This window comes from Seohaeicola sp. 4SK31 (assembly GCF_028802875.1).
Lineage (GTDB): Bacteria > Pseudomonadota > Alphaproteobacteria > Rhodobacterales > Rhodobacteraceae > Seohaeicola.
The window spans coordinates 1-111,654 of sequence record NZ_JARAMP010000013.1 but is presented as its reverse complement, the minus strand read 5'-3'; the positions used below and the strand labels follow the sequence as shown (position 1 = coordinate 111,654).

At 63.5% G+C, this 111,654-nt stretch carries 113 protein-coding genes and 1 other RNA gene (1 of these 114 only partly in view); 48 read left to right on the top strand and 66 right to left on the bottom strand.

Features of this window, described 5'->3' with window-relative positions; genetic code table 11:
* From tldD to PVW27_RS12525, 5 genes are all read left to right on the top strand, one after another.
* A protein-coding gene (tldD, locus tag PVW27_RS12545; protein WP_274558198.1) for a metalloprotease TldD crosses the window boundary here: on the top strand, positions 1-193 show its end. The gene continues 1,229 nt to the left of window position 1, outside the view; only the last 193 of its 1,422 coding nucleotides appear in the window; its start codon lies off the left edge, out of view; its stop codon occupies positions 191-193.
* A 133-nt stretch (positions 194-326) separates the two neighbouring features.
* Positions 327-1,484, top strand: coding sequence for a DNA-processing protein DprA (gene dprA, locus PVW27_RS12540; RefSeq protein ID WP_274558195.1), 1,158 nt, complete (start codon positions 327-329; stop codon positions 1,482-1,484).
* A gap of 241 nt (positions 1,485-1,725) precedes the next feature.
* Positions 1,726-4,338: a type I DNA topoisomerase gene (topA, locus tag PVW27_RS12535; RefSeq protein WP_274558193.1), complete on the top strand. Its 2,613-nt coding sequence runs from the start codon at positions 1,726-1,728 to the stop codon at positions 4,336-4,338.
* A 99-nt stretch (positions 4,339-4,437) separates the two neighbouring features.
* Positions 4,438-5,142, top strand: coding sequence for a CoA transferase subunit A (locus PVW27_RS12530; RefSeq protein WP_274558191.1), 705 nt, complete (start codon positions 4,438-4,440; stop codon positions 5,140-5,142).
* A complete protein-coding gene (locus PVW27_RS12525; RefSeq protein WP_274558189.1) occupies positions 5,142-5,771 on the top strand; it encodes a 3-oxoacid CoA-transferase subunit B in 630 nt (209 codons plus the stop codon). Before PVW27_RS12530 ends, PVW27_RS12525 begins: the two co-directional genes overlap by 1 nt.
* 116 nt (positions 5,772-5,887) lie before the next feature.
* Here PVW27_RS12525 and PVW27_RS12520 read toward each other — a convergent pair whose 3' ends face one another.
* A complete protein-coding gene (locus tag PVW27_RS12520) occupies positions 5,888-6,694 on the bottom strand; it encodes a lytic transglycosylase domain-containing protein (protein ID WP_274558188.1) in 807 nt (268 codons plus the stop codon).
* Between the two features lie 444 nt (positions 6,695-7,138).
* On the opposite strand from PVW27_RS12520, the gene PVW27_RS12515 reads away from it, so the two are divergent.
* From PVW27_RS12515 to PVW27_RS12455, 12 genes are all read left to right on the top strand, one after another.
* A complete protein-coding gene (locus tag PVW27_RS12515) occupies positions 7,139-7,324 on the top strand; it encodes a Flp family type IVb pilin (RefSeq protein WP_274558186.1) in 186 nt (61 codons plus the stop codon).
* A gap of 536 nt (positions 7,325-7,860) precedes the next feature.
* Complete coding sequence (cpaB, locus tag PVW27_RS12505) at positions 7,861-8,730, top strand: Flp pilus assembly protein CpaB (RefSeq protein WP_274558183.1); 870 nt, start codon at positions 7,861-7,863, stop codon at positions 8,728-8,730.
* Between the two features lie 265 nt (positions 8,731-8,995).
* On the top strand, positions 8,996-10,429 hold the full coding sequence (locus PVW27_RS12500; RefSeq protein WP_274558181.1) for a type II and III secretion system protein family protein: 1,434 nt from the start codon (positions 8,996-8,998) through the stop codon (positions 10,427-10,429).
* 4 nt (positions 10,430-10,433) lie between these two features.
* Positions 10,434-11,099, top strand: coding sequence for an OmpA family protein (locus PVW27_RS12495; RefSeq protein WP_274558179.1), 666 nt, complete (start codon positions 10,434-10,436; stop codon positions 11,097-11,099).
* Between the two features lie 382 nt (positions 11,100-11,481).
* On the top strand, positions 11,482-12,741 hold the full coding sequence (locus tag PVW27_RS12490) for an AAA family ATPase (RefSeq protein ID WP_274558177.1): 1,260 nt from the start codon (positions 11,482-11,484) through the stop codon (positions 12,739-12,741).
* Between the two features lie 22 nt (positions 12,742-12,763).
* Positions 12,764-14,215, top strand: a complete 1,452-nt coding sequence (locus tag PVW27_RS12485; RefSeq protein WP_274558175.1) for a CpaF family protein — start codon at positions 12,764-12,766, stop codon at positions 14,213-14,215.
* Positions 14,216-14,220: 5 nt separating this feature from the next.
* Positions 14,221-15,189, top strand: coding sequence for a type II secretion system F family protein (locus tag PVW27_RS12480; protein ID WP_274558173.1), 969 nt, complete (start codon positions 14,221-14,223; stop codon positions 15,187-15,189).
* 12 nt (positions 15,190-15,201) lie between these two features.
* Positions 15,202-16,170, top strand: coding sequence for a type II secretion system F family protein (locus PVW27_RS12475; RefSeq protein ID WP_274558171.1), 969 nt, complete (start codon positions 15,202-15,204; stop codon positions 16,168-16,170).
* A gap of 7 nt (positions 16,171-16,177) precedes the next feature.
* On the top strand, positions 16,178-16,750 hold the full coding sequence (locus PVW27_RS12470) for a tetratricopeptide repeat protein (protein WP_274558169.1): 573 nt from the start codon (positions 16,178-16,180) through the stop codon (positions 16,748-16,750).
* A 30-nt stretch (positions 16,751-16,780) separates the two neighbouring features.
* Positions 16,781-17,638 (top strand): tetratricopeptide repeat protein, encoded by an 858-nt coding sequence (locus PVW27_RS12465; protein ID WP_274558167.1) that lies wholly within the window; start codon positions 16,781-16,783, stop codon positions 17,636-17,638.
* A gap of 14 nt (positions 17,639-17,652) precedes the next feature.
* Positions 17,653-18,192, top strand: coding sequence for a prepilin peptidase (locus tag PVW27_RS12460; protein ID WP_274558166.1), 540 nt, complete (start codon positions 17,653-17,655; stop codon positions 18,190-18,192).
* 140 nt (positions 18,193-18,332) lie between these two features.
* Positions 18,333-19,652, top strand: a complete 1,320-nt coding sequence (locus PVW27_RS12455; RefSeq protein WP_274558165.1) for an ATPase — start codon at positions 18,333-18,335, stop codon at positions 19,650-19,652.
* A 39-nt stretch (positions 19,653-19,691) separates the two neighbouring features.
* Here the strand turns inward: PVW27_RS12455 and PVW27_RS12450 are convergent, their stop codons facing one another.
* The 3 genes from PVW27_RS12450 to ppk2 all read right to left on the bottom strand — a co-directional run bounded on the left by PVW27_RS12450 (position 19,692) and on the right by ppk2 (position 22,331).
* Positions 19,692-20,645, bottom strand: a complete 954-nt coding sequence (locus tag PVW27_RS12450) for a nickel/cobalt transporter (protein WP_432762074.1) — start codon at positions 20,643-20,645, stop codon at positions 19,692-19,694.
* On the bottom strand, positions 20,633-21,265 hold the full coding sequence (locus PVW27_RS12445; protein WP_274558164.1) for a DUF1007 family protein: 633 nt from the start codon (positions 21,263-21,265) through the stop codon (positions 20,633-20,635). Before PVW27_RS12445 ends, PVW27_RS12450 begins: the two co-directional genes overlap by 13 nt.
* Positions 21,266-21,347: 82 nt before the next feature.
* The gene (gene ppk2 / locus PVW27_RS12440) at positions 21,348-22,331 is read right to left on the bottom strand and encodes a polyphosphate kinase 2 (RefSeq protein ID WP_432762073.1); all 984 of its coding nucleotides are present in this window, start codon (positions 22,329-22,331) and stop codon (positions 21,348-21,350) included.
* Between the two features lie 170 nt (positions 22,332-22,501).
* On the opposite strand from ppk2, the gene PVW27_RS12435 reads away from it, so the two are divergent.
* The 4 genes from PVW27_RS12435 (at position 22,502) to PVW27_RS12420 (ending at position 27,645) form a co-directional block, all read left to right on the top strand.
* Complete coding sequence (locus tag PVW27_RS12435; RefSeq protein WP_274558163.1) at positions 22,502-23,821, top strand: alpha/beta hydrolase family protein; 1,320 nt, start codon at positions 22,502-22,504, stop codon at positions 23,819-23,821.
* Positions 23,822-23,876: 55 nt separating this feature from the next.
* A complete protein-coding gene (locus PVW27_RS12430) occupies positions 23,877-24,752 on the top strand; it encodes an alpha/beta fold hydrolase (protein WP_274558162.1) in 876 nt (291 codons plus the stop codon).
* A gap of 181 nt (positions 24,753-24,933) precedes the next feature.
* Complete coding sequence (gene parE, locus PVW27_RS12425) at positions 24,934-26,892, top strand: DNA topoisomerase IV subunit B (RefSeq protein WP_274558161.1); 1,959 nt, start codon at positions 24,934-24,936, stop codon at positions 26,890-26,892.
* Between the two features lie 48 nt (positions 26,893-26,940).
* On the top strand, positions 26,941-27,645 hold the full coding sequence (locus tag PVW27_RS12420; protein ID WP_274558159.1) for a DUF1194 domain-containing protein: 705 nt from the start codon (positions 26,941-26,943) through the stop codon (positions 27,643-27,645).
* Here PVW27_RS12420 and PVW27_RS12415 read toward each other — a convergent pair.
* From PVW27_RS12415 to PVW27_RS12405, 3 genes are read right to left on the bottom strand one after another with little or no spacing between them, the layout of a single operon-like run.
* Positions 27,642-28,049: a c-type cytochrome gene (locus PVW27_RS12415; RefSeq protein ID WP_274558157.1), complete on the bottom strand. Its 408-nt coding sequence runs from the start codon at positions 28,047-28,049 to the stop codon at positions 27,642-27,644. The two genes, PVW27_RS12420 and PVW27_RS12415, sit on opposite strands and share 4 nt — an antisense overlap.
* Positions 28,046-28,450 (bottom strand): c-type cytochrome, encoded by a 405-nt coding sequence (locus tag PVW27_RS12410; RefSeq protein ID WP_274558156.1) that lies wholly within the window; start codon positions 28,448-28,450, stop codon positions 28,046-28,048. The genes PVW27_RS12415 and PVW27_RS12410 overlap by 4 nt, the downstream gene beginning before the upstream one ends.
* A gap of 22 nt (positions 28,451-28,472) precedes the next feature.
* Positions 28,473-28,907, bottom strand: a complete 435-nt coding sequence (locus PVW27_RS12405; protein WP_274558154.1) for a c-type cytochrome — start codon at positions 28,905-28,907, stop codon at positions 28,473-28,475.
* Between the two features lie 126 nt (positions 28,908-29,033).
* Here PVW27_RS12405 and PVW27_RS12400 point away from each other — a divergent pair, with 126 nt between their 5' ends.
* Together PVW27_RS12400 and PVW27_RS12395 are read left to right on the top strand one after the other, a co-directional pair.
* Positions 29,034-29,459 carry a PaaI family thioesterase gene (locus tag PVW27_RS12400; RefSeq protein WP_274558152.1) on the top strand — a complete coding sequence of 142 codons (426 nt, stop codon included), beginning with the start codon at positions 29,034-29,036 and terminating at the stop codon, positions 29,457-29,459.
* Positions 29,460-29,461: 2 nt separating this feature from the next.
* On the top strand, positions 29,462-29,905 hold the full coding sequence (locus PVW27_RS12395; RefSeq protein WP_432762075.1) for a DMT family transporter: 444 nt from the start codon (positions 29,462-29,464) through the stop codon (positions 29,903-29,905).
* A 12-nt stretch (positions 29,906-29,917) separates the two neighbouring features.
* On the opposite strand, the gene PVW27_RS12390 is transcribed toward PVW27_RS12395, so the two are convergent.
* From PVW27_RS12390 to proS, 4 genes are all read right to left on the bottom strand, one after another.
* Positions 29,918-30,571, bottom strand: coding sequence for a DUF3047 domain-containing protein (locus tag PVW27_RS12390; RefSeq protein ID WP_274558150.1), 654 nt, complete (start codon positions 30,569-30,571; stop codon positions 29,918-29,920).
* A 94-nt stretch (positions 30,572-30,665) separates the two neighbouring features.
* Positions 30,666-31,352 (bottom strand): ABC transporter ATP-binding protein, encoded by a 687-nt coding sequence (locus tag PVW27_RS12385; protein WP_274558149.1) that lies wholly within the window; start codon positions 31,350-31,352, stop codon positions 30,666-30,668.
* Positions 31,345-32,637, bottom strand: a complete 1,293-nt coding sequence (locus PVW27_RS12380; RefSeq protein WP_274558147.1) for a lipoprotein-releasing ABC transporter permease subunit — start codon at positions 32,635-32,637, stop codon at positions 31,345-31,347. Before PVW27_RS12380 ends, PVW27_RS12385 begins: the two co-directional genes overlap by 8 nt.
* A gap of 89 nt (positions 32,638-32,726) precedes the next feature.
* Entirely contained in the window at positions 32,727-34,058 is a 1,332-nt protein-coding gene (gene proS, locus PVW27_RS12375; protein WP_274558145.1) for a proline--tRNA ligase, read from the bottom strand.
* A gap of 221 nt (positions 34,059-34,279) precedes the next feature.
* Here proS and PVW27_RS12370 point away from each other — a divergent pair, with 221 nt between their 5' ends.
* From PVW27_RS12370 to PVW27_RS12355, 4 genes are read left to right on the top strand one after another with little or no spacing between them, the layout of a single operon-like run.
* Positions 34,280-35,347 carry an AI-2E family transporter gene (locus PVW27_RS12370; protein WP_274558144.1) on the top strand — a complete coding sequence of 356 codons (1,068 nt, stop codon included), beginning with the start codon at positions 34,280-34,282 and terminating at the stop codon, positions 35,345-35,347.
* Positions 35,347-36,048, top strand: a complete 702-nt coding sequence (locus PVW27_RS12365) for a DnaA ATPase domain-containing protein (RefSeq protein ID WP_274558140.1) — start codon at positions 35,347-35,349, stop codon at positions 36,046-36,048. The genes PVW27_RS12370 and PVW27_RS12365 overlap by 1 nt, the downstream gene beginning before the upstream one ends.
* 49 nt (positions 36,049-36,097) lie before the next feature.
* Complete coding sequence (locus PVW27_RS12360) at positions 36,098-38,272, top strand: RNA degradosome polyphosphate kinase (protein WP_274558138.1); 2,175 nt, start codon at positions 36,098-36,100, stop codon at positions 38,270-38,272.
* 50 nt (positions 38,273-38,322) lie between these two features.
* A complete protein-coding gene (locus PVW27_RS12355) occupies positions 38,323-39,867 on the top strand; it encodes a Ppx/GppA family phosphatase (RefSeq protein WP_274558137.1) in 1,545 nt (514 codons plus the stop codon).
* Between the two features lie 12 nt (positions 39,868-39,879).
* Here PVW27_RS12355 and PVW27_RS12350 read toward each other — a convergent pair whose 3' ends face one another.
* From PVW27_RS12350 to PVW27_RS12320, 7 genes are all read right to left on the bottom strand, one after another.
* The gene (locus PVW27_RS12350; protein WP_274558135.1) at positions 39,880-40,278 is read right to left on the bottom strand and encodes a hypothetical protein; all 399 of its coding nucleotides are present in this window, start codon (positions 40,276-40,278) and stop codon (positions 39,880-39,882) included.
* Positions 40,279-40,314: 36 nt separating this feature from the next.
* On the bottom strand, positions 40,315-41,343 hold the full coding sequence (locus PVW27_RS12345) for an endonuclease/exonuclease/phosphatase family protein (RefSeq protein WP_274558133.1): 1,029 nt from the start codon (positions 41,341-41,343) through the stop codon (positions 40,315-40,317).
* Complete coding sequence (locus tag PVW27_RS12340) at positions 41,343-42,023, bottom strand: molecular chaperone DjiA (protein ID WP_274558131.1); 681 nt, start codon at positions 42,021-42,023, stop codon at positions 41,343-41,345. The genes PVW27_RS12345 and PVW27_RS12340 overlap by 1 nt, the downstream gene beginning before the upstream one ends.
* A gap of 54 nt (positions 42,024-42,077) precedes the next feature.
* Entirely contained in the window at positions 42,078-42,566 is a 489-nt protein-coding gene (locus tag PVW27_RS12335; protein WP_274558129.1) for a GNAT family N-acetyltransferase, read from the bottom strand.
* Positions 42,563-43,177: a VOC family protein gene (locus PVW27_RS12330; protein ID WP_274558127.1), complete on the bottom strand. Its 615-nt coding sequence runs from the start codon at positions 43,175-43,177 to the stop codon at positions 42,563-42,565. Before PVW27_RS12330 ends, PVW27_RS12335 begins: the two co-directional genes overlap by 4 nt.
* Before the next feature lie 80 nt (positions 43,178-43,257).
* Entirely contained in the window at positions 43,258-45,387 is a 2,130-nt protein-coding gene (gene scpA / locus PVW27_RS12325; protein WP_274558126.1) for a methylmalonyl-CoA mutase, read from the bottom strand.
* Positions 45,359-46,297: a hypothetical protein gene (locus tag PVW27_RS12320; RefSeq protein ID WP_274558124.1), complete on the bottom strand. Its 939-nt coding sequence runs from the start codon at positions 46,295-46,297 to the stop codon at positions 45,359-45,361. The genes scpA and PVW27_RS12320 overlap by 29 nt, the downstream gene beginning before the upstream one ends.
* Positions 46,298-46,475: 178 nt before the next feature.
* Between PVW27_RS12320 and PVW27_RS12315 the strand changes: the two genes are divergently transcribed.
* On the top strand, positions 46,476-46,922 hold the full coding sequence (locus PVW27_RS12315) for a DUF4174 domain-containing protein (protein WP_274558123.1): 447 nt from the start codon (positions 46,476-46,478) through the stop codon (positions 46,920-46,922).
* A gap of 81 nt (positions 46,923-47,003) precedes the next feature.
* On the opposite strand, the gene PVW27_RS12310 is transcribed toward PVW27_RS12315, so the two are convergent.
* The 8 genes from PVW27_RS12310 to PVW27_RS12275 form a co-directional block, all read right to left on the bottom strand.
* On the bottom strand, positions 47,004-49,004 hold the full coding sequence (locus PVW27_RS12310) for an acetyl-CoA carboxylase biotin carboxylase subunit (protein WP_274558121.1): 2,001 nt from the start codon (positions 49,002-49,004) through the stop codon (positions 47,004-47,006).
* Positions 49,005-49,150: 146 nt separating this feature from the next.
* Positions 49,151-49,354 (bottom strand): hypothetical protein, encoded by a 204-nt coding sequence (locus PVW27_RS12305; protein ID WP_274558119.1) that lies wholly within the window; start codon positions 49,352-49,354, stop codon positions 49,151-49,153.
* 361 nt (positions 49,355-49,715) lie between these two features.
* Positions 49,716-50,063: a hypothetical protein gene (locus PVW27_RS12300; protein ID WP_274558118.1), complete on the bottom strand. Its 348-nt coding sequence runs from the start codon at positions 50,061-50,063 to the stop codon at positions 49,716-49,718.
* Positions 50,064-50,126: 63 nt separating this feature from the next.
* Positions 50,127-50,408, bottom strand: coding sequence for a hypothetical protein (locus PVW27_RS12295; protein WP_274558116.1), 282 nt, complete (start codon positions 50,406-50,408; stop codon positions 50,127-50,129).
* Positions 50,409-50,555: 147 nt separating this feature from the next.
* The gene (locus PVW27_RS12290) at positions 50,556-50,699 is read right to left on the bottom strand and encodes a hypothetical protein (protein ID WP_274558114.1); all 144 of its coding nucleotides are present in this window, start codon (positions 50,697-50,699) and stop codon (positions 50,556-50,558) included.
* Between the two features lie 214 nt (positions 50,700-50,913).
* On the bottom strand, positions 50,914-51,306 hold the full coding sequence (locus tag PVW27_RS12285; RefSeq protein WP_274558112.1) for a DUF6497 family protein: 393 nt from the start codon (positions 51,304-51,306) through the stop codon (positions 50,914-50,916).
* Positions 51,303-51,701 carry a hypothetical protein gene (locus PVW27_RS12280; RefSeq protein WP_274558111.1) on the bottom strand — a complete coding sequence of 133 codons (399 nt, stop codon included), beginning with the start codon at positions 51,699-51,701 and terminating at the stop codon, positions 51,303-51,305. Before PVW27_RS12280 ends, PVW27_RS12285 begins: the two co-directional genes overlap by 4 nt.
* 96 nt (positions 51,702-51,797) lie before the next feature.
* Entirely contained in the window at positions 51,798-53,330 is a 1,533-nt protein-coding gene (locus PVW27_RS12275; protein WP_274558109.1) for an acyl-CoA carboxylase subunit beta, read from the bottom strand.
* 242 nt (positions 53,331-53,572) lie between these two features.
* Between PVW27_RS12275 and PVW27_RS12270 the strand changes: the two genes are divergently transcribed.
* Together PVW27_RS12270 and PVW27_RS12265 are read left to right on the top strand one after the other, a co-directional pair.
* Positions 53,573-54,787, top strand: a complete 1,215-nt coding sequence (locus PVW27_RS12270; protein ID WP_274558107.1) for a multidrug effflux MFS transporter — start codon at positions 53,573-53,575, stop codon at positions 54,785-54,787.
* Positions 54,788-54,856: 69 nt separating this feature from the next.
* A complete protein-coding gene (locus tag PVW27_RS12265) occupies positions 54,857-56,254 on the top strand; it encodes a helix-turn-helix domain-containing protein (RefSeq protein ID WP_274558105.1) in 1,398 nt (465 codons plus the stop codon).
* 169 nt (positions 56,255-56,423) lie between these two features.
* On the opposite strand, the gene PVW27_RS12260 is transcribed toward PVW27_RS12265, so the two are convergent.
* From PVW27_RS12260 to betI, 7 genes are all read right to left on the bottom strand, one after another.
* Positions 56,424-56,660, bottom strand: a complete 237-nt coding sequence (locus PVW27_RS12260; RefSeq protein ID WP_274558104.1) for a YdcH family protein — start codon at positions 56,658-56,660, stop codon at positions 56,424-56,426.
* Positions 56,661-56,755: 95 nt separating this feature from the next.
* Positions 56,756-57,319 carry a hemerythrin domain-containing protein gene (locus tag PVW27_RS12255; RefSeq protein WP_274558102.1) on the bottom strand — a complete coding sequence of 188 codons (564 nt, stop codon included), beginning with the start codon at positions 57,317-57,319 and terminating at the stop codon, positions 56,756-56,758.
* 154 nt (positions 57,320-57,473) lie between these two features.
* Positions 57,474-58,148 (bottom strand): thermonuclease family protein, encoded by a 675-nt coding sequence (locus tag PVW27_RS12250; RefSeq protein ID WP_274558101.1) that lies wholly within the window; start codon positions 58,146-58,148, stop codon positions 57,474-57,476.
* A gap of 107 nt (positions 58,149-58,255) precedes the next feature.
* On the bottom strand, positions 58,256-59,902 hold the full coding sequence (betA, locus tag PVW27_RS12245) for a choline dehydrogenase (protein WP_274558256.1): 1,647 nt from the start codon (positions 59,900-59,902) through the stop codon (positions 58,256-58,258).
* Between the two features lie 108 nt (positions 59,903-60,010).
* Positions 60,011-61,471 (bottom strand): betaine-aldehyde dehydrogenase, encoded by a 1,461-nt coding sequence (gene betB / locus PVW27_RS12240; protein ID WP_274558096.1) that lies wholly within the window; start codon positions 61,469-61,471, stop codon positions 60,011-60,013.
* Positions 61,472-61,514: 43 nt separating this feature from the next.
* Entirely contained in the window at positions 61,515-63,035 is a 1,521-nt protein-coding gene (gene betC, locus PVW27_RS12235; RefSeq protein WP_274558095.1) for a choline-sulfatase, read from the bottom strand.
* Positions 63,032-63,616: a choline-binding transcriptional repressor BetI gene (gene betI, locus PVW27_RS12230; RefSeq protein ID WP_274558093.1), complete on the bottom strand. Its 585-nt coding sequence runs from the start codon at positions 63,614-63,616 to the stop codon at positions 63,032-63,034. The genes betC and betI overlap by 4 nt, the downstream gene beginning before the upstream one ends.
* A gap of 81 nt (positions 63,617-63,697) precedes the next feature.
* Here betI and choX point away from each other — a divergent pair, with 81 nt between their 5' ends.
* From choX to choV, 3 genes are all read left to right on the top strand, one after another.
* Positions 63,698-64,621 (top strand): choline ABC transporter substrate-binding protein, encoded by a 924-nt coding sequence (gene choX, locus PVW27_RS12225; protein ID WP_274558091.1) that lies wholly within the window; start codon positions 63,698-63,700, stop codon positions 64,619-64,621.
* Positions 64,622-64,708: 87 nt separating this feature from the next.
* Positions 64,709-65,542, top strand: a complete 834-nt coding sequence (choW, locus tag PVW27_RS12220) for a choline ABC transporter permease subunit (protein WP_274558089.1) — start codon at positions 64,709-64,711, stop codon at positions 65,540-65,542.
* Complete coding sequence (gene choV / locus PVW27_RS12215; RefSeq protein WP_274558087.1) at positions 65,539-66,621, top strand: choline ABC transporter ATP-binding protein; 1,083 nt, start codon at positions 65,539-65,541, stop codon at positions 66,619-66,621. Before choW ends, choV begins: the two co-directional genes overlap by 4 nt.
* 54 nt (positions 66,622-66,675) lie before the next feature.
* Here the strand turns inward: choV and PVW27_RS12210 are convergent, their stop codons facing one another.
* The 6 genes from PVW27_RS12210 to hutI all read right to left on the bottom strand — a co-directional run bounded on the left by PVW27_RS12210 (position 66,676) and on the right by hutI (position 73,569).
* A complete protein-coding gene (locus PVW27_RS12210) occupies positions 66,676-67,584 on the bottom strand; it encodes a DMT family transporter (RefSeq protein ID WP_274558086.1) in 909 nt (302 codons plus the stop codon).
* 70 nt (positions 67,585-67,654) lie between these two features.
* The gene (locus PVW27_RS12205) at positions 67,655-68,254 is read right to left on the bottom strand and encodes a LysE/ArgO family amino acid transporter (protein ID WP_274558084.1); all 600 of its coding nucleotides are present in this window, start codon (positions 68,252-68,254) and stop codon (positions 67,655-67,657) included.
* Positions 68,255-68,376: 122 nt separating this feature from the next.
* Positions 68,377-70,074 (bottom strand): urocanate hydratase, encoded by a 1,698-nt coding sequence (gene hutU, locus PVW27_RS12200; protein ID WP_274558082.1) that lies wholly within the window; start codon positions 70,072-70,074, stop codon positions 68,377-68,379.
* Positions 70,071-70,868 (bottom strand): N-formylglutamate deformylase, encoded by a 798-nt coding sequence (hutG, locus tag PVW27_RS12195; RefSeq protein WP_274558080.1) that lies wholly within the window; start codon positions 70,866-70,868, stop codon positions 70,071-70,073. The genes hutU and hutG overlap by 4 nt, the downstream gene beginning before the upstream one ends.
* Positions 70,865-72,388, bottom strand: coding sequence for a histidine ammonia-lyase (gene hutH / locus PVW27_RS12190; protein ID WP_274558078.1), 1,524 nt, complete (start codon positions 72,386-72,388; stop codon positions 70,865-70,867). The genes hutG and hutH overlap by 4 nt, the downstream gene beginning before the upstream one ends.
* On the bottom strand, positions 72,385-73,569 hold the full coding sequence (gene hutI / locus PVW27_RS12185) for an imidazolonepropionase (RefSeq protein ID WP_274558077.1): 1,185 nt from the start codon (positions 73,567-73,569) through the stop codon (positions 72,385-72,387). The genes hutH and hutI overlap by 4 nt, the downstream gene beginning before the upstream one ends.
* Before the next feature lie 68 nt (positions 73,570-73,637).
* On the opposite strand from hutI, the gene PVW27_RS12180 reads away from it, so the two are divergent.
* Together PVW27_RS12180 and PVW27_RS12175 are read left to right on the top strand one after the other, a co-directional pair.
* Entirely contained in the window at positions 73,638-75,008 is a 1,371-nt protein-coding gene (locus tag PVW27_RS12180; RefSeq protein WP_274558075.1) for a formimidoylglutamate deiminase, read from the top strand.
* The gene (locus PVW27_RS12175) at positions 75,005-75,709 is read left to right on the top strand and encodes a UTRA domain-containing protein (RefSeq protein WP_274558074.1); all 705 of its coding nucleotides are present in this window, start codon (positions 75,005-75,007) and stop codon (positions 75,707-75,709) included. Before PVW27_RS12180 ends, PVW27_RS12175 begins: the two co-directional genes overlap by 4 nt.
* A 52-nt stretch (positions 75,710-75,761) precedes the next feature.
* Here PVW27_RS12175 and PVW27_RS12170 read toward each other — a convergent pair whose 3' ends face one another.
* The 9 genes from PVW27_RS12170 to mgtE all read right to left on the bottom strand — a co-directional run bounded on the left by PVW27_RS12170 (position 75,762) and on the right by mgtE (position 85,344).
* Positions 75,762-77,156 carry an FAD-dependent oxidoreductase gene (locus PVW27_RS12170; protein WP_274558072.1) on the bottom strand — a complete coding sequence of 465 codons (1,395 nt, stop codon included), beginning with the start codon at positions 77,154-77,156 and terminating at the stop codon, positions 75,762-75,764.
* Positions 77,153-77,437 (bottom strand): 2Fe-2S iron-sulfur cluster-binding protein, encoded by a 285-nt coding sequence (locus PVW27_RS12165; RefSeq protein WP_274558070.1) that lies wholly within the window; start codon positions 77,435-77,437, stop codon positions 77,153-77,155. The genes PVW27_RS12170 and PVW27_RS12165 overlap by 4 nt, the downstream gene beginning before the upstream one ends.
* Positions 77,427-78,581, bottom strand: a complete 1,155-nt coding sequence (locus PVW27_RS12160; RefSeq protein WP_274558069.1) for an NAD(P)/FAD-dependent oxidoreductase — start codon at positions 78,579-78,581, stop codon at positions 77,427-77,429. The genes PVW27_RS12165 and PVW27_RS12160 overlap by 11 nt, the downstream gene beginning before the upstream one ends.
* Before the next feature lie 281 nt (positions 78,582-78,862).
* On the bottom strand, positions 78,863-79,603 hold the full coding sequence (locus PVW27_RS12155; RefSeq protein ID WP_274558067.1) for a YebC/PmpR family DNA-binding transcriptional regulator: 741 nt from the start codon (positions 79,601-79,603) through the stop codon (positions 78,863-78,865).
* 105 nt (positions 79,604-79,708) lie between these two features.
* Complete coding sequence (locus PVW27_RS12150; RefSeq protein WP_274558065.1) at positions 79,709-81,487, bottom strand: SLC13 family permease; 1,779 nt, start codon at positions 81,485-81,487, stop codon at positions 79,709-79,711.
* A gap of 18 nt (positions 81,488-81,505) precedes the next feature.
* Positions 81,506-82,444: a DMT family transporter gene (locus tag PVW27_RS12145; RefSeq protein WP_274558064.1), complete on the bottom strand. Its 939-nt coding sequence runs from the start codon at positions 82,442-82,444 to the stop codon at positions 81,506-81,508.
* 17 nt (positions 82,445-82,461) lie between these two features.
* Positions 82,462-83,274, bottom strand: a complete 813-nt coding sequence (locus PVW27_RS12140) for a TIGR00282 family metallophosphoesterase (RefSeq protein ID WP_274558063.1) — start codon at positions 83,272-83,274, stop codon at positions 82,462-82,464.
* Between the two features lie 96 nt (positions 83,275-83,370).
* Entirely contained in the window at positions 83,371-83,940 is a 570-nt protein-coding gene (locus PVW27_RS12135) for a 5-formyltetrahydrofolate cyclo-ligase (protein WP_274558061.1), read from the bottom strand.
* Between the two features lie 6 nt (positions 83,941-83,946).
* Positions 83,947-85,344 carry a magnesium transporter gene (mgtE, locus tag PVW27_RS12130; RefSeq protein WP_274558059.1) on the bottom strand — a complete coding sequence of 466 codons (1,398 nt, stop codon included), beginning with the start codon at positions 85,342-85,344 and terminating at the stop codon, positions 83,947-83,949.
* Between the two features lie 138 nt (positions 85,345-85,482).
* On the opposite strand from mgtE, the gene guaD reads away from it, so the two are divergent.
* Positions 85,483-86,772 (top strand): guanine deaminase, encoded by a 1,290-nt coding sequence (gene guaD / locus PVW27_RS12125; protein WP_274558057.1) that lies wholly within the window; start codon positions 85,483-85,485, stop codon positions 86,770-86,772.
* A gap of 11 nt (positions 86,773-86,783) precedes the next feature.
* Here guaD and PVW27_RS12120 read toward each other — a convergent pair whose 3' ends face one another.
* The 4 genes from PVW27_RS12120 to PVW27_RS12105 all read right to left on the bottom strand — a co-directional run bounded on the left by PVW27_RS12120 (position 86,784) and on the right by PVW27_RS12105 (position 90,078).
* Entirely contained in the window at positions 86,784-87,215 is a 432-nt protein-coding gene (locus PVW27_RS12120) for a CAP domain-containing protein (RefSeq protein ID WP_274558055.1), read from the bottom strand.
* Positions 87,216-87,335: 120 nt separating this feature from the next.
* Positions 87,336-88,685, bottom strand: coding sequence for an 8-oxoguanine deaminase (locus PVW27_RS12115; RefSeq protein WP_274558053.1), 1,350 nt, complete (start codon positions 88,683-88,685; stop codon positions 87,336-87,338).
* A 106-nt stretch (positions 88,686-88,791) separates the two neighbouring features.
* On the bottom strand, positions 88,792-89,610 hold the full coding sequence (locus PVW27_RS12110) for an inositol monophosphatase family protein (RefSeq protein WP_274558052.1): 819 nt from the start codon (positions 89,608-89,610) through the stop codon (positions 88,792-88,794).
* A gap of 51 nt (positions 89,611-89,661) precedes the next feature.
* On the bottom strand, positions 89,662-90,078 hold the full coding sequence (locus tag PVW27_RS12105; RefSeq protein ID WP_274558050.1) for a helix-turn-helix domain-containing protein: 417 nt from the start codon (positions 90,076-90,078) through the stop codon (positions 89,662-89,664).
* Between the two features lie 245 nt (positions 90,079-90,323).
* Between PVW27_RS12105 and PVW27_RS12100 the strand changes: the two genes are divergently transcribed.
* On the top strand, positions 90,324-91,283 hold the full coding sequence (locus PVW27_RS12100; RefSeq protein WP_274558049.1) for an NADPH:quinone oxidoreductase family protein: 960 nt from the start codon (positions 90,324-90,326) through the stop codon (positions 91,281-91,283).
* Positions 91,284-91,352: 69 nt separating this feature from the next.
* Here PVW27_RS12100 and PVW27_RS12095 read toward each other — a convergent pair whose 3' ends face one another.
* Positions 91,353-92,204 (bottom strand): LysR family transcriptional regulator, encoded by an 852-nt coding sequence (locus tag PVW27_RS12095; protein WP_274558048.1) that lies wholly within the window; start codon positions 92,202-92,204, stop codon positions 91,353-91,355.
* Between the two features lie 122 nt (positions 92,205-92,326).
* Between PVW27_RS12095 and PVW27_RS12090 the strand changes: the two genes are divergently transcribed.
* Positions 92,327-92,542, top strand: a complete 216-nt coding sequence (locus PVW27_RS12090; protein WP_274558047.1) for a DUF1127 domain-containing protein — start codon at positions 92,327-92,329, stop codon at positions 92,540-92,542.
* A gap of 149 nt (positions 92,543-92,691) precedes the next feature.
* Positions 92,692-93,432 (top strand): Bax inhibitor-1/YccA family protein, encoded by a 741-nt coding sequence (locus tag PVW27_RS12085; RefSeq protein ID WP_274558046.1) that lies wholly within the window; start codon positions 92,692-92,694, stop codon positions 93,430-93,432.
* 81 nt (positions 93,433-93,513) lie between these two features.
* Here PVW27_RS12085 and PVW27_RS12080 read toward each other — a convergent pair whose 3' ends face one another.
* The 8 genes from PVW27_RS12080 to gatC form a co-directional block, all read right to left on the bottom strand.
* Positions 93,514-94,203, bottom strand: a complete 690-nt coding sequence (locus tag PVW27_RS12080) for a VIT1/CCC1 transporter family protein (RefSeq protein ID WP_274558045.1) — start codon at positions 94,201-94,203, stop codon at positions 93,514-93,516.
* Positions 94,204-94,295: 92 nt separating this feature from the next.
* Positions 94,296-94,463, bottom strand: coding sequence for a 50S ribosomal protein L33 (gene rpmG / locus PVW27_RS12075; RefSeq protein WP_008233681.1), 168 nt, complete (start codon positions 94,461-94,463; stop codon positions 94,296-94,298).
* 146 nt (positions 94,464-94,609) lie between these two features.
* A complete protein-coding gene (locus PVW27_RS12070) occupies positions 94,610-95,320 on the bottom strand; it encodes a DUF533 domain-containing protein (RefSeq protein ID WP_274558038.1) in 711 nt (236 codons plus the stop codon).
* A 122-nt stretch (positions 95,321-95,442) separates the two neighbouring features.
* An RNA gene (rnpB, locus tag PVW27_RS12065) (RNase P RNA component class A) lies at positions 95,443-95,840 on the bottom strand.
* A gap of 11 nt (positions 95,841-95,851) precedes the next feature.
* On the bottom strand, positions 95,852-96,484 hold the full coding sequence (locus PVW27_RS12060) for an N-acetylmuramoyl-L-alanine amidase (protein ID WP_274558254.1): 633 nt from the start codon (positions 96,482-96,484) through the stop codon (positions 95,852-95,854).
* A gap of 78 nt (positions 96,485-96,562) precedes the next feature.
* Positions 96,563-97,270: a hypothetical protein gene (locus PVW27_RS12055; protein WP_274558036.1), complete on the bottom strand. Its 708-nt coding sequence runs from the start codon at positions 97,268-97,270 to the stop codon at positions 96,563-96,565.
* A gap of 57 nt (positions 97,271-97,327) precedes the next feature.
* Positions 97,328-98,815, bottom strand: a complete 1,488-nt coding sequence (gene gatA, locus PVW27_RS12050) for an Asp-tRNA(Asn)/Glu-tRNA(Gln) amidotransferase subunit GatA (protein ID WP_274558034.1) — start codon at positions 98,813-98,815, stop codon at positions 97,328-97,330.
* On the bottom strand, positions 98,815-99,102 hold the full coding sequence (gene gatC / locus PVW27_RS12045; RefSeq protein ID WP_274558032.1) for an Asp-tRNA(Asn)/Glu-tRNA(Gln) amidotransferase subunit GatC: 288 nt from the start codon (positions 99,100-99,102) through the stop codon (positions 98,815-98,817). Before gatC ends, gatA begins: the two co-directional genes overlap by 1 nt.
* A 219-nt stretch (positions 99,103-99,321) precedes the next feature.
* Between gatC and PVW27_RS12040 the strand changes: the two genes are divergently transcribed.
* Positions 99,322-100,014 carry a metal-dependent hydrolase gene (locus PVW27_RS12040; RefSeq protein WP_274558030.1) on the top strand — a complete coding sequence of 231 codons (693 nt, stop codon included), beginning with the start codon at positions 99,322-99,324 and terminating at the stop codon, positions 100,012-100,014.
* Positions 100,015-100,076: 62 nt separating this feature from the next.
* On the opposite strand, the gene PVW27_RS12035 is transcribed toward PVW27_RS12040, so the two are convergent.
* Together PVW27_RS12035 and PVW27_RS12030 are read right to left on the bottom strand one after the other, a co-directional pair.
* Positions 100,077-100,532, bottom strand: a complete 456-nt coding sequence (locus tag PVW27_RS12035) for a DsrE family protein (RefSeq protein ID WP_274558028.1) — start codon at positions 100,530-100,532, stop codon at positions 100,077-100,079.
* A gap of 97 nt (positions 100,533-100,629) precedes the next feature.
* Complete coding sequence (locus tag PVW27_RS12030) at positions 100,630-101,079, bottom strand: nucleoside deaminase (RefSeq protein ID WP_274558026.1); 450 nt, start codon at positions 101,077-101,079, stop codon at positions 100,630-100,632.
* Positions 101,080-101,140: 61 nt separating this feature from the next.
* On the opposite strand from PVW27_RS12030, the gene PVW27_RS12025 reads away from it, so the two are divergent.
* From PVW27_RS12025 to PVW27_RS11995, 7 genes are all read left to right on the top strand, one after another.
* Entirely contained in the window at positions 101,141-102,220 is a 1,080-nt protein-coding gene (locus tag PVW27_RS12025) for a pseudouridine synthase (RefSeq protein WP_274558025.1), read from the top strand.
* 211 nt (positions 102,221-102,431) lie between these two features.
* Positions 102,432-103,322 (top strand): 5-bromo-4-chloroindolyl phosphate hydrolysis family protein, encoded by an 891-nt coding sequence (locus PVW27_RS12020; protein ID WP_274558023.1) that lies wholly within the window; start codon positions 102,432-102,434, stop codon positions 103,320-103,322.
* An 84-nt stretch (positions 103,323-103,406) separates the two neighbouring features.
* A complete protein-coding gene (locus PVW27_RS12015; protein WP_274558021.1) occupies positions 103,407-104,606 on the top strand; it encodes a toxic anion resistance protein in 1,200 nt (399 codons plus the stop codon).
* A gap of 6 nt (positions 104,607-104,612) precedes the next feature.
* Positions 104,613-105,575: a DUF2927 domain-containing protein gene (locus PVW27_RS12010; RefSeq protein WP_274558019.1), complete on the top strand. Its 963-nt coding sequence runs from the start codon at positions 104,613-104,615 to the stop codon at positions 105,573-105,575.
* A gap of 30 nt (positions 105,576-105,605) precedes the next feature.
* On the top strand, positions 105,606-106,721 hold the full coding sequence (locus tag PVW27_RS12005) for an SPFH domain-containing protein (protein ID WP_274558017.1): 1,116 nt from the start codon (positions 105,606-105,608) through the stop codon (positions 106,719-106,721).
* 64 nt (positions 106,722-106,785) lie between these two features.
* The gene (locus PVW27_RS12000) at positions 106,786-107,904 is read left to right on the top strand and encodes a TFIIB-type zinc finger domain-containing protein (protein ID WP_274558015.1); all 1,119 of its coding nucleotides are present in this window, start codon (positions 106,786-106,788) and stop codon (positions 107,902-107,904) included.
* Entirely contained in the window at positions 107,904-108,578 is a 675-nt protein-coding gene (locus tag PVW27_RS11995) for a nitroreductase (RefSeq protein ID WP_274558013.1), read from the top strand. Before PVW27_RS12000 ends, PVW27_RS11995 begins: the two co-directional genes overlap by 1 nt.
* A gap of 90 nt (positions 108,579-108,668) precedes the next feature.
* Here the strand turns inward: PVW27_RS11995 and PVW27_RS11990 are convergent, their stop codons facing one another.
* Positions 108,669-109,085 (bottom strand): Hsp20/alpha crystallin family protein, encoded by a 417-nt coding sequence (locus PVW27_RS11990; protein WP_274558011.1) that lies wholly within the window; start codon positions 109,083-109,085, stop codon positions 108,669-108,671.
* 121 nt (positions 109,086-109,206) lie between these two features.
* Between PVW27_RS11990 and dtd the strand changes: the two genes are divergently transcribed.
* Positions 109,207-109,644: a D-aminoacyl-tRNA deacylase gene (dtd, locus tag PVW27_RS11985; RefSeq protein ID WP_274558010.1), complete on the top strand. Its 438-nt coding sequence runs from the start codon at positions 109,207-109,209 to the stop codon at positions 109,642-109,644.
* Positions 109,645-109,659: 15 nt separating this feature from the next.
* Here dtd and PVW27_RS11980 read toward each other — a convergent pair whose 3' ends face one another.
* Both PVW27_RS11980 and PVW27_RS11975 read right to left on the bottom strand, forming a co-directional pair.
* Positions 109,660-110,184 (bottom strand): alkylphosphonate utilization protein, encoded by a 525-nt coding sequence (locus PVW27_RS11980; RefSeq protein WP_274558008.1) that lies wholly within the window; start codon positions 110,182-110,184, stop codon positions 109,660-109,662.
* 85 nt (positions 110,185-110,269) lie between these two features.
* Positions 110,270-111,457 (bottom strand): HlyD family efflux transporter periplasmic adaptor subunit, encoded by a 1,188-nt coding sequence (locus PVW27_RS11975; protein WP_274558006.1) that lies wholly within the window; start codon positions 111,455-111,457, stop codon positions 110,270-110,272.
* Positions 111,458-111,654 lie beyond the last annotated feature (197 nt).

The following is a 111,654-nucleotide window of genomic DNA, read 5'->3' as shown; positions in this document are numbered from 1 at the left end:
CGCACCGGTCAAGGGTGCCACGCTGATCGGAGACGGGGCGACTGCGCTGCAGAAGATCCGCGCCATCGGCAACGATATGCGGCTTGATCCCGGCATGGGAAATTGCGGCAAGGCGGGCCAATGGGTGCCCGTCGGCGTGGGCCAGCCGACGCTGATGATCGGCGGGCTGACCGTGGGCGGTTCGGCCACCTGACCCTGCTTTTTCCTCTTTCCCCGAATACGCATCCAGCACGGCCTGCCCAAGGGTGGGCCGTTTCCTTTTTGCGGTTTACCGGGAGTTAACCACCCATGGGCTACACCTGATTCTGCAAGCAGACGGAGTTGTGATGACCTGGGAACCCCATTCTTCCACTCACCCCCCACTCCCACCCACCACGGAAGAGGACCGGGTGTCATGGCTTCGTCTCTTGCGCTCGTCGCGTGTCGGGCCGGCTACGTTCCATCGGCTGATGGCTGAACACGGCAATGCCGCCGCCGCGCTGGAGGCTTTGCCCGATGTGGCCCGTGCCGCAGGTGTCGAAGACTATTCCCCCTGCTCCGCCGGAGTCGCACTGGCCGAACTGAGGGCCGCGCAGGCTGCCGGGGCAAGGATGATCTGCGTGGGCGAGGCGGACTATCCTTTGCCCTTGCAGGACATCGCGGATGCGCCACCGATCCTGTGGGTCATCGGCGATCCCACCATCCTCTCGCGGCCGATGGTGGCGCTGGTCGGTGCACGCAATGCCTCGTCGCTGGGCACACGCATGGCGCGCGCGCTGGCGCGCGATCTGGGCGAGGCAGGGTTCGTCATCGTGTCGGGACTGGCCCGCGGGATCGACACGGCTGCCCATGCCGCCACGCTGGATACCGGCACGCTGGCCGTGCTGGCAGGGGGCGTCGATGTGCTCTACCCGGCGGAAAACGCGGCCCTGGCCCATGACATCGCAGAGCGCGGCCTGCGGATATCAGAACAACCAATGGGCCTTGTCCCGCAGGCCCGCCATTTCCCGCGTCGCAACCGGATCATCTCGGGGCTGGCACAGGCCGTGCTGGTGATCGAGGCGGCGACAAAATCAGGCAGCCTGATCACCGCTCGCTGCGCGCTGGATCAGGGGCGCGACGTGATGGCGGTGCCGGGGCATCCCTTTGATGCGCGCTCGTCGGGCTGCAACATGCTGATCCGCGACGGGGCCCGGCTGGTGCGCCAAGCCGCTGACGTGATCGAAGGGCTGACACCGCCCGCCCCTGTCCGCATCGCCCGCGACACCGTGGCCCCTGCGGACAGCCTGCCCTCGGCAAAGCCGACCGACAGCCGTTCGCTGCGCGAAACATCGGCCCTGCATGGCCTGATCCTTGACCGTCTTGGCTCCTCGCCACTGGCAGAGGATCAGCTGATCCGCGATCTGGAAAGTCCCGCCCATCAGGTCGCCCCGGCGCTTGTCACGCTGGAACTGGAAGGGCGCATCCAGCGCCAGCCCGGCGGGCTACTGTCGCGCGTCCAATAGCGGCAAAGCTCGGCCAAACCTGCCCCTTGGCGTCACGGTGCCGCATCGCCGAAGCCCCGGCACACCACCCTGAGCCTTGCGTGCAAACCTGCTGCCGGAACTGGCCTGCTTGACCCGCAGACCGTGGGCCCTGCCCGCGCCGCCGCATTGACAAAGCCCCCTTTCACCCCACATGGTCCGCCGCCATGGTCACCCGGCATCCGTCCGGACGCGGCCCGTGAGCGAGTCGAAAGGAAGTCTGATGCCCGTTGTTGTTGTGGAATCCCCGGCCAAGGCCAAGACAATCAACAAGTATCTGGGCTCCGATTACACGGTTCTGGCCTCTTATGGACATGTGCGCGATCTGCCCGCCAAGGATGGGTCCGTCGATACCGACAACGGCTTTGACATGACATGGGAGGTCGGCGTCGACAGCCGCAAGCATGTGAAAGCCATCGCCGACGCGCTGGCCAAGGACAACGCCTTGATCCTTGCGACCGACCCCGACCGCGAGGGTGAGGCGATCAGCTGGCATCTTGAGGAGACCCTGCGCCAGCGCAAGGCCATCAAGAAGGACACGCCGGTCAGCCGCGTGGTCTTCAACGCCATCACCAAAGCCGCCGTGACCGAAGCGATGAAACACCCCCGGCAAGTCGATGCCCCGCTGGTCGAGGCTTATCTGGCCCGCCGCGCGCTGGACTATCTGGTGGGATTCAACCTGTCGCCCGTACTGTGGCGCAAGCTGCCCGGATCGCGCAGCGCGGGCCGCGTGCAATCGGTCTGCCTGCGGCTGATCGTCGAGCGTGAGATGGAGATCGAGGCGTTCCGCGCCCGCGAATACTGGTCGGTTACGGCCCGTCTCGTCACCCCGCGCGGTCAGGAGTTCGAGGCACGTCTGACGCAACTGGCGGGCAAGAAGCTGGACCGCTACGATCTTGAGAACGCGACGCAGGCCGAAATGGCCGTGCAGGCCGTCACCTCGCGCGATCTGACCGTCATATCCGTCGAGGCGAAACCGGCCAGCCGGAATCCTGCGGCCCCGTTCATGACCTCGACCCTGCAACAGGAGGCCAGCCGAAAATACGGCATGGGCGCGCGGCAATGCATGAACGCGGCGCAGCGTCTCTATGAGGCGGGACACATCACCTATATGCGGACCGACGGGATCGACATGGCGCCCGAAGCGGTCATGGCCGCGCGCGACGCGATCAAGGACCGCTACGGTGCCGAATATGTCCCGGCCAGCCCGCGCATGTACAAGAACAAGGCCAAGAACGCGCAGGAGGCGCATGAATGCATCCGCCCGACCGAGATGTCGCGCGATGCCGAAAGCCTGCGGATCTCGGATGCCGATCAGCGCAAGCTTTACGATCTGATCTGGAAGCGCACGATCGCCTGCCAGATGGAGGCCGCCCGGTTCGAGCGCACGACGGTCGATATCGGCAGCCGCGATGGTCAGGTGGAACTGCGCGCCACGGGTCAGGTGGTGCTGTTTGACGGATTTCTGAAGGTTTATGAGGAAGGCCGCGACGATGTCGCCGATGAGGACGAGCGCCGCCTTCCCCAGATCATGCAGGGCGAAAAGGTCGACAAGCGCGAGATCACGCCCGAGCAGCATTTCACGCAACCCCCGCCGCGCTATACCGAGGCGACTCTGGTCAAGCGGATGGAAGAACTGGGCATCGGCCGCCCCTCGACCTATGCCAGCGTGATCACCACGATTCAGGACCGCGACTATGTGCGCAAGGACAAGAACCGCCTGTTCCCCGAGGATAAGGGGCGGATCGTCACCGTCTTCCTGATGAACTTCTTCCGCAAATATGTGGAATACGACTTTACTGCCGATCTGGAAAACCAGCTTGACGAAGTCAGCGCCGGCGACATGGACTACAAGGATGTGCTGGCCCGGTTCTGGCGCGATTTTTCAGCCGCCATTGCCGAGACATCCGAGTTGCGCATCACCGAAGTGCTGGATGTGCTGGACGAGGCACTGGCACCGCAGCTTTATCCGCCGCGCGCCGATGGCTCGGACCCGCGCAGCTGCCCGCTCTGCGGGACGGGGCAACTGCATCTGAAAACCTCCAAGACCGGGGGGTTTGTCGGCTGCGGCAACTATCCCGAATGCCGCTATACACGCCCCTTGAACGGCGATGCCGAGGCGCAGGGCGACCGTATTCTGGGCGTGGATCAGGGCGACGAGATCAGCCTGCGCTCGGGTCGCTTCGGCCCATACGTCCAGCGCGGCGAGGCCACGCCCGAAAACAAGAAACCGCCCCGCGCCAGCCTGCCCAAGGGCTGGTCTCCGGATGACATGGACCTCGACAAGGCATTGATGCTGCTGAACCTGCCGCGCGAGATCGGGCCGCATCCCGAAGACGGCGTGATGGTCGAGGCCGGGATTGGCCGCTACGGACCCTATATCAAGCACGGCGCGGTCTATGCCAATATCAAGGAGGTGGATGACGTCTTCACCATCGGCATGAACCGCGCGGTCGAGGAACTGGCCGCCAAGGCATCACGCACGCCGGGGGCCGGCCGCACCGCCGCCAAACCGCTGGCCGAACTGGGTGAGCACCCGACCGAGGGCGGTCCGGTGCAGGTTCTGGACGGTCGTTATGGCCCCTATATCAAATGGGCCAAGATCAACGCGACCCTGCCCAAGGACACGGATCCCGCTGCGCTGACCATGGATGAGGCCGTGGCGATCATCGCGGAGAAAGCCGCGAAATCCGGCGGCAAGAAGGCTGCTGCCAAAAAGCCGGCGGCCAAGGCTAAACCTGCGGCGAAATCTGCCGCTGCGAAGAAACCGGCCACCAAGAAAGCGCCTGCCAAGACAGCAGCGAAGAAGGCCCCCGCCAAGAAAACAGGCACCTGATCCGGCGCCGGTCCGGGGCCCTCTGCGGCGCGGCAATTGATTGACTCTTGCCATCACCAGCGGCAAACAAGGCCGCAACGAGGACGCGAGGAGAGATCCATGAAGAAAGTCTACAACTCGGCTGCCGAGGCGCTGGATGGGCTGCTGTTCGACGGCATGTTCATCGCGGCGGGCGGCTTTGGCCTGTGCGGCATCCCCGAACTGCTGATCGCTGCGATCCGCGACAATGGCGTCAAGAACCTGACCGTGGCCTCGAACAATGCGGGCGTGGATGGGTTCGGTCTGGGTCTGCTGCTGGAAAGCCGCCAGATCAAGAAGATGCTGTCCTCCTATGTGGGCGAGAACGCGGAATTCATGCGCCAGTATCTGTCGGGCGAGCTGGAGCTGGAGTTCAACCCGCAGGGCACTCTGGCCGAGCGTATGCGCGCCGGTGGTGCGGGTATTCCCGGTTTCTACACCAAGACCGGCGTGGGCACCGTGATTGCCGAGGGCAAGGAACTGAAGGATTTCGACGGCGAGACCTATGTGCTGGAACGCGGAATCTTCGCCGATCTGGCCATCGTCAAGGCGTGGAAGGCCGATGCGACCGGCAATCTGGTGTTCCGCAAGACCGCGCGCAACTTCAACCCGCCCGCCGCCATGTGCGGCAAGGTCTGCGTGGTCGAGGTCGAAGAGATCGTGCCCACCGGCAGCATCGACCCGGATCACATCCACCTGCCCGGCATCTATGTGCATCGCATCATTCAGGGGCAGCACGAGAAACGCATCGAACAGCGCACGGTTCGCAAAAGGGAGACCGCATAATGCCTTGGGACCGCAACCAGATGGCCGCGCGCGCGGCACAGGAACTGCAGGACGGCTGGTATGTGAACCTTGGCATCGGGATTCCGACGCTGGTCAGCAACTACATTCCCGAAGGCGTCGAAGTGACCCTGCAATCAGAAAACGGCATGCTGGGCATGGGTCCCTTCCCCTTTGAGGGCGAAGAGGATGCGGACCTGATCAACGCGGGCAAGCAGACCATCACCGAACTGCCGCAGACGGCCTTCTTCGACAGCGCCATGTCCTTTGGCATGATCCGCGGCGGCAAGATCGCCATGGCGATCCTGGGCGCGATGGAAGTGTCGGAAACCGGCGATCTGGCGAACTGGATGATCCCCGGCAAGCTGGTCAAGGGCATGGGCGGCGCGATGGATCTGGTCGCGGGTGTCAAGCGCGTGGTCGTCGTGATGGATCACACCAACAAGGCAGGCGAAAGCAAGGTGCTGCCGGAATGCACCTTGCCGCTGACCGGCAAGGCCGTAGTCAACCGCATCATCACGAATCTGGGTGTTCTGGACGTGGTGGACGGTGGCCTGAAAATCGTCGAGACCGCCGATGGCGTGTCTGAGGCCGAACTGCGCGCGGCAACCTTGGCCAAAATCGTCAACTGAATCCGCGCCACATCAAGACCATAAAAGGCCCGCCCCATGGCTGCGGGCCTTTTGCGTTTCTTCTTGCTGCAAATATCCAATCGCCACGGATGCGTCAGGCGCAAGGCGGGCAGATGTCATCCCTCGCCCAGATTGAACACGCAGCCATCCGAGATCAACATGGGTGGCGTCTTGCAAAGATTGCGCGCCACGGCGAATGCGGCCAATACCTTGGGGACATAATCGCGCGTTTCGGCATAGGGCGGCACGCCGCCATGCCGCTTCACGGCATTCTCGCCCGCATTATACCCGGCCAGCGCAAGGATCGGGTCGCCTCCGAACTCGGCCAGCAGCCAATCCAGATAGGCCACCCCGCCCTTGATGTTCTGTCCGGCATTCAGGCTGTCCGCCACACCGAACCGATCCGCCGTGGCCGGAATCAGCTGCATCAGCCCGACGGCCCCGGCCGAACTGACCGCATCCACCCTCCCGCTGGATTCCACCGCGATCACCGCCAGCACCAGCGCGGGCGACACCCGCGTGCCGACGGTGTTCAGCAACAATTCGGCCCGATGCGTCCGCGCGATCCCCAACAGGTCTGACAGGCGCGGTGCCGCGATCTGCTGTCCTGCGCCCGCATTCGCGATGTGGATCAGCGCAGGCTCCAACCGACCCGGTCCACTGTCCTCCAGCAAGGGCGAGATCGTCTCCCAGAACCAGTTATAGCGGCCGATGGCCTCTCCTGCATCGGGCACAGGGGCATCGGGGGTGGCAGGGCGCACCACGGCCACTGGCTGCGGCTCGATCTGAACGGTGATGCGCGGTGCTGTGCTGCCCGGAGCAGGCGGCTTGACGCGCTTGAACGTGAAATCCGAGAAGCCGGGCCGCTCCTGCGCCGCCAGTTGCGGCCCCCAGAACAGGCCGGAGAGAAGAATCACCCCCATGCCGAAGGCCCGCCCAAGGGCGTTTCGGCGTCGAATCGCCGATCGATCCGTTCTCTGGGACCGCTTCATTGCCGATATGCCTGCCTGTATCGTGGTGATCACGCTCGATTGTTACCAAGAAGCATCGCAGAAAAACCGATTCAAGACCAGCCTCTCGTGCGAATCGCGCACACGCATGAGGCGAGGCCGCCGCAATCGAGCCTGGCAAGATCCCTGAAATCATATCAAAAGATAGTTTTTTACATAACAATAACAGGCACTTAATCCAATTTTAGGAGGTCAAGGCAGAAAAAGATAAAACGCACGAATCTGGCCAAACTGTTGCCCCAATCCGCTGGCTATATCTGCTCATACCGAAACGGAGACGGGCCAAGAGAGAGACAGCCCAGACAGTCACCGGCGCGGTTGTGCAACTGAGCAACTGATCCTTTGGAGGGACACAAAATGGTTAAATTCTTCAAGAACTTCAGCAAAGACGAATCCGGTGCCGTGACCGTTGACTGGGTTGTGCTGACCGCAGCCGTCGTAGGCCTGGCCATCGCGGCCTACTCCTCGATCGAGTCGGGGGCGAGTGATCTGACCTCACGTACCAACGATTTTATGGGCACTCAGGCACCGGGCAACATGTAATTACAATTCGACTCGCGTCATTGGCCGCCCCCGCCATGCCGGGTGCGGCCTTTTGTTTCACGATATTTATGGACCCGCTCCGGCACGGTCTTCCTGTTGTTTCACTTGCCGGAGGGAGACGAGAAAATGATAGTTTCGACACTCCGCGCCTGGTTCTCGCGATTTGGCCACGCAAACGAAGGCGCAGTTACAGTTGACTGGGTAGTATTGACTGCACTGGTCGTAGGCTTGTGTGGAGCAGGCTACACCGCGATGCGAGACGGGGCGACGGGACTTGCGGACAATACAAGCAGCTTTATGACCACATTCCTTGACTGAGGTGGTTGCTGCATTGTTGGCCTGACATCAGGCCAATGGACGGGCGCACGAGACGTCGCTCCGCCCCTAAAAGACGTGACGCAGCCAACCTGCGCGACACGCCAAATCCCAAGGGCTTCCCTCATTTGGCCATATTCCAGAACTACTCTGACGGGCAGACGCAGATCATTTTCCGGCATCCAGGATGCCCGTGAACAGGATACAGGAAAGGTTACACGATGCGTGCAGTTTTTGGCCTTGTGCTGATCGCCGGTCTCGGACTGGCTGGTTTTGCCGTGATGATGGCAAAAAAACAGTTTGACGCCTACCAGATGCAGCTGGCCCAGGCCCAGAGCATGCAGAGCCAGATCATTCCCACGGTCGAGGTTCTTGTCGCGCAAAAGACCCTGAACTATGGCGATCCGCTGGCGCCCGAGGATCTGCGTGCGGTCAAGTGGCCGTCGGACGCGATCCCTGAAGGCAGCTTCCTGGCGCTGTCCGAAATCTTCCCCGAGAATGCCAGCAACCCGACCCGCTATGTCCTGCGCACCATCGAAAAGGACGAGGCAATCATGGCCAGCAAGATCAGCCTGCCCGGCGAGGATGCGGGGCTGAATTCGCGGATCGAGCGCGGCATGCGTGCCTTTGCGATCAAGGTCGACGTGGCCTCGGGTGTGTCCGGCTTTCTGCGTCCGGGTGACCGGGTCGACATCTACTGGACAGGCTCGGTGGATCAGGACATCGGCGGCGGCAGCCGTGGCGAGATCACAAAGCTGATCGAGGCGAATGTCCGCCTGATCGCCGTGGACCAGAGCGCCAATGGCGAAAGCGCGGAAGCCGCGATCGCCCGCACGGTGACTGTCGCCGCCCGTCCCGATCAGGTGGCCGGTCTGGCGCAGGCACAGTCCACGGGCCGTCTGTCGCTGTCGCTTGTGGGCGCAAACGACGACACCATCGCCGAGGCCATCGAGGTGGATCAGCGCCGCCTGCTTGGACTTGTGAGCGCACCGATCGCAGAGGCCGTCGTAGTCGAGCAGGAGCAGGTTTGCACCACACGGGTCCGTCGCGGCGCGGAAGTGGTCGAACTGCAGATCCCCTGCACGAACTGACAAAGGCCGGGCCGATCCACCGCACATGCGGCTCTTATATAAGGCAACACAGCTAAAGGGGGCGGGTTCCGGACAGGGCCCGCCCCTTTCGCATGGGCCTGCCCCGCTCTAGACCATGTTTTTTCGCGTCTGTTGCTGTTTATCCACATAAGCCAGACGGCTGAACCTATTGATTCTTGCAATAAATATGGAAATCAACCATTCTGCTGCGAAAGGTGGGCACCAAAGACCCGCGATTTGAGGCGTGATCGGAAAGGCAGGTCACATGAAAACGGACAGATTTATCGGGGCCGCCCTGGTGGGGTTGGTCCTGGGGTTCGGCCAGATTGCGGTCGCGCCCAAGGTGCAGGCGGAAACAGTGCGCGTCCTTCAGGAAGGCCGCTCGGCCAGTCTTGCCGTGCCCATGAACCGCGCCGTCGTGGTGGAAAGCGAGGTTCCCTTCGCCGAACTCTCGATCGCAAACCCTGCAATTGCGGATATTTCCTCGCTTTCAGAGCGCACCATCTATGTGCTGGGCAAATCGCCCGGCACCACGACCCTGACGCTTCTGGATGCCAGCGGACAGTTGATCACCAATATCGACGTGCGTGTGGCCGCGGATGTAAGTGAATTCAAGGAACGTCTGGGACAGATCCTGCCTGGCGAAAAGATCGAAGTGCGCACGGCCAATGACGGCATCGTCCTGTCAGGCACGGTGTCCAGCGCGCAAAAACTGCAGCGGGCGCTGGATCTTGCTGAACGCTATGCGCCCGAGCGCGTCTCGAACCTGATGACGGTGGGCGGCGTGCAGCAGGTGATGCTCAAGGTCCGTTTCGCGGAAATGCAGCGCAGCGTCTCGAAATCGCTGAGCGCATCGCTGGCGCTGAACGGGAGCGCCTTCAGCAACGATCTGGGCCTGTCGGGCGGCAGCAACACGCTCAACAACCTGGGTGCTCAAACGAACGCATTGGGTGGCGGCATTCCTCCGGTCAACACCAACAACGGCGCGATGCTGCTGGGCTTTGGCGCCGGTGCGGTCGAGGTGGGAATTCTTCTGGAAGCCCTGGAAACCAAGGGCGTCGTGAGGACGCTGGCGGAACCCAACCTGGTCGCCTTGTCCGGTCAGGAAGCGAAGTTCCTGGCGGGCGGCGAATATCCTGTGCCGATCTCGCAAGAGGGTGGCACCATCACCGTCGAGTTCAAACCCTTCGGGATCGAGTTGAACTTCGTGCCGCGCGTGGTCGACGGCGACCTGATCAACCTCGAGATGATGGCCGCTGTCTCGTCGCTTGACCCGTCAAACGGTATCGAGCTGAACGCCTTCCGCATCGACGCATTCCAGCGCCGCGAAACATCGACCACGGTCGAACTGCGCGATGGCGAAAGTTTTGCCGTCGCCGGTTTGTTGCAGGACGACTTCCGCGACACCGCCGGACAGGTGCCATGGCTGGGTGACATCCCGGTTCTGGGGGCCCTGTTCCGCAGCGCCGATTTCCGCCGTGCGCAGTCCGAACTGGTCATCATTGTGACGGCCCATCTGGTCACCCCCACGCGCGGCGAGGCCCTAGCCCTGCCGACCGACCGGATCCGCCCTCCGACCGAGCGTGACCTGTTCCTGTTCGGCCGTGTGGCGCGCGAGGGGCAGCCCGCCCTGCGTGGTGCTGCAGGAGAGGTTGCCAAACAGGATTTCAACGGCTCTTATGGCTATGTGATGGACTGATCGGATGCAACGGAACATGTACAAGACCCTCGCACTCATCAGCGTGTTGGCAGCAAGTGCCTGTTCCAGCGTTGATCCGATCTACCGCAACTTCAACAGCGAAGCAGGCGGCACCATAGACAGCGGCTCGTTCGGCAACGCGACGATGAACAACACGATGGCGATGACGAACCGTCAGGGCTTCCTGATCGACATGTCGCGCCGCTTCTCGCAGGAAGTCTCTCCAGTCGTGAACTTTGCGTTCAACTCGGCCGTTCTGGACGCCGGGGCGCAAGATACGCTGCGCGAGCAGGCCAACTGGATCCGCCAGTTCCCGGAAGTGCGCTTCCGCGTCTATGGGCATACCGATCTGGTGGGCTCGGATGCCTATAACAAGAACCTTGGGCTGCGCCGCGCGCAGGCGGTGGTCGCGTTCCTGGCGGCGCAGGGCATCAGCCGATCCCGGTTGGAGGCACTTGTGTCCTTTGGCGAACGTCAGCCGTTGATCGTGACCGAGGGCCGCGAGCGCCGCAACCGCCGGACGGTGACCGAAGTTTCCGGAGTGGTGGAGAAGCGCGCGGGCGAACTGGACGGAAAATACGCCCAGATCATTTATCGCGAATATGTCAACAGCGCGATGCCGGCCAGCACGTTGACCGGCTTCTCGACAGGGCCGTCTGCCGCAGAGTAAAGCGCAGAGTTTCGGGCCCGATCGCCGGTCTGTCAGGGATGGCGTCGGGCGAAGGGCCTGCTTTACAGCGGTTTTCTGCACCATTCAGGGCTGCGCCCTTGCGTCAGCGGCATGGCCCTTTCGGGCCATAGGCAGGTGTTGGACGCCCCTGCCCCGCCGCCTTTCAGGCCGCTTTGATCGTCCGATGAAACCGTACAATTACGATCTTTTGGCCCTAATGTTGCCCATATTTTCCGCGACCTTCACCTCAATGGGATAGCTTTGTCCGGCACATGCCGGGCACGGGTGGTCGGACGCCGGAACAGGAATGGACCCATCAGAGGTTCAGAGTGTGCCTGCCTTGCCAGACGACGGCCCCCGAGGTCAAAGGACATGAGGCAAGATGAGTAGCAGTGTGCATCACTCTCCGGAACCTGCGCCGATCGTGGCTTGCACGATCAGTCGCGACGTTCAGAATTTCGATCTGCTGATCGAGGACATGGAAGCGGTTCTGGGTGAGACCTGGGGTGATCTGGGCTTTGGCGAGGCGCTGGCCTTCTTTGCGCAACCGGACGCCGACGCGCTAGAATTCGTGGCCATCGCAATGGATCAGGAGGATGAGGACAACCTTGTCCTTCTGGGCGAAATCATTCATCAGGCCCGCAGCCGCAACATTCGCGTCATCCTGATCGCCGAGGATGTCAGCCCTGCGTCCCTGCACCAGTTGCTGCGGCAGGGTGCCGATGAATTTGTCCCCTACCCCTTGCCGGAAAACGAGCTTGAGGCCGCGATCCAGCGCATCAGGCAGCCCGAACCCGCACCCGTCATGTCCGCCCCGGCGACGGAGGCGGGGCCGACAACGCGCAAATCGGCGCATGATCGCGAAGGTGTGGTCATGGCTGTGCAAGGTCTGGCCGGCGGCGTGGGTGCCACGACATTCGCCGTGAATCTGGCTTGGGAACTGTGCAACGTCGCCAAGAAGGGCAAGCCCGACCCGCGCGTCTGCATCCTTGATCTGGACCTGCAATACGGTTCCATCTCGACCTTTCTGGACCTGCCCCGCCGCGAAGCCGTGTTCGAACTTCTGTCGGATACCGAATCCATGGATGGCGACAGCTTTACCGCGGCGCTGATCCCGTTCGAGGAGAAGCTGAATGTCCTCACATCACCTGCGGACATGTTGCCGCTGGATCTTGTGACGTCCGAGGACATCAACCGGATCATCGCCATGGCACGCCAGCATTTCGATTACGTGGTGATCGACATGCCGCGCACGCTGGTGCAATGGACCGAAGCGGTTCTGAACGGCGCACATATCTATTTCGCGCTGCTGGAACTGGACATGCGGTCTGCCCAGAACGCGCTGCGCCTGAAACGGGCCTTGCAGGCCGAGGATCTGCCATTCCAGAAACTGCGTTTCGCGCTGAATCGCTCGCCCGGCTTCACGGATCTGAGCGGCAAGAGTCGGGTCAAGCGGATGGCGGAAAGCCTTGGAATCTCGATCGACCTGCTGCTGCCCGATGGTGGCAAGGCCGTCACGCAGGGGGCCGATCACGGGCTGCCGCTGGCGCTGAGCGCGGCCAAGAACCCGTTGCGCAAGGAAATCGCGAAACTGGCGCTTTCGCTGCATCAGCTTGGTCAGAGCGACGTGGAAGCGGCCTGAACCGCATATTGGGGGACCCTGAATGTTTTCGCGTTACAAGAAGCCCGGCGGCACGGAACAACCGTCCAAGACAGCAAATCCGGCGGTCAAACCGTTGGTGCAACCCGCCACGCGTCCGGTCGAGGCCGTCAACCCATCGATGCGCCGGGCCCAGGCCATTGCTCCGGCGCAGACCGTCGCGATGGACCGGGACCGCAAACGCCGCGAGCGTCTGGGCGAGATCAAGCTGGAGCTGCACCGGTCGTTGCTGGACAACCTGAACCTCAGCGCGCTGGACACCGCCACTGAAAGTGACCTGCGCGCCGAGATCACCTCGATCGCTTCAGAAGTGCTTGAGGAAAAGGGTATCGTGCTGAACCGCGAGGATCGCACGCAACTGACGCAGGAACTGTATGACGAGGTCAAGGGTCTTGGCCCGCTTGAGACATTGCTCAAGGATGACAGCGTCAACGATATTCTGGTGAACGGCCCGCAGCGGATCTTTGTGGAACGCGGCGGCAAACTGGAACTGACCGACATCACTTTCAAGGATGAGAAGCACCTGTTGCGGATCATCGACAAGATCGTGTCGGCCGTGGGCCGGCGCGTGGACGAATCCAACCCCTATGTCGACGCCCGCCTCGCGGATGGTTCGCGTTTCAACGCGATGGTGCCACCCGTCGCGGTTGACGGAAGCCTTGTCTCGATCCGTAAGTTCAAGAAGGAAAAGCTGGGGATCGACGATCTGGTGCGTTTCGGTGCCTTTTCCGAAGAGATGGCCGCCTATCTTCAGGCGGCCGTGGCCACGCGCCTGAACATCATCGTCTCGGGAGGAACGGGTTCGGGTAAGACCACCACATTGAACGCACTGTCGTCCTTCATCGACAACTCGGAACGCATCCTGACCATCGAGGACACGGCGGAACTTCAGCTTCAGCAGATCCATGTCGGCCGGATGGAAAGCCGCCCCCCCAACGTCGAGGGCAAGGGCGCCGTGACCCAGCGCGATTGCTTGCGCAACGCCCTGCGGATGCGGCCTGACCGGATCATCGTCGGCGAAACACGCGGCGAAGAAGTGATCGACATGTTGCAGGCCATGAACACCGGCCATGACGGGTCGATGACCACGATCCACGCCAACTCGGCCCGCGACGGGGTCAGCCGTCTTGAGAACATGATCGCCATGGCGGGCATCGAAATGCCCATCAAGGCCGTGCGCAGCCAGATCGCAAGCGCCGTCAACCTGATCGTGCAGGCCAACCGTTTGCAGGATGGCAGCCGCCGCATGACGTCGATCACCGAAATCACGGGGATGGAGGGCGAGGTGATCTCGATGCAGGAGGTCTTCAAGTTCCAGCGCGTCGGCCTGACCCCCGACAACAAGATCATCGGCCATTTCACCGCGACCGGCGTGCGCAGCCACTTCTCGGAACGCTTCCGCCTGTGGGGCTATGACCTGCCAGCGTCAATCTTCGAACCCATCGCAGCGGAGTAAAGCCCATGGCCATCAGCATCGAACCACTTATCTACGGGCTGATCTTCTTCGGCGTTCTCGTGCTGGTCGAAGGGCTGTATCTGACCGTTTTCGGCAAGTCGATCAGCCTCAACAACCGCGTGAACCGGCGTCTGGAGATGCTGGAAAAAGGGACGCGCCGGGAAGAGGTGATGGAAACGCTGCGCAAGGAAATGCGCCAGCACATGAACTCTCGCTCGATCCCGCTCTATTCGATGCTGGCTGACCGGGCGCAGAAAGCGGCCATCGCCTTTACCCCCGCACAGTTGATCATGATCATGGTCGGCGTCAGCGTCATGGCCTTTCTCGGCCTGACAATCGGCACCGAGGCTGAACCACCGATCCGCGCGGTTCTGTCTGTCGGCATGGGCGTGGGCGGGGTCTATTTCTGGGTCAACTCCAAGGCCAACAAGCGGATCGCGATGATCGAGGAACAATTGCCCGACGCGGTCGAACTCATGGTGCGGTCGCTGCGCGTGGGTCATCCCTTCTCATCGGCGATCCAGATCGTCGCCAAGGAAGTCGCCGACCCGTTGGCGACCGAGTTCGGCATCATTGCGGATGAATCCGCCTATGGGCGCGATATCGGCGAGGCGCTCAAGGACATGGCCGAACGTCTGGACATGCAGGATTTGCGCTTTCTGGCCGTTGCCGTGACCATCCAGCAGCAGTCTGGCGGCAACCTTGCCGAGATCCTGGCGGGCCTGTCCCGCGTGATCCGCGCCCGTTTCCGCCTGTTCCGCCGCGTCAAGGCCATCACGGCCGAAGCGCAATGGTCAGGCAAGTTCCTGTCGGGGTTTCCGGTATTCGCGCTGATCGCGATCAATGTGATGGACCCGAACTATTACGACGACGTGCTGGACCATCCGTGGTTCATCCCCGCCTGTATTGCCGTGGGTCTGTTTCTGGCAGCGAACCTGATCGTCATGCGCATGCTGGTCAACATCAAGGTCTGAGGAGACACCACGATGGAGTTCATCAACGACCTGATGGAACAGCATTTCGGCCCGATGGGGCCGTTCATCCTGCTGGGCGGGCTTGGCCTTCTGCTGATCCTGGCCACGATCCCGATGATGCTGAACCAGCGCAAGGACCCGCTGGAAAAGCTGCGCGAGACCGCCGCCTCGGGCCGCAATGCCGGCACCCCCGGCAAGACGCTGCGTACCGCCAAAGGCAATGACAAGCTGCAAAAATATTCGACCTTCCTGGAGCCACAGAACGAGGAAGAATACTCTGCCGTTCGCAAAAAATTGATGCAAGCAGGCTATCGAAGCAAGGAAGCTGTGCGTGCGTTCCATTTTGCGCAATTTGCTCTCGGAATCCTGTTCCTGATCGGCGGTGTGATCTACTATCTTCTCAAGATGGCGGGCCTGCCAGACACCACCACGCAGGACACGATGCTGTATATCCTCGGGCCGGGCGTCGTGGGCTATATGCTGCCGAAATACTGGGTCACCAAACGCCAGCAACAGCGTCAGGAAGAGATCACCTCGGGCTTTCCGGACGCTCTTGATATGATGCTGGTCTGCGTCGAGGCGGGACAGTCACTGGACCAGTCGATCATCCGCGTCGCCCGCGAGCTGCGCGCCTCCTATCCTTCACTGTCGGACGAGTTCGAGATCGTCAGCTATGAGATCAAGGCCGGCAAGGACAAGCCCACGGTTCTGGCCGACATGGGCGAACGCTGCGGAGTGGCCGATATTTCCAGTTTCGTGACGGTGCTGGTGCAATCCGCGACATTCGGCACCTCGATCGCGGATGCGTTGCGGGTCTATGCCGAGGAGATGCGTGACAAACGCGTGATGCGTGCCGAAGAAAAGGCAAACAAGTTGCCTACCAAGATGACACTTGTCACTATGATGCTGACCGTGCCGCCGCTGCTGATCATTCTGGTCGGACCTTCGGTGGTGGGGATCCAGAATCTGGGGAACATGTAAGCACATCATGGGACGACGCCGTCGCGGGCTCCAACCCGCTTTTGCTCTGGGGATCATCCTGACCCTGGCCGCCTGTTCCGCAGGCGGCCTTGGCGCATCTCGTGACGGTCCCTATGCCCCCGGCATCCAACCCGGCGGCGATGCCGTGGACGGTCTGCTGGTCGGCCATCGCCTGATGGAAGCAGGCGAATTCGAACTGGCGCTGAAGGCCTATACGCGCGCCGCCTATGAGGACGGCCTGACAGTCGATGTCCTGTCCGCCCTTGGCAGCGCCAATCTGGGACTGGGCCGTCTGGGGCAGGCCGAAACACTGCTGCGACGCGCCATCGCCACGGATGAGGCGATCCCCGAGACATGGAACAATCTGGGCGTTGTGCTGATGGAACGCGGCGAGACGGCCGAGGCCGAGCAGATCTTTCGACGGGCCTACGCGCTGGACAATGGCGAAAGTGACTCAATCCGCGACAATCTGCGCTTGGCCCTCGCAAAAATCGAAAATCCCGACTATGATATCGTTGAGCAAGACTTCAAAATGATGCGACGTGGAAGTAGCGATTATCTTCTGCGGCGCATACCATAAGACGGCAGAGCAGCAAAAAGGACGCAAAACATGCGCCACCCCATTATCGTGACCCTGTGTCTGACAGGGGCTTTTGGACTGGCCGGGTGCCAGAATGCAGGCGGAAACGAAGTCGATCGGGCCATGCAGGCCGTCAATGTCGTGGATGAGAGCAATCTTGGCGACATCATGTTGACCGTGGCCGACCCTAACGAGGCGGTGGTCTATTTCACACGCACAGCCGCTGAACAACCGGACCGGATCGACGTTCAGCGCGGTCTGGCCGTGTCTTTGGTGCGTGCCCAGCGCCCGGTCGAGGCGGCGTCGGCTTGGCGCACGGTCGTCAAGCACCCCGAGGCCACGCATGAGGACAAGGTGGAACTGGCCGATGCGTTGATCCGTGCCGGGGACTGGGAGGGCGCGCGCGAGGCGCTGAACACGGTGCCGCCCACCTATGAGACATTCAAACGCTACCGGCTTGAGGCGATGGTGGCTGACGCCAACAAGGACTGGAAGCGTGCAGACAGCTTTTACGAAATCGCGATGGGTCTGACCACACGGCCTGCCGGCGTGATGAACAACTGGGGATATTCCAAGCTGACTCGCGGCGCCTATGCCGATGCAGAGCGTTTGTTTGCCGATGCGATCCGTCAGGACAACAAGCTGTTCACCGCCAAGAACAACCTTGTTCTGGCACGCGCCGCGCAACGCAATTACAGCCTGCCCGTGGTGCCGATGACCCAGCTTGAACGGGCGCAACTGCTGCACACCGCCGGTCTGAGCGCTGTCAAGCAGGGCGACATTGAAACCGCCAAGGGATTGCTGCGCGACGCGGTCGAGACGCATCCGCAGCATTTCGACGAAGCGGTGCGCAGTCTTGCGGCGCTTGAAAACAACGTGCGTGGCTGATCCGGTCGCGCACGATGCTGCAATCCACCGCCGGTGACCTGTCCCAGATGACCCCGCTTTTCGCGCTGCCGGCGACGGCGGCTTTCTGGTTCTTTCTGGCAAGCCTGCCCGTCTGCTTCTGGGTGGTGCTGAGCGACCTTCGCGCAATGCGTATTCCCAACCTGTCGGTTCTGGCGCTTGTCGCGGTCTTTCTGCTGGTGGGTATCCTTGTCCTGCCCGTGTCGGTGCTGCTGGGACAACTGCTCAACCTGATCGTGGTTCTGCTTTTGGGGATCGTTCTGAATGCGGCGGGAGCCTTTGGCGCCGGGGATGCCAAATTCGCTGCCGCTGCCGCCCCTTTCGTGATGCTGGCCGATGTTGGTTTCGTTCTGATGCTGCTGGCATTGACGCTGCTGGCAGGTTTCCTGACTCATCGTCTCGTCGCGCGCACAAGGCTGAGGGATCTTGCCCCCGGCTGGGAAAGCTGGCAGCGCAAGAAGGATTTCCCGATGGGTCTGTCGCTGGGCAGCGCCCTGTCGATCTATCTGGGGCTTGCAGCAGTTTACGGCAGCTGAGCATCGCAGGTGCAGGACATCTGGTCCGTCCGGCGCAATTGATGACGATTCCCCTGCAATTCCATCATTTTGCCATTTTATAGCGGCAGGTCTGGGCCAAGCAGATCGGCACCGGACAGGTATAACGGACAGGCACGCCCATGAACATGATCACCTCTTCTGCACAGACCCGCGTTGTCGCCCCTCCCCCTCCGTCGAGCATCTCGGATATGCGCCTTCCGGTGGTGATGATGCGCGACATCCTTCTCAAGACGATGTTTCGCAAGAACGTGACCAATGTCACCGATGTGGCCGAGGCGATCTGCCTGCCGCGTCAGGTGACACAGGAACTGATCGACATGTCCCGCGAACAGCGCCTGCTGGAGGCGACAGGCACGCTGAACGCCAATGCCGGCAATGAGATGGGCTATCAACTGACCGACGCGGGCAAGGCCCGCGCGCTGGACGCGCTGTCGCAGTCCGAGTATTTCGGCGCGATGCCGGTGCCGCTGTCGGTCTATCGTGAACAGGTCAAGCGTCAATCCATCCGCGACATCCAGATCACCCGCGCGCAACTGACCACGGCGATGGGTCATCTGATCCTGCCCGAGGACCTTTTGTCCAACCTTGGCCCTGCGGTCAGTTCGGGACGTTCGATCCTGATGTATGGCCCGCCGGGCAACGGCAAATCCTCGATCTCGAACGGAATCCGCGATGCGATGGGGGACAAGATCTATGTGCCCCGCGCCATCGAATATGCCGGTCAGGTCATCACCGTCTATGACCCGATCGTCCATTCTTCGGCCGAGGTCGAGGTGGACGACCCCAACTCCCTGCGCCGTCGGCGGACCTTTGACACCCGATACGTGCGCTGCGAACGCCCGAGCGTGATCACCGGGGGCGAACTCAGCCTGTCCATGCTGGATCTTGTCTATAACCCGACCGCGCGCACCTATCAGGCACCGCTCCAGCTCAAGGCGACCGGCGGGATCTTCATCGTCGACGACCTTGGCCGTCAGGCCGAACCGCCGCAGGCGCTGGTCAACCGCTGGATCGTGCCGCTGGAGGAAAGCAAGGACATCCTTGCCCTTCAATCGGGCGAGAAATTCGAAGTGCCCTTCGACACGCTGGTCGTGTTCTCGACCAACTTCCACCCGAACGAGATTTTCGACCAGGCGGCGCTGCGGCGCATCTTCTACAAGATCAAGATCGACGGCCCCAATCAGGAGAATTTCCTGAAGATCTTCGCTCTGGTTGCGCGCAAGAAGGGGATGCCACTGGACGAGGCGACTTTGGTCCACCTGCTGAAGGTGAAATATCCGACCATCAACAATGTCTATGCCAACTATCAGCCGGTGTTCCTGATCGACCAGATGATATCGATCTGCCGGTTCGAAGGGATTCCGAACCAGATGAGCCCGGAACTGATCGACCGGGCCTGGGCCAACATGTTCGTCAGGGACGAGAAGATCGTCAAGTAATCGGTCAGCACGCGCCCGCATAGGTGAATGCGGCGCGCCTCAGATGGCGCTGGAGAAAAGCTGCGCGGCAACCAGAACCACCAGCGCGCCGGCCGTGATCTCGATCAGAGACAAGGCGCGCGCGGTGGCCGGGCCTGCTGCGATCTGCGCCAGCGCGCTTTCACGTGCGGTCACCGACAGCACCGCGACAAGCACGGTGACGCTGGCCGTTCCCAGCCCCATGACGAAGGCCCCCGCGATCCCGGCCGCGTCGATCCCCATGCGCCATGTCAGGATCAACAGGAACAGTGCCCCCGTGCAGGGCCGGACCGCGACCGCCCCGATCAACACCAGCGCATCGCGCAACGAACGGACTTCAGCCGCCTCTTCGAGGCTGGGGCCATGCTTGTGGCCACAACTGGCGCAGGTGTCCGTATCATGGGTGTGGTCGTGGTCATGGGCGTGATCATGGTGATGCGCGTGCCCATGCCCTGCGGCCTTGTCACGCTGTCGCCAGAGTTTCCGGGCCCCGCGCAGCAGCAGCCAGAGGCCAACCAACCCGATCAGCACATAGCTGAGCGGTGCCAACCAGAGTTCGGTCGCATCCACCATCCGTTCGCGCGACCAGTCCAGCAGAAACACGCCACCATAGACCAGAGCCACGGCCGTGGCCGCCTGTGCAAGACTTGAGACCACCGCCAGGCCCGCCAATCGTACCATCGGCACACGGCGGCCCAGCCCGTAACCACCAATAAGAACCTTGCCATGCCCCGGCCCTGCCGCATGGAAAAACCCGTATGCGAAGCAAAAGCCCAGAAGCCCGGCCAAGGCCGCCGCATCCCCGGCTTTCAGGCGGCGCAACAGACCCGCCATGGCGTTCTGCGCGTCCTGTTGGCCACTGGCCGCCCAGCGCTCCAGTAGTGTCATGCCGCCAAAGCCCCAAAGCCAGACCGCGATCAGCGCGAGCAGAGCCAGCGCCATCAGCGCCACCGGCGCGCGCATCAGCCGTTGCATGCCACCTCGACCGTGTCGGCAAAGGCCTCGCCCACCTCGGGATATTCGTCGTCCGGCATGGCGGGGTTCTTGTAAAGCGCCTCCTCGACCATCGTATAGGCGCGGTCCAGATCGGCTGGCTGGATCGACAGGGTGCATCCTTCGGGCACCGTCACCCCGCCGTTCAGATCATAGGCGGTATAGAAGGTCGGATCATAGGCCTTGACGATCACCTCGCCCTCCTGCGGGGCGAAGGCGCGGAAATGGCGCGTCACGATGCGCCCCGCAACGACATCCGTGCCGCGCCCTTCGGGCCGGCCCAAGGCGATCGGCGCGTCATTGGCGGTCAGATAAAGATCCCCCAGATACCCTTCGATCCATTGCAGGTCGAAGCCATCCAGTTTGGCCAGTTCGTCCGCGCTCAATACCCCATCGCCATCAGGGTCCAGACCCATGTCTTCCAGCAGCAGAAGCGAATAGAAATCATCATAGCTCCAGCTGACCTCGACGCCGACAAGACGCCCTGTGTCATCGGCTACAAGTTTGAGACCGGTTTCCACAAAGACATGCGGATGGGCAAACGCCACAGGCGCGCCCAGCAGTATCGCAACAGCGGCAGAGATCAGACGGGAACGGATCATGTCACCGTCTTACGCCACCCCATGCGGCCACGCAACGCACGCGCCGTGGGCCTTGGCTGAATTCCGCGTGACCCGCTTGGCATCACGCAATCCGCTGATCGGGATGCAGCGCCGTTCCCAGAATGTGATCGGCCTTGTGGATCACATGCCCTGCCCCGCCCACGATCAGGGGATCGGGCGCATGGACAAGGGACTGGTCCTTGTCGGGATAGTCCAGCGCATTCAGGAAATGCAGCATGCAGTTCAGCCGCGCGCGTTTCTTGTCGTTGGACTTCACCACCGTCCAGGGCGCATCGGCCGTGTCCGTGTAGAAGAACATCGCCTCTTTCGCCTCGGTATAGTCGTCCCATTTATCAAGGCTTGCCTTGTCGATCGGGGACAGCTTCCAGCGTTTCAGCGGGTCGGTGTCACGGCTTGCGAAACGGGCGCGCTGCTCGTCCTGCGTGACCGAGAACCAGTATTTGAAAAGGCGGATGCCGGACCGGACCAGCATGCGTTCCAGTTCCGGTGTCTGACGCATGAACTCAAGGTATTCGGTGGGCTGGCAGAAACCCATGACCCGCTCGACCCCGGCGCGGTTATACCAGCTGCGATCATAGAAGACGATCTCGCCTGCTGTCGGCAGATGCTGGATGTAGCGCTGAAAATACCATTGCCCGCGCTCGACATCGCTGGGCTTGTTCAGCGCCACCACACGCGCCGCGCGCGGGTTGAGATGTTCGGTGAAACGCTTGATCGTGCCACCTTTTCCCGCTGCATCGCGCCCTTCGAAAAGCAGCACGAACTTCTGCCCTGTCTCTTGTGTCCAGAGTTGCACCTTCAGAAGCTCGGCCTGCAACCGCGCCTTCTGAGCCTCATAGCTGCGCCGCGACATCTGTGTGGCATAGGGATATTCCCCGCTTTCAAAGGCATGACGCACCTGATCGGCCGAGGGGGCGGGTATCGGCAGCTTTCTGCGCCGCGGTCGTGGCAGCGGTGCGGGCGACGTGGCAATGGGCATAGTTTCGGCAGGCAAGGTCTCGGCCGACACGGGGGCCGCGGATAGAGGTTTGGCAGCAGGCGGCATGACACGCTCCTTTTGTTGGACTGTTACAATTCTATCCCAGAACGGGGCAGCGGGCCTTGATCCGCATCAACCCCGGACGGCCCGCGCGCCCTGACGCAACGAAACGAAAGCTGTTGTTGCGCCACGTGCCTGCACAGGCTCCAATACCCTCACCCAAGGAGGAGAGACCCATGACCCCGCTCAAAACCGCAGCGCTCGCGCTAGGGCTGCTTGCCAGCCCTCTTGTTTCAGGTCCAGTATCCGCGCAAATGACAACCCATAATCCCATCGACCAGACCCGCCCCGACGCCCCCGCCCTCGCCCCTTTCGGCGATCAGGTGATCGGCGTGCGCACGCTGAGTTTCACCCATCTCGATCAGATCGACATTCTGGGCGTGACCGATGCCGCCAGCCCCACCTATGACCGCCCGCTGACGGTCGAGGTCTGGTATCCCGCCGCCGCCGCGACGACACCCAGCACGACCTATGACACGGTGATCCGCGACGGGCGCACCGCAGCAACTCTGTCAGGCCGCGCCGCGCGCGATGCCGCTCCGGCAACCGGTGCAACCTATCCCCTGATCCTGATCAGCCACGGATATCCCGGCAACCGTTTCCTGATGTCCCATCTGGGGGAAAACCTTGCCTCCAAGGGCTATGTCGTGGCCTCGATCGACCATACAGACAGCACATATTCCGATCAGGCGGCGTTCGGATCGACCCTGCTGCACCGCCCGCGCGACCAGCGTTTCGTGCTGGACCAGATGGCGGACCTGTCCGCCACCGCCCCGGAACTGGCTGCGATCATCGACGCCTCCAGCACCGGGGTCATCGGCTATTCCATGGGGGGCTACGGCGCGCTGATCTTTGGCGGCGCAGGCGTCACGCAGGCGGCGGTCGAGTTGCCATGGGGCACGCCCAAGGGCCTGCTGGCCGCGAACCTGGCCGGGTCGGACAGCCACGAGGCGATTGTGGATGATCGCGTCAAGGCCGTGATCGCCATCGGTCCATGGGGCCGCCAGCACGGGTTCTGGGACGAGGCGGGGCTGGCCAATCTGCGCAAGCCCACGATGATCATGGCAGGGTCCGTGGATGATGTGTCGATCTATCCGGCCATGCGCCAGATCTTTGAACAGGCGACCGGCACCACCCGGCACCTGCTGACGTTCGAGAATGCAAATCACAACGCTGCGGCCCCGATGCCCGCGCCTGTGGAAAGCTGGCAAGCGGTCGAGACCTTGGATTTCATCCCCTTCGATCACTATGCAGATCCGGTCTGGGATACGCTGCGGATGAACAACATCGCCCAGCATTTCGCGACGGCCTTCATGGACCTGCACCTGAAAGGTGATAGCGAGAAGGCCGCCTACCTTGATCTGGTCCCCAATGCCGCCGATGGCGTGGTGGCGTTGAACGAGGATGGGACGGAAAAGCCCGAGCACAGCTATTGGCGCGGCTTTGCCCCGCGCACGGCAGCGGGCCTGCGATTCGAGACCTTGCAGCCTGAATGATCACGCCACGGGCCGTGCTTTCGGGGTGCGGCCCGTCACAAACCGGGGATGCCCCATGCAAAGCCACCATTTCAGCCTGCACGGCCAGCCCTACCACTATCTGGAATGGGGGCCGGCGGGCGCCCCCATCCTGTTGATGCTGCACGGCTTTCCCGAATATTCCGGCGCATGGGCGGAACTGGCCGAACGGCTATGCGACCGTTATCGCTGCATCGCGCCGGATCAGCGCGGCTATGGCCAAAGCTGGGCCCCCGCTGATGTGGCGCAATATGCCACCGGAAAGCTGGTGGGCGACATGGTCGCGCTGATCGACCATCTGGGCGGTGGGCCCGTCACCGTTCTGGGCCATGACTGGGGCGCGTCCGTCGCCTATGTGCTGGCAGCGCGGCAGCCCGAACGGGTGGATCGCCTCATCATCCTGAATGGCGTGCATCCCGTCCCCTTCCAGCGCGAGATGGCAAAAGGCGGCGCGCAATCTGAGGCCTCGCAATACATCCTCTGGCTGCGCCGCGCGGGTTCCGAGGAAAAGCTGGCCGAAAACGGCTTTGCCAAGCTGATGGATCTGTTTTCCGCAAAGATGGACCTGTCATGGATGACGCCTGACAAACTGGCGGCCTACAAGACTGAATGGGGGCGACCAGGGCGGATGCGCGGGATGGTGAACTGGTATCGCGCGTCACCCCTGCAAGTCGCCGCGCCCGGCCAGCCCATCATCGACCTGCCCGCCCTGCCGCGCGCGGCGCTGACGGTGCATCAGCCGCATCTTCTGATCTGGGGCACGCATGATACCGCATTGTTGACCGATTGCCTTGACGGGCTTGACGAACTGGCCCCCGACCTGACGATTCACCGGATCGACGGGGCCGATCATTGGATATGCCATCAAGAACCCGACGCGGTCGCGGCGCTCATCCTTGACTGGATGGCGTGAGGCAACCGCTGGCTTTTGGATATTTGAGGCAAGAAGAAACAGGCGCCACCTGTCCCTTCAACGTTCCACACCTAGGCATGACACCCGGCGCGGCTTTCACCGCCTGTCGGGCCAAGACCGCTTTCCCCTGCCGCCGCCTTCTGACATAGTGTCCGCCAACCCACAAAAACAAAGCAGCAGCATGGCCAACGATCTTCTGACCGGAACCGCCCCCGACGATTACAACGCCTCCTCGATCGAAGTCCTTGAAGGGCTGGAACCCGTCCGCAAACGCCCCGGCATGTATATCGGCGGCACGGACGAGCGTGCGTTGCATCATCTGGTGGCAGAGGTTCTGGACAACTCGATGGACGAGGCGGTGGCGGGCCATGCCAACCGCATCGAGGTGGAACTGCACGAGGATTTCGCCGTCACCATCCGCGACAACGGGCGCGGGATTCCCATCGACCCGCACCCGAAGTTTCCCGACAAGAGCGCGCTGGAGGTGATCCTGTGCACCTTGCACGCTGGCGGCAAGTTTTCCGGCAAGGCCTATCAGACATCGGGCGGGTTGCACGGTGTGGGGGCCTCCGTCGTGAACGCGCTGTCCGACAGCATGGTGGTGCAGGTCGCGCGGAACAAGGAGCTTTATGAACAGCGGTTCTCGCGCGGGATTCCGCTGGGACCGATCCAGAAGGTGGGAGCCGCCCCCAACCGGCGCGGCACCATGGTGACCTTCCACGCGGACGAGCAGATCTTCGGGCATCACCGCTTCAAACCGGCGCGGTTGTTCAAATCCATTCGCTCAAAGGCCTATCTGTTTTCGGGTGTCGAGATCCGCTGGAAATCCGCCATTGATGACGGGGAAACCCCGCAGGAGGCTGTGTTCCATTTTCCCGGTGGTCTGTCCGACTACCTGAACGAAACCTTGGGCAAGGCCGCGACCTATGCCGACCGTCCCTTTGCGGGCACTGTCGAATTCGGCGAGAAGTTCAACGTCCCCGGCAAGGTGGAATGGGCGATCAACTGGACGCCCTCGCGCGATGGGTTCATCCAGTCCTATTGCAACACCGTGCCCACGCCCGAGGGCGGCACCCATGAAGCGGGTTTCTGGGCGGCGATCCTCAAGGGCATCCGCGCCTACGGCGATCTGGTAAACAACCGCAAGGCCAAGGAAATCACCCGCGAGGATCTGGTGACCGGCGGCTGCGCGTTGGTCAGCTGTTTCATCAGCGAGCCGGAATTCGTCGGTCAGACCAAGGACCGCCTTGCCACGATGGAAGCCGCGCGTCTGGTGGAAAACTCGGTGCGCGACCATTTCGACAACTGGCTGGCGGCAGATACGAAATCCGCAGGCGCGATCCTTGATTTTCTGGTGCTGCGCGCGGAAGAACGCCTGCGCCGCCGTCAGGAAAAGGAAACCCAGCGCAAGACCGCGACCAAGAAACTGCGTCTGCCCGGCAAGCTGGTGGATTGCACATCGGCCACGCGCGAGGGGACCGAACTGTTCATCGTCGAGGGCGACTCGGCGGGCGGATCGGCCAAGATGGCGCGTGACCGCAAAACCCAGGCCCTGCTGCCGCTGCGGGGCAAGATCCTGAACGTGCTGGGTGCGGCCTCGGGCAAGCTGGGATCGAACCAGGAGATCAGCGATCTGACGCAGGCGCTTGGCGTCAGCCTTGGCTCCAAGTTCAACATCGACGACCTGCGTTATGACAAGGTCATCATCATGACCGATGCCGATGTGGACGGCGCGCATATCGCGGCGCTGCTGATGACGTTCTTTTTCACGCAGATGCGACCGATGATCGACAAGGGGCATCTCTATCTTGCCTGCCCGCCGCTGTTCCGCCTGACCCAAGGGGCCAAGCGCGTCTATTGCATCGACGAGGCGGAAAAGGCGGTCTGGCTGGAAAAGGGTCTGGGTGGCAAGGGCAAGATCGACGTCAGCCGCTTCAAGGGTCTGGGAGAGATGGACGCCAAGGACCTGAAGGAAACGACGATGGACCCGGCCAGCCGCAAGCTGATCCGCGTGACGATCGACGAGGACGAACCGGGCGAAACCGGCGATCTGGTTGAACGGCTGATGGGCAAGAAACCCGAACTGCGGTTCCAGTATATCTCGGAAAATGCGCGGTTCGTGGAGGAACTGGACGTCTAACGTCCAGCCCCCCCTTCCCAAAGCGCGCAGTTGCCCTAACCTCAGGCTATGCGCCGTTTGATCCTTTCTCTTGCCCTGATCCTTGCCGCCCTGCCCCTGCGGGCGCAGGACACGGATCTGGAACTGGTGCTGATGGCCGATGCGTCGGGCTCCATCGACCCGGAGGAACTGCTGTTGCAGCGGCGTGGCTATGCGCAGGCCATCACAGACCCTGATGTGATCGCAGCCATCCAGAACACCGCTTATGGCAGTATCGCTGTGACCTATGTCGAATGGGCGGCCAATCAGGCGGTCATTGTGGACTGGACGCGCATCGACGGTCCCGAGGCGGCGGCCATCTTTGCGGCGCAACTGGATAACCCGGTGCGCCGTGCACTGGGGCGCAATGCCATCGGATCAGCGTTGCTGCGCGGCAAGCAGCTGATCGAGGAAAATGACATAGAAGGCTGGCGCCGCGTGATCGACTTTTCCGGCGACAGCGTGAACAACTGGTCGGGCCCCTCGATCGCCGAGGCCCGCGCGCTGGTTTTGGCCGCGGGGATCACCATCAATGGTCTGCCCCTGATGCTGACCGATGACATGGGTCGCGGCGCGACGCTGGAAGCGAATTACCGTGACCAGATCATCGGCGGCCCCAATGCCTTTACCCTGCCTGCGGCCAGTCGCGAGGATTTTGCGGAAGCGGTCCGCCGCAAGCTGATCCTCGAGATTTCGAACCGGACGCCAGACATGGTTCTGGCCCTTGATGACTAGCGCTGGATACTTTCCAGATAGACCAGCAGGGCCGCAAGCGGACGCGGAACAGGGGATAAGGTGCCATCCTCCAGCACCACGGGCACGGTCTCGCCTTCCAGCAACAGACCGAACTCAGGCATCGCCTCGTCCGGGGTCTGACGGGTATAGCCGTCGATGACCGACAGCACCCGTGTGCGCGGGAAGACATCCTTTTCACGAAAGGTAATGCGCGTCAGATCGGGCGGGGCCGGTTGCAGTTTGGCCGCCAAGAGCCCGTCACCGCGACCGGAATCGCCATGGCACAAGGCGCAGTTCTGGTCAAAGACGATCTGCCCCTCGACGGGTTCTGGCATGTCAATCGTGGCGCAGGCCACGATAGCCCCCAGTCCCACGATACCGAAACTGAGGATCAGCGGCTTCATTTCTGGATCTCCTGCAAGTAGAGGACAAGATCGGCGACCGACCGCCCCATCAGCACAGGTTGGCCTGCCGCGGTCTTGAGCGCAACCTCATTCCCCTGAAACAAGGGACCGTAGACGGGCATTGCGCTGCCATGGCTGACCAGCGGGTCAGAGCCGTCGATACGTCGGACCACGCGCAGAAGCGGAAACTCTCCCTGCGATGATGCGCTAAGGCGGGTCAGGTCGCTGGGTTGCACCAGCAGAACCGGAGCCATTGGCCCCGCGCCATCAGCGGCGGTGCCGTGGCAACTGGCGCAATACCATTGAAACAGGGCCGCGCCCTGATCGACGTCCTGTGCATGACCGGTCAGAGGGATCAGACCCAACAAATGGCCAAAGGCAGATCTTGCAAGTTGTCTCATCGCACTGTCCTTTCCACGCTGGTCACTCGCGTTGCAGGCTTTCAAGATAGGTCACGACCTCTGCCAGACGGACGGGCATGACCTCGTCCCCGCTGCCATCGGATTTGGGCACGGCCACATCCGGGCCATCCAGAAGCGGGCTGAATTCCGGCATCAGATCGGCGTCATGCTTGCCGGAATAGCCATAGACGGTATCAGCCACCGCGCGTAGCGGGAACACACCGCCATTGCGACTGGCGATCAGCGTCAGATCGGGGGGCGGCACTTTCAGGTCCGGTGCAACCGGACCATCACCCAAAGCGCGAGTTCCATGGCAGATCGCGCAATAATCCTGAAAGGCAGAGGCACCGGGGGATGGAATGGGCTCTGGTGCGCAGGCCACCAACAGTCCACCCAGACCAAGGACCAGAGCGCATCGTGCCGCATGTCGCGCCGAACGCTTTACAGTGATTGTCATTCTCGCCTCCTCTGCTTTTGGTTGAGTGTGAGCCAATAGGACAGCCCCTGCCTTGATCTGGATCAGAGGTTGCAAATCCCGCCCGGACCGGCATTCTGCGCCCAAGACAGGGCAAGGGATCATCACATGTTCAGCGCGAGCGAAGCACAGGCGTTTCTGGCCAGTTCCTTTGCCCCATGGGTGCAGGCGTTGGATCTGCGTGTCGATGAGGTGTCGCCCGAGGGCCGCGCCGTGCTGTCCATGCCGATCACCGAAGCGGTGGCCCGGATGGGCGGCATCGTTTGCGGTCAGGCGCTGGCCACGCTGGCAGATACCGCGATGGTCCTGTCCACGGCCGCACATTTCGGGGCGCCGCGCGACGTGGCGACCACCAATCTGGACACCCAGTTCCTGAGCGCCGGACGGGGCGAGCGAATCCGTTGCACGGCGCGGATCACACGCGCGGGCCGGTCGCTGATCTTTGCGCAGGCGGATCTGGTCGCCCTGCCTGATGGTCGCCCTGTTGCCAGCGCCTCTGCCACCTTCTTTGTGCCCGAGAAAGCGCCCCGATGATGATGCCCCCGACCACAGCCTATGCCCTGACGATGCTGGCCGCCGGGATAGGGATTCCGGTCCTTGCCGCCCTCAATGCGGGGCTGGGCACCCGGCTTGGCTCGCCGGTCGCGGCCGCAGCCATTCTGTTCACGGTGGCGCTGACCACAACGCTGGTGGTTCTGATGCTGAAGGGCGCACCATCCTTGGCCACGATCGTGACCGCGCCGAAACACCTGTTTCTGGCGGGGCTGCTGGTGGCCTTCTACATCCTGTCGATCACCTTCATCGCGCCCAAGTTCGGGGTCGGGAATGCCGTTTTCTTCGTGCTGCTGGGTCAGTTGATCAGCGCCGCGCTGATCGACCATTTCGGCCTGTTCGGTGCGCGGATCAGCCCGTTGTCGCTGCCGCGCGCAGGCGGGATCGCCTTGATGGCGGCGGGCGTGTTCCTTACGCAGAAAGCGTGACACGCCAACCGCTTAGCGGATCACCATATCGCTGATGCGCGCCCGGATCGCGGTTTGCGTATCGTCGCTGTCCGCGGACACCGCGATACCCACCAAAGCCTCGGGCGTGCCACCGAAGATGCGGGCATAGTCCGCCGACAGATCGACCGTCTCGGCATGGCTGCCGGTGCCCGCCCCCCGCAGGATCAATGTTTTCCCCCGCGCCTCAAGATAGGGGCTGTCCAGCACATCACCCCGCGCGTGATCGCCGCCCCAGACATAGACCAGCATCCGCGCATTGCGATTGCCCAACAGGCTGCGCAGACGCGGATTTGGTCCGGCGCGACGGGCGGATGCCTCGTCCATGAACACGAAATAGAGCGAGATATTGCGGTCATCCCCGCCCTTGTTCCGCAAATCGGTGGGCGGCACTGATTGCTCGACCGTCCAGTTCCATGTGGCTTGCCGCCCCAGCCATCTGCTTTCCGGCAAGGCGGTATAGAGCACTGACACCGCCTGATCCGAGACGATATCCAGACGATCACCCCGCGCCCCATAGCGATTGGCGTCAAGGCGGGGGAAACTCTGCTCGCGCCATTCCGGAGTGAAGCGCAGCGGTTCGGCCTGTGCCGGTGCCGCCGCAGTGAAGAGCAGCGCGGCGATGATGGCGTGTCGGGACAATGGCATGAGGACCTCTCTGCAGCACTGGCCGCAGATTAGACCATCAGTCGTTCACCTGCTTGACACGTCTGCGTGAAAGGCGGCCTGCTGGCGAAGGTCCCTACAGACCCTCGGTCAGATGCCCCTTGTCCAGCCGCAGGACACGGTCCATCCGGGCGGCCAGATCAAGGTTATGCGTGGCGATCAGCGCCGACAGCCCGGTGCCACGCACCAGATCCATCAGCGCCCCGAACACCTGATCCGAGGTGGCCGGATCAAGGTTTCCGGTCGGCTCGTCCGCCAGCAGAAGGCGCGGCTCATTGGCCAGCGCCCGGCAAAATGCCACGCGTTGTTGCTCCCCCCCCGACAGGGCGGCGGGGCGATGCTCGGCGCGGGGCGCAATGCCGACGCGGGTCAGCAGGTCCATCGCCCGCGCCTGCGCCGCCGCCTTGGCCACGCCATTGGCCAATTGCGGCAGCACGATATTCTCCTGCGCCGAAAACTCGGGCAACAGATGGTGGAACTGGTAGATGAAACCCACATCCGCCCGCCTGACCGCCGTGCGCCGCCGGTCGGACAACCCGGCCATGTCCGCCCCGCCGATCCGTACCGATCCGGCGTCGGCCGTATCCAGCAGCCCCGCGATATGCAGCAGCGTGGATTTGCCCGCACCGGAAGGCGCCACCAGCGCCACCACCTCGCCACGCGCCACGGTCAGATCGACGCCTTGCAGAACCTGCACGGCATTGGGCTTGCCACGGTTATAGGTCTTCTCGACCCCTGCCAGTTCCAGCACCACATCACTCATAGCGCAGCGCCTCCACCGGGTTCATCCGCGCCGCGCGCCGCGCCGGAAAAATCGTGACGATGAAGGACAGGCCCAGCGACAACACCACCGCCGACAGCACATCACCCAGTTGCAGCTTGGCCGGCAAGGCATAGATGCCCCGCACGGCTGGGTCCCAGACGCCGCCGCCCGCCACGTAGTTCACGAAGGAGAAGATCGGGTCGATATAGATGGCGAAGAGGCAGCCCAGGATCACACCAGCCGCCGTGCCGATGATGCCGGTAAAGGCCCCACAGATGAAAAACACCCGCAGCACGGAGCCTTCGGTCAGGCCCATGGTCCGCAGGATACCGATGTCGCGCCCCTTGTTCTTGACCAGCATGATCAAGCCCGAGACGATGTTCATCGCCGCGATCAGCACCAGAATGGACAGGATCACGAACATCACATTGTCCTCGATCTCCAGCGCCCGCAGGAACCCGCCGCTGGAATCGCGCCATGTCCAAAGCTGCGCGCGTGGTCCCGCCGCCTCCAACAAGGCCAGTTCCATACGCTCGATCTGTTCGGGAGTCTCGACCATCACTTCGATCTCGTCAGCCAGACCCTCGCGGTTGAAATAGCTCTGCGCTTCGGCAAACGGCAGATAGACACGCGTGCGGTCGATGTCCCAGCGTCCGGCCGTGAAGATATAGACCACCTCATAGGCCTTGACCCGCGGACTGGTGCCAAAGGCGGTGCGCGCGCCATCCGGCGAGATGATGCGGATCCTGTCACCCAGACCCAGCCCCAACTCTCGCGCCACGCCCGAGCCGATGGCGATCCCCTCGTCAAACCGCGCCAGATCGCCCTGCGCCTGCGCCTGATCGCCGCCGACGCGCGGGATGCCGCGCAGGTCATCGGCACTGATCCCGAACACCTCGATCCCGGCATTGCGGCCACTGGCATTCGCCATGACCTGCCCCTTGATCAGCGGGGCCGCGCGGATCACGCCGGGCACAGACGTCAAACTGGCCGCCATCGCCTCATAATCGGTCAGGCTGCGATTGATCGCCCCGGTGACCGGATCGACCTGCCCCGCATTGTAGACGGTCACATGAGCGTTGGCCCCAAGGATCGTATCGACGAATTCCGCCCGAAAGCCCGAGCGCACCGCCAGCGTCGCGATCAGCGCAAACACCGCCAGCGTGATCCCGATCAGGCTGATCCATGTCATCACAGACACACCGCCCTCGGCGCGGCGCGCCCGCAGGTAGCGCCAGGCGATCATCCATTCGAAGGCCGCGAAGGGCCGTGTCGTGCCTGCCATCTGCGTTCCCTTCCCTGCCGGACAAAGGGGCAGCACAGCGCCGCCCCCTGCTTCTTCTTGCTTTAAATATCCAAGAGCGACGGGTGCCCTCAGCGATAGATCTCGACCAGCCGAGCCACGGCGGCCTCGGGCGCCAGCTCCACGCTTTCGCCCGTGCGCCGCGAGGTGAGTTCGACCACACCCGCTGCCAGACCACGCGGGCCGACGGTGATGCGCCACGGCAGGCCGATCAGGTCCATAGTCGCGAATTTCGCACCGGCACGTTCTTCGCGGTCATCATAAAGCGGCTCAAGCCCTGCGGCCTCCATCGCCTTGTAAAGCCCTTCGCAGGCGGCATCGGCGGCGGCATCCCCTTGCTTGAGGTTCACGATCCCGCAATGGAAGGGCGTCACACCTTCGGGCCAGATGATGCCCTTGTCGTCGTGGCTGGCCTCGATGATCGCGCCGACCAGACGGCTGACGCCGATCCCGTGGCTGCCCATATGGACGGGCACCTTGGTGCCATCGGCGGTCTGCACAGTGGCGCCCATGGCCTCGGAATACTTGGTGCCGAAATAGAAGATCTGGCCCACCTCGATGCCACGCGCGGTGCGGCGGCGTTCTTCGGGGATCTGGTTGAAGATCGCCTCGTCATGCGTCTCGTCCGTGCGGGCATAACGGCTGGTGAATTCCTCCAGCACGGCGCGGCACTGATCGACACTGTCGTAATCAATGGCGCGGTCGCCGAATTTCAGATCGGTGATTTCGCTGTCATAGAACACCTCGCTCTCGCCGGTCTCGGCCAGCACAAGGAATTCATGTGTATCGTCGCCGCCAATAGGACCAGAGTCCGCGCGCATCGGAATGGCCTGCAGACCCATGCGCTCATAGGTGCGCAGATAGCTGACCAGATGGCGGTTATAGGCATGCAGCGCCGCCTCCTTGTCCACGTCGAAATTGTAGCCGTCCTTCATCAGGAACTCACGGCCCCGCATCACACCGAAACGCGGGCGCATCTCGTCGCGGAACTTCCACTGGATGTGATAGAGCGTCAGCGGCAGGTCCTTGTAGCTGCCCACATGGGCGCGGAAGATGTCGGTGATCATCTCTTCGTTGGTGGGACCATAGAGCATGTCGCGGTCCTGCCGGTCGGTGATGCGCAGCATCTCCTGCCCGTAATCGTCATAACGCCCGCTTTCGCGCCACAGATCCGCTGGCTGCAGCGTCGGCATCAGCATCGGGATATGCCCCGCGCGGACCTGTTCTTCATGCACGATCTGCTCAATCCGGCGCAGCACCTTGAAGCCCAGCGGAAGCCAGGAATAGATCCCCGCCGCGCTTTGCTTGATCATCCCCGCCCGCAGCATCAGCCGATGGCTCACGATCTGCGCCTCGGCAGGATTTTCTTTCAGAACTGGCAGGAAATAACGCGTCAACCGCATGATGGACCCCTTGGGATTGGCATTTGCGTCGGTTTAGGGCAGCGGGCCGGATCAGGCAAGCAGGATGCGCCCCCCGATGCAGGCACAATACTGCCGAAACGCAAGGCGCAAGGTCGGCGGCGGGCCCGCAAAACGCGTCCCGCCCCATGCCTGCCTCTGTGTCGGGTCTTGAATTGCCCGGCACTTGAAGCGACATAGGTCCAAACCGTCAAGGAGCGCGCATGGCCCTGCCAGTCAAAGACCAGTTCCGCTATTGGGGGATCGCCATGGCGGCGTTCCTTGTGATCCTGTGGTTTCTGGGTGATGTGATCCTGCCCTTCGTTCTGGGCGGCGCGATTGCCTATTTTCTGGATCCGGTGGCGGACCGGATCGAAAGGATGGGTGCCTCGCGCGCGCTGGCCACGACGATCATCACGCTCAGCGCGCTGCTGATCTTTGTGCTGATGGCGCTGCTGGTGATCCCCTTGCTGGTGCAGCAGGCTATTTCTCTGTTCGAGACGGCACCGCAACTGTTCGAGAACCTTCAGGGCTTTCTGACCTCGCGCTTTCCCTCGCTGGTCGAAGAGGATTCTGTTCTGCGCCAGTCGCTGATCTCGATAGGCGAGACGATCCGCGAACGCGGGGGGGAATTGCTGAACACCGTGCTGACCTCGGTCAACTCGCTGGTGGGGATCGTGCTGCTCTTCGTGATCGTGCCGGTCGTGGCCTTCTACCTGCTCTATGATTGGGACAACATGGTCGCCAAGGTGGACGACCTGCTGCCACGGGACCACGCGCCAACGATCCGCCATCTGGCGGCCGAGATTGACAAGACGCTGGCCAGTTTCATCCGCGGCATGGGCACGGTCAGTCTGATCCTTGGCACCTATTACGCGGTGGCCCTGATGCTGGTCGGCTTGCAGTTCGGGCTGGTCGTCGGTGCATTGGCGGGGCTGGTGACCTTCATTCCCTATGTCGGCGCACTGGTCGGTGGCGCACTGGCCATCGGGTTGGCCCTGTTCCAGTTCTGGGGCGACTGGGTCTCGATCGGGTTGGTCGCGGGCATCTTCGTGCTGGGCCAGATCGTCGAGGGCAACGTGCTGACGCCCAAACTGGTCGGCAGTTCGGTCGGCCTGCATCCGGTCTGGCTGATCTTCGCGCTGTCGGTGTTCGGCTCGCTCTTCGGCTTTGTCGGGATGCTGGTCGCCGTGCCGGTGGCCGCCGTGATCGGCGTCGTCGCCCGCTTCGGCATAGGAGGCTACAAGAAAAGCTTGCTCTATCGCGGTGTCGACACGCGCAAGGACATCTGATGCACCGGCAATTGAGTTTCGATCTGCCGGTGCGGGCCGCACTTGGGCGCGAGGATTTCTTCGTGGCCCCCGCCAATGCCATGGCCGTCGCCCTGATCGAAGGGTGGCGTGACTGGCCGGGTCGCAAGCTGGTGCTGGAAGGTCCCAAGGGCGCAGGCAAGACCCATCTGGCCCATGTCTGGGCGCAGGCTGCTGGCGCACGAATCGTCGAGGCGCGCGCCCTTGCCGGGGCCGACATTCCAGACCTCGCCTCTGGCCCCGTCGCAGTCGAGGATGTGCCGTTGATCGCGGGCGACACCGCCGCCGAGAATGCGCTGTTTCACCTGCACAACCTGACACTGGCCGAGGGACACTCCCTGCTGCTGACCGCCGACCGGCCCGCCGCGCATTGGGGGCTGACCCTGCCCGATCTGGCCAGCCGGATGCAGGGCACGCAGGCCACACGTCTGGAAGCCCCCGACGACCGTCTGCTGACGGCGCTTCTGGCCAAGCTGTTTGCGGACCGTCAACTGATTCCGACGCCCGATACGATCCCCTATCTTGTGACGCGCATGGACCGGTCCTTCGACAGCGCCCGCCAGCTTGTCGCCGCGCTGGACGCCGCCGCACTGGCGCAGGGCCGCCCGATCAACCGCAAACTGGCGGCCGACGTCATGGAGCGATTCATCCAGCCGGGCCTTCTGGACAATTCGCCGGACTAAGCGCAGCATCCGTTACCGAACCGTCACAAACAGGCAGCATAAGCCGCTCATGACACATGCAGATTTCCTCAAGGCGCCGTTTGATGCGCCGGTCCAGATACCTGATCTTGACCTGACCGGTCCGGGACGGTTCTACAATCGTGAACTCAGCTGGCTGGGCTTCAACTGGCGTGTGCTGGAAGAGGCCGAGAACCCGCGCGTGCCGCTGCTTGAACGGGTGCGGTTCCTGTCGATTTCGGCCACGAACCTTGATGAATTCTACACCGTCCGCGTGGCAGGCCTGCGCGAGCTGGCCCATGCAGGCAATACCACCCCTGCCGCAGATGGCCTGTCGCCCGCCGAACAACTGGTGCTGATCAACGAGGATGCGCGCAACTTGATGATGCGCCAACAGCAGGTTTTCGATGCGCTGCGCCGCGAGATGGAAGGGGAACGGATCACCCTGCTGGACCGCCACACCCTGTCGGATGATGACAAGGAAGCGCTTGGCACGATCTTCCTCAACAAGGTCTTTCCGGTCTTGTCACCTCTGGCCATCGACCCGGCGCATCCCTTTCCCTTCATCCCCAACACCGGCTTCAGCCTTGCGCTGCAACTGGAACGCCGCCGCGACAAGCGCGCACTGCGGGCGCTTTTGCCGATCCCGGCACAGATCGCGCGTTTCGTGCCGCTGCCCACAGCAGAGGCGGGTCACCGTTTTCTGCCGCTTGAGGAGCTGCTGCTGCTGCATGTGGACAGCCTCTTTCCCGGCTATACGGTCAAGGGCCATTGCGCATTCCGTGTGCTGCGCGACAGCGATCTTGAGGTCGAGGAAGAGGCCGAAGATCTGGTGCGCGAGTTCGAGACGGCCCTGAAACGCCGCCGCCGGGGCGAGGTTGTGCGGATGAAGATTACCGCAGGTGCCCCCGAAACCCTGCGCCGGATCATCATGGAAGAGTTGCACGTCGATACCGATGAGGTGGTCGAGGTGGATGGGATGATCGGCATCGCGGACGTCAAGGAACTGGTGCTGGATGCAAGGCCCGACCTGCTCTGGCCGCTGTTCACGCCGCGCGTGCCCGAACGGGTGCAGGATCATGACGGGGACATGTTCGCCGCCATGCGGCAGAAGGACATGCTGCTGCACCACCCCTATGAAACCTTCGACATGGTCGTGCGGTTTCTGCAACAGGCGGCCCGTGATCCCGATGTTGTGGCGATCAAGCAAACGCTCTACCGGACCTCGCGCAACTCGCCCATCGTAGAGGCCCTGTGCGAAGCGGCCGAGGATGGCAAATCCGTCACCGCCTTGGTCGAGTTGAAGGCGCGCTTTGACGAGGCCGCAAACATCCGTCAGTCCCGCCGTCTGGAACGCGCGGGGGCGCATGTGGTCTATGGCTTCATCGACCTGAAAACACACGCGAAAATCAGCACCGTGGTGCGCCGCGAAGGCGACACGCTGGTCACCTATACTCATTACGGCACCGGCAACTATCACCCGATCACCGCGCGCATCTATACGGATCTGTCGCTGTTCACCTGTGATCCAAAGTTGGGTCGCGATGCCACCAAGGTGTTCAACTACCTGTCGGGCTATGCCCAGCCCGAACATCTGGACAATCTGGCCATCTCACCCATCAGCCTGAAACCGCGCCTGCTTGAGATGATCGCGGCCGAGATCGAGCATGCCAAGCAAGGGCGCCCGGCGGAAATCTGGGCCAAGATGAACGCGCTGATCGACCCCGAGGTGATCGACGCGCTTTACGCGGCCAGTCAGGGCGGCGTGAAGATCAGCCTTGTGATCCGCGGCATCTGTGGCTTGCGTCCCGGCATCAAGGGTCTGTCCGAGAATATCCGCGTGAAATCCATCATCGGGCGCTTTCTGGAACATTCGCGCATCGTCTGTTTCGGCAATGGCCACGGCCTGCCCTCGAAAAAGGCGCGCGTCTATATCAGTTCGGCCGACTGGATGGGGCGCAACCTGAACCGCCGTGTGGAAACGCTGGTCGAGATCGAGAATCCCACCGTGAAGGCCCAGATCGTCAGTCAGATCATGGCGGCCAACATGGCCGATGTCGCGCAAAGCTGGGTCATGCTGCCCGATGGGCATTTTCAGCGCGCCCCCGTGCCCGAAGGGGAATTCGCCTTCAACTGCCACCGCTTCTTCATGGAAAACCCCTCGCTGTCGGGACGTGGATCGGCGGGTGCAGGTGACGTTCCGAAACTCACCCACACGGATGATTGACCTTCCCGCCCGTTCCAGCGCATTTAGGGAACGGACCAAGGAAAGACGGCATGGACGGCACGACAGAACCCGCCCCGCATGATTGGGGCCCTTTTGGACGGCCTTTGTTCAATGACGCCTCCTCCCGCGCGCTGGCGCGGGTGGGTGTCGTGGATGTTGGATCGAACTCGGTCCGTCTGGTCGTGTTCGATGGTGCGGCGCGTTCGCCAGCGTATTTCTACAACGAGAAAATCATGTGCGCCCTTGGTGAAGGGCTGGCCGAAACCGGTCGCCTGAACCCGCGTGGCCGTATCCGCGCGCTAGACGCCTTGCGCCGGTTCCAGAAACTGGCCGAGGGCATGGATATCGCGCCCCTGACGGCTGTCGCCACAGCCGCCATGCGCGAGGCCGAGGATGGGCCGGAATTTCAGGCCCTGATCGAAGCGGAAACCGGCCTGAAGCTTTGGGTCGTCGATGGCGAGGAAGAGGCCCGCCTGTCCGCGCAAGGCGTGCTTCTGGGCTGGCCCGGCTCCTACGGGCTGGTCTGCGACATCGGCGGCGCGTCGATGGAACTGGCCGAGATCGCAGGTGGCCACGTGGGCCGCCGTGTCACCTCGCCGCTGGGCCCGCTCAAGCTGCGGTCTGTGCCGGGAGGCAAGAAGGGCCGCAAGGCCCATATCAAGGCGGTGCTGGAGAATCTGGCCGAAACGCTGGGACCGCAAAAGAACCGCCTGTTTCTTGTAGGCGGCTCGTGGCGCGCGATTGCCCGGATCGACATGGAACGACGCGGATATCCCCTGCATGTGCTGCATGAATACAGGATGAGCGCGAAATCCATCAGTGCCACCATTGATTACATCAACGCCAATGATCCTGTCGAATTGCGCAACCGCTGCGGCGTTTCCGCCGCACGGATGGACCTTGTGCCGCTGGCCTGCGAGGTGCTCAAGGCCGTGGTCAAGACCTTCCAGCCGCGCGACATCGCCGTCTCCAGCTATGGCATCCGCGAGGGGATGCTCTACGAGCAGATGCCGCAATCCCTGCGCGACCGCGACCCGCTGATTGAATCGTGCTATTTCGCCGAGGCCAAGGATGCCCGCCTGCCCGGTTTCGGCAAGCAGCTTTACGAATTCATCCTGCCGCTGTTCAAATCCGCGCCGCTGGAACGCAAACGCCTGATCCAGGCCGCCTGCCTGCTGCATGACGTGAGCTGGCGCGCGCATCCCGATTACCGCGCCGAGGTCTGTTTCGACAATGCCACGCGCGCCAATCTGGGTGGATTGAAGCACTCCGAACGCGTGTTTCTGGGGCTCGCGCTGCTGCACCGCTACTCCAACAAGCGCGAAGGCACGCGGTTCGAACCGATGTTCAAGCTGGTGGACGAGGCCGCCATGCATCAGGCCGAAGTCGTGGGCAAGGCGATGCGGTTCGGCGCGATGCTCTGGCTGCAAAAGAACGCGCCTATGGGCCAGTTGCGGTGGTTCCCGAAAAAGAAACTGCTGGAACTGCACCTGACCGAAGCGGCAAGCCCGCTTTTCGGCGAAGTGGCAGAAGCGCGGTTCCTGTCGCTGGCCGCATCCCTGTGCGCGCAGACGGATGTGCGGATCAAGGGCTGAGACCGGGCGGCGTCAGATGTCGATCTCACCGTCCTGCGGGGGTGACAAGGGTCCGGCCTCGGGTTTGCGGCGGATGATGATATCCCCATTGGGCAGCAGTTCGGGCGCCTGATAGGCAGACAGATCCCCGACACGGTCCAGCAACGCGGCCATGGCCGGCCCCATCTCTTGCAAAAACTCCTGCATCGCGGGCCCCATCGTCGCCAGCATGTCGCCCAGATCACGCAGCGCGGGTTCCATCTCGCGGCGCATGCCGTCCAGAAACATCCGCGCGCCCCGTTCCATCAGGCTCAGCCCCTCATCTGCGCTGTCCTGCGTGGGGGGCTCGGACGGGGCATCATCCTGCGCCTGTAGCGGTGCCACAGCCAGCATGAGGGCCATAAGGCCGGCAAGAGCAAAGGTCTGTTTCATCCCATCAATATAGGGCAGAACCATCCTGCTGATAAGTCACAGATCAATATCCAGCGTCACCGGATAGTGATCCGACGCGTCGATCAGCGCGTCGCGCAGTTCCGGCACATGCCAGCAGGACGGATCATTGAACGGATGCCATATCCGCCAGCGCGGACGTTTGTCCATCAGATCGGGCGAGATCATGATATAGTCCAGCAGCGCCTCGAGATACCGATCCTCGTGCTGGATAAAAAAGCGCGCGCTTGTGGGGCTGGCCATGCCGGGCCGTCGTTGGACCGCCTCGCGCGCATGGGGGTCGAACAGCCCGCGGTCGCCCGCAGGCCCCATCACGACCTCGACCGACGAGCGGCCGAACAGACCTTCATATTCATCTAACCCCGGACCGTCGTTCAGATCACCCAGCAGGATCAGGCTCTCGCCCTGATCCAGATGCCACGCCACGCGCCGCCTCAGCCAGACCGCCTGCGCCATCTGCTTGCGCCGATTTGCGATCGCCAGACGCATCACCGCATCATGCCCCCGCGCGCCATGCGGTGCCTTCGATTTCAGATGCGCCCCGATCATCCGCAACACATCGCCCTGCGCCGTGACCAGCTCCAGCTCCAGCGGCGGCTTGGAAAAGCTGATCAGATCTTCCGTCCCGTCCAGATCAAGGTCGATCCGCAACACCCCGTCAAAGCGCGGATCACTGTCCGACCCTTTCTTTCCGGTGGCTTCCCCCAAAGGGTCATGCCGCGGCGTCACCACGAAAGGGTCGAACATCAGCGCAATTTCCTGCTGCGTGTCGTTGGGAAAGCCGATGATCGACTGTTTCGTGCGCAGATCAAAAATCGCGGCAAAGCGCTCCAGCGCTGTCACCGTGGACCGTCGCCCATTGTGGTCTGGCGCTTCGATCACCATCACCAAATCCGCATTCAACGCGGTAAAGACAATCCCCAGCGCCTCAAGCTGCCGCGCCCGGCTGATCCCCTGCCGTCCTGAAGGCTCATCGTCGGCAAAGGGTTGGCCCGCATCATCGAACAGGGAATTGAACCACTCGACGTTATATGTCGCGATCCGCATCAGCCACGCGCCGCCTCGATCTCGGACCAGGCACGGTTGATATCAACCATGCGCCGCTCGGCCAGCTGCACGGCTTCTTCCGGCAGGCCGCGCGCCACCATCGCATCGGGATGAGTCTCACGCACCAGCCGCTTCCATGCGGCACGGATCTGGTCCATCGGCATATCGGGGCTGACGCCCAGGATGTCATAGGGATCACCCATGGCATCGGGGACAAAACGACCGCGCAGGCTGCGGAAACGCGCTTCCGGCAGGCCGAACGCGTCGGCCACCTCGGCCAGAAAATCATTCTCGGACGGGTGATAGCGCCCATCGGCCACAGCGATGTGAAACAACCCCTCCATCACATCGCAAAGCGTTTCGCTGTCCTCGCCGAACATGGCGCGGATCTTGGCGGCATAGGCGCGGTAGCCCGCCACATCCTGCCGCGCCAGATTGAAAACGCGCGCCGCGTCCTTTTCATCTTCGGGCGGGATATGAAACACCTCGCGAAAGGCCGCCACCTCGTCGCGGGTCACCTGTCCATCGGCCTTGGCCATCTTGGCCCCCAGCGCGATCACCGCGATCGTAAAGGCGACAGAACGCTCGGGCGGGGTGCTCAGCCGGTCAAAGACCGCGCTCAGCCCCTCGCCCGAGGTCAGCGCGCCCAGCGCGTCCATGATGCGGGTCCAGATCGACATGGGCACTACCCTATCCTGTCACCTTTGCGCTGTCAGCGGAGATCGGGATTTGGATCAGAGGATTTTCTGCATCAGCACAAGATCCATCCAGCGCCCGAACTTGTGCCCCACTTCGGGCAGTCTGGCCACTTCGGCAAAGCCAACCGAGCGGTGGAAGGCGATCCCCGCCGGGTTCTCGGCGCTGACTCCGGCCCAAAGCGAATGCACACCAGCCGCCCTGGCGTGATCCTCAAGCGCCGCCATCAGGGCGCGCCCGACCCCGCGCCCGCGCGCAGCAGGGGCCAGAATGATCGAATGTTCCATGGTCCTGGCATATCCCGGGCCATTGCGGAACTGAAAGTAGGTCGCAAACCCAAGAAGCTCCCCAGCCTCTTCGGCCAAAAGGAACAGCTTGCCCTCGGCCGCGCGGACAGCGAAATCGGCGGCCAATCCGTCCGGCGTCTTCTCAAGCGTGGTGAAGGTGGCCGCTGTCTCGCGTATCACCGGGTTCCAGATCGCCGCCACCGCAGGGGCGTCGCGCGCCTCGGCGGGCCGCAGGATCATGCCAGCACCCGCAGACCGTGCGGTGTATCGATCTCCGCGCGCAATCCCATGTCCGACCCCGCCTCGACCACCACACGGGGATCGCTCAGCATCCCGGTCAGCGCCGCGCGCAGTCCCGCTGCATCGGGATGCGTCACGATCAACCGCCGCAACCGACAGCCAGAGCGGGCCAGCCGCGCCGCCGGATGTGCACCGTGCCACTGGATCAGCGCAGGGAACGCGCCGTCGAACGGCATCCGCCCATCCGCTGCCACCGCCATACGCCAGCGAAGGTCACCTCGCGCCAGTTCAACAGGCGCACCCGCGCTGGCCGGGGCCTGCGCCAATGTTCGCTCCAGATTGTCGCAGCGACAGATCCAAGTCCCCAGACGCGGCGCGCCCCTGAACCGGTCCAGATCGAACCACCGGGGCACGGCGGGCGGCGCAGCGGCGGGATCGACCGCGATCACCTCAAGATAAAGCCCATCCTCCAGCCCCAACAGCAGGTTATGCGTGCCGAAATGCGCGTGCTGCCCGCCCGGCTGCAAGGCCACGCCCAGCGCCGCCTCCACATGGACCCGCCCCGCCTCAAGCGTGTCGGCGGCGACGGCAAGGTGGTCAATCTCCAGCATCTGCGCGTCTTCTTCTTGCAAAAATATCCTCGGGGGGTGTCCCGCAGGGACAAGGGGGGCAGACAGCCCCCCTCTCGCTCTCAACCGCGCGCCTCACGGATCAGGCGCAGAATATCCTGTGCGGCGTCAGGAATGTTCGTGCCGGGGCCAAAAATCGCCTTCACGCCCGCTTTCTTCAGGAAATCATAGTCCTGCTGCGGGATCACACCGCCGCAGATCACGATGATATCCCCCGCATCCTTGGCCTTGAGCGCCGCGATCAACTGCGGCGCCAACGTCTTGTGACCTGCGGCCTGACTGCTGATACCCACCACATGGACGTCGTTGTCGACAGCATCCTGCGCGGCTTCCTCGGGCGTCTGGAAAAGCGGCCCGACATCCACGTCAAAGCCGATATCGGCAAAAGCCGTGGCGATGACCTTGGCGCCCCGGTCATGACCATCCTGCCCCATCTTGACGACCAGCATCCGGGGGCGACGCCCCTCTTCTTCCGCGAAAGCCTCGACCGAGGCCTGAATGGCGGCAAAACCGGCATCGCCCTCATAAGCCGCGCCATAGACACCTGCCAATGTCTTTACCTCGGCGCGGTGACGGCCAAAAACCTTTTCCATGCTCATGCTGATCTCTCCCACCGTTGCGCGTGCGCGGGCGGCCTCGACCGCCGCCTCCAGAAGATTGCCACCCTCAGCCGCGCGGCGCTCCACTTCGGCCAGCGCCGCCTGACAGGCCGCCTCGTCGCGGCTGGCGCGGATCCGTTCCAGACGCGCAACCTGGCTGACCCGCACGGCGGCATTGTCGATATCCATGATGTCGATCGGGTCTTCCTTGTCCTTGCGGTACTTGTTGACCCCCACGATCACCTCGGTGCCGCGGTCGATCCGGGCCTGCCGCGTGGCCGCCGTCTCCTCAATCCGGAGCTTGGGCATCCCCGTGGCGACCGCCTTGGTCATGCCGCCCATCGCCTCGACCTCTTCTATCAGGGCCCAAGCCTTTTCCGCCAGTTCATGGGTCAGGCTTTCGACATAGTAACTGCCCGCCAGCGGGTCGATCACATTGGTGATCCCGGTTTCTTCCTGCAGGATCAATTGCGTGTTGCGCGCGATGCGGGCCGCGAATTCGGTGGGCAGGGCTATCGCCTCATCCAGAGCGTTGGTGTGCAAGGACTGCGTGCCGCCCAGAACAGCCGACATCGCCTCATAGGCGGTGCGGATCACGTTGTTATAGGGGTCCTGCTCCTGCAAGCTTACGCCGCTTGTCTGACAATGTGTGCGCAACATCGAGGATTGCGGGTTCTTGGGGTTGAATTCGGCCATGATGCGGTGCCACAGCAGCCGCGCCGCACGCAGCTTGGCGGCTTCCATGAAGAAGTTCATGCCGATGGCAAAGAAAAAGGACAGCCGTCCAGCGAACTTGTCCACATCCATCCCCGCCGCGATCGCCGCGCGCACATATTCGCGCCCGTCGGCCAGCGTATAGGCCAGCTCCTGCACAAGGTTCGCGCCGGCCTCCTGCATGTGATAGCCGGAAATCGAGATCGAGTTGAACTTCGGCATCTCGTCCGACGTATACTGAATGATGTCCGAAATGATCCGCATCGAAGGTTCGGGCGGGTAGATATAGGTGTTGCGGACCATGAACTCCTTGAGGATGTCGTTCTGGATCGTCCCCGACAGCACAGAGCGGTGATGGCCCTGTTCCTCGCCGGTGACGATGAAATTGGCCAGGATGGGGATGACCGCGCCGTTCATGGTCATCGACACCGACACCTTGTCCAGCGGGATGCCGTCGAACAGGATCTTCATGTCCTCGACACTGTCGATGGCCACACCGGCCTTGCCCACATCGCCCACAACGCGGGGATGATCGCTGTCATAGCCGCGATGCGTGGCCAGATCAAAGGCCACCGACACGCCCTGTTGCCCCGCCGCCAGCGCCTTGCGGTAAAAGGCATTGCTTTCCTCGGCGGTGGAAAAGCCCGCATATTGGCGGATCGTCCAGGGACGGCCCGCATACATCGTGGCCTTCACCCCGCGCGTGTAGGGCGCGAAACCCGGAAGGCTGCCCAGATGCGGCAGGTCCTTTGCATCCTCATCGGTATAGAGCGGCTGGACAGCAATCCCTTCCAGCGTGTTCCAGGTCAGATCCTCAAGGGGCCTGTCGCGCAGTTCCTTCTGCGCCAGGTCACGCCACGCGTCCTTCTTGCTGGTCATTGTCTTGTCCTCTTGTCAGTGGGTCGTGCTGCGGGCTTGTGCCCGTCTGATCGCACGTTTTCTCGGTCATGAGTGTCGCCAGCCCATCGGCACCGGCGGCCAGCCAGAACAGGTCGTCCTGATAAAGTTCGCGCAGTCTTGATTTCTGGGTGGCGTTGAAAGGGTCGTACCGCCCCTCGCCCGGCCCCAGAGCCGCAGGATCCTGTCCGCGCAAGACCAGGCACTGACGCAACGCCGCCATGTCCGGCCCGCGATTGAGCCACAGCCTGTGCTGATGCAACGGTGCCGCGACCGCGCCCGCCGTCATGATGTGCAAGCGCTGCTCGGGCAGGCCGCCATAGGTTTCGTGCGGCAAGACCAGCAACTCCACCCCCGGCAGGGCACAGGACAGATCCGTGATGATGTCGCGCCACCCCCGTTTTTGGACAGAGATCGCCTCCAGCATCCCCGGTTCGGGCAGCGCATGGCCGCGCGCGATTCCATAGGCCAGCGCCGAAGGCCAGTATCTGTCGAAGGCCCGGATCGAAAGGACGACGCGCGTGATACGGCCGCCGAAAGCCTCTGCGTGGCGCGCCATACGTTCGCCCGCACCGCGATACAGCATCGTATCGCGCAGATTGCGGCGCGGCGCGCCGATCATGTTTTCGTCCGTGACGATCAGTCGGCCCATCCCCCTGATCTTCATCCGCTCGATCTGCAACGCAATCCGGCCCTTGGCCATCCGGGCTTGCCGTTCCAGTCGCGGCGATCCGTTCGTCGGGATGATCCCCGCGAACAGCCCCGACCGCGTTCGTCGCGGTCCCCAGAAGCAAAGCCCCTGCCCTTCGAGTGCGGCGGCATTCGCCCGCAAATAGGCCTGAAAACTGGTCGAAGCCGCGCGATGCGCCCCGATATGCAGAATGACGTCCATCGGCATCTGTGCCCTGTGAAAGGGGGCCGCCTGACACGACCCGGGAGACTTTGATCACCCCGATCATCGGCCCAGACCCCTCACCAGAGGTTTAACGTCGAAAAACTTTCGCTCCAGCTGTGAAAAGTCATTCGCATTCGACCGGGCACCCCCTATATCTGATGGGACAGGAGGCCGAATGAAAAAGATACTTGCCTTTGTAATTGCTGGATTATTGGCGTTCCCGGCAGGTGCCGCAGACACGGCTGAAGGACCGCCGGAACTTCCCTTGATCGAGGGAAGTGATGTGGATTTGAGTGAATTTATCTGGACAAAACGTCCCATCGTCGTCTTTGCCGACACGCCCAACGATCCCCGCTTCATCGAGCAGATGAGTTTTCTGAACGCGGACATTCCCGCCCTGTTGCTGCGCGATATCGTTGTGCTGACCGACACCGATCCCGAGGCGCGCTCGGATCTGCGGCGCAAATTGCGCCCGCGCGGCTTCATGCTGGTGCTGATGGACAAGGATGGCGGCGTCAAACTGCGCAAGCCCGCGCCTTGGGACACGCGCGAGATCACGCGCAGCATCGACAAATGGCCGACACGGCAACAGGAAATCCGCGAGAACCTGGGAAAGGAATAGGCTACGCCCGCCATGCCACGCATATCCCCCGCAAGGGGGGATACCGTTTGGCAAGAAGCAAGCGTGACCTGCGTCATCGGATCACTCGAATTCCATGATGACCGCATCCACCGACAGGCTGTCGCCGGGCGCGGCGTTGATCTTGGCCACCACGCCCTTGCGTTCGGCCCGCAGGATGTTCTCCATCTTCATGGCCTCGACCGTGCAGAGCGCCTGACCATCCTGCACCTCATCGCCCACCTCGACATTGATCTTCACGATCAGGCCGGGCATCGGGCAGAGCAGCAGTTTCGACGTATCAGGCGGGGTCTTTTCGATCATCAGGCTGGCCAGTTCGGCCTGACGCGGGGTGCGCACATGCACACGCAGGTCCGCGCCGCGCGACCGGATGCGGAACCCGCCCGAAATCTTGCCGACCTTCAACACCAAAGGCTCGCCACTGACATCAAGCGTGGCCAGTTGATCGCCCGGCGTCCATTTGCTGGTCACCCGCAACTCGGACCCATCGTCGAAACAGACGGTCGATCCCGCCGGATCGGCCTTGATCGTCACCGGATAGCTATGCCCCTGCAGGCTGACCACCCAATCACTCCCCACCTTGCGCTCGTGGTTGTCCATCCGCCCCGACACGCGCGACCGCCGGATTTCCGCAACCCGGTGCATTGCCGCACAGGAAGCCGCAATCCGCCGCAGCACCTCATCGGGCAGCGCCACGCCGTTGAATCCTTCGGGGAATTCCTCGGCGATGAAGGCCGTGGTGATGGTGCCTGCCACGAATTTCGGATGGTCCATCACAGCACTCAGGAACGGCAGGTTGTGCCCGATCCCTTCTACCTCGAACCCGTCCAGCGCGTTGCGCATCGCCTCGATCGCATCCGACCGGGTCGGCCCCCAGGTGCACAGCTTGGCGATCATCGGATCGTAATACATGCTGATCTCGCCGCCCTCGTAGACGCCGGTATCGTTGCGCACCACATGACCCGGCTCTGTCACTTCAGCGGGCGGGCGATAGCGGGTCAGCCGCCCGATCGAGGGCAGGAAGTTCCGATAGGGGTCCTCGGCATAAAGGCGGCTTTCCATCGCCCAGCCATGAAGCTTGATATCCGACTGCTTGAGCGCAAGCGCCTCGCCATAGGCCACACGGATCATCTGCTCGACAAGGTCGATGCCGGTGATCAACTCGGTCACCGGATGCTCCACCTGCAAGCGGGTATTCATCTCGAGGAAATAGAAATTCCGCTGGCCGTCGACGATGAATTCCACCGTGCCTGCCGATGTATAGCCCACGGCAGCGGCCAGGGCGCAGGCCTGCTCGCCCATCGCCTTGCGCGTGGCCTCGTCCAGGAAGGGGCTCGGCGCCTCCTCGATGACCTTCTGGTTACGCCGCTGGATCGAACATTCCCGCTCGCCCAGATAGATCGTGTTGCCATGGCTGTCGGCCAGCACCTGGATCTCGATATGGCGCGGTTGCGTCACGAATTTCTCGATGAAGATGCGGTCGTCGCCAAAGGAACTGGCCGCCTCGTTCTTGGATGACTGGAACCCCTCACGCGCCTCGGCGTCGTTCCATGCGATCCGCATCCCCTTGCCACCGCCCCCAGCGGACGCCTTGATCATCACAGGATAGCCGATCTCGCCCGAGATCTTCACGGCCTCGTCGGCATCGGCGATCAGGCCCATATAGCCGGGCACGGTGGACACCCCCGCTTCGGCCGCGATCTTCTTCGAGGTGATCTTGTCGCCCATCTTCTCGATGGCCCCCACGGGCGGCCCGATGAAGGCCACGCCCTCGGCGGCCAGCGCCTCGGCGAACTTGCTGTTCTCGGACAGAAAACCATAGCCGGGATGCACCGCTTCGGCACCGGTCTTGCGGATCGCCTCCATCACCTTTTCGATGACGATATAGGACTGGTTCGCAGGCGCGGGGCCAATATGCACCGCCTCGTCGGCCATCTGCACATGCAGCGCCTGCCGGTCCGCATCCGAATAGATCGCAACCGTCTTGATGCCCATGCGGCGGGCGGTCTTGATGACGCGGCAGGCAATCTCGCCCCGGTTCGCGATCAGGATCTTCTTGAACATCTCAGGTCCCTTCTGGTTCTTGGTCACGCGGGCTGCGCCCCATCGGTGACAGGTCTTCGGACAGCAAAAAACCACCGGACCGACGGGCGGTCCGATGGTTCATTTCGATCAGGGTAGCGCAGGGCTGGGTCAGCCCCGCGACGATGTCAGCAGCGCGACGGGTAGCGCTGGCAATAGACCACGTTGGCCGCGCCACCGACGACGGCACCGGTGACCGGGTTGCCGTCAAGAACGACAGCCGCGCCTGCACCCGCGCCGGCCCCGATGAGGCCCTGCTCAAGCGGCGTGTCGCCACAAGCGGCAAGTGTGAGGGCGCAAACGGCACCTGCGATCCATTTGGTAATCTGCATAGCTGACAGCCTTTCCTGTTGTGCGTTCCGAGCGGTAATTTAGAGCTTAACGCGCTAATATGTAGTTTGGTTCCCGCGCGGGGTCCAACACATCCGGCAGCATGGGCAAGGCTTCGCCTATCGCGGGAAATACCTGAGAAAACAGACGAAAAAATGGGCGGAGAGCTTAGGGGAAGAGCGCTCCGCCCATCAGGGGAAGGGTAACGGTTCAGACTGCCAGTCCCGGTCCGAAGAGGATGGACCGCCACTACAGATGCGAGACTGCCGCAACGCGGAGCCATCGCCAAGTCCGTTTCGGAGGCGCAAAAAAGCTGGGCCATTTCTCGCCCAAGTCGCCTGCCATCCTGCAAAAAACCGCCGATCATTCCTCGAACACCTCGGGGAAGGACGCGCGAGCCGCAGCCTCGTCGATCATCAGCAGCGAGTCATAGCTTTCGGGATCGAACGGGTCTGTTGCCGGGATGACCTCGCGCCCGAACAGCCAGCTCAGGCGCCCTGCATCAAGGTTGCCACGCTCGAACGGCTCGGTCCCGAAATGATCCCAAAGCGCTGCCATGAAGACGGCATCGGCATGTTTGTCCACAGCCTTGCGATCACGATAACGCTCGCGGCGGGTCAGCGGCGTGACACCTTTCGGATTGGCGCGCCGGATCGTGAACTGGAAATCGGTGCCGGTCAGTCGCCCCGGAAAGCCGCGATGCTTCAGCATGCCACAGCCTCCTTCCCCGCGCGGGATGCGCGCGGATGTTCAAGGCCAACGGCTCTGGCGACGTCAGCCGCGCGGCGCCGTTCCGGTCTGACCACCGCCTGTCGTGCCGCTTCCCGCCCCGGTCGGATCGGGCAGGCGCTGGTAGTCCTGCGGCGGACAATCGTCGCTGGGCGCAGCGCCGGGCGTGGATTGCCCGCCGACACATCCGCCACCATCATCAATGGCGCCGTATTTACCATAGACCGGTTCGACATAAATGGGTTGCGGCTCGGGTGCGGGACGGCTGCATCCAGAGACCACGACGACAAGGCCGACAGCGGCCAACAAGGCATGATGTCTATACATTTCTCCACCTCCGGAGACATGTATACACTACTTTTGGCAGATTTTTGAGCGAAAATGAATGGCGTCGCGTCTTGCCCCAGACCACGGCGCGCGGTGGGCGGGACCGATCCCGGCGCCATGCGCCGAAGGACAGGTCCCGCGCCGGTTTTACTTGTACTTGCCGGTGTAGCTCGGCTCCATCGAAATGGGCTCGGGATCGACCACGACGAATTCTTCTTCTTTCGGCTGCGAGCAGGCTGCCACGAGGGCAACCATGCAGAGGACCAACATGCTCGTGATGTTCTTCGACATCTGTTTCTCCTGTTACTTGTTCCTGACAGGCCGCAACCCAGAGGCGCGACCTGCCATTTACACGAGGTACCGGCCACGTGAGTGTGACCACCTGCCATGATACTGGAACAGTTGGGTGAAACATATCCGGAGACAGCAAAGTGGGCGCGCTGTGTCAGAAAAGACTCAATCCCGATCACGTATGAAGTTCTACCCGCAAGATATTGTGGGGACATCAGAATTCCTCCCAGATACAGCGGCCGTCGCGGATGGCGAAACTCTCGAAATACTGCACCGTTCCGGGGTCGGACTGACCGAATTCCATCGGCTTGTCCATCAGTGAAACGACGATCAGCACCACCTCCTCTGCGGCGGCGTCCAGCATGGGAATGGCCTGTCCCTCGCACAGGGCGGCGAAGTCATCCTGCACCGCGTCGAATTCGGCCCCCTGCGCCAGCGCGGGCATCACATAGCGAAACCGGGCCCAGCGCGCCCCGTCGGGCTGGACCTCGACGAACCCTTCCAGAAGCGAGACTTCAAGCCCCGACGGCAGCGCCACATCCGCCCGCAGCGGCAAGGCCAAAAGGGCGCAGATTGCCGCCAACCACCCCCCCACACCGCGCATCATGCCGCCCGCCCCGCATAGGTCAGCCAGCGTCTGTGGCGCGCGGGGTCGGCCAAAAGGTCGGCCAGTCGTTGCTCGACCTGCTTGCGCAATCCCGCGCTGAGCGGCCCCTGCGACAGCGCGCCACCGGCCGTGACATGCAGGGCGTTCTCTCCCTGCTCGATCCGCACCACAGGCCAGAACCCCCGCAGATCGCGCAGACAGCGCCACACATCCTGCCGCACCTGACGGGCCAGTCGCGCCCGGCCGACAGAGTGTCCGGCTACAGGCAGGGCGATGCTGGCCGACAGGTCAAAACGCGCGGGCAGACGCCGCGCCAGAACCACAACGGCCCCGTCGCGCATCAGATGCCAGCCGTCCCGACGGCCTGTCTCTGCCTGCCCCGCAACCCTGGACATCTGGTGCAGCCTTCCTTTCATCGTTCTGAAAATACTCAAGAATTCCGGACCCGCCCCACACGCCTCCTCGCGCGGGGGCGGGCCTCTGATCCCGCCTTACAGCGGGATGTTGTCATGCTTCTTCCAGGGGTTCGTCAACTTCTTGCCCCGCAGTGCAGCAAAGGCCCGCGCCACACGGCGGCGCGTGCTATGCGGCTGGATCACCTCGTCGATGAAACCGCGCTCGGCGGCGACGAAGGGGTTCGCGAAACGATCCTCGTAATCCTTGACCCGACCCGCGATCTTTTCCGGATCGTTCAACTCGCTGCGATAAAGGATTTCGGTTGCGCCCTTGGCCCCCATCACCGCGATTTCCGATGTGGGCCAGGCATAGTTGATGTCACCCTGCAAATGCTTGGACGCCATCACCACATAGGCCCCGCCATAGGCTTTGCGGGTAATCACCGTCACCTTCGGCACGGTCGCCTCGCCATAGGCGAACAGAAGCTTGGCCCCGTGCTTGATGACGCCGTTATATTCCTGCGTCGTTCCGGGCAGGAAGCCGGGGACGTCGACAAAGGTCAGGATCGGGATCTCGAACGCATCGCAAAAGCGCACGAAACGCGCGGCCTTGCGGCTGCTGTCAATGTCCAGACAGCCCGCCAGAACCATCGGCTGGTTCGCAACCACACCCACGCTTTGCCCTTCAAGGCGGATGAAACCGGTGATGATGTTCTTGGCAAAATCTTCCTGGATCTCGTAGAAATCACCCTCATCCGCGACTTTCAGGATCAGTTCCTTCATGTCATAGGGCATGTTGGGGTTGTCGGGCACCAGTGTATCAAGGCTCATCTCGACCCGCGCCGGATCGTCGAAGAAGGGGCGCACAGGCGGCTTTTCGCGGTTGTTCAGCGGCAGGAAATCGACCAGCCGGCGCACTTCGTTCAAGGCTTCGACATCGTTCTCGAAAGCGCCATCCGCCACGCTTGATTTCTTGGTGTGGGTCGAGGCACCGCCCAGTTCCTCGGCGCTGACCACCTCGTTCGTGACGGTCTTGACCACGTCGGGCCCGGTCACGAACATGTAGGAGCTATCTTTCACCATGAAGATGAAATCGGTCATCGCAGGGGAATAGACCGCACCGCCCGCACATGGCCCCATGATCAGACTGATCTGCGGCACCACGCCCGAAGCAAGGATGTTGCGCTTGAACACCTCGCCATAGGCGGCCAGCGAGCTGACACCTTCCTGAATCCGCGCACCACCCGAATCGTTGATCCCGATAACTGGCGCGCCGTTCTGCACCGCCATGTCCATGATCTTGCAGATCTTGGCCGCATGGGTCTCAGACACCGACCCGCCCAGCACGGTGAAATCCTGACTGAAGACATAGACCATGCGCCCGTTGATCGTGCCCCAGCCGGTCACGACACCGTCGCCGCGCGGTTTGCTCTGCTCCATGCCGAAATCGGTGCAGCGATGGGTCACGAACATGTCGTATTCCTCAAAGCTGCCCTCATCCAGAAGCAGTTCGATCCGCTCGCGAGCCGTCAACTTGCCCTTGGAATGCTGCGCGTCGATCCGTGCCTGCCCGCCACCCAGACGGGCCCCTGCGCGCCGCTCTTCCAGTTCCTGAAGGATGTCTTTCATCGGCTTTTCCCTGCTTGCTGATCGCCGCGCCACGCGCGCCGCCGGTTCTGTCGTCTTATGGCAGAAAAGGCCTTGCAGCCCCCCACCTTGGACTGCAGGTATAGGGGTGCGCGCCTTATCCTCAAAGCGGATTTCGGCAAATTTGCAAATTATTGGCAAGCTATCTTTCGCAAATCGCAAATCCGCAAATTTCTGCAGTTGCGGAATGGACTTCCCCCGAATCGAGGCTTAGCCATTTGCCCATGCAAGACCCCATTCCGGTCCGCTATCTGGACCGCTCCACAGCACCTCATGTCACCACGCTGATCCTGCTTGCAGGCATCTCGGCCATGGCGATGAATATCTTCCTGCCATCGCTTCCCGGCATGGCCCTGCATTTCGACGTCGATTACAGCGTGATGCAGCTTTCCGTCGCCACCTATCTGGCCATGAGCGCGGTTTTGCAAATCCTGATCGGCCCGATTTCGGACAAGGTGGGGCGCCGCCCTGTGATCCTGTGGGGAGTCGTTCTGTTCTGTGTGGCGACAGCCGGATGCCTGCTTGCACCCAATGCGACCGTTTTCCTGATCTTCCGCTCGTTTCAGGCGGTGATCGCTGTGGCCATGGTTCTCAGCAGGGCCGTGGTGCGCGACATGTATGCCCAAGACCGCGCCGCCTCGATGATCGGCTATGTCACGATGGGCATGGCCGTGGTGCCCATGGTCGCCCCCGCGATTGGCGGCATTCTCGAGGATGCCTTCGGCTGGCAGGCGAATATCGCCATGCTTCTGGCCTGCGGCCTGCTGGTGCTCTTCATTGCATGGCGCGATCTGGGGGAAACGGGAACACCCAGCGAGAACTCTCTCATGCAGCAGTTCAGGGAATATCCCGAACTGCTGACCTCGCAGCGGTTTTGGGGATATTGCCTCGCCTCGGCCTTTGGCTCGGGCGCCTTCTTTGCCTATCTGGGTGGCGCGCCTTTTGTCGGCACAGAGGTTTTCGGCCTCACGCCCAGCCAGTTGGGCCTTTATTTCGCAGCCCCCTCCATCGGCTATTTCCTTGGCAACTGGGCAACGGGCATGCTGGCCGCGCGCCACGGGGTCAACCGGATGGTGCTCTGGGGCACGATCTCCTCGACCATCGGGATGGGCCTGTCACTGATCGTCAGCTATGCGGGCTACTCCGGGCCGCTGGTCTTTTTCGGCTTCATGAGCCTTGTGGGTGTCGGCAATGGCATGACCATCGCCAATGCCACGGCAGGGATGCTTTCGGTGCGCCCGCATCTGGCGGGAACGGCCTCCGGCCTTGGCGGCGCGATCATGATCGGCGGCGGCGCGGGTCTGTCGGCGCTGGCCGGGGCCTTGCTGAAGCCGGGACGCGGGGAATTCCCGCTTGTCTGGATCATGTTCGTGACCTCGCTTCTGGCCGTGGTCGCCATCCTCTATGTCATCCGGCGCGAGCGGCAACTGGGCCTGTGACCCCGCTTGCAGAGGCGTCTTTGCAAAGCTACGCTGTGACCTGACGCAGTATTTGCAAAGATATCCCCGATGGCCCTGCAAAAACTCTATGCCGGTGCGAAACTGCGCGAAACACGACAGCGCCTTGGCCTGACGCAGAAGGACTTTGCCGCCAAACTGGGTGTCTCACTGCCCTATCTGAACCAGATGGAGAACAATAACCGACCCGTATCCACCACGGTGGTGCTGGCTCTGGCGCATGAATTCGGCTTTGACGTCACCGAACTCAGCACGGGCGACAGCGAAAGGCTGGTTTCCGACATGCGCGAGGCGATGGCCGATCCGGTCTTTGCCGAGCATAATACGCCTCTGGCCGATCTGCGCCTGACCGCTTCGAACGCGCCCGCGCTGGCCCGCGCCTTTCTGGATCTGCACCGCGCCTATCGCCAGACGCATGAACGCCTTGCCTCGCTGGACGAGGCCCTGGGACGAGAGGATGCCCGCACACAGCCCTCTCCTTGGGATGAGGTGCGGGATTTCTTTCATTATTGCGACAATTACATCGACGCCGTGGATCGCGCTGCCGAGCATTTCGCAACCCAGGCCGGTCCGGACGGGATCCGGGTCCATGCACTCAGAACACTTGAACTGTCGGGCGTATCCGTCGCGTTTCAGGACATTTCCCGAATACGGCACTATGATCCGGTCAATCAGAACCTGACGCTGTCCTCACGGGCCAGCCCGGAAACGCAAGGCTTCCAGCTTTTACTGCAACTTGCCCTTTTGAAGCAGGAAGCCTTGCTGGACGCCACGCTGGATCTGGCCCGGTTTCAATCCGATCAGGCCCGCGCCATCGCCAAGATCGGCCTTGCGAATTTCTTCGCAGGTGCGGCCCTGATGCCCTACACCGCCTTTCAGGCCGCCGCGCGCGACACGCGCCACGATCTGGAACTGCTGGCCCATCGTTTCGGCGCATCCATCGAACAGGTGGCCCATCGTCTCTCCACGCTGCAGCGTCCCGGCGCCAAGGGCATTCCCTTTTTCTTCGTCCGCGTGGATCAGGCGGGCACGATCACCAAGCGCCACTCCGCCACGCGCCTGCAATTCGCGCGGTTCGGCGGCGCCTGCCCCCTGTGGAACGTGCACCGCGCGTTTGAAACGCCCGGCCGCTTCCTGCGCCAACTGGCAGAAACTCCCGATGGCGTGCGCTATATCAGCCTGGCACGTGACGTGTCGAAACCGGGAGGCAGTTTCGGCGCGCCCACGCGCCGCTTTGCCATCGCCCTGGGATGCGAGGTGCGCCATGCCGCCGATCTGGTCTATGCAGATGATCTGGATCTGGCCAATCCGCGCGCCTTTGAACCCATCGGCATCTCCTGCCGCATCTGCGAACGCAAGGAATGCCATCAGCGTTCTGTCCCACCACTGGAGCGACGCTTGACCATCAATACCGATGAACGCGGCGTGCTGCCCTATAGCGTTGATTAGAGCGTGTCGCGCTTGATCGGAGTCAACTCTTCACCCCGCATCATGAGGCGGCTTTTTCGAAGAACTATGCGTTCATGATGCGGGGTGAACGCAATAGAACGCGACAAGCTCCAGGAATGCAAAAAGGCGCGAAGTTCCCCTCGCGCCCTTTGTCCCTGAGTCGGCGGGGTCAGCCCTTCAGATAGGCATAGACCTCGTCCTTCAGCGCCGCGCGCTGCTTGCGCATCTCGACCTCGGTCAGTTCCTCGACCGGTTCAACCAATGTTTCGGCCCGGTGCACGGCACGGTTGATCTTGTGATACTCTTCCGCAAGCTTGGCGAAATGACTGTCCGAGCCTTTCAACTCGGTGATCCGTGCCGCGTATTGCGGAAATTCCTCGTGCAATTCGTGGGGTGTGTTCGACATCGCGCCTGTCTCCTTCTGGTTGCGTTGCAGCAACCCTAGGCCATGGCGCCCCGCACCACATTGAGGCAGATCAATCCGCTGCCCCAATCCCGGCTTCAGGACATCTCCGCCCCGTATTCCAGCACGATCGGAACGATGATCTCTTCCTCATCCATCAGGTGACGATCCAGGAAGGTCTTGAACCCTTCCTGCACATCCAGCAAACGGCCCGCCTCATCCCGCGCCTTCTGCCCCTGTTGCAACGCGCGCAACACCTGATTGGTATGGTCGGCCAGCGTGTTCAGATGGTGATCCAGCGCATGATGATCCGCGTCAAGGATCTCGAAAGCCTGTTCCAGCCGCTTGTCCATTGCCATGAACTGCGGAAAATAGTGCTGATCTTCGATCTGGTGATGTCCGTGCAACTGGTCCAGAAAGAACCCTGTATAACGCGACAATTCCGGCCCATAGCGCCCCGAATGGCCATCCAGATGCGCCTGCGTATCCCCGATCACCTTGTCCAGAACCTGCCGGAACATCAGGTGCCGTTCCAGCCAGAAGGCCGTCAGGTCGTTGAAATTCATATGCCCGCGCCACTCCGTTCGCGGATAGCGATCCGCCAGCACGCGCAGATGGTCGGGTAACCCTTTGCGGGTTTCGATGGAGAATGGCTCGCTCATGAGAATGACTATAGCGCCCACCATCGGTGCCGACAGCCCCCTGCGCATGCACAACCGCTGTGCATCAATTCAGGCATCCTGCATCTTCTTCTTGCCTGAAATATCCTCGGGGGGAGTCCGCAGGACGGGGGGCAGACAGCCCCCCTTGCCCCGCTCAGCGACGCGCCGCGCGCCAGCCGGCAGCCTCGGCCTCGGCGGCGGAACAGAACCACCGTTCGCCCTGTCCGGTATTGATCCGGGTCCGGTCATAGTGTTCCTGCCCCGGACGATGGAAAATCCGCTCGCCCTTGGCGTTGACATTGCCCTTGATGTTGCAGTCGCCCGCAGCGTTCTTCGGGGCCGGTTGGGCCGCCTGTCCCTGCTGACGGAAGGTGGCGGGATTCTCGACCTGCATCGTCCAGAGTCCGCGATCCGCCGCCGCCGCCTGCTTTTCGATCAGGTCATAATCCATGGAATAGCGCCGATAGGCAAAGGCAAGACCCTCGGCCACCAGAGCGGCCCCCATGTCCTGACCGTTCACGGCGCAGCGCGCCACGATCCGGCCATAGCGGTCGCGGTCCACAGCCTCGCATCTGGCGGTCTTCCCCTGATAGCGGGCGCGCACCTCGCGGCTGACCCAAGCCCCACAGGTCCAGCTGCGGCCTTGATCCGTTTCGCAGGTCTGGTCGGCCTCGGGGGCGTCGATACCGTGCAGACGCACACGCGTGCCGCCCACGTCAAGGGTATCGCCGTCGATCACACGGATCACCCCACGAGGGGACTCGGCCAGAACGAAAGAAGCCGTCAGCAGACCGACCGCCAAAAGAAATAAAAATAAAATTTTGCTCATGCCGCCGATATCAACCGGAAAACCGAGCCGTTCAACTCAAAGTTTTAAGAATCATTAACAAAAGATTGACAAACTGTGAACTAGGCGACAGTTGAGCCGCCCGCGGCTCAACGTTGCGCCACCTCCCATGCAGGATGGACCCAAGGTTCCCTGTTATCGGCAGGCAAGGGATCACGCCCCAAAAGGTGATCGCTGACCTTCTCGCCCACCATGATCGAGGGAGCATTGAGATTTCCATTCGTGATCCGCGGAAAGATGCTGCTGTCGGCCACGCGCAGCCCGTCCACGCCGATCACCCGCGCCTGCGGGTCCACGACGGCCAGCGGATCATCCGCGCGCCCCATGCGGCAGGTGCCGCAGGGATGATAGGCGCTTTCGGCATGCGCGCGGATGAAATCATCCAGTTCAGCATCGCTCTGGACGGCGGCACCCGGCTGAATCTCGTGCTTGACGAAGGGTTTGAACGCCTCTTGCGCGAAAATCTCGCGGGTCAGGCGGATGCACTGCCTGAACTCCCACCAATCCTGCGGATCGGACATGTAATTGAAGCGGATCAGCGGATCTGCCATCGGATCAGAGGATCGCAACGAGACAGCCCCGCGCGAGGGGCTGCGCATCGGGCCGACATGGGCCTGGAACCCGTGTCCCTCGGCCGCGATCTTGCCGTCATAGCGCACAGCGATGGGCAGGAAATGAAACTGGATGTCGGGATAGTCGATCCCCGCCCGCGAACGGATGAAGCCCGCGCTTTCAAACTGGTTGCTGGCCCCCAGTCCCTTGCCTGTGAACAACCACTGTGCCCCGATCAGCGCCTTGCCCCAGAGGTTCCAGTATTTGAACAGGCTGATCGGCTGGCTGGCAGCCATCTGGATATACAACTCCAGATGGTCCTGCAGGTTCGCCCCGACACCGGGCCTGTCGGCCAGAACAGGGATACCCTGCTCCGCCAGATGCGCAGCGGGGCCGATCCCGGACAGCATCAACAGCTTGGGCGAGTTGATTGACGACGCCGCCAGCACAACCTCGCGCCGGGCACGGATCACTTCGGTGCCACCGCCACGCGCAACCTCGACCCCGACGGCGCGGCCGTTCTCGATCACGACGCGGCGCGCAAAGGCCCGGATCAGACTGCAATTGGGCCGTTTCAGCGCAGGCCGCAGATAGGCATTGGCCGCAGACCAGCGCTGCCCGCGATACACTGTCTGCTCCATCGGGCCAAAGCCTTCCTGACGCTCGCCGTTGTAATCATCGGTGACGCCGTAGCCCGCCTGCCGCCCGGCTTCGACAAAGGCGTGAAACAGCGGGTTCTTGCGCGGCCCGCGCGTCACATGCAGCGGGCCATCCGTGCCGCGCCAGCCATCCTGCCCGCCATGAGACTGCTCCATCCGCCGGAAATAGGGCAGCACATCCGCATAGCCCCAGCCATCCGCGCCCTGATCGCGCCAATGGTCGAAATCGCGCGCATGGCCGCGCACATAGACCATGCCGTTGATGCTGCTGGACCCGCCGATCACCTTGCCGCGCGGCACGGCCAGACGGCGATTGTTCAGATGCGGTTCAGGTTCCGACTGAAACCCCCAGTCATAGCGCTTCATGTTCATCGGATAGGACAGCGCCGCAGGCATCTGGATGAAAGGACCGGCATCCGTGCCGCCATGTTCGATCACCAGCACGGACTGGCCCGCCTCGGCCAGCCGATAGGCCATAGCGCAGCCCGCGCTGCCCGCCCCCACGATCACGAAATCCGCTTCCATCGTCACTGTCACTTGTCCTGTCTGTCTCAATGATCAGCCCGCCCCGTTCCGCCATGCCGGCGCGGGGTGGGCGGGTGGGCGCGCCAGCATGGCGGCCCCGGCAGCTGGTCAGAACGGCGCCTCGACCCGGCCCATCCGCACAAAAACCGATTTCAGTTGGCTGTAATGTTCGATCGCCGCTTTCGCGTTCTCACGCCCCACACCGGACATCTTGGTGCCGCCGAAGGGCACCTCGACCGGGGCATCGTTATAGCTGTTGATATAGCAGGTGCCGGCCTCCATCCGGCCTACGACCCGATGCGCGCGGGACAGGTCGCGGGTGAACACGCCCGCCGACAGACCGAATTCCGTGTCATTGGCCCGCGCGATGACCTCATCCTCATCATCGAAATCCAGCACGCACATGACCGGGCCAAAGATTTCCTCGCGTGCGATGGTCATGTCGTCGGTCACATCGGCAAAGACCGCAGGCGTGATCCAGAACCCGTCGCGGTCCAGCCGCTTGCCGCCGCAGACAAGCCGCGCACCGTCCTCGACGCCCTTCGCGATATAGCGCTGCACGATGCCCAACTGTCCTTCGGACACCATCGGCCCGAAATTGGTGCCCTCATCCAGCGGATCGCCGATCACGGCTGCGGACAACCGTTCAGCCAGACGCGCAAGGAACGCCTCACGGATGCCTTTCTGGACATACACCCGCGTGCCGTTGGAACAGACCTGACCCGAGGAATAGAAATTCCCCAGAATCGCGCCGCCCACCGCATCCTCGAGATCGGCGTCATCAAAGATGATCAGGGGCGATTTGCCACCCAGTTCCATCGTCACATGCTTCATCCCATCGGCGGCGGCGGCATAGACCTTGCGCCCCGTCGGCACCGACCCGGTCAGCGACACCTTGGCGACCCTTGGATCGCTGACCAACGCCGCACCGACAGCGCCACGCCCCTGAATGACGTTGTAAAGACCGGCCGGCAGCCCCGCTTCGTGCAGGATCTCCGCGATCTTCAGCGCGCAAAGCGGCGTCACCTCGGAAGGCTTGAAGATCATCGCATTGCCGCAGGCCAATGCCGGGGCCCCCTTCCAGCAAGCAATCTGGGTGGGATAGTTCCAAGCCCCGATCCCCACGCAGACTCCCAACGCCTCGCGCACCGTATAGGCCCAGTTTTCGCCAAGCGGGATATGCTCGCCCGTCAGGCTGGCCGCCAACCCCCCGAAATATTCCAACGCATCCGCCCCGCTGGTCGCATCGACATAGAGCGTCTCGGACAGCGGTTTGCCGGTATCATGGGTTTCCAGAATGCTGAGTTCGCGATTGCGTTCCCGGATCATGTCGGCAGCACGGCGCAGGATGCGGCCGCGCTGCACGCCGGGCAATGCGGCCCATGCCTTCTGTGCCGCCCGCGCGCTTGTCAGCGCCTCCTCGACAACGGCAGGTGTCGCCTCATGCACCCGCGCGATCACCTGTCCGGTTGCGGGATAGACCACGTCAATGGGCGCGCCCGCCGTATCCTCGACGTAACGGCCGTTCACGAAATGGCTGGCGGTGGGCTGTGTGGCGAAACTTGTCATTTTGCGTATTTCCGGAACAGTGAAAGGGAGGGGTCGGCGCGGATCATTCCCCGCGCGGAAAGCGTTTGCTGTCTTCAAGGACGTTCAGGTCCATGTGGTTGCGCATGTAGCGTTCGGACGCCTTTTGCAGCGGCTGGAAATCCCAAGGGTAGTAGCCGCCCTGACGCAGCGCCTCATAGACGACCCAGCGGCGGGCTTGGGATTCCCGCACCTCGGCGTCAAAGCGGGCAAGGTCCCAGCGCGCCTCACTCTTGGCGCGCAGGCTGGCCAGCGTGCCCGCATGCGCGGGATCACCGGCAAGATTGGTCAATTCGTGCGGGTCGGCGTCCAGATCGAACAGCATCTCGGGGTCCAGCGCACAGCGCGTGTATTTCCAGCGCCCATACCGCAGGCCGACGAGCGGCGCCTCGGACGCCTCGGCGGCATATTCCATCGCCACCGGGCTGGTGCGGTCGAACCCCTGCGCCAGGGGCACAAGGCTTTCGCCCGTGGTCCAGGGCATCACCTCATCCATGCTGACGCCCGCAAGATCGCAAAGCGTGGGACAGACGTCGATCGTGCTGACCGGCGTGTCGATCCGCCCCGCAGGCAAGGCAGGCGCCGCGATCATCAGCGGCACGCGGGCAGAGCCTTCGTAAAAGCACATCTTGTACCACAGCCCCCGCTCGCCCAGCATATCGCCGTGGTCACTGACAAAGACCACCACCGCCTGCTGGCGCGTTGCCTCAAGCGTGGAGAATATCTCGCCGATCTTGTCATCAAGATATGAGATATTGGCAAAATAAGCGCGCCGCGCCCGCGCCACCATCTCATCCGTCAGATCGAAGGACCGCCAGTCATTGGCGTCGAAAATGCGCTTGGAATGGGCATCCTGCTGATCATAGGGGATCTGCCCGATATCAGGCATCAGATGGGCGCAATCCGCGTAAAGGTCCCAGTATTTACGTCGCGCCACATAAGGGTCATGCGGATGGGTGAAGCTGACCGTCAGGCACCACGGGCGGCTGTCCGCCCCGCGTGACAGGTCATAGATCTTCTGCACCGCCTGATGGGCGACATCATCGTCATATTCCATCTGGTTCGTGATCTCGGCCACGCCCGCGCCCGTGACGGACCCCATGTTGTGATACCACCAGTCGATCCGCTCTCCGGGTTTGCGGTAATCCGGCGTCCAGCCGAAATCGGCGGGGTAGATATCCGTCGTCAGACGCTCCTCGAACCCGTGCAACTGATCGGGCCCGACGAAGTGCATCTTGCCCGACAGACATGTGTAGTATCCCGCCCGGCGCAGGTGATGGGCATAGGTCGGGATGCTGGAGGCGAATTCGGCGGCATTGTCATAGACCCGCGTGGCACTGGGCAACTGGCCGGACATGAAACTGGCCCGCCCCGGCGCGCACAGGGGCGAGGCGGTGTAAGCCTTGGCAAACCGCGCCGACCGCGCCGCCAGCGCCTTGAGGTTGGGGGCATGCAGCCAATCGGCAGGACCATCCGGGAACAGCGTGCCATTCAACTGATCCACCATCACGATCAGGATATTGGGCCGTGCCCGATCATCCCTCATGCCGTTCCCCTTTCGATTTCCAGATCAAGACACCCCAGCACTGTCGCCACGGCGACCGCGCTGTCGGGCTGGCCCTGCCCCAACGACTGCCGCAGATAGACCCCGTCGATCAAAGCGGCGACCCGGTCGGCCACATCGGGCGCGCGCGGTCCGACCAATGGGCGCAGATCACGGGTCAGGTTCGACCGCAGCCTGCGCTGATAGACCGCCAGCAGCCGCCGCGCATCTTCGGACACCTGCGCCAGCACATAGAAGTTCAGCCATGCCGCGACCACCTCGCGGCGGAAGTTGCTGCCCGCGAAACTGGCGCGCACGATGGCCTCCAACCGCTCCTGCGGACCCGTCGCCATCACCAGTGCGCCGCGCACGCCTGCGGCGTAAACAGTCAGCGTATGGCGCATCGCGGCAAGGAAAATCTGCTCCTTCCCGCCGAAGTAATGATGCGCCAAAGCCGAGGACATCCCCGCCCGCCGCGCGATCTGCGCCACCGTCACATCCAGCGACCCGGTGCTGCCGATCTCGGCAATTGTTGCTTCCACCAGGGCGGCCCGGCGTATAGGCTCCATCCCGAGCTTGGGCATCGTTTTCTCCAATAAACTTGCCCCGAGACGCTAAATGCTTTTTTATTGACTCGTCAATCAAGAACAACACGGGAGAGACCGATGACCCTGAAACCCGCCCTCACAGCCCTTGCCCTGCTGGCAGCCACCCCCGCCTTCGCACAATGCGACAAGGTCACATTCTCGGATGTGGGCTGGACCGACATCACGGCGACGACCGCTGCAACATCCGTGGTTCTCGAGGCGCTGGGTTATGAGACCGAGACCAAGATCCTCTCAGTGCCGGTCACCTATATCTCGCTGTCCAAGGGGGATATCGACGTGTTTCTGGGAAACTGGATGCCCACGATGGAGGCCGATATCGCCCCCTATCGTGACGCAGGCACCGTGAACACCGTCCGCACCAACCTGACCGGTGCGAAATATACACTGGCCGTGAACCGCGCCGCCGCCGATCTTGGCATCGCCAGCTTTGCCGATATCGCAACACATGCCGAAGCCCTTGAAGGCAAGATCTACGGGATCGAGGCCGGCAATGACGGCAACCGCCTGATCATGGACATGATCGCCGCCGATGCCTTTGGTCTGGGCAGCTTCACCGTCGCCGAAAGCTCGGAACAGGGGATGCTGGCGCAGGTCACGCGTGCCGACCGGCGCGGCGAGCCGATCGTCTTTCTGGGATGGGAACCGCATCCCATGAACGCCAATTTCGACATGACCTATCTGGAAGGCGGCGATGACTGGTTCGGCCCGAACCTTGGCGGCGCGGAAGTGCGGACCAACACCCGCGCAGACTATGCCGCCGAGTGCCCCAACCTTGGCACCTTCTTCGGCAATCTCGAATTCACCCTCGCGATGGAGAACGAGATCATGGGCGCCATCCTGAACGAAGGCACAGACCCCGCCGAGGCCGCCAAGACATGGCTGACAGCAAACCCCGATATGCTGGACAGCTGGCTGGCCGGTGTCACCACCCGCGACGGGGCCGAGGCCCTGCCCGCCGCCCGCGCCGCACTGGGGCTGTAAGATCGCTTCGACCGCGAAGGCTCCTTCCCCCGTCGCGGGAAGGGGCCGTCGCGGGGGGCTGACAGACCGGAAAGGGCGCGCCATCCGATGAACTGGTTGACCGACACCAAGATCCCCGTGGGCGACTATGCCGACCGGGCCTTCGCATGGCTGGAAATCAATGCGGCTTTCTTCTTCGACGGCATGTCCGACGGGCTTGAGGCGCTGATCGCCGGTATTCTCTGGGTCTTGCAGACGCCGCACCCCCTTGTGGTGATCGGGGCGTTCGTCGCGCTGACCGTGCTGGTGCAGCGCAGTTGGAAGCCTGCCGTTCTGGTGGGTCTTGGGTTCTTGTTCATCGTCAATCAGGGCTACTGGACCCAGACCACCCAGTCGCTGACGCTGGTGCTGGCGGCCTGCGTCGTCTGCATGGGTCTGGGCGTGCCCATCGGGATCGCCGCCGCGCATCGCCCTGCCCTCTATCGCGCGATGCGGCCCGTGCTGGACCTGATGCAGACGCTGCCCACATTCGTCTATCTTATTCCCGCAATTGTCTTTTTCGGCATTGGCATGGTGCCAGGCCTGATCGCCACCGTGATCTTCGTGCTGCCCGCGCCGATCCGCCTGACCCATCTGGGCATTACCGCGACACCAACAGCCCTGCTTGAGGCGGCGCAGGCCTTCGGCGCGACCCCGCGCCAGACGCTTCTGAAGGTCGAACTGCCCTATGCCCTGCCGCAGATCATGGCCGGGCTGAACCAGACCATCATGCTCTCGCTGTCGATGGTGGTGATCGCCGCGCTGGTCGGCGCTGACGGCCTCGGCGTGCCAGTGCTGCAAGCGCTGAACCGCGTGAACCCGGCCTTGGGTTTCGAATCCGGGCTGGTGATCGTCGTGCTGGCCATTCTTCTGGACAGGATGCTGAGGATCGAGCGCAAATGACCCGCACCAGCGCCCCCAAGGACACCGCAGGCATCGCCGTGCGCTTCGACAATGTCTCGATCGTCTTCGGCGATCAGCCGGAACGTGCGCTTCCCCTGATGGACAAAGGCCTCAGCCGCTCTGAAATCCAGCAAAGCACCGCACAGGTGCTGGGCGTGCATGATTGCAGCCTCGACGTGACCGAAGGCGAGATCCTTGTTCTGATGGGTCTGTCGGGATCAGGCAAATCCACCCTTCTGCGGGCGGTCAACGGCCTCAATCCGGTATGCCGCGGGGCGGCGCATGTCTGCGACGGGAATGTTCTGGTCGATGTCACCCATGCCGACGCGGCCACGCTTCGGCGCATCCGCCTGCACCGCGTGGCAATGGTGTTTCAGCAGTTCGGTCTGCTGCCATGGCGCACCGTGCGCGAGAATGTGGGCCTCGGACTGGAACTGGGCGGCATGGGCAAGGCCGAACGCCGCGCGCGAGTCGATGCGCAGCTTGAACTGGTCAACCTGACCCAATGGGCCGACCGCCGCGTCGGAGAATTGTCGGGTGGCATGCAGCAGCGCGTGGGGCTGGCCCGCGCCTTTGCGACCGAAGCCCCGATCCTGCTGATGGACGAACCGTTTTCGGCCCTCGACCCGCTGATCCGCGCCAAACTGCAGGATGAATTGCTGGAACTGCAATCCGCGCTCAAACGCACGATCATTTTCGTCAGCCACGATCTGGACGAGGCCTTCAAGATCGGCAACCGCATCGCCATCATGGAGGGCGGGCGGATCGTGCAATGCGGCACGCCGCAACAGATCTTCACCAACCCCGCCACCGATTATGTGGCCGAATTCGTGGCCCATATGAACCCGCTGGGCGTGCTGACCGCCGAGGATGTGATGCACCCCCTGCAAGGGACCGAGACCGGCCCGGCCATCCGGCAAAAGGCGCCGCTGCGCGATGTCATGCTGGCATTGCAGGCCGCAGGTGACGCGACGCTGATCGTGCAGGATGCCCAAGGCCGCCCCCTCGGACGGATCACCAGCGCGGCGGTGCTGGACGGTCTGCTGGACCCGCGCGGCACGGCGGCGCAGTCGGCCTGATCCGCAAGGGCGGTAAATTGAGTATTTGGGGAACGATGAAGGGCAAAGCGCCCCTCAGACCTTGGTCGCGGGCGCGGGCGGCGTGACAAGGCGGCGCTTCAGCATCGCCTCGCGCCATGTGATGAAGGTGACGGAGCCGAGGATCACCAGACCGCCGATCACCACCCAGATATCCACGCCCTCGTCAAAGAACAGCGCGCCCAGCGACACGGCCCAGACAAGTTGCAGGAAACTCACGGGCTGCGTCACGGTCACAGGGGCCGCAGCAAAGGCCAGCGTCATCGTGTAGTGCCCCGCTGTGGCCAGCAGCGCGACCATGGTCAGCACGACAAGCGCCTCGGCCGTGGGCGGCACCCAGACCGCGATGGCCATGGGCGCCAGACCCACGGTCACCCAGATTGACAGCATCCCCACCACGATGGCGGCATTTGTCTCGTCCGTCAGCAGTTTTGCCAGCAGGTAGGAGGCACCAAAGACTACCGCCGCCCCCAGCATCGCCAGATGGCCGGGGCCGATCTCGCGAAAGCCGGGCCGCAGGATGATCAACGCCCCGATCAGCGCCACCACGACCGCAACCACGCGCCGCGCAGCCAGTTTCTCGCCCAGAAAGACCGCCGCCCCCAATGTGACATAGATCGGCGCCAGATAGTTCATCGCCGTCACATCCGCGATCGGAATCCGCGCCATGGCATAGAACCAAAGCGCCACGCCAATGGAATGCGACAGGCCGCGGATGGTGAACAGGCTCCAGTGCCGGCGCGTCAACCGGGTTGCCAGAATGGGACGGATCAGGGGGATCAGAAACACAAGCCCGATGGCATAGCGCAGAAAGGCCGCCTCGGGTGCAGGGATGCCAGGTCCAAGATACTTGACCAGAGCGGTGACCCCCACGAACAGAAGGCCCGTCACCACCATCCAGAAAACACCCAGAACCGGGCGGGCCTGTCTTTGCTCACTGCTCATGCGGGCATCAAGTCACGAAGCCCGGCGGGCTGCAAGGGGCCGACAGGACATTGCGCGCGTTTTTCGAACCCTACGCGCCGCGGATCAGCGCCGCCGCGATGGCCCACATCAACAGACCCACGCAAAGATCCAGCACGCGCCACGCTTGCGGGCGCGCGAACAGCGGGGCCAGCCGCCGTGCGCCGTAACCCAGCGTGAAGAAAAACACGAAACTCGCTGTCATGGCTCCGATGGCAAAGCTCACCCGATCCTCATATTGCGCGGCCACGCTGCCCAGCAGAACCACCGTGTCCAGATAGACATGCGGGTTCAGCCATGTCAGCGCCAGACAGGTCACCAGCACGGGCCCCAACGCCTCGACCGCGCCCCCCTCGACCATCAGAACCGCCCCGCCACGCCAAGCCGACAGCAGCGCGCGCGCGCCATAGACGATCAGGAACAGCGCCCCGCCCCAGCGCATCACCGGCTCGATCCAGGGTGCCGCTTGCGCCAGACTGCCAAAGCCCGCCACGCCTGCGGCAATCAACGCCGCATCGCTCAATGCACAGGTCAGACAGACTGCAAAGACATGGCTGCGACGCAAGCCCTGCCTGAGGACAAAGGCATTCTGCGCCCCGATCGCAAGGATCAGCGACAGCCCCAGCCCAAAGCCCGCACTCATCGTCTGCATCGCCGGCCTCCCGCACTTGTCCGGAACGCCGGATATCCCCCGCCCGTGACGGGGTCAATCAGGGCCCGCTGCTTCTTCTTGCTTCAAATATACGCAGCGCGACGCCGGCCCAAGACGCAGGGTCAGCGGTTCAGAATGCCCGGCAGGTTCAGCCCATGGTCACGCGCGCAATCCAGCGCGATGTCATAGCCCGCATCCGCATGGCGCATCACCCCCGTCGCCGGATCGTTCCAGAGGACCCGTTCCAGCCGCCGATCCGCCTCAACGCTGCCATCGCAGCAGATCACCATGCCGGAATGCTGCGAAAAGCCCATGCCCACGCCGCCGCCATGATGCAGGCTGACCCACGTGGCCCCTGAGGCCGTGTTCAGCAGCGCATTGAGCAGAGGCCAGTCGGACACAGCGTCCGAGCCATCCTTCATCGCTTCCGTCTCGCGGTTCGGACTGGCGACCGAGCCGCTGTCCAGATGGTCGCGCCCGATCACGATGGGCGCGCTCAATTCGCCATTGCGCACCATCTCATTGAACGCCAGCCCCAGCTTGTGCCGCAGCCCCAGCCCGACCCAGCAGATCCGCGCGGGCAAGCCCTGAAAGCTGATCCGTTCCCGCGCCATATCCAGCCAGTTGTGCAGATGCGGATCGTCGATCAGCTCTTTCACCTTGGCGTCGGTCTTGTAGATGTCCTCGGGATCGCCCGACAGCGCGCACCAGCGGAACGGCCCCACCCCGCGACAGAACAGGGGCCGGATATAGGCGGGCACGAAACCCGGAAAGGCGAAGGCGTTCTCCAACCCCTCCTCCAGCGCCATCTGGCGGATATTGTTGCCGTAATCCAGCACCGGCACGCCCGCGTTCCAGAAATCCACCATCGCGGCCACATGCACCTTCATGCTGGCGCGGGCGGCGGCCTCCACCGCCTTGGGCGCGCTGTCCTGCTTGGCGCGCCATTCGGCCACGCTCCAGCCCTGCGGCAGATAGCCATGCACCGGATCATGGGCCGAGGTCTGATCGGTCACGATGTCGGGACGCATTCCCCCGGCCTGCATTCGCGCGAAAAGCTGCGGGAACACATCCGCCGCATTGCCGATCAAGGCCACGGATTTCGCCTCGCCCGCCTTGGTCCAGCGGTCGATCATCGCCAGGGCTTCGTCCAGATCGCGCGTCTTTTCATCGACATAGCGGGTCCGCAGCCGGAAATCGGCGCGAGTCTCGTCGCATTCCACCGCCAGACAGCAGGCCCCCGCCATCACGGCTGCCAAGGGCTGCGCGCCGCCCATGCCGCCCAAGCCGCCTGTCAGGATCCAGCGCCCTTTGAGTGATCCGCCATAATGCTGCCGCCCCGCCTCGACGAAGGTCTCATAGGTGCCCTGCACGATTCCTTGCGTGCCGATATAGATCCACGATCCGGCGGTCATCTGGCCATACATCGCCAGACCCTTCTTATCGAGTTCGTTGAAATGATCCCAAGTTGCCCAATGCGGCACGAGGTTGGAATTCGCGATCAGCACGCGTGGCGCATCCGCATGGGTGCGAAACACGCCCACGGGTTTGCCCGATTGCACCAGCAGCGTCTCATCCGCGTTCAGATCGGTCAACGCGGCGACAATCGCATCAAAATCCTCCCATGTCCGCGCCGCGCGCCCGATCCCGCCATACACCACCAACTCATGCGGGTTTTCCGCCACATCGGGATGCAGGTTGTTCATCAGCATCCTCAGCGGCGCCTCGGTCAGCCAGCTTTTGGCGGTCAGCGTGGTTCCGGTCGGCGGGAAAACGTCGCGCGAATTGTGGCGGCTGCCGATGATACGGGGCGTGGTCATGTCAGAACCTTTCTGTCTACAAGGGATTGAAGCGCATCAAGGACCAGCGCCAATGTTGCGCGTAAGCGCGCGGCGCGGCCCTCGTCCCAGCGCCACGGCGGGGCCTCTTCCATGTAGGTGGACTGGGCCAGTTCCATCTGGATCGCATGGATGCCCGCGCCGGGTTGACCGTGGTGCCGCGTGGTCCAGCCACCGCGAAAACGGCCGTTCACGACCGTGGAATAGCCCTGTGCCGCACGGCAGATCTTTTCCATAGTTTCTTCCACAAGCGGCGCGCAACTTGTGGATAGATTCGTGCCGATGTTGAAATCGGGTAATGTTCCCTCGAACAGATGCGGAATCCGCGACCGGATCGAATGACAATCGTAAAGGATCGCAACGCCGTGCATCGCCCTGATCCGCGCCAGTTCTGTGGATAACGCGGCGTGATAGGGCGTGTGATGCGCCGCAATCCGCGCCGCGACCTCGGCGCTATCAGGCGCATGCCCCGGCAGGTGGATGGGTGCTCCGTCGAAATCAGTCACCGGACACAGCCCCGTCGTCGCCTGACCGGGGTAAAGGCTGGCATCATCCGCCCCCCGGTTCACGTCGATCACATAGCGGTGCACGGTCTGGCGGACGATCGTAACGTCCGCGCGCAAGCCATTGTAAAGCCTGTCGATATGCCAATCCGTATCCGCCAGTTCGCGCCCCCGGTCGTTCAAGCCCGCCCAGACCTCGGGCGGCACGTCAAGCCCGGTGTGGGGCAGACCCAATACGATGGCGCCCTGCCCGCGTGTGACCTCGACGCTCATCCTGCGATCTCCAGCGCGACACCCGCCGCCGCCTGCGCCTCGCCACCCGCGATCAAGGATTGCCCGACAGCCAGATCAGGTGCCATGTAGCGATCCGCCCCCAGCGTCGCCACCTGCCCGCGCACCCGCGCCAGCACCGCCCGCAAGGGCGCGGATGTCTGCAAGGGCGCGCGGAATTCGATCCCCTGACACCCCGCCAGCAACTCGACCCCCAGAATGGCCGACAGGTTGCGGTTCATCCGCGCCAGACGCACCGCGCCATGGGCGGCCATGCTCACATGATCCTCCTGATTGGCGCTGGTGGGCGTGCTGTCGGTGGAACAGGGATTGGCCAGATGCTTGTTCTCGCTCATCAAGGCGGCTGTCGTCACCTCGGCGATCATGAAGCCTGAATTCAACCCCGGATCGGGCGTCAGAAATGGCGGCAGATCGAAACTCAGCGTCGGATCAACCATCAGCGCCACCCGTCGCTGCGAAATCGCGCCAATCTCGGCAATGGCCAGCGCGATCTGGTCAGCGGCAAAGGCCACGGGTTCCGCGTGGAAATTCCCGCCCGACACGATCCGCCCTTCCTCCAGAAGGACCAGTGGGTTGTCGGTCACGGCATTCGCCTCGATCTCCAAGGTGCGCCCGGCCATGCGGAGCAGGTCCATGCACGCCCCCGCCACCTGCGGCTGACAGCGGATGCAATAGGGGTCCTGCACGCGGGTATCGCCCTCGCGGTGACTGTCGCGGATGGCAGAGCCTTCCATCAAGCCGCGCATGACCGCGGCAACGGCGATCTGGCCCGCATGACCGCGCAGATCATGGATACCCGCCAGAAGCGGCGCATCCGACCCCATGATCGCATCGGTGGACAGGCAGGACGTCACGACCGACCCTTCCAGATTGCGCCACGCATCGAACAGCCCCCCCAAGGCGGCAGCGGTCGAAAACTGTGTCCCGTTGATCAGCGCCAACCCCTCTTTCGGGCCAAGCACCACAGGGGTCAGCCCCGCCGCCGCCAGCGCCTCGGCACCGGGCATCCGCCGCCCCTGATACACGGCCTCACCCGCCCCGATCATGACAGCCGCCATATGCGCCAAGGGTGCCAGATCACCCGAAGCCCCGACCGAGCCTTGCTGCGGGATCACCGGCAAGACATTGCAAGCCAACATTCCCTCGATCAGCGCGATCACCTCCCAGCGCACGCCGGATGCCCCGCGCGCCAGACTCGCCGCCTTGAGCATCAGCATCAGCCGCACCAAAGGTGCCTCCAGCGGATCACCCAGACCGCAGCAATGCGACAGGATCAGGTTGCGCTGCAGAATCGCCGTATCCTCGGGCGCGATCTTGCGGCTGGCCAGCTTGCCGAAGCCGGTATTGACGCCATACACCGCCGCCTGCCCCCGCGCCGCCTCGGCCACCATCGCGGCGGCTTGCTCCACGCCGGCACGCGCGGCCGGATCAATCGGCGGCACCGGCGCGCCTGCGTGAACGGCCGCCAATTGCGCCAATGTCATATGCCCCGGATGGATCATGCCTGCCCCCTGAAATAACGCCGAAACAAGGGGTTGCCCCCGATGCGATAGGCCAGTTCCGCAGGATCTGCCACATCCCAGACCGCCAGATCAGCCACGGCCCCGGCCCGGATCACCCCCTGATCCCGCAAGCCCAGCGCGCGCGCCGCGTTGACCGTCACACCCGCCAAAGCCTCTGCCGGGGTCAGGCGAAACAGCGTGCAGCCCATGTTCATCGCCAGCAGCAGCGAGGTCATGGGCGACGATCCCGGATTGCAATCCGTGGCCAGCGCCATCGGAACACCTGCCGCACGAAACGCAGCCACAGGCGGCACCCGCACCTCGCGCAGCGTATAGAACGCGCCGGGCAACAGCACCGCGACCGTCCCCGCCGCCGCCATCGCCGCCACATCGGCCTCGCCCGCATATTCCAGATGATCCGCCGACAGCGCGCCATACCGCGCCGCCAGACTGGCCCCACCCAGGGATGACAGTTGCTCGGCATGCAGTTTCACCGGCAGGCCCAAGTCTCGCGCCAGATCGAACACGCGGCCTATCTGGGCAGGCGTGAAGGCGATCCCTTCGCAGAACCCATCCACCGCATCGACCAGCCCTTCGACATGGGCGGCGCGCAGTCCGGGCAACACCACCTGCTCCAGATAATCATCGCTGCGCCCCGCATATTCCGGCGGCACCGCATGCGCCGCCAGCCAGCTTGTCACCACCTGCACCGGGCGCACCCCTGCAATGGCCCGCGCCACCCGCAACATCCTGAGTTCGGTTTCAATATCAAGGCCATAGCCCGACTTCACCTCGATCACCGCCACACCTTCGGCGATCATCGCATCGACGCGGATCAGGGCCTGTGCCAGAAGCTCCGCCTCCGATGCTTGCCGCGTGGCCCGCACGGTGGACAGGATACCGCCCCCGGCACGTGCGATATCGGCATAGCTTGCCCCCTCCAGCCGCTGCGCGAATTCCGCGGCGCGGCTCCCGCCATGGACCACATGCGTATGGCAATCGATCAGCGCAGGCGTAACCAACCGCCCCGCCAACCGCTCGACATGATCCGCATCCGGCGCATCCGCCGCCGCTCCGGCCCAGAGGATGCGCGCGCCGTCCATCAACACCGCACCATCCAGCAACGCCGCGCCATCGGTCATCGGCATCAGGGCCAGCTCTGTCAGAAGTGTCCGCGTCATAAGGGTTGATTCCAATTTCATCTGCGCTTATCCATAATATGTCTATACATAATAAACCCGAGTCAAGCATGCAGACCGAGATTTTCGCCACAACCGCCCTGCTGCCCTCGGGCTGGGCGCGCAACGTCGCCCTCACCATCGACAGGTCTGGCCGGATCGCCCGCATCACGCCCGACGCCCGCGCGGGTGCCGCGCATCGCACCGGCCCCCTGATCCCGGCTCCGGCGAATCTGCATTCCCACGCCTTCCAGCGCGCCATGGCCGGTCTGACCGAGGCGCGCGGCCCCGATCCCCGCGATACGTTCTGGACATGGCGGCAGCAGATGTTCCGCTTTCTCGACCGCCTGACCCCCGATGACGTGCAGGCCATCACCGCCTTCGTGCAGATGGAGATGCAGGAGGCGGGCTTCGCTGCGGTCGGCGAATTCCACTACCTGCATCACGCACCGGGCGGCACGCCCTATGCCGATCCCGCCGAAATGTCGGCCCGCATCTGTGCCGCCGCTGCCCAGACGGGCATCGGCCTCACGCTTCTGCCCGTGCTCTATCAAGTCGGTGGACGCGACGGGCGGGCCCTCGCCTCCGGCCAGATCCGCTTCGGCCAAACCCCCGACAGCTATGCAAGACTGGTGCAGGACTGCGACCACCTCATCCGTGCCCTGCCGGACGACACACGGTTGGGCACCGCCCCCCATTCCCTGCGCGCAGTCACCGATGCAGGTTTGCAAACCGCCATCACCCTTGCAGGCGACCGCCCCATTCACATGCATCTGGCTGAGCAGGTCGCCGAGGTCGATGAACTCCTCACCCATACCGGCGCGCGCCCCGTCACCTATCTGCTGGAGCAGACAGACATCACGGATCAATGGTGCCTGATCCATTGCACCCAGATGACACCTGCGGAAACCCGCGCCCTCGCCCGCACCGGGGCCGTTGCGGGCCTGTGCCCCATCACCGAGGCCAGCCTTGGCGACGGCATCTTCGACGCGCCCCGATTTCTGGACGCCACAGGACGTTTCGGCATCGGCTCGGACAGCAATATCCGCATCAGCCTGGCCGAAGAAATGCGCAGCCTCGACTACTCCCAGCGGTTGCGCGACCGGTCCCGCGCGGCACTCGCCACCGCCGACCGCTCCACCGGGCGCCGTGTGCTGGAGGATGCGGCCACTGGCGGCGCACAGGCCCTTGCGCGCGGCACAGGGCGTATCGCGGTAGGGGAATGGGCCGATCTCGCTGGCCTCGCCCCCGGCCATATCGACCTGATCGGCAAATCGGGCGACCGGATACTTGATACCCTGATGGTGACAGGCGACAAGGGCATGATCCGCGACCTGTGGTGCGCCGGTCGGCACATGGTGCAGTCGGGCCGCCACATCCACCGCACCGCCATCACCCGCGCCTACCGCGCCACGCTCAGCCGCCTCAAGGATGTAATGTGACCGACACGCCACCTCCCCGCACATGGCAAGCGATCCGGGCCGAGGTGCTGGCCCGCATCCGACACCGGCGCTGGCCGCCCGGCACCATGATCCCGAACGAGGCGGATCTGGCGCTTGAATTCGGCTGCGCCCGCGCCACGGTCAACCGCGCCCTGCGCGATCTGGCGGAATCGGGCGTTCTGGACCGTCGCCGCAAGGCCGGCACCCGCGTGGCCGAGGCTCCGGTGCGCCGCGCCGTGCTCTCGATCCCCCTGATCCGGGACGAGGTCGCGGCCTTGGGTCAACCCTATGGCTATGCCCTGCTTTCGCGCGCACTTGAATCACCGCCTGCCCCGGTGCACGCCTCCCTTGCCCTGCCCCCGGATACCGACGCGCTGCATATCCGCGCGCTGCATCTGGCAGGCGGCACCCCCTTCGCGCTGGAGGATCGCTGGATCAACCCCGCCGCCGCCCCCGGCGCGCTCGAAGCGGATATGACCACCCTGTCCGCCAATGAATGGCTGGTGCGCCATGCCCCTTTCACCGAAGGTCGCCTCAGTTTTTCGGCCATTGCCGCCGATGCCGCCACAGCCGCCCAACTGGGCTGCGCGCCCGGAACCGCGCTCTTCAGGCTGGACCGCAGCACGCTGGACGGCACTCGCCCGGTCACGGTGGCCCAGATCAGCTACCGCCCCGGCTATCGCCTCGACATGGTGATCTGAGGCGCGCCGCCGCTGCTTCTTCTTGCTTCAAATATCCAATCCTGCCGCCCGATCAGGGTGTCTCGCCCGCATCCAATGACGCCAACTCTCCTAACGTCACCGGCTTGTAAGGCGGCCGGACACGATAGGCCCCCACCGCCTCGGGCGTCATCCCATGGGCCTGCGCCAGCAAGGCCGTCACGCTCAGCCCGCAAAAGCGCCCCTGACAGGGCCCCATGCCGACCCGGCCGAACGCCTTGGTCTGGTTCGGCCCCATGCAACCCAGCTTCGCCCAGCCGCGCACCTGACCTGCCGTCACCTCCTCGCAGCGGCAGATGATCGTGGTGTCGGCAGGGGACAGAACCTGTGGCGCAGGCGGATAGGCCACCTCCAGAAACGGACGTAACGCCCGCTCCGCCGCCAGCCGCGCCGCAGGTCCCCGCGCCCGCGCCTCCCGCGCGGCACCGTCGATCCGGCCCAGCTGATGTGCCACCTGCAAGCCCGCCAACCGCCCCGCCTGTTCCGCCGCCGCCGCACCTGCAATCCCCGCCCCGTCACCCGCCACGAACACACCCGGCACCGTGCTTTCGCCCCATGCATCCAGACGCGGCGTGAATGCGTGCTGTCCGGCCCGCCAGTCATGCTCCATCCGCAGCGCGCGACTGATCTGGGTATTGGGCACCACCCCTTGATGCAGCAGCACCGTATCACAGGCGATGCGCTGCACCTGTCCGCCGACAGTGAACCGCAGCGCCGCCGCATGCGCATCGCCCTCGACCACCAGATCACCTGCGCCAGTGATCCGGCGCACGCCTGCGCGGCGCAACTGCGCCAGCAGAGCTACACCCTTGGCCAGCGTCCGCCACCCCCGCAGCCCGCGCGCCAGATGCGGCAGCGCCCGCCACATGTCGCCTGCTCCCTGTGTCTCGACCAAGGCCAGCGGCGGCTGACCCGCCCGCACCATCTGCACCGCCAGCAGATAAAGCAGCGGCCCCGACCCTGCGAGGACCGCGCGCTGCGCCACAACACCCGAGGCTTTGAGCAGGATCTGCCCCGCACCCGCGGTCATCACGCCGGGCAGGGTCCAGCCGGGGATCGGCACTGGCCGTTCCAGCGCGCCCGTGGCCAGAACCAGACGCGCCGCCCGAACCTGCGCCGCGCGCCCATCTTGGGAATAGGTGACGGTGATACCCTCCGCATCCGGCGCGATGTTCCAGACCACGGCCCTGCACAGAGGGCTGACACCCAAGGCCGACATGGCCTCGACCAGACTGGCTCCGTGCAGATAATCTTTGCCCAGCACGTCCCCGCGCCCGGCCCCGGCCCCAGTCACGGCGCGGTAGATCTGCCCGCCCGGGGCAGCCTGCTCATCCAGCATGGCCACCGACAGCCCGGCGCCTGCCGCCTCAACCGCCGCCGCCATCCCCGCAGGCCCCGCGCCAATCACGATCAGATCAACCGCCCTCATGCCCCGCCCTTTCCCAAGGGCCGGGTCAAGACCATCCCGTCCGAGACCTGCATCATGCAGGCTTGCCGCGTCACGCCCTCCACCCCGATCAGACAATCGAAACAGGCCCCCATCATGCAGAACGGCCCGCGTGACGCGCCGGAGACGGGGGTCATGCGGAAGGTGGTGATTCCGGCCCCCAGCAAGGCGGCAGCCAGATTGGCCCCCGCGGGCAAGTGCAACACCTGCCCGTCCAAGGTCACGCGCACGCGTGGTGCATCAGGGGAAAGGTCACGAAACAAAACGGGCCTCCCCGAACATCCCAAGATCCGGCGCATCATCCGCCCCCTCCAACCAGCGCGGCAACAACAGGGCATGGGCGGCGGCCAGCGTGATGCCGGAATGGCAGGTCACAAGGCTGACCCCCGGCAGGGTCGGGCTGTGCTGATAGATGGGCAAGCCATCCGGCGACATGATCCTGAGCGCCCCCCAACTGCGCACCATCTGCGCCTGCGCCAGTCGCGGCATAACCGCCACGGCCTCGGCGGCGATCTTCGCCACGGTGGGGATCGTCACGCGGTCATCCAACCCCACCTCCTCGGCACTTGCCCCGATCTGAACACCGCCCTCATCGACCTGCCTGATCGTGGCCGAGGGGCGGTGCATCAGCGGCGGCAGCTTTTCCGTCACCAGCACCTGCCCCCGCTGGGGCCGGACAGGGGCCAGAAAACCCAGCCGGGGACCGAGGTCCATCGCACCCAGACCCGCACACATCACCACACGCCCCGCCGTGACCACCAATCCAGACGCACATCTGACCCGCAGCCCCTCCGCCACGCCGTCCACATCCGCGACAGACTGACCCGTCAGAACCTGCCCGCCCCGCCGCCGCACATCCATGGCCAGCGACCGCAGCAGGCGCAGCGGGTTCACATGCCCATCCTGATGATGCAGGATCGCGCCGGCCACGCGCGGGCCAACCTCTGGCTCCTCCCGCCGCAGGGCGTTGTTCCCCAAGACCTCGAACGGATACTCCCCGCCCAAAGCCTCGCGCAGCGCCGCATATTGCGCCACCCGCGCCTCCAGCGCCGCCTCGTCCAGATAAAAGTCGTATCCGCCATCCTGCCGCAGCGACAGATCGGCCCCCGTCCCGTCCGACAGTTCCGCCGCAAACCCCTGCCACAGCGCCGCTGACCCTTGGGTCCAGCGCGCATAGGCAGGTTGCTTCAATCCCTTGGACTGCACCCAGATCAGCCCGAAATTCCCCCGGCTGGCGCGAAAACTGCCATCGTCCCCATCCAGCACGATCACAGTCCGGCCAATCCGCAGCAGCCCCCAAGCCACAGACAGCCCGACAATCCCACCCCCGATGATCGCGTAATCCGCCTGCACCTGCGCCCGCCCTTCCTCCCGCGTTGCAGCAGTCTTGGCAGGCCAGTCCCGCATTGTCACGCCCCAGCACTCTTCTGTAGCCCGACCATCATAATGCCAGCTTTGCGGGATGGAGAGGTCACTCCAACAGAGCGGCTTTGCGATAGTAGGTGTAGGGTGTGTGCTTGCACGCACCACGCCCCGCATCAACAAACGGTGCGTGCGGGCACGCACCCTACACCTTCGCATCACGCCACAGGCCAGATCGTTTACGACCTGACCCAATTTCACCGACCCCACCAACAGAAAAAAGGCGCCCCAAAGGGACGCCCTTTCAGATCACGCCGCAGATCGGATTACAGCTGACCCATGACCTCGTCGCTGGCCTCGAAATTGGTGGTGACGCGCTGCACATCGTCGTCATCTTCCAGCGCATCGACCAGCTTCATCAGCTTGGTCATGCTTTCAAGGTCCATCTCGGTCGAGGTTGTGGGCTTCCAGACCAGTTTCGTGCTGTCGCTTTCTCCCAGCACATCCTCCAGCGCGGTGGCCACCTCGTTCAGGTCCACATCCGCGCACCAGATCACATGGCCATCCTCGCTGCTCTCCACATCCTCGGCCCCGGCCTCGATCGCGGCCATCAGCACGGTGTCGGCATCGCCCACCTTGGCAGGATAGGTGATCTCGCCCTTGCGGTCGAACATGAAGGCCACAGACCCCGTTTCGCCCAAGTTCCCGCCATTCTTGGTGAAGGTCGAGCGCACGTTGGACGCGGTCCGGTTGCGGTTGTCGGTCATCGCCTCGACGATGATCGCCACGCCATTGGGTCCGTAGCCCTCATAACGGATTTCCTCATAGGCCTCGCCCTCGCCGCCGATGGCCTTCTTGATGGCGCGTTCGATCACATCCTTGGGGCAGGATTGCGATTTTGCTTCCTTCACCGCCAGCCGCAGGCGGGGGTTCTTTTCCGGGTCCGGGTCGCCCATCTTGGCCGCCACGGTGATTTCCTTGGACAGCTTCGAGAAAAGCTTTGCGCGCACCGAATCCTGACGGTTCTTGCGATGCTGGATGTTTGCCCATTTTGAGTGGCCGGCCATGCGTGCCTCCGTCTGTGTCTGTATAAGCCTGTCTGGCGATCTGCGCCTCTATATGTCACCAGCCCGGCCCCTCGCAAGGCCGCTTGCAGCATCAACGACCGGCTTTCACAACGGCCAGATGAACGGGATCGTGATCGACGCGATGATCGCCATCATGATGTTCATCGGTATGCCCACCCGCATGAAATCGGTGAACCGATACCCGCCAGGCCCATAGACCAGCGTATTGGTCTGATACCCGATCGGTGTGGCGAAACTGGCCGAGGCCGCGACCATCACCGCCACCACCAGGGGGCGCGGGTCTATCCCCATCGTCTGCCCCAGACCGATGGCGATGGGCGTCACCACAACGGCCACGGCATTGTTCGACACCATCTCGGTCAGGACCGTGGTCAGCAGGTAAACGGCAAAGACCACGAAAACCGGCGGCATCAGCGCCAGATAGGGCGCCACCAGATCGACCAGCATCTGCACCGCGCCGGTGGCCTGCATCCCCGCACCAATGACCAGCATCCCGAAGATCAGCGCAAGCAGCCGACCATCCACATAAGAGAACGCCTCATCCGCATCGATGCAGCGCGTCAGCAGCACGATCCCCAGCGCAAAGAACGACAGCAACAGGATCGGCGCCACGTTCAGGCCCGCCAGCAGCACGATCCCGATCAGCGCCGCCACGGCGATAGGCGCATGTCCGCGCCGGAAGGCCCGCGCCGTGGGATGCGAGACATCGACCATGTCCATCTCGGTTGCCAGCCGCTGGATATCGGCGGGCGCCCCCTCCAGCAGCAACGTATCGCCCACGCGCACCACCAGTTCGTCCAATTGCCGTCCGATGTTCTGGTTGCGCCGATGCACCGCCAGCGGATAGACCCCGAACCGTCGCCGCAACCGCAGCGACCCCAGCGAGCGCCCCACCATCTTGCAGCCCGGCGTGATCAGCACCTCGACCGTCGATGTCTCGACCGCCGAGACCTGATCCACCCGCTTGAGGCTCTTGTTCCGTTGCAGGCTCAGCAGTTCCGCCATCTGCGTGCGCAGCACCACGCGGTCCCCCACCTCCAGCATCACCCCTTGCAGGTCGCGCCGCAGCGACTGATCGCCCCGGATCACGTCGATCAGGCGCACCCCCTCGCGTTTGAACAGCTGCACCCCCGTCACCTCGCGCCCGATCAGGTTGCTGTCGGGCGGGATCACGGCTTCGGTGAAAAACTTCATCCGGCTCTTGTCGGACAACAGCGTCGCCATGCTGTCACGCTCCGGCAACAGGCGGGGGGCCACGAAATGCAGAAAGGCCAGCCCGAAGGTCACCTGGATCAACCCCAGAGGCGTGATCTCGAAGATCGAGAAGGGTTCCATCCCCTGCGTCTGGGCCACCCCGTCCACCAGCAGGTTGGTCGATGTGCCGATCAGCGTGAGCGTACCACCAAGGATTGCCGCATAACTCAGCGGAATCAAAAGCTTGCTGGCCGAAATGCCCATGGTGCGCGCCAGTTGCACAAAGACCGGAATCATCACCACCACGATGGGCGTATTGTTCATCACCGCCGAGGCCAGCGCCACGATGGTCAACAGAATGATGATCGCCGATGCGGGCCGCGTGCGGGCCAATCTGTCTGCCAGCCCCGTAAAGGCATCCAGTGCCCCGGTCCGCACCAAGGCACCCACCACGATGAACATCAATGCGATGGTCCACGGGGCCGGGTTGGCCAGCACCGAGACCGCCTGATCATAGGGCAGAAGCCCCAGAAGAAGCATGAGGACCGCCCCACCGATGGCGACGACCTCTGCCGGATAGGTTTCCTTGATGAAAAACACGAACATGCCCAGCACCACGGCAAGGCACAGCACGGCCTGCGTCATCTGGGAGAACTCGAACAGCGCCATGTCAATCCTGTTGAAAAATCAGCGAAGGTCACCTTGGCCCAAGCCCGGAACAGGGGCAAGCACCGCTTTGGGACGCGGCTGCACCAAGGCCATGCCAACCATCATCAGGCCCATGGCTGCCCAGATCATGGGCGCATAACGCTCGCCCAGCAGCAGCATCGCCCAGATCACACCGAAGCCGGTTACCAGATAGCTGACCTGCACGGCAAAGACAGATCCCGCCCGTCCGATCAGCCAGACAAAAGCCGTATAGACCAGCACATGCACCGTTGACGACGCGATCAGCGCCCATTCCGCCCGGCCAAAGGGCGCGAAGGGGCTGATCCAGTGACCAGAGGCCAGCATCAACGGCAGCGCCATCAACGCCCCCACGACCGATGCCCCCAGCAAGACCTGCACAGCGTCCAGACCAGCCGTGCCCCAGCGCGCCACGTAATTACCCTCGAAAGCATAGCACACTGAAGCGATGATCGCGACGGGCACCCAAGCCACCATCGCCACATCGGGCAGGCTGGCCTCGGGCAGCACCAGCAGCGCAACACCGATCAGGCCCAGCGCCAGCCCCGCCAGACGGCGCAGGCTGAACCGTTCCAGTCCCAGACCCAGCGCGATGGGAAAGGCGATCATCGGGATCAGCGACAACAGGATCGACAGCACGCCGGACGGCAGATGCACCGCCGCCTGATAGGATGCCGTATTGGGAAGCACCGTTCCGATTAGCGCGATCATCCCGTAAACCCGCAGCGCAGCGCGCCCCAATGGCAGACGCCGCCCCGTGGCCGCAGCGATCACCGCCATCAGCGTCGCCCCGATCACCAACTGCCAGAAGATCAATCCGAAATGCCCATGTCCGGTGCTGACCGCGATCTTTGTCAGCGGCTGGGTGATCCCCCACCCTGCACCCAGCAGCAGCAACAGCGCAAAAAGCGCCGCCGCCTCACCACGCGGGCCTGTCATGTGCCGCAGGGCAAGGCTCAGGGCCCCGCCGTCTCAAGCCGCCCGCCCTGCCGGACAGACACCACGCGCGTGGCACGGCCGGTCAAGTCATCGGTCTCGACATAGACGCCCGACAGGGTCGCCTCGCCCATCGCGGGGGTGAACCGTCCCTTGGCCATTCCGGTCACGAAACGGCGCATCGGTTCGTCCTTCTCCATCCCGATGACGGAATTGTAATCCCCGCACATCCCCGCATCCGACTGATAGGCGGTCGCCCCGCCCAGAATCATCGCATCGGCCGTCGGCACATGGGTATGGGTGCCCACGACAAGACTGGCGCGGCCCGCGCAGAAATGGCCCATGCCCATTTTCTCGCTTGTCGCCTCGCAATGGATATCCACGATACTGGCCTGCACCGACCCGCCCAGAGGATGGGCCGCCAGAACCTGATCCACAGCGGAGAACGGGTCATCATAGGCGCGCTTCATGAAGACATTGCCCAGAACCTGGCACACCAGAACCTTGCGCCCCCGCGCGTCCGAAAACACCCGGTGCCCGCGCCCAGGCGCGACCTTGGCAAAGTTCAGGGGCCGCAGGATGCGCGGCTCACTCTCGATGAATTGCAGCATGTCCTTCTGGTCAAAGGCATGATCCCCCAGCGTCAGGCAATCGGCCCCCGCCGCCAGCAGCACACGCGCGTGATCCGCCGTCAGGCCCGCCCCGCTGGATGCGTTCTCGCCATTGACCACCACGAAATCCAGCTTCCACTCCGCCCGCAGACGGGGAAGGTTCTCGGATACGGCCTGCCGTCCGGCCCGGCCCATGACATCGCCAAGGAACAGAATTTTCATGACCGATGGCCTAGGGCGATTGCGGCGCTACGGCAAGAGCGAAGCTTGTCCCAAGCGCCAATAAATCGCGCTCCCGCTTCATCGTTCCCCAAATACTCAAGTCCCGCCGCCGCAGGCGATGACCTCGCGTTCGGTCACGATCAGGTCCAGCGTCTGATCCGTCGCCTCCAGCGGCAGATCCTCGGCCTCCTGCGCGGCAAAGGCAAATCCCACCGCCAGCACCGGACCACGGGTCCGCAAGCCCGCCAGCGTGCGGTCGTAGAACCCGCCGCCATAGCCCAGCCGCCCGCCCCGCCGGTCAAAAGCCACCAGCGGCACGATCAGAACAGCAGGCTCCAGCCAGTCCAGCCGCGCGGGCACCTGCGCGCCGAACGTGCCCGCGGCCATCTCGCCATCGGGCGTCCAGCGGGCAAAGCGCAACGGCAGCCCCTTGCCCTGAATGACCGGAACGCAGACCGGCCCGGTCGCGGCATGGGCACGCATGGCGGCCAGCGGGCTGATCTCGGTCCGCATCGGCATATAGCCCGACAGCACCTTTCCGGCATGCGGCGCCAGCACATCCACCAGCAGCCCCGCGTGATCCGGGCCCACAGCGTCAAACGCCACCCTCCGGCGCGCAAACGCAGCGCTGCGCGCTTCGGCCTTGATCGCGGTCAGGTCCATCATTGCCCCTTACATCAACACGGCTGACGCCAGCCCGAGGAAGGCGAAAAAGCCAACCACATCGGTCACGGTGGTAACGAACGGCCCCGAGGCCAGCGCCGGGTCGATCTTCAGCCGCTCCAGCGCCATCGGGATCACGATCCCTCCCAGCGCAGCCGCCACCTGCGTCAGCAGCATCGCCACCCCGATCACAACGGCCAGCATCGGCACCCCGAACCAGACCCCGGCCACCAGCGCCATCAACAGGCCAAAGACCGCCCCGTTCAGCGCCCCCACCGACACCTCGCGCCAGATCACCCGCGCCGCGTTCTGCGCGGTCAGGTCGCGCGTCGCAATCGCCCGCACGGCAACGGTCATGGTCTGCGTGCCTGCATTGCCGCCCATCGACGCAACGATGGGCATCAGCACCGCCAGCGCCACCATCTGGTTGATCGTCTCGGCAAAGGCGTCGATCACCAATGAGGCCAGAATGGCTGTCAACAGGTTCACGAACAGCCAGACGGCCCGGCCCTTTGCCGCCTCAAGGATGGTGTCCGACAGGCTTGAATCCTCGCTCACACCCGCCATCCTGAGGATGTCTTCCTCATGTTCCTCGTCCAGAACCGCCATCGCGTCGTCGATGGTGATGATCCCGACAAGCCGGCCGTCATCGTCCACCACCGGCGCAGAGATCAGGTGATACTGGTTGAAGGCATAGGCCACATCCCCGTCATACTGGGTGACCGGGATCAGGTGAAAAACCTCCTCGGTGATGTCCCGCAAGGCCACGTCGCGGCGTGATCGCATGATCTTGCCCAGCGTGACATTGCCCACCGGATGCAGGCGCGGATCGACCAGCACCATGTGATAGAACTGATCCGGCAGGTCCTCGGAGTTACGCAGGTAATCAATGGCTTCGCCCACGGTCCAGTGCTCGGGGGCCATCACCACCTCGCGCTGCATCAGACGACCTGCGGAATATTCCGGATAGGTCATCGCCTGCTGCACGGCCACGCGGTCGGCATCTTCCAGCGCGTCCAGAATGGCGCCCTGCTGCGGCGCGTCCAGATCTTCCAGCAGATCGACCACGTCGTCGCTGTCCAGCTCGCGCACCGCATCCGCCAGAACCTGCGGATTCAGGATCGAGATCACATCCTCGCGGATGCTCTCATCCAGTTCCGACAGGATATCCCCGTCGAATTCCAGCCCGTAAAGCTGGATCAGCGCGCGCCGGTCACTGCTGTTGATCTGTTCCAGAAGGTCGGCGATGTCAGCCGCATGCAGCGGCTCCATCAGCGCGGTCAACAAGGCGGCATCGCCCGCCTCGACCGCGTCAAGGATCGCGGTGACGGTGCGCCGATCCAGACCATAGCGCCCCTCGGACTGACTGTCTGCAGGCCGGTCGATCAGATCTTCATCATCCGCCATGTCACCCTCCTGTCCGCGTTCGGGTGTTCTTAACGGAAAGGGGGCGGCAGAAACAATGCCCGCCGGACCGGACGACCCTGCCGGCAGCGATTTACCTCTGGGATCGCGCGCCATAGACTGCGCCAGAAAGGACACTCCATGACATTACCGACGCTTCTTCTGGGCCAGACCCTCCATTTTGCCGCCGATCCCTTTGCTGCGGGGCCGGACGCGGCCCGCCATGACAGCGCGGGCGGCGTGCTGATCGAGGGGGGGCACATCAAGGCGGTCGGTCACGGGGCCGATCTGCGCGCGGCGCATCCGGAGGCGCGGGTTGTGGATCATGGCGATGCGCTGCTGATGGCCGGTTTCGTGGATGCCCATGTGCACTACCCGCAGACCGGCATCATCGCCAGCTGGGGAAAGCGGCTGATCGACTGGCTGAACAGCTACACCTTCCCCGAGGAGATGCGCTTTGGCGATCCCGCCTATGCCGCCGATGTGGCAGGTCGCTATCTGGATCTGACGCTGGCCCATGGCACGACAACCGTGTGCAGCTACGCGACGATCCATCCCGAAAGCGTGGACGCGTTCTTCGCCGCCGCTCAGGCGCGCGGGCAACGGGTGGTGGCGGGCAAGACCTGCATGGACCGCAATGCCCCTGAGGGTCTGCGCGATACGGCGCAATCGGCCTATGACGACAGCCGGGCGTTGCTGCGCAAGTGGCACGGGGTGGACCGGCTGTCCTATGCCATCACCCCGCGCTTTTCACCCACCTCCACGCCCGAACAACTGGATGCACTGGGCGCACTCTGGGCGGAACACCCTGATTGCCTGATGCAAACCCATCTAAGCGAGCAGACGGACGAGATCGCATGGGTCCGCAGCCTCTATCCGCAGGCGCGTGACTATCTGGACACCTACGAGGCGTTCGGCCTGCTGGGGGCAAACGGCCTCTATGGTCACGCCATCCATCTGGAACCGCGTGAAAAGGACCGCCTGCGCGAGGTGGGCGCGGCTCTGGTGCATTGCCCGACCTCGAACACCTTCATCGGATCGGGCCTGTTCGACATGGCAGGACTTGTCGCGGCAGGCCACCGCGTGGGGCTGGCCACGGATACAGGCGGGGGCAGCAGTTTCTCGATGCTGCGCACCATGGCCGCCGCCTATGAGGTGGGACAGCTTCGCGGTACCCCCCTACACGCCAGCCAACTGTTGTGGCTGGCCACGATCGGATCTGCCCGCGCGCTGCGGCTGGACGACAGGATCGGCAACCTCGCGCCGGGGATGGAGGCGGACATCATCGCCCTCGATCTGTCCTCGACCCCAGCAATCGCGCAGCGCAGCGCGCGGGCACAGGATATCTGGGAGGCCGTTTTCCCCACCATCATGATGGGCGATGATCGCGCCATCCGGACGACATGGGTGTCAGGGCAAAGACTGGTCTGAACCGCAGCCCCTCAGCAGGGGCTGCCCATCACCAGAACCCAGGCCCGGTCCACAGCGGCGAAACCGTAATGCGTGACCTTGCGCGACAGCGCGTTGCGGCGATGACCGGGCGAATTGTACCAGCCCTTCATCACCTGCGCCGGATCGCGAAATCCCATGGCGATGTTTTCGTTCACCGCGCGGTAGCAGAAGCCCGCCCGCTTGACCCGCTGCGCGACGTTGGACCCGTCCGAACCGCGATGCGACATGAACCCGCCGCGCGCCATGTCGCGGGCATGCGCCTCAGCCGCTGCCATCAGCAGGGCGTGGGGTTGGACAGGATGAATCCCATGGGCCGCGCGCTGCGCATTCAATGCCTGATCGACATAGCGATCGGCGCTGGCAAAGGCAGGCGTCACAGGTGTGAGCGTCAGTGCAAGAATCACCAAAAATGTGCGGATCATGATCCCTCGTTGGCAGCCGTGGATGTGAACGCTTTTTGTGCAAGCGCACTTTGGTAAAATTATGACCCGATGAACAGTGGTCTTGCCACAATTGAGCGGGAATCCACCCATCCCGGCGGATCACCCCGCCAAGCGGCGTGCAAGGCGGCGCTGATCCTCCAGCACGCGGGGAAGGTCGATGGTCGCGATCTGCCCGTCGCGGACGACGCGGCGCCCCTCGACCAGCAGGTCGCGCACGCGGGTCGGGCCTGCCAGAACCAGCGCCGCCGGGTCCCAACTCCCGGCGCTTTCCACGCCCGACACATCCCAGATGGCGATGTCAGCCCGCTTGCCCACCGCCAGCCGCCCGCAATCGGGACGGCCCAGCACATCAGCCCCGCCGCGCGTCGCGATCTCCAGCGCCTCACGCGCGCTCATCCTGTCAGCGCCCAGCGCCACGCGTTGCAACAGCATGGCCTGCCGCGCCTCCAGCATCAGGTTGCCACTGTCGTTGCTGGCCGATCCGTCGACCCCCAGCCCCACCGGCACACCCGCATCCCGCATCGCACGCACCGGGGCGATGCCCGATCCCAAACGACAATTCGAACAGGGGCAATGCGCCACTCCTGTGCGGGTGCGGGCAAACAGATCAATCTCGGCCCTGTCCAGCTTGACGCAATGCGCATGCCAGACATCCGGCCCCGTCCAACCCAGATCCTCGGCATATTGCCCCGGACGGCAACCGAACTGCGCCAGGGAATAGGCCACATCCTCGTCATTCTCGGCCAGATGGGTATGCAGCATCACCCCCTTGTCCCGCGCCAGCAGGGCCGCATCGCGCATCAGTTCACGACTGACCGAGAACGGCGAACAGGGTGCCACGCCGACCCGGCACATCGCCCCCTCGCGCGGATCGTGAAAGGCGTCGATCACGCGGATGCAGTCGTTCAGGATGGCCGCCTCCTCCTCGACCAGATCGTCGGGTGGCAGGCCGCCTGCGCTTTCCCCGATACTCATCGCCCCGCGCGTCGGATGAAACCGCAGTCCCAATTCGGCAGCGGCATGGATCGTATCCTCCAGCCGCGCCCCGTTGGGATAAAGATACAAATGATCCGACGACAGCGAACAGCCCGACAACGCCAGTTCGGCCAGCCCCGTCAGGGCGCTGACGCGCATCTCTTCGGGGCCAAAACGCGACCAGATCGGATAGAGCGTCTTGAGCCAGCCGAACAGCAAGGCATCCTGCCCGCCCGGAACCGCCCGCGTCAGGCTTTGATAAAGGTGATGATGCGTATTCACGAGGCCGGGTGTCACCACACAGCCCGCAGCCTGCAACACATCTGCCCCCGGATGCTGCGCGGCCAGACCCGTGCCGATGGCCACGATCACGCCCCCCCGGATCAGAATATCGGCCCCGCGCAACGCGGCGCGGGTATCGTCCATCGTCAGTACATGGTCGGCATTGTGGATCAGCATATCAGGCTTGGTCATGCAAGGCGCCCCCAAAGGATCAGCGCCCCCTCATGCCCAGGGCGCACACCGGAAAGGGGCCAAGAGGCGCGCGCCCAAGCAGACTAACGCCCCTGCCGCGTCGGGATCAAGCCGGAACCTGCGACAATAGTGCCAGCGCCGCCGCATGCTGCTCTGCCCCCGCCGCGGCAAGAATGCGCCCGCCATGATGCGCAGGCCCACCCTGCCAGTCAGTGACGATCCCGCCCGCCGCCTCGATCACCGCGATGGGGGCCTGCACATCGTAATTGCTCAACCCCGCCTCGATCACCAGATCGATATGCCCTGCGGCAAGCAAGGCATAGGCATAGCAATCCATGCCATAGCGCACCAGTTTCACGCGCTCTGCCACCGCGCGGAACCCTGCACCTTCGTCAGCCGAGCCCACCTCGGGAAAGGTTGTGAACAGGATGCTCTCGGACAAGGACCGGGACCCACGCACCCGCAGGTCACGCGCCCCCAGAGGACCGGTCATGCCGGTCTGGCCAAAGCCACCCCAGAACCGCTCACCGATATAAGGCTGGTCGATGATGCCAAGCACGGGACCATCCGCATCCGCCAATCCGATCAGGACACCCCAAGTAGGCGTGCCGGACATAAAGGCGCGGGTCCCATCCACCGGATCCAGAACCCAGGTCAGGCCCGAGGTGCCGGGTGTCTCACCGAATTCCTCGCCGATGATCGCATCATCAGGCCGGAGACGTGCGAGAACCCCGCGCATCGCCTCTTCTGCGGCGCGGTCGGCCTGCGTCACAGGGTCAAACCCGCCCGCATCCTTGTTATCAGCCGCCAGACCGGCCGACCGGAACCACGGCAAGACGGCCACCCGCGCTGCATCGGCCATCGCATGGGCCGTGCCCATCAACGCGGCCGACAGCGGATCGGAAGAAGAAGTAGGATGAGCCATGTTACCCCCGGCAGAAATTTCCGCCGTGGGTATCCCAGCCCGCCCTCTGCCTCAAGCCACGTCGGACAGGACCCGCGCCAGATCGAACAGACGACGGCGCTGGTTCTCGGGGATCGCGTAATAGGTGCGCACCAGATCCATGGCCTCACGATCACCCATAAGGTCGGATGCGCCCGTCCGAAGGGGGGCCCCGACCGCGCTTGCCGGGCGGGATGATTCATCCGTAACCACGGTCATCGTGGCCACGGCTGCGGGAAGCCCCTCGAAGAAGAAGCTGACAGGCACTCCAAGGCTGTCGGCAATATCCCACAGACGCGACGCGCTGACGCGGTTGGCCCCGGTTTCATATTTCTGGATCTGCTGGAACTTGATGCCGACCTGTTCGGCAAGCTGCTGCTGGGTCATCCCAAGCAGCCAGCGGCGATGACGGATGCGTTTTCCGACATGCACATCAACGTGATGCGTCATACTTGGTCCTCTCACTCACACAAAAGGTCTGCCTGTGTCCCGCCTTGACCTGACACGTCATCAGGGCGCAAACCTGCAAACCGCACTCTTCACAAGTCCTTGATACACGAAAAAAACAGTCTGCAATACCAAATTCACGGCCAAGGCCCCTTGTCCTTTGCAGCAACACCCCGGATCGGCCTTGTCGCCCTTTGCGACAGGTCGATTCGCTGCCATAACCGGGCCAACCCAAGACCGGAGTCACGATGCGCGCCTATCACAAACCCGCCCCAGATGCCCCAGCCGCCCTGATGCAGATCGCGCCCCCGGAACCGGGACCGGGGCAGATCCGCCTGAAGATCGCGGCCTGTGGATTGAACTTCGCGGACCTGCTGATGCTGAAAGGCCAGTATCAGGACACGCCACCCGCCCCCTTCACCCTTGGAATGGAGGTGGCAGGCGTGGTCGATGCGCTGGGGCACGGGGTTTCAAGCCCGGCGATCGGCACCCGTGTCGCCGTCTTCGGCGGACAGGGCGGATTGGCAGAGCATGGCTGTTTCGACGCGCACCGCGCCGTCCCTCTGCCGGACGCCATGAGCATGACCGATGCCGCCGCCTTCCTGATCGCCTATGGCACCTCTCATCTGGCGCTGGACCATCGGGCGCGCCTGCAACCCGGCGAGACCCTTCTGGTGCTGGGGGCCGCAGGCGGCGTGGGCCTGACAGCGGTCGAGGTGGGCAAACTGATGGGGGCCACTGTCATTGCCTGCGCCCGTGGGGCCGACAAGCTGGAGGCCGCGCGCCATGCCGGGGCCGATCACCTGATCGACGCGGCCACGGATGATATCCGCACCATCGTGAAATCACTGGGTGGCGCCGATGTGGTCTACGACCCGGTGGGCGGTGACCAGTGGCAGGCCGCCTTCCGCGCCTGCAAACCCGAAGCACGCCTCTTGCCCATCGGCTTTGCCAGCGGTGACGTGCCGCAAATCCCCGCCAACCATCTGCTGGTCAAGAACCTCAGCGTGCTGGGGGTCTACTGGGGCGGCTACATGACCTTCAATCCGCGCGCCGTGACCGACAGCCTCGCCGTGCTGATGGAATGGTATGCCCAAGGCCGGCTTAAACCCCATGTCAGCCACATCCTGCCGCTGGATCGGGTGGAAGATGGGCTGGAACTGCTGCGCAGCCGCGCCTCGACCGGCAAGGTCGTCATCACCATATGAGGCTGTCGAAGGTCCGCGCCCTTCATCGTTCCCCAAATACTCACACCCGGCACCAGCCGGGAGCATCGGTCAAAGAGACTGATACGCCTGCCGCAACAATGCGCCCAATTGGCTCAGAACCTCGCCCCGCGCGCGGTCCAGACCATACATGTTGATCTTCTGCATGGTCAGCTCTGGCAACGCACCGCCATGGTCGATCTGCTCCAGATGGCGCGGCTCCATGCCTTCCAGCATGGTGTTGATGCCAAGATCGGCGCTGACAGTCGCTTCGATGGTGCGGTCGGATTCCGTCTCGACCGCCAATTCCCATTCGATCCCCGCCGCCTCCAGCGCGGCGATGGCCCCGGCGCGAAAGATGCAGTGACGCCCGAAAACCAGCCGCAGGGGGCGCTGCCGCCACGCCGTGCCGCCCGGTGCGCCCACCCATTTCAGAGGCAATTCGGTCAAGGTCTCGCCACCCGCATCAACCGAGATCTCGGTGGTCAGGATGATGTCACATTCCCCGCGCTTGTGCTTGGCCTTCAGATCGCGCGTGGGCGTGGTGATCAATTGCACTTTCATGCGCGGAAACATGGTGTTGAACCGTTGCAGCACATGCGGAACGGCGGGCAGGACGATGTCATGGGGCACACCCAGAACGATTTCGCCCTCATAGGTCTGGTCGGTCAGACGGGCCATCACCTCATCGTTCATGTCCACCATGCGCCGGGCATAGCCCAACATCTGCTGCCCTGCGGCTGTCAGGGTCACGCTGCGGTTCGATCGGTCCAGCAGGCTCAGCCCCAACACATCCTCCAACCGCTTGAGCTGCATGGAGACGGCGGATTGGGTCAGGTGCAGATGCCCCGCCGCGCGCGTCACGCCGCCAAGGTCCGCCACCGCCACGAACGAGCGCAGCGTGGTGATATCGAGGTTCCGCATTCATCATTCTCCGTGATGACAACTGTCATGAACATTCATTTTTCTTATGCCCGCCGCCGCATTATAAATCAGCGGCAATGATCCTGGCGGCCGCGCGGATCACAAACACGAAAGAATCTCCCATGTCCACCCGGTCCATCTCGCGCGTCGCCCGTCCGGCGCTGTCACTCACCTCACTGCTGCAACACCTGTCCGCCATGCGCGCGGCCCGTCGTCAGCGCCGCGATCTGGCGAGGCTGGATGCGGCAGCCTTGCAGGACATCGGCGTCACCCCGGAACAGGCCGCAGCCGAGGCGCGGCGCCCCGCTTGGGATGTCACACCAAGCTGGCGCAACTGATCCATCTGACCCGCGCTTCAGCCGCAGGGAAAACCGGCGTCGAAAAAATATGTTTCCATGTCGGAAAACCTTGAAATGCGGGGCAAGCTTCCCGATATTCACTGCAATACGTCCATAAGGGCGTGCGTGTCATTTTTTCGGAGGCTTCAATGGCTGAGTACAACACTTTCCGGACGGCAGCGGCAGGCGTTCGCACCGCCCAGATTGACGAGGGTCTTCGTGCCCATATGAACAAGGTCTACGGGACCATGTCCGTAGGCATGCTGATCACCTTCGCCGTGGCCTGGGCCGTGGGCACCAGCCCCGCGCTGCTGTCGGTGTTCCGTGATCCGGTCACCCTCAGCCCGAATATCCTGGGCTGGATCATCATGTTTGCTCCGCTGGCCATGGTTTTCGGCTTCTCTGCCATGATCAACCGTTTCTCGGCCGCAGCGGCCCAGACCTTCTTCTATGCCTTCGCGGCGGTGATGGGTCTGTCGCTGGCGTGGATTTTCGTGGCCTTCACCGGCTTCTCGATCGCGCAGGTCTTTCTCGTGACCTCGATCGCCTTCGCGGGCCTGTCGCTCTATGGCTACACCACCAAGAAGGACATCTCGGGCTGGGGTGCGTTCCTGATCATGGGCGTGATCGGTCTGATCGTCGCCTCGATCATCAACATCTTCCTGGGCTCGCCCGCCATCATGTTTGCGATTTCCGTGCTGGGTGTTCTGATCTTCGCCGGTCTGACGGCCTATGACACCCAGAACATCAAGAACACCTATGTGGCCCACGCGGCCCATGGCGACAGCGAATGGCTGGCCAAGGCGGGAATCATGGGTGCGCTCAGCCTGTATCTGAACTTCATCAACATGTTCATGATGCTGCTGCAACTCTTCGGCAACCGCGAATAAGCCAACTTACCTCCGACATAAGGACAGGGCCGGTCGCAAGACCGGCCCTTTTCCTTTGTGCTGCGACCGACATCAGCGGTCCTAGACATGCACCCCGAACAACCGCCCCACGGCGGATGTAACCACCATGGCCAGACTCCCCCAGAACACCACCCGCAGGATCGAAGGCCGCATCGGCGCACCGCCCAGCCGCGCCCCCGTGCCACCCAGCACAATCAGCGCCAGCAGCGCGACGACGGCCACCACCTGCACCGTCCATCCACCCGGCGCCAGCACCGCCCCCAGCAACGGCATGCCCGCCCCGATCGCAAAACTGAAGGACGAGGCAAAGGCCGCCTGAAACGCATTGGCATCCCCTGCCATCCCGTGCATCCCCAACTCCTCGCGCGCATGCGCGTCCAGCGCATCGTGATCGGTCATCTGCTGCGCCACCTTCAGCGCCAGCCCGGCCTGCACGCCGCGCGCCTCCAGCCCCTCGGCCAGCTCGGACAGCTCGTAATCGGGATCATCCTCCAGCGCGGCACGTTCCCGCGCGAGATCCGCTGTCTCGATATCCTGCTGCGTCGAGACCGAGACATATTCCCCCGCAGCCATGGACAGCGCCCCCGCCGTCAGCCCCGCCAGACCGGCCAGCAGGATGCCGCTGCGGTCCATGCCCGCGGCCGCCACCCCCACCAGGAGGCTGGCGGTCGAGACGATCCCGTCATTGGCCCCCAGCACCGAGGCGCGCAGCCAGTTGCTTCGATTGATGAAATGGCCTTCTTTGGGCATCGGTCTTGGTCCTGAAACTCATTCGCAACGGGGTAGAAATGAAAAAGGCCACGCGCGCGGCGTGGCCCTGTTTATCACGGAGGAAAGATCGCTTACTTGATCTTGCCTTCCTTGTACTCGACATGCTTGCGCACGACGGGGTCGTATTTCTTGATCACCATCTTCTCGGTCATGGTGCGGGCGTTCTTCTTGGTCACGTAAAAATGGCCCGTGCCCGCGGTCGAGTTCAGACGGATCTTGATGGTCGTCGGCTTCGCCATTGCTATTCTCCTACGCCGGACGACGCTGCCGCCCGTGAAATTCCTTGAACCCCGGCTTTTACCCGCGCCGTCCGCAGAGTCAACAGACAAAGCCGACAGGGCGCGCGGTTTTTAGCGCGGCGCGCAGCTGTCACCGGATCGTGGCCCTAAAGCCCCGGGCGGCCCATCGTCTGATGCAACGAATCGCGCTCGGCATCGCTCAGTCCAAGCGATTGGGCCAGATGGCGAAGATAGGTCCGCTCGGCCTCGGTATCGACCTGAACCGCCATCAGGGCCGCCGAATAGACCTGATTGCGCATCTGCGCCCCGGTATCGCGCGCAAGCGCCGCCACATCGACTGGGGCCGCCAGTTCCGCCTCGACAAAGGCGATCTCCTCGTCCGAGGCGTCGCCCAGATGATCAAGGATCGCCGCGCGTTCATCCGCGCTGATTTCGCCATCGGCCTTGGCCGACTGGATCATGGCACGGATCATCAGCTTGGCATTCTCTTCCGAGATCTGGCCCAGCGCCGTGCCCTGAGTCATCGCGGACATCATGCCGCCCAGTCCCGCCGCCCCTGCGCTGGCCATGCCGGTCATCGCCCCCATCAGGCTTCCCATGTTCTTTTCAGTGGTTTCGGTCAGCCCGGCTGCGCTTTTGCCGAAACGGTCGAACATGCCGCGCAACTGATCCTGCTGCACCGGCAGACCCATCTTCTGCGCCATGGCACCGATATCGTCGGCCATGCCGCCGGGTTGACCCGCGTTGCGCAGCGCCTCCTTGACACCCGCCGTGCCGCCCATCTCCTTGACCTTCTGCATCCCCTTGGCGGCGGCAAAGCCGACCGCCAGCGTGGCCAATGTCTTTACGAAACTCATGGTAAAATCCCTCCGATGCTGAACTACCCGCAGCATATCGCAGAGTTTGCGACAGTCGCGCAAAAACTTGCGCCCGCCCGCCCGGATCACGGTGCGGATTTGAGTATTTCAGGCAAGATGAAGCGCGCGGAGGGCCTGTAAGCCGGATTCTGTCCAAGGGGTTGCCCCCTCTGGATGATCATTCATCTTGAGACCGCGTTACCGCGACCCCTCTAGCTGCCAACCCGGACCTCTGGGTCAAAGCCTGCCCTGCGGTGATATCGGCGAACCGATCAACCCGCGCGAGGTCCCTATTCGGCATTGCTCCTGGTGGGGCTTGCCGTGCCGGTCCTGTTGCCAGTCCCGCGGTGGGCTCTTACCCCACCGTTTCACCCTGACCATGCCGAGGCATGGCGGTCTGTTCTCTGTGGCGCTTTCCCTTGGGTTACCCCAGCCGGGCGTTACCCGGCACCATTGCCTTGTGGAGTCCGGACTTTCCTCGGATCGATAGACCCCGACCCGCGATCATCCAGCCCTCCGCGCAAGGCCCACTTAAGCAGTGCCGGACGCGCGGTCAACGGGGAAGCGATGGGCAAGATCCGCCGCAATCGCGCGGTCCGTGGCATCCAGCGGCCCTGATGCCTGCGGCCGGAACCGCAGGCGCAGCGCCGTCAGCACGGCGAAGGCGGGATCGGGGCACTCCGCGGGGGCATGAAAACCCGCCCGCGCCGCATCCGCCAGAAAGTCACCCGGAGGTGGGGCGGCGTCAGGATCAGGCCATATGGACAGCCCCCGCCGCGCCAGCCTGCGCCAGTCGAACCTCGGCCCCGGATCGGATTTGCGCAACGGCGCCATGTCGGAATGGCCGATAATGCGCTCTGGCCGGATCGACCAGCGTGCCGTGATCCCCGTCAAAAGTTCCTCAAGCGCATCCATCTGCGCGGCGGCAAAGGGGTGATCGCCGCGATTGGCCAGTTCAATCCCGATCGAGCGGGAATTGACATCGGTCACATCCCCCCAACGCCCCGCGCCCGCATGCCAGGCGCGCTGTTCTTCGTCCACCAGTCGCCAGATAGCGCCTGTCTCGCAGATCAGGTAATGCGCCGACACCTCGGCCGCAGGGTCGCAGAGGCGATCAAGCGCCGCCCCGGCGCTCTCCATCGCGGTGTAGTGAATGACCACCATATCAGGCCGCGCGCCGCCGCGGCGCGGCCCATGATTGGGGGACGGACGGGACAGGATCGTCACGACCCCGCCCAAGCCTCAGTTCTGCACGGCAGAGCGGAAGGGACGCGGGTCCCAGTCACAGGCGAAACCATCCCCGTCCGGATCAAGCCCACGACGGTCGCGCTGCGGCCCGCCACGCGCCAGAAAGTCGATCTGGGCCTGATCCGCCGAGGGGTACTCGGCACAGTTGCGTTCGTAGTTCTGGAAATTGAGAGAGCTGCGCCGATACAGGGAGACGCCTTTGGGATTGGTCGTGCGGATCGCATATTCCACGATGTTCGGCCCGCCATCGCCGCTGCGGCGCGGCAGTTCCGTAGGCTGGACGACGACATATTGCGCCCGGTTGCGGGCAATCGCTGCGGCATCGCTTTCGATGCTGCGCAGTTCCGAGACTTCTTCGAAATCGTTTTCCTGACTGATCCCGGCCGCATTGACCGCAACGGGCGCGGGGTTGGAGGGGCTGGCCTCCAGAGGCGCGCGGCCCGAGTTCAGCGCCGCCGCCGTATCGGCGGCCAGTTGCGCATCGGGATCAAGCGGGGCAGTGCTGCCCAGCGGCGCGCTGGACACCGTGGCGGGCGCCGGCAACGATTGCCCCTGCAACTGCTGGGATTGCCGCGCCTGATAGTCGGAATAAGACTCGAATCCCACCCCCGCGCCGCTATCCGGCACCTGTGGCGCACATGCCGCCACCACGCCAAGCGCAATCATTGAAAGGACCGTCGTCGCACGTGTCTGCTTTGTCATCTCTGCCTCATACCCATCCTACCCGGACCGGCTGTCCCATGGGTGCAAGCCGGTCGATTACCACCATTTGCCAGGCTTGGCCACAAAACCCGCCGCCTGCTCAAGCGCATAGGCGGTGTTCAGCAGATCGCCCTCTTCCCACGGCCGCCCGATCAGTTGCAGACCCAGCGGCAGCCCCTGCGCGTCCGTTCCGGCAGGCACGGCGATGCCCGGCAGCCCCGCAAGGTTCACCGTAACGGTGAACACATCGTTCAGATACATCTGCACCGGATCGGCATCCTGCATTTCGCCCAGACCGAAGGCGGCCGATGGTGTGGCGGGCGTCAGGATCGCGTCGATCCCGGCGGCGAACACCTCGTCGAAATCACGCTTGATCAAGGCCCGCACGCGGCGCGCACGGTTGTAATAGGCATCATAGAACCCGGCCGAGAGCACATAGGTTCCCACCATCACGCGACGCTGCACCTCATGGCCGAACCCTTCGGCGCGGGTCTTTTCATACATTTCCGTGATGCCATCGCCCTGCGCGATCTTGGCGCGGTGGCCATAGCGCACCCCGTCATACCGCGCGAGGTTCGACGACGCCTCGGCAGGGGCGATCACGTAATAGGCGGGCAGCGCGTATTTCGTGTGCGGCAGGCTGATCTCGCGGATCTCGGCCCCTGCAGCCTTGAGCATGGCGGTGCCATCCGCCCACAGCTTTTCGATCTCGGCGGGCATCCCGTCCATCCGATATTCCTTGGGAATACCGATGACCTTGCCACGAATGTCGCCGGTCAGCATCGCCTCGAAATCCGGCACGGCCAGATCGGCGCTGGTGCTGTCCTTGGGGTCATGCCCGCACATCGCGCCCAGCATGATCGCCGCATCGCGCACCGTCTTGGTCATCGGCCCCGCCTGATCGAGCGAGGAGGCAAACGCCACGATCCCCCAGCGCGAGCAACGCCCGTAGGTCGGCTTGATGCCCACGATGCCGGTAAAGGCCGCAGGCTGACGGATCGACCCGCCCGTATCCGTGCCGGTCGCGGCCAGACACAGATCCGCCGCCACAGCCGCCGCCGACCCGCCCGACGATCCGCCCGGCGTCAGCGCCGTGTCGTCATTGCCACGCCGCCAGGGATTGACGACATTGCCATAGCAGGATGTCTCGTTCGACGAACCCATGGCGAATTCGTCCATGTTCAGCTTGCCCAGCATGACCGCGCCGGCATCGAACAACTGACTGGTCACGGTGGATTCGTATTCCGGCAGAAACCCTTCCAGAATCCGGCTGGCCGCCTGACTTGGCACGCCCTTGGTGCAGAACAGATCCTTCACCCCGATGGGCAGCCCGCACATCGCAGGCGCATCGCCCTCCGCCAGCCGCGCATCCGCCGCGCGGGCCTGATCACGGGCAATCTCGGGCGTATGATGGACAAAAGCGTTCAGCGCCCCTGCCCCCTCGATCGCCGTCAGGCACGCCTCGGTCAATTCAAGGCTCGTCACCTCACGGGCGCGCAGCTTGTCGCGCGCCTCGGCCAGCGTCAGTTTGGTCAGTTCGCTCATTATTCCACCACCTTCGGCACCGCGAAAAAGCCCTCGCGCGCATCGGGCGCGTTCTTCAGGATCTGCGCCTGCTGATCCCCATCCGTCACCACATCCGCGCGCCATTTCAGGCGCATGGGCGTGACCGATGTCATCGGCTCGATCCCCTCCACATCCACCTCGTTCAATTGCTCGATGAACCCGAGGATCGTATTGAACTCGGCGGCCAGCGCCGGCAGCGCCTCTGGCTCGACCTTGATACGGGCCAGCTTGGCCACGCGGGCGGCGGTTTCGGGTGCGATCGACATGACGGGTCTCCGGTCTGCGGTCAGGTTGCAGATGCGTTTAGCGCCCACCGCCCCTGCCCGCAAGCATCTGCGGCAGCAAATCCGGTCACATCAAGGACAGCGCCCGCCCTTTCATCGTTCTTCAAATACGCAAGCGACGCACGCCGCCCGCACCCCGGCTCTGGTCAAACCGGACCGCCATGCTAGGCTCTGCCCCGCAAACACCCAAGGAGGAACGACATGAAGATCATCTGGCTGGGCCACGGCTCTTTCCGGTTCGAGATCGCAGGCAAGGTCCTGCTGCTGGACCCCTGGCTGACAGGCAACCCGATGCTGGACGCGGATCAGCACGCCGCCGCCACCCAGGGCGCGACCCACATCCTGCTGACCCATGGCCATTTTGACCATGTCGCCGATGTTCTGGATCTTGCGCGCAAGCATGGCGTCCCCGTGGTCGGTCAATACGACCTGATGAGCCACTGGGCCGAGCATGAGAAGATCGAGACCGTGGGTTTCAACAAGGGTGGCACCGTCGATTTGGACGGGGTCAAGGTCACGATGGTCAACGCCCTGCATTCCTCGACCTTCGCCAGCCCTGACGGGCCACGCATCGCAGGCACCGAATGCGGCTTCATCATCGAGGCTGAGGGCCATTCGATCTATGTTTCGGGCGATACGGACGTGATGTCCGACATGAAGATCTTCCACGATCTGCACAAACCCGACATCGGCATCCTCTCCGCAGGCGGCCATTTCACAATGGACATGCGCCGTGCCGCCTATGCCGCAAAGACCTTCTTCGATTTCAAGACCGTGATCCCCTGCCACTACCGCACCTTCCCGCTTCTGGAGCAATCGGCGCAGGTGCTGATCGACGCCCTGCCCGACGTGGATGTGATCGAACCTCAGGTGATGCAGGCGATCGAAATCTGATCAGCCCATGAAAAAACCCGGCGGAGCGAGCCGCCGGGTCCTGTCACGCCATTCTGCAACCCTCAGGGGCGCAGATAGGCATATCCATCCTTCTGCAACTCCATCAGCCGCACCGCACCCGATGGCACGACACTCGCCTCGCTGATCAGCGGCACGTCCTTCTGCGATTTCTGCTTCATCGCCTCGACCGTGTTCAGGCAGGCGGAAAAGCTGATATTGTCCATCTCCAGCGCCATCGTGGCGATACGGTCCTTCACCGGCGATGTATCAGCGCGCAGCATGTGAAGACCGGGACCGTAGGTGACGATCTCGATCACCACCTCCTCGCCCAGATCGCCATAATGTTTGGCGATATTGGCCGCATTGTTCAGCGCCATGTTCATGGTGCTGACGTTTTCTTCATCCACATGGATCGCCACCTTGTGCTGCGCCTCGGCCAGCGCCAGTTGCGCACCAAGCACAAGGGCCGCCAGCGTTGCCATGAGGCGGGTCACGGCACGGATCGGGGTCATCATCATCTGTCATCCTCCCTGAGACATTTGCAGGGGCAGACTTGCAAAGCCACCTCCGTAAGGCAAGACATATTCCGCGAACGGAATTAATCAGCCATATCCATCAGCGCCGGTCGGCAAAGAACGCCCGCAACAGCAACGCCGCCTCATCCCCGCCGATCCCGTCATAGACCTCTGGGACATGATGGCATTGCGGATGGGTGAATATCCGCGGCCCTTGCGCCACGCCTCCGCTTTTCGGGTCCGCCGCCCCATAGTAAAGCCGGGCGACACGCGCCGCCGAGATCGCCTGCGCACACATCGGGCAAGGCTCCAGCGTGACATAGAGATCGCATCCCGTCAGCCGCTCTGACCCCAGCACACGACAGCCCTCGCGGATCACCAGCATCTCGGCATGTGCGGTGGGATCGTTCAACGCGCGCGTGCGGTTGCCCGCCTGCGCCAGAACCCGGCCCTGCGGGTCCACCAGCACCGCGCCCACAGGCACCTCGCCACGCTGCGCGGCGGCACGCGCCTCCTCCAGCGCAAGCGACATATGGCTTTTGAACTCCATGCTCTTCCCTGCCGCGCGATCTGCGCTTTCGCAAGTCCTGATTCTGGGCTAACCCCGTGGCATGAGCCAGAAGCCAACCCCTCCCGCCGGCGAACGCATCGCCAAGGTCATCGCCCGCGCCGGTATCGCCAGCCGCCGCGAGGCTGAAAAGCTGATCGAAACCGGTCGCGTCACAGTCAACGGAGAGGTCATCACCCGCGCCGCCCTGAACGTGACCCCCGCCGACAAGATCGTGGTCAACGGCAAACCACTGGACGCGCCCGAACCCGCGCGTCTGTGGCTCTATCACAAGCCCACTGGTCTGGTGACGACGACGCGCGACGAGCAAGGCCGCGCCACGATCTATGACGACCTGCCCGAAGACATGCCGCGCGTGATGTCGGTCGGCCGGCTTGACCTGAATTCCGAAGGTCTGCTGCTGCTGACAAACGACGGCGCTGTGAAACGGCAGTTGGAACTGCCCTCAACCGGCTGGCTGCGCAAATACCGTGTGCGCGTGAATGGCCGCGTGACCGAGCCGCAACTGGAACCGCTGCGCAAAGGCATCACCGCCGATGGCGAGGACTTTCAGCCGATGATCGTGACGCTGGACCGCCAGATCGGGGCCAATGCCTGGCTGACCGTGGGTCTGCGCGAGGGCAAGAACCGCGAGATCCGCCGCGCGATGGAAGCCGTGGGACTTGTGGTGAACCGCCTGATCCGTGTGTCCTATGGCCCGTTCCAACTGGGCCAGTTGAAACCGGGTGCCGTAGAAGAAATCAGACGGCGCGTGTTGCGCGACCAACTGGGCCTTGACACGAAAGATGATGTCGAAACACCAGATGGCACAACAAAACCCCGAAAACCTGTCGTGCGACGCAACAAACCACGTGATACACCCAGCGAGGCCGATGTCTTTGGTGAACGCCCCACACGCCCCGGCACCAGACCCGCACGCCCCGGCAAGCCCGGTCCAGGCAGACCCGGACACCCAAAACCCGACACGACCGGCAAACCGGAACGGTCCCGCAAACCGGACCGCAACGGCAAAGCCGAACCACCCCGCAGCCCGCGTGGTGAAAAGCCCGCGTCCGAAGGTCCGGCCCGTCCAGCCAGGGTGATCCGCCCCACCAAGCCGCGTCCCAAACCGACACGCGGCTGAAACCGGGGCCATGCCGCGCCGTGCCCCTGCGGCAAGCGCAATCGGACGGGAGAATCGACACTTCCCCCTAGTATCCAAAGGGATCATCCCCTAACTTTCGAAGTGAATGTCGGGATGGAAGGGGCAACATGTCCGAGACGGGATTGCAGAAACTCTCTTTCACCTTGCTGATCGTCCTCATCCTCTACGTTTCGATCGCAGGGGGCGTGTGATGGCCCAGCGGTTCGGTGGACCTCACAGTCCGGACGGAAAGGGTCAGCCCCTGCCCCCCGCGCGCAAGGGCGCGTTTCAGGGGGCAAGACGGACACGGGCGGGCGGACGCGTCAACCTTCTGTTTCTGGCGCCGCTGCCGCTGGCTTGGGCGGCCTTCACCACAGGCCCCACCGGGCTCGTGCTGAATCTCGGCGCACTCGGCACCCTGCTTCTGGCCGCATGGCTGACCCGCGAGGGGCTGATCGCCCAGGAAGCCTACGAGGCGCGCAAGGTGGCCCGCCGCCCCGCCTTTCCGCGCAAGATCGCGGGCAGTCTGCTGACAGGGATCGGCCTTGGCATCGCAGGCTTTGCCGCTGCGGGCGAATTCATGGCCCCCGCCGCCTATGCCGTCGTCGGCACCGTGCTGCATTTCCTGGCCTTCGGGCCTGACCCCCTGCGCGACAAGGGCGCGGAAGGCATCGACACATTCCAGACCGACCGCGTCGCCCGCGCCGTGGACGAGGCCGAGAAACATCTGGCTGCCATGACCGACGCCATGCTGCGCGCAGGGGACCGTCAGTTGATGGCCCGGCTCGAACGCTTCCAGACCGTCGCCCGCGACCTGTTCCGCACGGTCGAGAACGATCCGCGTGACCTGACAGCCGCACGCAAGTATCTCAGCGTCTATCTGCTGGGCGCACGCGACGCGACCGTCAAGTTCACCGAGATCTGGTCCCGCAACCGCGACCCGCAAGCCCGCGCCGATTACGAGGCGCTGCTGACCGATCTTGAGCAGAATTTCGCCGCCCGCACGCAAAAATTGTTGCTTGATGACCGCAGCGACCTGACCGTCGAAATCGAAGTATTGCGCGAACGGCTGGACCGTGAGGGTGTGCATCCACAAGAATAGACCCGGCCGCGTATCTGGTCGGGCACCGTATTTGTATCAGTCGCCCCCTCGCCGGAAGGGGACACTCCATGAAAGGGAACCGCCATGTCTGACACCACCCGCCGCAAGGCCCAGGAGACCCTCGCCATGGTCGAGGAAGTGACAGCCACCGTCCTGCCCGAACCGGGGCCTGCCACGGCCATCGTGGCGCTGGAACAGGCCGATCCCGGTCTGAGCGCCGAGATCACGCGGCGCATGGCCGAACTGGACATGAGCAATACGCAATCCATCGTCTCTTTCGGATCGCGCGCGCAGGCGGAATTGCAGACCATCAGTCAGGCCATGCTGACGGATGTGCGCAACAAGGATGTGGGACCGGCAGGTGACAGCCTGCGGAACATCGTCTCGACCATCCGGGGCTTCTCGGTGTCCGAACTGGACGTGCGCCGCGAGCGGAGCTGGTGGGAAAAACTGTTGGGCCGCGCCGCGCCCTTCGCCCAGTTCACCGCGCGCTTCGAAAAGGTGCAGGCCCAGATCGACAAGGTGACCGAGGATCTTTTGGGTCACGAGCACAAGCTGCTGAAAGACATCAAGTCGCTGGACATCCTCTACGACAAGACGCTGAATTTCTACGACGAACTGGCGCTCTACATCGCCGCCGGTGAAGCCAAGATCAAGGAACTGGACACCACCACCATCCCCGCCAAGGAGGCCGAGGTTCAGGCCGCGCCCGAGAATGATCAGGTAATGACAGCGCAAGAGCTGCGCGACATCCGCGCCGCGCGCGACGATCTGGAACGCCGCGTGCATGACCTGAAACTGACCCGTCAGGTGACGATGCAATCCCTGCCCTCCATTCGTCTGGTTCAGGAAAACGACAAGAGCCTTGTCACCAAGATCAACTCGACCCTCGTGAACACTGTGCCGCTGTGGGAAACCCAACTGGCGCAGGCCGTCACCATCCAGCGCAGCGCCGAAGCCGCCCGCGCCGTGCGCGACGCCAATGACCTGACCAACGAATTGCTGACCGCCAATGCCAAGAACCTGCGCGACAGCAACAAGGTCATCCGCGAGGAAATGGAACGCGGCGTCTTTGACATCGAAGCCGTGAAACAGGCCAATGCCGACCTGATCGCGACCATCAACGAAAGCCTTCAGATCGCGGACGAGGGCAAGGCCCGCCGCGCCGCCGCCGAGGTTGAGCTGAAGAAGATGGAAGCGGAGCTGCGTGACACCCTGGCCTCGGCCAAGGCGCGCAAGACCGGCTTGGGCGATACGGCGGGCACCGCCGTTCCACGGGGCTAAGACGGAATGCGCCAGAACGCAGGCAGGAAATGGGGCTTGCTGGCTGGCGCATTGCTGCTGGCGGCCTGTGACGCGACCGTCCCCTCGGGGGGCGGCGCTCTGACAGGCGTGCCCCGCCCACCGCAGCCGCCAGCACAGGCCCCCAGCACGGAACCTTCCGAGGCCAGCCGCGCTCTGGCGGTCTACTACCAGCGGCTTGAAACGGACCTGCGGTCGCAGGGCCTGTTGCGCACAGACGCGGGTGGGCGCGACACACCCTTCGGCGCGCGCGATCTGGCCCGCAACTTCGAACTCATCGCCTTCTTCGACGAATACGAGCGGGGCGCGGGCCTGCGCGCCTCATCCGGCCGGCCGGTGCCCTTGCGCCGCTGGAGCGATCCTGTCCGCGTCAGCGTGGAATTCGGCCCTTCCGTCCCCTCGGACAGACGCCAGACCGATACACGCAGCGTGCGCGACTACGCCGCACGCCTTGCGCGGGCCAGCAGGCATCCGATCACGATGGATGACGCCCGTCCGAACATGCACATTCTGTTCTATGGTCAGGACGACACAGACCTTCTGGCGCAACGCGCCCGCCAATTGGTGCCCGGCATCAGCAACGGGGCGCTGTCGGTCTTTCGCAATCTGCCCCGACAGATCCATTGCTTCGTAATGGCCTTTTCTGTCGGCGGCCTCGACTCGCATGCCTACCGTCAGGCCATTGTCGTGATCCGGGACGAGCATCCCGACCTCTTGCGCGACTCCTGTATCCACGAGGAAATGGCTCAGGGGCTTGGGCTTGCCAATGACACACCACGCGCGCGCCCGTCGATCTTCAACGACGATGACGAATTCGCGCTGCTGACCCGCCATGACGAGCTTTTGCTGCAAATGCTCTATGACCCGCGCCTGTCTCCCGGCATGACGCTGGACAGGGCCCGACCGATCATTGCCAAAATGGCAGAAGAATTGTTGGGCGGATCGATATGATCCGGACCCAGTGAACCGAAGGAGTGCCCCATGCCCATTTTCGATTTTCTCCGCGGACAGTTCATTGACGTCATCCACTGGACGGATGACAGCCGGGATACGATGGTCTGGCGCTTCGAGCGCGAAGGCCACGAGATCAAATACGGCGCCAAACTGACAGTGCGCGAAGGACAAGCCGCCGTCTTCATCCACGAAGGTCAGCTGGCCGATACCTTCACCCCCGGCCTCTACATGCTGGAAACCAACAACATGCCGATCCTGACCAGTCTGAACCACTGGGATCACGGCTTCAAATCTCCGTTCAAGTCGGAAATCTATTTCGTCAACACCACCCGCTTCAACGATCTGAAATGGGGCACCAAGAACCCGATCATCGCGCGGGACCCGGAATTCGGCCCCGTGCGTCTGCGCGCCTTCGGCACCTATTCCGTGCGCGTCACCGACCCGGCCCGCTTCATGTCCGAAATCGTCGGCACCGATGGCGAATTCACCGCGGACGAGATCACCTTCCAGATCCGCAACGTGATCGTGCAGGAAGTCAGCCGCGTGCTCGCCTCCTCGGGCATCCCGGTGCTCGATATGGCCGCCAATACCGCAGAACTCGGCAAGCTGGTAGCCAGCCAGATTTCGGCCACCGTCGCCTCTTACGGTCTGACCATCCCCGAACTCTATATCGAGAATATCTCCCTGCCCCCCGCGGTCGAGGCGGCGCTGGACAAGCGCACCTCGATGGGCATCGCCGGCGATCTGGGCCGTTTCACCCAGTATTCCGCAGCCGAGGCGATGACAGCCGCCGCAGCCAATCCGTCAGGCGGAGGCGGCATGGGCGCGGGGCTTGGCATGGGGATGGGCATGGCGATGGCCAACCAGATGACCCAGCAGGGCCCATGGGGGGCCGCCCCCGCGACCGCCGCGCCACCGCCGCCACCGATCGAGCATGTCTGGCATATCGCGGAAAACGGCGCGACCAAGGGTCCCTTCTCCAAAGCCTCGATGGGCCGCATGGCCACCGACGGCACCCTGACCCGCGACAGCCTTGTCTGGACCCCCGGTCAGGACGGGTGGATGCGGGCCGAGGATGTGGCAGAACTCGCGCAGCTTTTCACCATCATGCCGCCGCCCCCACCGCCACCACCCGCCGCGTGATGCCCCACCCGCCCTGCCGCCGCACCCCCGCCCTCGGGCGGGGCGATGAAAGACCCGTTGCCGCATGACCCAGACCGCCGACACAGGACCCGTTCAGGAGCACCGCTTCCCCTGCGAGGCCTGTGGCGCAGACTACCGCTTTGCGCCGGGCGAAGGCGCGCTGGTCTGCGACCATTGTGGACATCGCCAGCAGATCGCGGCACCCGGTCCATGGTCCGGCGCGCTGAAGGAGCTGGATTTCAACGCGGCCCTGTCGCAAAGCCTGCCCGCCTCCGAGATCGAGGAGACACGCATCTCGAGCTGCACCAATTGCGGCGCGCAGGTCGAATTCGATCCCGCCGTGCATGCGTTGGAATGCCCCTTCTGCGCCACGCCTCTGGTCGCCGATACCGGCACGCACCGCCATATCAAGCCCCGCGCGGTCTTGCCCTTCGCTCTGGATGAACGCGCCGCGCGGGCGGCGATGACCGATTGGCTGGGCAAGCTGTGGTTCGCACCGAACGGGCTTCAGGACTATGCCCGCAAGGGTCGCGCCATGTCCGGCATCTATGTGCCTTACTGGACCTTCGACGCCGATACCCAAAGCCGCTACTCCGGCCAGCGCGGCACCGTCTACTATGAAACCATCACCGTGATGCGTGACGGCAAGGCCGTGCGCCAGCAGGTGCCCCGTATCCGCTGGACGCCGGTTTCGGGCCGCGTGAAGCGCTGGTTCGACGACGTTCTGGTGCTGGCCGCAAGCTCGCTCCCGCGCCGCTATACCGAAGGGCTGGAACCTTGGGACCTCTCCGCCCTGCAACCCTACCGCCCCGAATTTCTGGCCGGTTTCCGCGCCGAAGGCTATACGGTCGATCTGGAAACCGGCTTCGGTCTGGCGCGCGAAAAGATGGACCGCGTGATCGAACGCGATGTGCGCTTCGATATCGGCGGCGACCAGCAGCGCATCAGCAATATCGACACAGCGATCAGCGACGTGACCTTCAAGCATATCCTGCTGCCGGTCTGGCTGGCAGCCTACAAATACCGTGGCCAGACCTATCGTTTCGTGGTCAATGGCGCGACCGGGCGGGTGCAGGGTGAACGGCCCTGGTCGGCCTGGAAGATCACCTTTGCCGTGATCCTTGGCGCTTTGGTCGCCGGGGCTATCGGCTACGGGATCGCCCTCAACGAAGGACTGATGTGATGACCGATGCCGCCGCAACCCTCGATGCGCTTCTGAAGGCCCGCCACAGCTGCCGCGCCTTCCGCCCCGATCCGCTGCCCGATGACGTGATCGCGGATATCGTCACCAGCGCCGGCCGGGTGCCCTCATGGTGCAACGCGCAGCCTTGGCAGGTGATCGTCACCCGCGCGGCGGAAACCGACCGCTTTCGCGATGCCCTCTACGCTGCGGCGACCAGCCAGCCCCCGAAACCCGATCTGGAATGGCCGCGCCAATACACAGGCGTCTACCGCGACCGCCGCCGCACCTGCGGCTTCCAGCTCTATGACAGCCTCGGCATCCCCAAGGAGGACCGCGCCGGAACGCAGGCCCAGATGCTGGAAAACTACCGCCTCTTCGGCGCGCCCCATGTGGCGATCGTGACGACCGAGGCGGATCTTGGCCCCTATGGCGCAATGGACAGCGGCGGTTTCGTCGCCCTCTTCACCCTCGCCGCACAGGCGCGCGGCGTGGCCTCGATCCCCCAGGCCGCCGTGGCGGCCCAGGCCCCCTTCCTGCGCGACTGGTTCGGCATCCCCGAACACCGTCAGATCCTCTGCGCCATCTCCTTCGGGCTCGAGGATACTGACCACCCCGCCAACGCCTTCCGCACCGAACGCGCACCGCTGTCCGAAGTTCTCGACATGCGCGGCTGACCCTCGCCCGCCGCCTTCTTCTTGCTGCAAATATCCGCGGGGGGAGTCCCGCAGGGGCGGGGGGCCGCCAGCCCCCCATCTTTTTCAGCCTCAGCTTTTCTTGATCTGCACCTTGGTGCTTTTCGCCTCCTGTGGGGCTTTCTTGGGAATGCTGATGGTCAGCACACCATCCTTCAGATCGGCTTCGACCTTGTCAGCATGGGCATCGGCAGGCACGCGGAACGTGCGGCTGAACGCCCCATACTGCCGCTCGCTGAAGAACCAGGTGTCGCCCTTGTCCTCGCGGCTGGATGATTTCTCGCCCTTGACGGTGATCATCCCCTCCTGCACCGATATGTCGATGTCCTTTTCCTCAACACCCGGCAACTCCACCGTGATCCGATAAGCCTCGCCGTCGGTCGAGGCGTCAGAGGCCGGGGCCAGCCAGTCGGCCATGCGTGTCCCGATGCTGCGAAACGGTTCGGTCAGCGACGGCCAAAGCCCGGCGGGATTGGTTTTCTCGACCATGGAAACATCCTCCTCAAGTTGATCTGCAATGCCGTCAATCTACCAAAGCCTGCACAGCTTCGCCTTGATCCGCGTCAAATCCCGGCTTACTCAGACAGGCTGAATCGAAAGGAACCACCCCATGCGCGCCCTCATCCAGCGGGTCACCCGCGCGGCCGTCAGCACAGGCGGGCACCAGATCGGCCAATGCGGACCGGGCCTGATGATCCTGATCTGCGCCATGCAGGGCGATACCGAAGATCAGTCCGGCCAGATGGCCGCCAAGATCGCCAAGCTGCGGATATTCAAGGATGACGAAGGGCGGATGAACCGCTCGATTCTCGACACGGGCGGGTCCGCGCTGGTCGTCAGCCAGTTCACGCTGGCCGCCGACACGTCACGCGGCAACCGGCCCGGCTTCTCGGCCGCAGCCGCGCCCGAGGATGGGCGGCGCCTCTACACCCATTTCGCAGCCAGCCTGACCGCGCTGGGAATCCCGACCGAGACCGGAGAATTCGGCGCTGACATGGCCGTGGAACTGGTCAATGACGGTCCGGTGACCATCTGGCTGGATCTGTGACCGGCGCGCGCCCGCTCAGGACTTCTTGACGAAGGCGGTCAGGATAACGATCCGCTGCCCGTCCACCCGGCCTTCGATCTGTCCGGCATTGTCAGCCACAAGCGAGATGCCCCGCACCGCCGTGCCCCGCTTGGCCGTGAAACCCGCGCCTTTGACTGGCAGGTCCTTGATCAGATAGACGGTGTCGCCCTGCGCCAGTATGGTCCCGTTGCTGTCGCGGTGAATGATGTCCGAGGGTTGTTCACCCCCGCCCATCCCGGCCTCGGCCCAGACCTGCACATCCGGCTCCAGATAGACGATATCCAGCAAATCGCGCGCCCAGACGGCGTCGATCCGGTGCAGCAGACGCCAGGCCAGCACCTGCACGGCGGCATCACCGCTCCAAACCGCATCGCCCAGACAGCGCCAGTGCGGGCCATCGACCGGCCCCTCGGTCACGCCTGCATGGCACGGCGCGCACAGGGCGACCTCGACCTCGGACGGGGCCACCACATGGGTGGTGATGGACGGTGTGCCACACAGGGCGCAGGGAGTGCTCATGGATCGGGCCTTTCATCGCTCAGCCCGCTTATGCGCCCCGCCACCCCCAAGGCCAAGGGCCAATCGCCCCGTGGCGCATCACGCCCTACGGCTCGCGGAATGCCTCGCGCGATTTGTAGAGCGGCTTAAGCAGATATTGCAGCACGGTCTTGGACCCCGTGTGCAACTCGACCGACGCCTGCATGCCGGGCCTGACCTGGACCGAAGCCTGCCGCCCCGACAGGTTGTCCTTGTCCAGCCGCAGCGTGACCCGGTAATGGGCTGCCGCCTCGGGGTCGCGGGCGCGGTCGTCTTTGAACGTATCCGCCGAAATCACATCCACCGTGCCCTTGAGCGTGCCGTAGATCGTGTAATCATAGGCGGTCAGCTTGATCGTCGCAGGCTGTCCCGGACGGATATTGGCGATGTTCTCGGGGCGCACGCGGGCTTCGACAAACAGCTCCTCGTCCAGAGGAATGATCTGGAGGATCTCCTCGCCCGGCCTGACCACACCGCCGATAGTCGTCACGGACACGGCCTTGACGATACCGCGCATCGGACTGACCAGTTCCGTGCGCGTCAACTGATCCTGACTGGCCTTGAGGTTCTGGCGCAATGTCGCCAGTTCGCGCAGCGTCGTGGCATAGGCATCCGCCCGTTCCAGCGCGGCCCCGGTGACGATCTCGTCATGGCGGACACGGGCATCGGCATGGTCCTTGCGGGCGCGCGTCACCTCGATCAGGGCGACGATCCGACGCTCCAGCATCTTCTCCATCATCTGCATTTCCTGCCGCGCCTGCTCCAGAACACGTCTGGCCCCGTCGATGCGGCTTTGCAGATCGGCCTGCCGCGCCTGTAACAGCAACCGCTCGGACTCCAGCATCGCCGGATCACGCAGCGCCAGATCGGCGGGCACGTCGAAATCGGTCTTTCCCGCCAGTTCCGCCTCAAGCCGCAGGCGGCGAACCTCCAACGCGGCGATCTGATCTACCAGATCATCAACCGAAGCGCGGAACTGCGTGCCCTGCAACCGCGCCAGCACATCGCCGCGCTGCACCACATCGCCCTCGCGCACCGCCAGTTCGGCAAGAATACCGCCCTCGAGGTTCTGGATGATCTGTGGCCGCGAGGCGGAAATCATCTCGCCCTCGGCGCGCACGATCTCATCCACCCAGGCAAGACTGGACCAGATCAGAAACAGCAGCAGCGTTCCGGCACAAAGCCAGATCGTCAGACTGGGACCGCGCAACCGCGCGTTCAACTGGGCCGCCAGCGTCATCGACGGTAGCGCCATGCTCACAGCCCCCCGCCAGCCGGGGTCGCCAGATGCGCCAGCACCTGATCACGCGGACCATCCACGGCCAGACGACATGGTGTGATTGCGGCGGTCGCTCTCCAGTGGCGAACGAGGTCCGGTATGTTGGCCTCATGTATATAAGGCGTGAGGAGAACGACCTATGGAACATTATGCTGGTTTGGATGTGTCACTGA

Bases quoted from the DNA above. Each gene is read 5' to 3' on its own strand.
- dprA (WP_274558195.1), top strand. From the start codon at position 327: ATGACCTGGGAACCCCATTCTTCCACTCACCCCCCACTCCCACCCACC.
- topA (WP_274558193.1), top strand. From the start codon at position 1,726: ATGCCCGTTGTTGTTGTGGAATCCCCGGCCAAGGCCAAGACAATCAAC.
- PVW27_RS12530 (WP_274558191.1), top strand. From the start codon at position 4,438: ATGAAGAAAGTCTACAACTCGGCTGCCGAGGCGCTGGATGGGCTGCTG.
- PVW27_RS12525 (WP_274558189.1), top strand. From the start codon at position 5,142: ATGCCTTGGGACCGCAACCAGATGGCCGCGCGCGCGGCACAGGAACTG.
- PVW27_RS12520 (WP_274558188.1), bottom strand. From the start codon at position 6,694: ATGGGGGTGATTCTTCTCTCCGGCCTGTTCTGGGGGCCGCAACTGGCG.
- PVW27_RS12515 (WP_274558186.1), top strand. From the start codon at position 7,139: ATGGTTAAATTCTTCAAGAACTTCAGCAAAGACGAATCCGGTGCCGTG.
- cpaB (WP_274558183.1), top strand. From the start codon at position 7,861: ATGCGTGCAGTTTTTGGCCTTGTGCTGATCGCCGGTCTCGGACTGGCT.
- PVW27_RS12500 (WP_274558181.1), top strand. From the start codon at position 8,996: ATGAAAACGGACAGATTTATCGGGGCCGCCCTGGTGGGGTTGGTCCTG.
- PVW27_RS12495 (WP_274558179.1), top strand. From the start codon at position 10,434: ATGCAACGGAACATGTACAAGACCCTCGCACTCATCAGCGTGTTGGCA.
- PVW27_RS12490 (WP_274558177.1), top strand. From the start codon at position 11,482: ATGAGTAGCAGTGTGCATCACTCTCCGGAACCTGCGCCGATCGTGGCT.
- PVW27_RS12485 (WP_274558175.1), top strand. From the start codon at position 12,764: ATGTTTTCGCGTTACAAGAAGCCCGGCGGCACGGAACAACCGTCCAAG.
- PVW27_RS12480 (WP_274558173.1), top strand. From the start codon at position 14,221: ATGGCCATCAGCATCGAACCACTTATCTACGGGCTGATCTTCTTCGGC.
- PVW27_RS12475 (WP_274558171.1), top strand. From the start codon at position 15,202: ATGGAGTTCATCAACGACCTGATGGAACAGCATTTCGGCCCGATGGGG.
- PVW27_RS12470 (WP_274558169.1), top strand. From the start codon at position 16,178: ATGGGACGACGCCGTCGCGGGCTCCAACCCGCTTTTGCTCTGGGGATC.
- PVW27_RS12465 (WP_274558167.1), top strand. From the start codon at position 16,781: ATGCGCCACCCCATTATCGTGACCCTGTGTCTGACAGGGGCTTTTGGA.
- PVW27_RS12460 (WP_274558166.1), top strand. From the start codon at position 17,653: ATGCTGCAATCCACCGCCGGTGACCTGTCCCAGATGACCCCGCTTTTC.
- PVW27_RS12455 (WP_274558165.1), top strand. From the start codon at position 18,333: ATGAACATGATCACCTCTTCTGCACAGACCCGCGTTGTCGCCCCTCCC.
- PVW27_RS12450 (WP_432762074.1), bottom strand. From the start codon at position 20,645: ATGCAACGGCTGATGCGCGCGCCGGTGGCGCTGATGGCGCTGGCTCTG.
- PVW27_RS12445 (WP_274558164.1), bottom strand. From the start codon at position 21,265: ATGATCCGTTCCCGTCTGATCTCTGCCGCTGTTGCGATACTGCTGGGC.
- ppk2 (WP_432762073.1), bottom strand. From the start codon at position 22,331: ATGCCGCCTGCTGCCAAACCTCTATCCGCGGCCCCCGTGTCGGCCGAG.
- PVW27_RS12435 (WP_274558163.1), top strand. From the start codon at position 22,502: ATGACCCCGCTCAAAACCGCAGCGCTCGCGCTAGGGCTGCTTGCCAGC.
- PVW27_RS12430 (WP_274558162.1), top strand. From the start codon at position 23,877: ATGCAAAGCCACCATTTCAGCCTGCACGGCCAGCCCTACCACTATCTG.
- parE (WP_274558161.1), top strand. From the start codon at position 24,934: ATGGCCAACGATCTTCTGACCGGAACCGCCCCCGACGATTACAACGCC.
- PVW27_RS12420 (WP_274558159.1), top strand. From the start codon at position 26,941: ATGCGCCGTTTGATCCTTTCTCTTGCCCTGATCCTTGCCGCCCTGCCC.
- PVW27_RS12415 (WP_274558157.1), bottom strand. From the start codon at position 28,049: ATGAAGCCGCTGATCCTCAGTTTCGGTATCGTGGGACTGGGGGCTATC.
- PVW27_RS12410 (WP_274558156.1), bottom strand. From the start codon at position 28,450: ATGAGACAACTTGCAAGATCTGCCTTTGGCCATTTGTTGGGTCTGATC.
- PVW27_RS12405 (WP_274558154.1), bottom strand. From the start codon at position 28,907: ATGACAATCACTGTAAAGCGTTCGGCGCGACATGCGGCACGATGCGCT.
- PVW27_RS12400 (WP_274558152.1), top strand. From the start codon at position 29,034: ATGTTCAGCGCGAGCGAAGCACAGGCGTTTCTGGCCAGTTCCTTTGCC.
- PVW27_RS12395 (WP_432762075.1), top strand. From the start codon at position 29,462: ATGCCCCCGACCACAGCCTATGCCCTGACGATGCTGGCCGCCGGGATA.
- PVW27_RS12390 (WP_274558150.1), bottom strand. From the start codon at position 30,571: ATGCCATTGTCCCGACACGCCATCATCGCCGCGCTGCTCTTCACTGCG.
- PVW27_RS12385 (WP_274558149.1), bottom strand. From the start codon at position 31,352: ATGAGTGATGTGGTGCTGGAACTGGCAGGGGTCGAGAAGACCTATAAC.
- PVW27_RS12380 (WP_274558147.1), bottom strand. From the start codon at position 32,637: ATGGCAGGCACGACACGGCCCTTCGCGGCCTTCGAATGGATGATCGCC.
- proS (WP_274558145.1), bottom strand. From the start codon at position 34,058: ATGCGGTTGACGCGTTATTTCCTGCCAGTTCTGAAAGAAAATCCTGCC.
- PVW27_RS12370 (WP_274558144.1), top strand. From the start codon at position 34,280: ATGGCCCTGCCAGTCAAAGACCAGTTCCGCTATTGGGGGATCGCCATG.
- PVW27_RS12365 (WP_274558140.1), top strand. From the start codon at position 35,347: ATGCACCGGCAATTGAGTTTCGATCTGCCGGTGCGGGCCGCACTTGGG.
- PVW27_RS12360 (WP_274558138.1), top strand. From the start codon at position 36,098: ATGACACATGCAGATTTCCTCAAGGCGCCGTTTGATGCGCCGGTCCAG.
- PVW27_RS12355 (WP_274558137.1), top strand. From the start codon at position 38,323: ATGGACGGCACGACAGAACCCGCCCCGCATGATTGGGGCCCTTTTGGA.
- PVW27_RS12350 (WP_274558135.1), bottom strand. From the start codon at position 40,278: ATGAAACAGACCTTTGCTCTTGCCGGCCTTATGGCCCTCATGCTGGCT.
- PVW27_RS12345 (WP_274558133.1), bottom strand. From the start codon at position 41,343: ATGCGGATCGCGACATATAACGTCGAGTGGTTCAATTCCCTGTTCGAT.
- PVW27_RS12340 (WP_274558131.1), bottom strand. From the start codon at position 42,023: ATGTCGATCTGGACCCGCATCATGGACGCGCTGGGCGCGCTGACCTCG.
- PVW27_RS12335 (WP_274558129.1), bottom strand. From the start codon at position 42,566: ATGATCCTGCGGCCCGCCGAGGCGCGCGACGCCCCTGCGGTGGCGGCG.
- PVW27_RS12330 (WP_274558127.1), bottom strand. From the start codon at position 43,177: ATGCTGGAGATTGACCACCTTGCCGTCGCCGCCGACACGCTTGAGGCG.
- scpA (WP_274558126.1), bottom strand. From the start codon at position 45,387: ATGACCAGCAAGAAGGACGCGTGGCGTGACCTGGCGCAGAAGGAACTG.
- PVW27_RS12320 (WP_274558124.1), bottom strand. From the start codon at position 46,297: ATGGACGTCATTCTGCATATCGGGGCGCATCGCGCGGCTTCGACCAGT.
- PVW27_RS12315 (WP_274558123.1), top strand. From the start codon at position 46,476: ATGAAAAAGATACTTGCCTTTGTAATTGCTGGATTATTGGCGTTCCCG.
- PVW27_RS12310 (WP_274558121.1), bottom strand. From the start codon at position 49,004: ATGTTCAAGAAGATCCTGATCGCGAACCGGGGCGAGATTGCCTGCCGC.
- PVW27_RS12305 (WP_274558119.1), bottom strand. From the start codon at position 49,354: ATGCAGATTACCAAATGGATCGCAGGTGCCGTTTGCGCCCTCACACTT.
- PVW27_RS12300 (WP_274558118.1), bottom strand. From the start codon at position 50,063: ATGCTGAAGCATCGCGGCTTTCCGGGGCGACTGACCGGCACCGATTTC.
- PVW27_RS12295 (WP_274558116.1), bottom strand. From the start codon at position 50,408: ATGTATAGACATCATGCCTTGTTGGCCGCTGTCGGCCTTGTCGTCGTG.
- PVW27_RS12290 (WP_274558114.1), bottom strand. From the start codon at position 50,699: ATGTCGAAGAACATCACGAGCATGTTGGTCCTCTGCATGGTTGCCCTC.
- PVW27_RS12285 (WP_274558112.1), bottom strand. From the start codon at position 51,306: ATGATGCGCGGTGTGGGGGGGTGGTTGGCGGCAATCTGCGCCCTTTTG.
- PVW27_RS12280 (WP_274558111.1), bottom strand. From the start codon at position 51,701: ATGTCCAGGGTTGCGGGGCAGGCAGAGACAGGCCGTCGGGACGGCTGG.
- PVW27_RS12275 (WP_274558109.1), bottom strand. From the start codon at position 53,330: ATGAAAGACATCCTTCAGGAACTGGAAGAGCGGCGCGCAGGGGCCCGT.
- PVW27_RS12270 (WP_274558107.1), top strand. From the start codon at position 53,573: ATGCAAGACCCCATTCCGGTCCGCTATCTGGACCGCTCCACAGCACCT.
- PVW27_RS12265 (WP_274558105.1), top strand. From the start codon at position 54,857: ATGGCCCTGCAAAAACTCTATGCCGGTGCGAAACTGCGCGAAACACGA.
- PVW27_RS12260 (WP_274558104.1), bottom strand. From the start codon at position 56,660: ATGTCGAACACACCCCACGAATTGCACGAGGAATTTCCGCAATACGCG.
- PVW27_RS12255 (WP_274558102.1), bottom strand. From the start codon at position 57,319: ATGAGCGAGCCATTCTCCATCGAAACCCGCAAAGGGTTACCCGACCAT.
- PVW27_RS12250 (WP_274558101.1), bottom strand. From the start codon at position 58,148: ATGAGCAAAATTTTATTTTTATTTCTTTTGGCGGTCGGTCTGCTGACG.
- betA (WP_274558256.1), bottom strand. From the start codon at position 59,902: ATGGAAGCGGATTTCGTGATCGTGGGGGCGGGCAGCGCGGGCTGCGCT.
- betB (WP_274558096.1), bottom strand. From the start codon at position 61,471: ATGACAAGTTTCGCCACACAGCCCACCGCCAGCCATTTCGTGAACGGC.
- betC (WP_274558095.1), bottom strand. From the start codon at position 63,035: ATGAGGGATGATCGGGCACGGCCCAATATCCTGATCGTGATGGTGGAT.
- betI (WP_274558093.1), bottom strand. From the start codon at position 63,616: ATGCCCAAGCTCGGGATGGAGCCTATACGCCGGGCCGCCCTGGTGGAA.
- choX (WP_274558091.1), top strand. From the start codon at position 63,698: ATGACCCTGAAACCCGCCCTCACAGCCCTTGCCCTGCTGGCAGCCACC.
- choW (WP_274558089.1), top strand. From the start codon at position 64,709: ATGAACTGGTTGACCGACACCAAGATCCCCGTGGGCGACTATGCCGAC.
- choV (WP_274558087.1), top strand. From the start codon at position 65,539: ATGACCCGCACCAGCGCCCCCAAGGACACCGCAGGCATCGCCGTGCGC.
- PVW27_RS12210 (WP_274558086.1), bottom strand. From the start codon at position 67,584: ATGAGCAGTGAGCAAAGACAGGCCCGCCCGGTTCTGGGTGTTTTCTGG.
- PVW27_RS12205 (WP_274558084.1), bottom strand. From the start codon at position 68,254: ATGCAGACGATGAGTGCGGGCTTTGGGCTGGGGCTGTCGCTGATCCTT.
- hutU (WP_274558082.1), bottom strand. From the start codon at position 70,074: ATGACCACGCCCCGTATCATCGGCAGCCGCCACAATTCGCGCGACGTT.
- hutG (WP_274558080.1), bottom strand. From the start codon at position 70,868: ATGAGCGTCGAGGTCACACGCGGGCAGGGCGCCATCGTATTGGGTCTG.
- hutH (WP_274558078.1), bottom strand. From the start codon at position 72,388: ATGATCCATCCGGGGCATATGACATTGGCGCAATTGGCGGCCGTTCAC.
- hutI (WP_274558077.1), bottom strand. From the start codon at position 73,569: ATGACGCGGACACTTCTGACAGAGCTGGCCCTGATGCCGATGACCGAT.
- PVW27_RS12180 (WP_274558075.1), top strand. From the start codon at position 73,638: ATGCAGACCGAGATTTTCGCCACAACCGCCCTGCTGCCCTCGGGCTGG.
- PVW27_RS12170 (WP_274558072.1), bottom strand. From the start codon at position 77,156: ATGAGGGCGGTTGATCTGATCGTGATTGGCGCGGGGCCTGCGGGGATG.
- PVW27_RS12160 (WP_274558069.1), bottom strand. From the start codon at position 78,581: ATGCGGGACTGGCCTGCCAAGACTGCTGCAACGCGGGAGGAAGGGCGG.
- PVW27_RS12155 (WP_274558067.1), bottom strand. From the start codon at position 79,603: ATGGCCGGCCACTCAAAATGGGCAAACATCCAGCATCGCAAGAACCGT.
- PVW27_RS12150 (WP_274558065.1), bottom strand. From the start codon at position 81,487: ATGGCGCTGTTCGAGTTCTCCCAGATGACGCAGGCCGTGCTGTGCCTT.
- PVW27_RS12145 (WP_274558064.1), bottom strand. From the start codon at position 82,444: ATGACAGGCCCGCGTGGTGAGGCGGCGGCGCTTTTTGCGCTGTTGCTG.
- PVW27_RS12140 (WP_274558063.1), bottom strand. From the start codon at position 83,274: ATGAAAATTCTGTTCCTTGGCGATGTCATGGGCCGGGCCGGACGGCAG.
- PVW27_RS12135 (WP_274558061.1), bottom strand. From the start codon at position 83,940: ATGATGGACCTGACCGCGATCAAGGCCGAAGCGCGCAGCGCTGCGTTT.
- mgtE (WP_274558059.1), bottom strand. From the start codon at position 85,344: ATGGCGGATGATGAAGATCTGATCGACCGGCCTGCAGACAGTCAGTCC.
- guaD (WP_274558057.1), top strand. From the start codon at position 85,483: ATGACATTACCGACGCTTCTTCTGGGCCAGACCCTCCATTTTGCCGCC.
- PVW27_RS12120 (WP_274558055.1), bottom strand. From the start codon at position 87,215: ATGATCCGCACATTTTTGGTGATTCTTGCACTGACGCTCACACCTGTG.
- PVW27_RS12115 (WP_274558053.1), bottom strand. From the start codon at position 88,685: ATGACCAAGCCTGATATGCTGATCCACAATGCCGACCATGTACTGACG.
- PVW27_RS12110 (WP_274558052.1), bottom strand. From the start codon at position 89,610: ATGGCTCATCCTACTTCTTCTTCCGATCCGCTGTCGGCCGCGTTGATG.
- PVW27_RS12105 (WP_274558050.1), bottom strand. From the start codon at position 90,078: ATGACGCATCACGTTGATGTGCATGTCGGAAAACGCATCCGTCATCGC.
- PVW27_RS12100 (WP_274558049.1), top strand. From the start codon at position 90,324: ATGCGCGCCTATCACAAACCCGCCCCAGATGCCCCAGCCGCCCTGATG.
- PVW27_RS12095 (WP_274558048.1), bottom strand. From the start codon at position 92,204: ATGCGGAACCTCGATATCACCACGCTGCGCTCGTTCGTGGCGGTGGCG.
- PVW27_RS12090 (WP_274558047.1), top strand. From the start codon at position 92,327: ATGTCCACCCGGTCCATCTCGCGCGTCGCCCGTCCGGCGCTGTCACTC.
- PVW27_RS12085 (WP_274558046.1), top strand. From the start codon at position 92,692: ATGGCTGAGTACAACACTTTCCGGACGGCAGCGGCAGGCGTTCGCACC.
- PVW27_RS12080 (WP_274558045.1), bottom strand. From the start codon at position 94,203: ATGCCCAAAGAAGGCCATTTCATCAATCGAAGCAACTGGCTGCGCGCC.
- rpmG (WP_008233681.1), bottom strand. From the start codon at position 94,463: ATGGCGAAGCCGACGACCATCAAGATCCGTCTGAACTCGACCGCGGGC.
- PVW27_RS12070 (WP_274558038.1), bottom strand. From the start codon at position 95,320: ATGAGTTTCGTAAAGACATTGGCCACGCTGGCGGTCGGCTTTGCCGCC.
- PVW27_RS12060 (WP_274558254.1), bottom strand. From the start codon at position 96,484: ATGGTGGTCATTCACTACACCGCGATGGAGAGCGCCGGGGCGGCGCTT.
- PVW27_RS12055 (WP_274558036.1), bottom strand. From the start codon at position 97,270: ATGACAAAGCAGACACGTGCGACGACGGTCCTTTCAATGATTGCGCTT.
- gatA (WP_274558034.1), bottom strand. From the start codon at position 98,815: ATGAGCGAACTGACCAAACTGACGCTGGCCGAGGCGCGCGACAAGCTG.
- gatC (WP_274558032.1), bottom strand. From the start codon at position 99,102: ATGTCGATCGCACCCGAAACCGCCGCCCGCGTGGCCAAGCTGGCCCGT.
- PVW27_RS12040 (WP_274558030.1), top strand. From the start codon at position 99,322: ATGAAGATCATCTGGCTGGGCCACGGCTCTTTCCGGTTCGAGATCGCA.
- PVW27_RS12035 (WP_274558028.1), bottom strand. From the start codon at position 100,532: ATGATGATGACCCCGATCCGTGCCGTGACCCGCCTCATGGCAACGCTG.
- PVW27_RS12030 (WP_274558026.1), bottom strand. From the start codon at position 101,079: ATGGAGTTCAAAAGCCATATGTCGCTTGCGCTGGAGGAGGCGCGTGCC.
- PVW27_RS12025 (WP_274558025.1), top strand. From the start codon at position 101,141: ATGAGCCAGAAGCCAACCCCTCCCGCCGGCGAACGCATCGCCAAGGTC.
- PVW27_RS12020 (WP_274558023.1), top strand. From the start codon at position 102,432: ATGGCCCAGCGGTTCGGTGGACCTCACAGTCCGGACGGAAAGGGTCAG.
- PVW27_RS12015 (WP_274558021.1), top strand. From the start codon at position 103,407: ATGTCTGACACCACCCGCCGCAAGGCCCAGGAGACCCTCGCCATGGTC.
- PVW27_RS12010 (WP_274558019.1), top strand. From the start codon at position 104,613: ATGCGCCAGAACGCAGGCAGGAAATGGGGCTTGCTGGCTGGCGCATTG.
- PVW27_RS12005 (WP_274558017.1), top strand. From the start codon at position 105,606: ATGCCCATTTTCGATTTTCTCCGCGGACAGTTCATTGACGTCATCCAC.
- PVW27_RS12000 (WP_274558015.1), top strand. From the start codon at position 106,786: ATGACCCAGACCGCCGACACAGGACCCGTTCAGGAGCACCGCTTCCCC.
- PVW27_RS11995 (WP_274558013.1), top strand. From the start codon at position 107,904: ATGACCGATGCCGCCGCAACCCTCGATGCGCTTCTGAAGGCCCGCCAC.
- PVW27_RS11990 (WP_274558011.1), bottom strand. From the start codon at position 109,085: ATGGTCGAGAAAACCAATCCCGCCGGGCTTTGGCCGTCGCTGACCGAA.
- dtd (WP_274558010.1), top strand. From the start codon at position 109,207: ATGCGCGCCCTCATCCAGCGGGTCACCCGCGCGGCCGTCAGCACAGGC.
- PVW27_RS11980 (WP_274558008.1), bottom strand. From the start codon at position 110,184: ATGAGCACTCCCTGCGCCCTGTGTGGCACACCGTCCATCACCACCCAT.
- PVW27_RS11975 (WP_274558006.1), bottom strand. From the start codon at position 111,457: ATGGCGCTACCGTCGATGACGCTGGCGGCCCAGTTGAACGCGCGGTTG.